The organism is Pseudomonas morbosilactucae (assembly GCF_023241715.1).
Classification (GTDB): Bacteria; Pseudomonadota; Gammaproteobacteria; order Pseudomonadales; family Pseudomonadaceae; genus Aquipseudomonas; species Aquipseudomonas morbosilactucae.
Genome location: NZ_JALQCW010000004.1, coordinates 171,314 through 266,431 on the forward strand (window position 1 = coordinate 171,314; position 95,118 = coordinate 266,431).

Here is a 95,118-nt window from a genome sequence, read left to right on the forward strand (position 1 = left end):
GGTCGGTGCCTTCCTTGAAGATCACCGTCACCTGGGACAATCCGGAACGCGACAGCGATCGGGTCTGCTCCAGTGCCGGCAGGCCGGCCATGGCGGTCTCGATCGGAAAGGTGATGCGCTGCTCGGTTTCCAGGGGCGAAAAACCGGCAGCGCCGGTGTTGATCTGCACCTGGACGTTGGTGATGTCGGGCACGGCGTCGATCGGCAGCTTCTGGTAGCTGGCGATCCCCAGCCCGGCCATCAGCAACACCGCCAGCAGCACAATGATGCGCTGCTCGATGGCAAATTGAATCAATCGTTCGAACATGAGGGACGTCTCGCGAAGGGCAAATCAATGGGCGTGTTGGGCCGAGGCTTTGCCCAGTTCCGACTTGAGAATGAAGCTGCCGGCGCTGGCGATTTGGGTGCCGGCCGGCAAGCCCTGGGTGATTTCCACCAGGCCGTCGGCGCGGCGCCCGGTCTGCACCGGCGTGGCGCGAAACCCCTCGGCGCTGCGCACGAACACCGTGGGTCGGTCCTCGACGCTGTGCAGCGCCGCTTCGGGCACGCTGACCGCGACCTGCTGGCGGTCGATGGCCACCTTGACGCTGACGAACAGGCCGGGACGCCACGCACCCTGGGGGTTGTCCAGGGCCACGCGGACGGTGGCCGCGCGGGTCTGCTCGCCGAGCAAGCTGCCGACGTAGGCCACGCTGCCACTGGCTTCGCTGTTCAGTTCGGTGGCGCTGACGGTGACCGCCCTGCCCACCCGAACCTGCTCCAGGTCCTTGGGCGCTACACCAAAAGTCACCCAGACCCGTGACAGGTCGGACAAGGTGAAGGCATTGCTGCTTTCGCTGACCACCTCCCCCAGAGCCAGGTGTTTTTCCACCACCACGCCGTCGAAGGGGGCCCGTAGTTCATAGCGGTTACCACCGCTGGCCTGAGCATTGCCACTCATGGCGCTGACTTTTTGCCGGGCATTGTCCAGGGCTATTTCCGCGTCTTGCAGGGCCTGGCGCGCCTGGAGGAAATCCTGCTCGGCGGAAATCCGCTCCTGCCATAACTGCCGTTCACGTTCATAGGTGCTGCGGGCCAGTTCCAGTCGGCGTTGGGCGGCCGCCTGTTCGCTGCGCTGGTCAGAGATCTGCTGGCTGGCAATCACCGCCAATACCTGGCCCTTTTTCACCCATTGGCCGAGGTCCACTCGCACCGCCTCCACCACCCCGGGCACCCGGGGCACCACGTGGCTGGTGCGGTCTTCGTCGAACCCCACCTGCGCGGGAAACACCAGGGAACGGCCGATTGCCTGGGGTGCGGCCGCCACCAGCTGGATGCCTGCCGCCTGGATCTGCGCCTCGCTAAGGGTCAAGAGACCCTCCTCGGCCGGCGCTTCGTCATGTTCGGCGCCGGCCTCCTCTTCGTGACCATGACCGTCTTCCGAGGCTGCCGACTGCTCGGCATGGGCCGCTCCGGCGGAACTGCCCAGCCAACTGCTGGCGCCGAAAGCGCCCAAGCCGATGCCCAAGGCCAGAACCCAGGCCCGGGACAGAATCTGTGTGTTATTCATGAAAACTCCCTAAGCCACGCCTGCCCTGTTCAGGGAGGGCGCGGCGAGCACAAAAAAATCGGTTAGAAGCCGCTCAAGGCAGGCGCCTCGGGCGTGCCCAAGTCGCCGAAAATCCGTTCGATACGCACCCAGGCCTCGGTGTTGTCAGCGATGGCCTGCAGGTACTGGCCACGGGCACCGATCAAGGTGCGCTGGGCGTCCAGGACGTCGAGAAAGTTGAACTTGCCCATTTCAAAGCCCCGGGTGGCGGTGTCCACGGCGCTTTGCGCGGCCGGCAGGATGCGTTGCTGGAACGCGCTGACTTCGGCCTCGGCGGTTTGCCACTGTTGCAGGGCGTTTTGCACCTCGCTGCGTACCCGCAGGGCGGTGGCATTGCGCTGATCCCGGGCCTGGTCCGCGCGGCGAGCAGCGGCCAGCACGTTGCCCTGGTTGCGGTTGAACAGCGGGAGCGGCATGGACACACCCACGACGTTGACGCGCTCGCGCTCCAGTTCGCTGTATTGGCTGCCCAGGCTCAGGGTCAGGTCGGGGATGCGCTGGGCCTTTTCCAGGCCCAGGGACGCTTCGCGCTGGTCGATGCGCAGCACCGCCAGGCGCAGTTCGGCGGTGTCGTCGATCCGTTGCAGCAGCAATGCCTCGGACGGCACCGTCGGCAGCGCCCCCGCGGACTCTTGCACACGGTGGAAGCCGGGCCGGGCCGACCCGGTGACTGTCGCCAGTTGCAGATAGGCGTTGGCGGCATCGCGTTCGGCCCGCTGCAACTCCAGGCGCACCTGGGCGTGCTGTACCTGGGCCCGGGTGCCCTCCACTGGCGAAGACTTGCCGGCGCGAATCTGCCCGTCGGCCACCTGCAGCCCGCGCTCGGCGAGCGCCAGGGACTGGCGGGCCAGGGCCACGCGTTGCTGGGCCGTGGATGCGCTGTAAAACGCCAGGAGCACCTCGGCGCGCAGGGCGTTGCGCTGTTGCTCCCACTCGATCGCGGCAATCTCCTGGGCGCGGCTGGCCACCTCGATTCGCGCCCCGCGCTTGCCGCCCAACTCCAGGGGCTGGCTGAGGGTCAGGGTGGTGGTCCGGGAGTTGCGCCGGGTGTCCTCGGCCTCCCAGCTCAGCTCGGGGTTGGGGCGTAACCCGGCCTGTTGCCGGTCGCCCTCGGCAATTCCCCGCTCCCATTGCGCCGCCGCCAGTTCGGGGTTGTGGGCAAAGGCCGCCGCCAGGGCCTGGTCCACGGTCAGCGCGGCATCGCCGGGGTCGGCCCAGGCGCTGGCGCTGCCCAGCAGCAGGCTCCACGCAGCCATGCCGAACAAGGCGCCGGTTAATTTCGAAACAATCACTAACGGCTTATATCGAGGCAATTTCAAACTTCCTGTGGTGCTCAGACTTCTGTGGCGTGAATGTAGAAGTCGGCACTTATCAGCAAGGTGACTGCACTATTACAAATCCGTAATCCACCGTCAGGAACAGGGGTTGTGGATTAATATCCGCCCAACTAAGGGACTTCACCCCATTAATTGGCAATATGTAGAAACATATACAGGGCAGATATCCGCCCGGCAGCACTTGCCGCCTCAGCGCATCCATGCAGCGCTTTGAACGAGCCTGAAAGGCTGCGGCGAATTGTCACAAGACGTTGATTTATCGGCACTTAAATCACGCCAGCGATTGACCCTGTAGCGACTACAGGCTTTAGCCTGCGGTGCATACCGCCTCGATGGAGTCCATCACTTAAAACCTCGAAAGATCCTTAAGTACTGTTTATCAACATCCATCGGCAGCCCACGACAATAACAACTTAGCCTTCTGCCTTATTGAATATCCCCACTCTTTAAAAGGTAAAACACCATGCGAATCCTTGTCGTTGAGGACGAGCTTAAAACTGCCGAATACTTGCATCAGGGCCTGACGGAAAGTGGTTATGTGGTGGACCGTGCCAACTCCGGCACCGACGGCCTGCACTTGGCCCGCCAGCAGATCTATGACTTGGTGATCCTCGACGTCAACCTGCCGCACATGGACGGTTGGGGGGTGCTTGAGCACCTGCGGCAAAGCAGCAACACCCGGGTGATGATGCTCACCGCCCGGGGGCGCCTGGCCGACAAGATCCGCGGCCTGGACCTGGGCGCCGACGACTACCTGGTCAAGCCCTTCGAATTTCCCGAGCTGCTGGCCCGGGTGCGCAGCCTGTTGCGACGCAGCGAACAACGGGCCGTGCCCGAGGTGCTCAAGGTCGCCGACCTGGAGCTCGACCCAGGCCGGCACCGGGCGTTTCGCGGTGCGCAGCGCATTGACCTGACCACCAAGGAATTCGCCCTGCTGCACCTGCTGATGCGCCAATCCGGCGAGGTGTTGTCGCGGACCCAGATCATCTCCCTGGTCTGGGACATGAACTTTGATTGCGACACCAACGTGGTCGAGGTCTCGATCCGGCGCCTGCGGGCCAAGATCGACGACCCTTTCGACAGCAAACTGATCCATACCCTACGCGGCGTCGGTTATGTGCTGGAGGCTCGGGAATGAAGCCTGCCAGCCTGTCGCTGCGCCTGGGCCTGACCGTCAGCCTGCTGGGCGCATTGCTGGTGGTGTTGCTGGCCGTGCTGGCGTTTTTTGCCCTGAGCCATGAGCTGGACAGCCTGTCTCGCAGCAGCCTGGAAAAGAAAATGCAGCAGGTCGAACACAGCCTGTCGCTGTACGCCAGCAGCGCCGAGATCACCTCGCAGCCGCACATGCTGCTGGATCAGGTCACCGGGCATGACAACCTGAGCCTGAGCATCCTCGACCCGCAACAGCCAGGCCGGCCCCTGTTGCAGTTCGGCAACGGTGGCAGCGACCCACGCCAGCTTTCCAGGATCGCCAGCCGGGCCACAGCCAACCCGGCTTACGCCCGGCATATCGATGAGCAAGACCGCCAGGTGCTGACCCTGTCCAAGGTCTTTGTCCTGTCCAGCGGCGCGCCACTCACGGTGCTGCTGTCGATGGATGGCAGCCACGATGAAGCTTTGCTCAGCGCCTACCTGCGCTCGACGTTGATGGCCTTGCCGCTGCTGTTGATCTTGATCGGCTTCAGCGCCTGGGCCGTGGTGCAACGCGGCCTGGCGCCACTGCGGCAGTTTCGCCAGGTGGCAGCGATGATCTCGGCCCAGGACCTGGGTCATCGCCTGTCGGTGGTGCAGATGCCCCAGGAACTCAGCGAACTGGCGCAAGGCATTAACTTCATGCTGCACCGGCTCGATGATGGCGTGCAGCAGCTGTCGCAGTTCTCCGATGACCTGGCCCATGAACTGCGCTCGCCCATCACCAACCTGATGGGCAAGGCCCAGGTAACCCTGTCCCGTGAGCGCCCGCCCGAAGCGTACAAGGCGGTGCTGGAGTCGTGCATCGAGGAGTTGGAACGGGTCAATCGGATTGTCAGCGACATGCTGTTCCTGGCCCAGGTCAGCCACCCGGCGGCGCTGGTGCCATTTCGCGGCATTGCCCTGGAGGATGAGGCCTTGAAGGTGGTCGATCTGTTTTCACTGGCGGCCGAAGACCGACAGATTCGCCTGAAGGTGATCGGCAGCGGCCAGGTACAGGGGGATCGCTTGATGATCCAGCGGGCGATTTCCAACCTGCTGTCCAACGCTCTACGCCACTGCCCAACGGGCCAGGTCGTGGCCATCGAGATCGAGCAGGCGCCCGCTCAGGTCATGCTGCGGGTGAGCAACCCAGGCCCCGGCATCGAGGCGCAGCACCTGCCTCACCTGTTCGAGCGTTTCTACCGTGTGGATCACAGCCGCGCCCGGGCCCAGGGCGGCACCGGCCTGGGCCTGGCCATCGTGCGTTCGATCATGAACCTGCACCAGGGCAGCGCCGAGGTGCAGAGTTCGCCGGGCCAAGTCACGGTGTTCAGCTTGAAGTTTCCTGCACCTGACGGGCACGCCGCTTGACCATGCCGGGCAATGTGCATGCACTTGCACCCTGCCCGGCCTTCCCCTCATGGCTCAGTTCAACTGTTTGGCAAAGCGCCCTACCGCCCCCACCACTTGCCGGGCGCCTTCCTGGATTTCGACGATCACGTCCCCGGCCTGAGCAGCCAGCCCCAGGCCTTCCACGGCTTTGTCCTTGCTGTTGGCCATGCCCCGCACGGCCTCGTCCACCAGCTTCTGGTTCTGCTGGACCACGGCGACAATCTCTTCAGTGGCCGAACTGGTGCGCCCGGCCAGTTGCCGGACTTCGTCGGCGACCACGGCAAAACCACGGCCCTGTTCGCCGGCGCGGGCTGCCTCGATGGCAGCGTTGAGGGCCAGCAGGTTGGTTTGCTGGGCGATGCTGCCGATGGTCTGGACGATGGAGCTGATCAACAGCGACTGCTTGCCCAGGGCTTCGATGCCTTCGGACGCGGCCTGCATTTCCTCGGCGATCTGGCTCATGGTCTGCACCGTGTCCTTGACCACCGTGGCCCCGCGTTGCGCGCTGAGGTCGGTTTTTTGCGAGATATCGAAGGCGGTGCTGGCGGCGCTGTTCACCTCTTCCTGGCGCGCCACTTCGTCACTGACCACGGTGGCGAACTTCACCACTTTGCACAGGTTGTCTTCGGTGTCGTAGACCGGGTTGTAGGTGGCTTCCAGCCAGACCACGCGGCCGGCGCTGTCGATGCGCTTGAAGCGGTCGGCAACGAATTCACCGCGGTTGAGCTTTTTCCAGAACTCGGCATAGGCCGGGCTGGCCGCTTCCTGGGGTTCGCAGAAGATGCTGTGATGTTTGCCGAGGATCTGCGGCAGGCTGTAGCCCACGGCGTTGAGGAACTGGTCGTTGGCCTTGAGGATCTTGCCGCTCAGGTCGAATTCGATCACCGCCGTGGAGCGCAACAGGGCGTTGATGAAGGATTCGTTTTCCCGGGCCTGTTCGACGCTGGCGGTGACGTCGGTGGCCAGGCATTGCACATGCAGGAGCGTGCCGTTGATGTCGCGGATGGGCTGCCAGGCCGCGCGAAACCAGGCCAGGCTGCCGTCCGCCCGCAGGTAGCGGTAGTCGTCGCTGACCGAGGTGCCGCGGGCGACGGCGTCCTGGAAGTTGCGAAAACACGGCAGGTTTTTAACGTAGCCGGGCACGATGTCCATCATCGGCCGACCGATCAATTGGTCGTCGCGGTAGCCCAGGGCTTTGCTGAACAACGGGTTGAAAGCCAGGATGCGAAATTCCGTGTCGATGGTCAGTGAAATCATTTCTTCACTCAGCCCCGCCAGCAGCTGTCGCAGGGACAGGAGTTCAGCGTCTTTCGCCAGCAGGTCTTTTTTCAGTCCGTTGTTAAACATAAGGCACCCATTGCAGACAGTGGTGAGGGAAAGAGTCACTGCGTTGTCAGGCTATCGACACCGGTGAGCCTTAGCTTAGACCGACTATCTGAAGGTGCTGGGGACGCTGAAGCTGAACCGAAACAGCGCCTGGCACTCAGGCGCCACGGCGCTTCAGGGTTTCGCTGGGCAGCTCTTTGAACAGCGCCCGGTAGCTGCTGGAGAAGCGCCCCAGGTGCCAGAACGACCAGTGCATGGCCACTTCGGCCACGGTGGTGTCCTCGGCGTTGCGGCGCAGCAGTTCGCGGCGCGCGCCATTGAGTCGGCGCAGGCGCAGCCAGTGGGCCGGGGCCAGGCCGGTAAAGGCTTTGAAGGCACTTTGCAGCTGGCGCAAGGACACACCGGCAACGTCGGCCAGTTGCAGCAGGTTGACGCTGTCTTCCGCCGCGTCTGCGGCCCATTCCCCGACCCGCTGCATGATCGCCCGCTCCTCGCTGCGGCGCTGCAAGGCGCCACGTTCCAGGCCCACGCAGGCGCTGTCGAGCAGGTACAGGCAGTCTTCCAGCAGTTGCTGGGTCAAGGCGTCGCGGCTGGGCGGGTCGAAGGTTTGCGAGAGTTGGGTCAGGGTGCTGCTGAGCCAGCGGCCGAACAGCGCGTTCTGCTGGCCATTGAGGGGGGACATGAACAAGCCGTTGAGGCGTTCCATGCCCAGGCCCTGGCGCTGGACGAATTCAGGGCCGAACACCACCGCCACTTCCTGGTAGTTCTCGGGGGTGATCCAGATGTTGCGGCTCTCGCCATTGAGCAGGTAGAGGGCGTTGTCGCTGCGGTCGAAACAGAACGCCAGGGCGCCCTGGGGCGCGCTGAAATTCTGCTCGACCCGGGTGTTCATGCACTCCTCGTAGATCTCCACGCCCTGCAGGTCGAGGTAGCGCACCTGCCCGGCAAAATGCCCGGGGGACATCTGCTGGTATTGCTGGACCCAACCTGGGGTGGCGCGGATTTGCTCGGCCACATCGACGGTCTTGAAGGCTTGGACCTGGAACGCACTGGACGCTGTCATGGGAGACCTTACGCACTCGTTTGGTGCGTTTTGGTGCTGCTTAAAGTGGATAGATGGAACACACAAGGGTCGCCCAAGATAGTCGCCAATGCGCCGCAGGGGAAGCCTTGTCGACCTCCCCCGACGCAGCCGAACCCATTGACGAGGTCTTTATGAACGCCCCTTTCGATCAGCTTTCCTCCTGGCTGAAAGATCACAAGATTACCGAAGTAGAGTGCGTGGTCAGCGACTTGACCGGCATCGCCCGCGGCAAGATCGCCCCCACCAACAAGTTCCTCCATGAGCGCGGCATGCGCCTGCCGGAAAGTGTCTTGCTGCAAACGGTAACCGGGGATTTTGTCGACGACGACCTGTACTACGAACTGCTCGACCCGGCCGACATCGACATGGTCTGCCGCCCCGACGCCGCAGGAATGTACGTGGTGCCCTGGGCCATCGAACCGACTGCCATCGTGATCCATGACACCTTCGACAAGTTCGGCAACCCGGTGGAACTGTCGCCGCGCAACGTGCTGAAAAAAGTCCTGCAGCTGTACACCGACCAAGGCTGGCAGCCCATCGTTGCCCCGGAAATGGAGTTCTACCTGACCCAGCGCTGCGAAGATCCGGACCTGCCTCTCAAGGCCCCCCTGGGCCGTTCGGGCCGCGCCGAAAGTGGCCGGCAGTCGTTCTCCATCGACGCCGCCAACGAATTCGACCCGCTGTTCGAAGACGTCTACGACTGGTGCGAAGCCCAGGGCCTGGACCTCGACACGCTGATCCACGAAGACGGCCCGGCGCAGATGGAGATCAACTTCCGCCACGGCGACGCCCTCGACCTGGCCGACCAGATCACCGTGTTCAAGCGCACCCTGCGCGAGGCGGCGCTCAAGCACAACGTCACCGCGACCTTTATGGCCAAGCCGATTGCCGACGAGCCCGGCAGCGCCATGCACCTGCACCAGAGCGTGGTGGAGATCGGCACCGGCAAGCCGATTTTCGTCGACGCCAACGGCGAGAAAAGCCAACTGTTCCTGCACCACATCGGCGGCCTGCAGAAGTACATCCCCAAGGTGCTGCCGATGTTCGCCCCCAACGTCAACTCGTTCCGCCGCTTCCTGCCCGACACCTCGGCACCGGTGAACGTGGAATGGGGCGAGGAAAACCGCACCGTCGGCCTGCGCGTACCCACCGCCAGCCCCGAGGCGATGCGCGTGGAAAACCGCCTGCCCGGCGCCGACGCCAACCCGTACCTGGCGATTGCCGCCAGCTTGTTGTGCGGCTACCTGGGCATGATCGAAGGCATCGAGCCCAGCGCCCCGGTCGAAGGCCGCGCCTATGAACGGCGCAACCTGCGCCTGCCGATCACCATCGAGGACGCCCTGGCCCACATGGAGGACTGCCCAACCATCGAGCGCTACCTGGGGCGCAAGTTCGTGCGTGGCTATGTGGCGGTCAAACGTGCCGAACATGAGAACTTCAAGCGCGTGATCAGCTCCTGGGAACGTGAGTTCCTGCTGCTCAGCGTGTAAGCACTCCATAACCTGCAAACAACCCGAAGAGGTGTCGATATGCGTCTATTCAAAGCAGTGGTTCCGGCGGCCCTGGCCGTTCTGTGCAGCGGCCTGGCCCAGGCCGCGCCCAGCGTCAGCGTGTACAACTGGACCGATTACATCGGCGAGACCACCCTCGCCGACTTCCAGGCCAAGACCGGGATCAAGGTGGTCTACGACGTCTTCGACTCCAACGAAACCCTGGAGGGCAAGTTGCTGGCCGGGCGCACCGGCTACGACGTGGTGGTGCCGTCCAACCACTTCCTGGCGCGCCAGGTCAAGGCCGGGGCCTTCCTCAAGCTGGACCGCGCGCAGTTGCCCAACTGGCAGAACCTGGACCCGAAACTCCTGGCCCTGCTGGAGAAAAACGACCCGGGCAACCTGCATTCGGTGCCTTACCTGTGGGGCACCAACGGCATCGGCTACAACGTCGACAAGGTCAAACAGGTGCTGGGCATCGACAAGATCGACTCCTGGGCGGTGCTGTTCGAACCGGAAAACCTAAAAAAGCTCAGCCAGTGCGGGGTGTCGATGATGGACTCGCCGGACGAAGTCTTCCCGGCGGTGCTCAACTACCTGGGCCTGGACCCGCGCAGCGAGAAAACCGAGGACTATCAAAAGGCCGAGGCCAAGCTCCTGGCGATCCGCCCTTACATCACCTACTTCCACTCCTCCAAGTACGTCAGCGACCTGGCCAACGGCAATATCTGCGTGGCCTTCGGCTACTCCGGTGACGTGTTCCAGGCCGCCAACCGGGCCAAGGAAGCCAAGAACGGGGTGAACGTGGCCTACTCCATTCCCAAGGAAGGCAGCAACCTGTGGTTCGATCTGCTGGCCATTCCCGCCGACGCCGGCAACGTCAAGGAGGCCCACGCCTTCATCAACTACCTGCTGGACCCGCAAGTGATCGCCAAGGTCAGCGCCTACGTCGGCTACGCCAACCCCAACCCGGCGGCCAAACCGTTCATGGACCCTGAGCTGGTGAACAACCCCGAGGTCTATCCGCCGCAAGAGGTGCTGGACAAGCTCTACATCTCCAGCACCCCGAGCCCGGCCATCATGCGTGTGATGACCCGCTCCTGGAGCAAAGTGAAGTCCAACAAATGAGCAGGCCCAACCTGGAACACGCCCGCTCCTACTACGCGGCCTCGGCCCGATCCATGGCCGATTACCCGGCCCTGGACGGCGACCTGCAGGCCGACGTGTGTGTGGTCGGCGGCGGCTTTACCGGGGTCAACGCGGCCATTGAACTGGCCGAGCGCGGGCTTTCGGTGGTGCTGCTCGAAGGCCAGCGCATCGGCTGGGGCGCCAGCGGGCGCAACGGCGGGCAACTGATCCGTGGCATCGGCCACGACGTCAGTGGTTTTGTCCGCTACGTCGGCGAACAGGGGGTGCAGTACCTGCAACGGGCGGGGATCGATTCGGTGGCCCTGGTGGCCGAACGCATCGCCCGCTACAGCATCGACTGCGACCTGCGCTGGGGCTTTTGCGAGTTAGCCAATACCCCGGCCCAGTTCACGGCATTCAAGGCCGAGCAAGCGAGCCTGGCCGCCCTGGGTTACACCTACGACACCCACCTGGTGAACCGTGCCGACATGGCCCAGGTGGTGGGTTCTTCGGCCTACGCCGGAGGGCTGGTGGACATGGGTTCCGGCCACCTGCACCCGTTGGACCTGGTGCAGGGCGAGGCGCGGGTGGCCGCGGCGCTGGGGGTCAAGGTGTTTGAGCGCAGTCCGGTGCTGGAGCTGGTCCACGGCGAAACCGTGCAGGTGCGGTGCGCGACGGGCACGGTGCGTGCCGGCAGCCTGGTGCTGGCCTGCAACGCGCACCTGGACGATCTGGAACCGCGCCTGAGTGGCAAGGTGCTGCCGGCGGGCAGCTACATCATCGCTACTGCCCCCTTGCCCGAGGCCCTGGCCGCGCAACTGATTCCGCAGAACCTGGCGCTGTGCGACCAGAAAGTCGGCCTCGACTACTACCGGCTTTCGGCAGACCGGCGCTTGCTGTTCGGCGGCGCCTGCCACTACTCCGGGCGGGACCCGACGGACATCGCCGGTTATATGCGGCCGAAGATGCTCAAGGTGTTCCCGCAACTGGCGGACGTGGCCATCGACTACCAGTGGGGCGGCAAGATCGGCATCACCGCCAATCGTTTCCCCCAGGTCGGCCGGCTGCGCCAGTACCCCAACGTGTTTTATGCCCAGGGCTATTCCGGGCACGGCTTGAACGTGACCCACTGGAGCGCCCGGCTGCTGGCCGAAGCCATCCATGCCGGACACAGCCAGGGCCTGGATATTTTCAGCGCAGTGCCGCACATGACCTTCCCCGGCGGCCCGGCCTTGCGCGCGCCGTTGCTGGCCCTGGGCATGCTCTGGCATCGCCTGCGGGAAACCCTCGGCTAGGGCCGGCGTATCAGCGGGGCGGATAGGTACGACTGAGGAACGCCAGCAGGTGGCGATTCACCTCGTCCCCCTGCTCGCTCTGGATCCAGTGCCCGCAGTCCGCCAGCACCTGGGTTTCCAGATGCGGCACGCTGTCGGGCATGCGCTTCAGGGTGTGGGCTTCAAGCACGCCGACCGGGTCCTGGTCGCCGATCAGGAACAAGGTGGGCTGCGTCACCTGGGCCCCGGCCAGAAACTCGCTGCGCTGCCAGTTGCGTTCAAAGTTGCGGTACCAGTTCAGGGCCCCGCGAAACCCCCGACCGGCAAAGCTCTGGCGATAGCGGGCAAAGTCCGCCTCGCTGCACCAGGCCGGCAACCCGCTCGGCACCTGGATCCCGTCGAACAGGCGGGCGTCAGCCGGGCGTGGTTGCAGCAGCGCCCCGGCATTGCCCATAAACAGGCGCAATGAGGCGTCGAGGTCCGCGTCCATCTCGGCCTCGGCCACCCCCGGCGTCTGGAAATAGAGGATGTAGTTGAAACGCTCGCCATGCAGTTCGCGCATGATCTCGGTGGCCGGGCGTCTTGGACGCCCGGCAAAAGGCACCGACAAGGTCACCAGGGCCTGGATGCGCTCCGGTTCCAGCAGGGCCAGGTACCAGGCCAGCATGGCGCCCCAGTCGTGCCCGACCATCGCCACCTGGCGCTGGCCGAAGGCGTCCATGGCGCCCTGAATGTCGGCGCACAGGGTCAGCAGGTCGTAATCCTCCACCGCGTCGGGCGCATCGCTGGCGCCGTAACCGCGCAGCTCCGGGACAAACACCCGGTAACCGGCGGCCACCAGTGCCGGCACCTGACGCCGCCAGGAGTACCAGCACTCGGGAAAGCCATGCAGCAGCCACACGGGGCGACCGTGTTCGGGGCCGGCCACTTGCACACTCAAGCGGATGCCGTTGACGTTCAGAACATGCTGTTGGTACGGGTCCATCGCGGTCTCCCTTAAAGCCCTGCGCACGCGCCGAACCCTAGCAGAACCCCGGCCGGCTCCTGAGCAGTATTCACCTGTCGAATGACTCCGCCCGGCCCTTGCCCGCGCTCGGTATCAACAAGATTTACACGGAAATGGCGCAATGACATTAGGCAGCTATAGTGCTTTGGCTGAGCCGACAGACGGCTCGAACCACAGCAAGGAGCGATGCCATGAGCAAGGACACCTATCTGCCACCCCCGTGTTTTGATCAGCCTGAACAAGCCCCCGAACGCCTGACGGAAATGTTCGTCGATATCGTGCAGAAAAAACGCATCGACCTGGGGCAGCACCCTGCCGAACGGGCGGTGTTTCGCAAGCTGCACGGCGTCGCCCACGGGCGCCTGGAGATGTGCAAGGACATTCCCGATGAACTGAAAGTCGGGGTCTTCGCCCATCAAAGCCTGCAGGCCTGGGTACGGTTTTCCAGCGACACCACGCCCACGTCCCCCGACCTGGGCAGCACCCTGGGCATCGGCATCAAGCTGTTCGGCGTGCCCGGCCCCAAGGCCCTGGGGGATGACGGCGACACCGCCGATTTCATCATGCAGAACTTCCCGGTGTTCTTTGTCGACAACGCCCAGGAAATGGTCGAGTTCACCTACGCCGGCGTGGTCGCCCAGGATTACCCCGGTTACCTGAAGAAACACCCCAAGACCAACGACATCCTCAACCGCATGGGCCGCACCATCGAAGGCAGCGTGCTGACCACCCAGTACTGGGCGATCCTGCCGTTCCATTCCGGCGAGCAGCGCTACGTCAAGTTCCGCCTGGACCCCGAGACCCCGGCGGAGAACGTCGCCAACAACCAGCTCGACTACCTGGCGGTGGACCTGGGCCAGCGCCTGTCCCAGCGCGAATACCGCTTCCGCTTCATGGTGCAGTTGCGCACCAACGACGCCAGCATGCCCCTGGACCAGGCCACCGTGGAGTGGCCGGAAGCCGAAAGCCCCTTCGTCCACGTGGCGACCCTGACCCTGGCGCAACAGGACGTCAGCGAGCGCGGCCAGGCCGAATACGGCCAGGGCCTGGGGTTCAACATCTGGCGCCTGCCCCTGGAGCAGACCCCGGTGGGTTCCATCGCTGAGGCGCGCAAAATGGCCTACGCCGCAGGTGCACACCTGCGCCATGAAGCCAACGGCCAGAGCCTGCAGGACCCGCCCCAGCCGCGCCCGGCACGCTGCCCCTTTGCCCCGGCCGCGGACACCCGGGTGGATCGGCCCGAGCCCGAGGTCAAGGATCAGTGCATCGTCAAGGCGGTGATTTACCCGGCAATCGGCGTGGCCCGTGTGGGCAATAGCCAGACAGAATGGTTCGTCGGCCCCGAAGTGCCCAACCCGGCCCCGGAAAAACCAGGTTTCTACCGTGACGCCAAGAAGGCCCTGAAACGCCAGGCCGCGCGCTTTCGCGTGTACGGGGTCAATGCCAAGGGCGAGATCGTCCGCGAACTGACCCCGGATAACGCCAAAATCCAATGGCAGGTGCAACTGGCCAACACCAAGGCCGCCTGGTACGGCTTCCAGCTGGCCCTGGACATTCCCGAAGCCGCCTCGGCGCCGCCTAGCACCCTGCGCAACGCCGCCGTGGCCGACCGTACTCGCCTGGCCATCACCCCCAAGGCGCGCAGCGTCACGGGCAAGGATTCCAAGGTGCAACGTTTCGACGACGGCCAATTCATGGGCACCCCGGTGTACCTGGGGGAAATCTTCACCGACAAACAGGGGCGGCTGGTGGTGCTTGGCGGCCATGGCGTGTCTGCGTCCTGGGACGACAGCCGGGCCATCACCTTCGCCAACAACGAAGGCTGGCACGACGATGTCTCCGATGGCCCGGTAACAGCCCAGGTGACCCTGGACGGCAAGGCGTTGCTGGTGGACCCGGCCTGGATCATCGTCGGCCCGCCCAACTTCGGGCCCCAGCGCAAATCCGTGCGCACCATGTGGGACCTGATGCGCGACGTGGCCATCGACGCCGGCACCCTGGCGTGCCCGAGCCGGCCGAGTTTCACCCTGGAGATCCTGCCGATCTTCGAGCGCATGGCCGGTTTGCAATGGGTCAACGCCGGCTTTGCCGCAGGCTTCGGCTGGAAAGGCGTGAACGACCTGAGCAGCCCCGAAACCCTGGCGCGCCTGGCCGATGGCAGCACCGCCAACCACGACTGGCGACACAGCATCGCCAACCAGTTCCGCAACTACGAGGTGGACAGCTGGTCACCCAAGCCCTGGCCGTGGATCTACGGCGACGCCATGGCCGTGCCGGCGGCCCACACGCCGCGGCAGAACAGCACCCTGGGCAAGACCCAGATGGCCCTGTTGTGGGAGTGGGCCGCGGGTAACTTCGTTGAAGACTACGACCCCGAGCGTGTATGGCCCCAGGACATCGACAACGTGCCCCTGGCCGAACGAGGCGACACCCTGACCCGCGCCGCCCTGGAGTTCTGCCTGGCGGATGCCTTCCACCCCGGTTGCGAAATCACCTGGCCGGTGCGCAGCAGCACGATGTACATGGCCCCGTTCCGCCTGGCCCACGCCCTCGACGGCTGGGTCGCCCCGGGCCTGGGAGAGGTGTTCACCAGCGACTGGCTGACCATTCCCAACGGCCCGTTGTACGGCCAGCAGGCCGGGGGCCTGACGCGCTGGATGGCGGTGCCCTGGCAGACGGACTCGGCCAGCTGCCGCTCCGGCTACGACAAGAACTACGACCCCTATGTGCCGAGTTTCTGGCCGGCGCGGGTGCCCAATGAGGTGCTGACCAAGCACAACTACCGCATCGTCATGGACGAGGAAAAACCCCTTGGCGAACGCCTTGCCGCCTTCGCCAACCGCGCGGCCTGGATCGACCCGCTGGGCAGCACCAGCTACACCGACCAGATCAACAACATGATTCACCACTTCGATCACCTGGGCGTGGTGGAGGTGCACCCGGGGCCCAGTGATCGCGAGCATTTCCCGGCTGTGATCGAGGTCGAGGACCAGCACCTGCCAATTCCCGATCAGCCCAACCCGAGTGCCAAGCCCCACACCACGTCCGAGGAGCACACGGCCTTGCAGGTCGGGGCGATCACCGGCACCCGAGCAGAATCGGTGGACATCATGACCATCGAGAAAGTCCGGCGCTTCCCACGCGGGCTGCCCGGCTGATGGCCGCCAGCAATCGGCTGAACGCCGATGTGCTGGTGCTGGGCGCGGGGCCGGCGGCGTGCACGCTGGCCTTGAACCTGGCGCCCCAAGCCAGGGTGTTGCTGGTGGACAAAGCGCTGGAGCCCTTCGCCGGGTTGGGTGAATCGCTGCCGGCGGCTGCCGGGCGGCTGCTGCGGGACATGGGCCTGCAGCAGGCGTTTTTGCAGCAGGGCCACCCGCCCTGCTACAGCACCCGCAGCACCTGGGGCACGGACAAGCCGATGCAGCAGGACGCGTTGCGCAACCTTGACGGTCCGGGCTGGCACCTGGACCGGCCACGCTTTGATGCCTGGCTGGCGACGGTGGCCCAGGCCCGCGGGGCCGCCTTGTTGCAGCAGACCCGGATTCTTCGGGTGCACCCGCGCCCTGACGAGGAACATCCCTGGTGCGTGGCGTTGCAGCGCCAGGGGCGAACCTTCGAGGTGCAGTGTCGGGTGTTGGTGGATGCCAGCGGACGCGGCAGTTGGCTGGCTCGGCACTTGGGCGCCCAGCGCCGGGTCAGCGACAAGCTGGTGTGTGGCTGGCTGCTGGGCAAGGACCGGGCGGACAGCGATGGCATCAGCGACCTGTGGGCGGAAGCGCAGGGTTGGTGGTACAGCGCAACGTTGCCCGGCGGGCAGCGCCTGGTGAATTTCTACACCGACGCGGACCTGCCGGCCGCCGCCAGCGCCCACTCCGGGCAGGCGTTACTGGCTCGGCTGGCGGACAGCGCCCTGCCCCATCTCCTTGACCCCGGACAGGCGCCGCGCAGTGGTTTTTGCGCGGCCCACAGTGCCCGCCTCGACCGCTGTTGCGGCCCCGGCTGGCTGGCGGTGGGCGATGCGGCACTGGCGTTCGATCCACTGTCGGCCCAGGGGCTGTTCAATGCGCTGTACACCGGTTTGGCCGGCGCTGAAACGGCCTATCGCTGCCTGCAAGGGCAGCCTTCGGCGCTGACGGATTACGCGGCCGAGCTGAACCGCATCGAACAGGCCTACACGGCGCATTTGGGCGCCTGGTACCAGCAGGAACAACGCTGGCAACAGGCACCGTTCTGGCAGCGCCGCCAGGTACGGGCCGTGACCGCGGCCTGAAGCACCCTTACGCAGCCGGCAACGGCTGCGTCCTGGCCCGTAGCTGCAAAAACAGCATCAACAACAGGGCCGGCACAATCACCAGGCTCGCGGTCATCATGGCCGAGGCCACGCCGCTGCTGGCCAGGCTGTGCCCACCGGCAATCACCCCAACCCCGATGGCAGCATTCAGCACTGCGGTGTGCAGCGCTGCAGCCGGCACGGTATCGGGCCCGGCAATGCGCAGCACCCAGGTCTGCAAGGCCGTGAACAACGCGGCAATGGAAACGCCCCACAGGCCCAGCAAGCCCACCACCATCGGCAGGCCCAAGGCCGGGCCATAAGCGCCCAGCAGCATCAGGGCCGTGGCCAGCCCCAGCAAGGTCACGAGGATAAACCCCTTGAGGTAGCGATCCAGCAGCAGCGCGCTTAACAGGTTGCCGATAAACCCTGCGGCGCCAAAGGTGAACAACAGGCTGGCAATCAGGTACGGCGTGATGCCCGGCACCTGGCCGATATAGGGTTCGATAAAGGTGTAGGCGGCAAAGTGCGCAGCGGCAGTCAGCCCGGTGATCAGGTAGGTCAGCAGCAGGTCCCGACGCCGCAGCACGGCGCCATAACCGCCGCTCTCGGTCGCGGCTTGCAAGGCCATGGATGGCAGGCTGGCGAACATCGCCACGGCACTGAGCAAACACATCAGCCCCAGCCCGAGGAAGGCCTGGCGCCAACCGTTGTATTGGCCGATCAGGTTGACCAGGGGCACCCCCAGCACAGTAGCCAGGGTGATGCCGCCAAGCACGATCGAGGTGGCCAGGCCCAGGCGCCGAGGCGGCGCAATGCTGGCGGCGGTGGCCGCCACGGTGGCCCAGAACACGCCATGGGCCAACGCGCCCAGAGCACGGGCCGCCAACAAGGAAGGAAAGTTTGCCGACAGCGCCGACAAGGCATTGGCCGCAGCAAGGATCAACATCAGCGCAATCAGCAGGACTTTGCGTGGCACCCGACGACTGAACCAATGGGCCAGCAAGCCACTGGCAGCGCCGATCCAGGCATAGAGGGTCACCGTCAGCCCAAGGGTGGCCGGGTCCTGGCCCAGGTCCGCGGCCATCAGCGATAGCAGGCCGATGGGGGCGAACTCACTGGTGACCATGGTGAATGACGCCAGGCACAACACCGCCACCGCCGACCATACCCGCCACATCCCGTTGACCATCTGTGCTCCCCCTGCGCTGGATGGCGGCGAGTGTAAAACAGCCGTCAGCTGCCGGCGAGTGCGCCCAGGGTCTGCTGACGCAACAAGCGTTGGGTGGCCAGCACCTGCTCCAGGGCCTGTTCGGATTCCGGGTCTTGCATGGGCGCGCGGATGGCCGCCGACACCAGGCTGATCAGCTTGGCCATGACTTCCGCGTCGGTGGCCGGCCGGCCCAGGCTCATGGCCTGCATCAACAGGCGCAGCTCGGTGCCCGCCATGACCCCGGAAATCGCCTTGAGGGCAAATTGCAGGCGCACCCCCAGTTCGTTGCGCGGCAGGTCGGGCAAGGCCAGGGCGAACGCCTTGAAGAAGCGCTCGAATACCGGCTGATAGTGCTCCTTGAGGTACTCCTGGATAAACGGCGAGGTGTCGCTGTAGACCCGGCCCAGAAAGCGGATAAAAGAACGCCCTTCCTGGCCGCCGGATTCGTCGCTGCGCTCCAGGCCCATGGCCGGGGCAAACAGCACCCCCAACAGGGTTTCGCAATCCAGGGGACCGCTGGCCTGTTCTTCACACTTGGCCAGCAGTTCCAGACGCTGATCGTTGAGGGGGCCGAGGCGCTGCATCAGCAGGGCCTTCATCAGCGAATCCTTGTCGCCGAAGTGATAGTTCACGGCTGCCAGGTTGACCTGGGCACGTTCGGTAATCTGTCGCAGCAGCACCGCGTCATAACCGTATTTGATAAACAGTGCTTCGGTGGCTTCCAGCAGTCGGGTCTTGGTGAGGTTGGGGGCACTGAGCTTCTTTGCGACCATGGAGGCTAACCTTTGGCTGGGTAAAAAACTGACCGAGCGAACAGTGTTTTAAAAAAAAATTTGATTTTTTATACCGGTCAAGTCCCCTAAAAGCAAGCGTTTGCCAGACGCCTGGGGTCAGCCCGGGTTTTTCTGACTGGCCGATTTTGCCCGCGCCAGGGTGCAGAAAAACCCGTTTTCCGGGGCCCCGGACGGCTGGCGCAGGCCGTTGTTCGCCGCTACTATTCAAAACAATTTTTTAAAAATAATAAATAAAACCAAGCTTGAGCCTGCCTTCGTCCCTCCTCCGGCTAACCCTGGAGGGCCCCGTTGCCGCAGTGCGTCGAGCCGGATGGCGCGCCAGGCAATGACAGACACCATGGTTGATCCGGGTTTCATCTCCCTGCAAAGCATCGGCAAAAGCTATCGGCTGGCGGAGCAACCGCTGCACATCCTGCAAGACGTCTGCCTGCGCATCGAGGCCGGCGAAAGCTGCGCCATCCTCGGCGCCTCCGGTTCCGGCAAAAGCACCCTGCTGAACATCCTCGGCCTGCTCGACCTGCCCGACAGCGGCCACTACCGCTTTGCCGGCCACGACATTCTCAAAGCCAGCCCGGACCAACTGGCGGCCCTGCGCAATCAACAGATCGGCTTTGTCTTCCAGAGCTTCAACCTACTGCCGCGCCTCAGCGCCCTGGACAATGTCGCCCTGCCCCTGAGCTACCGCGGGGTGCCCCGGGGCGAGTCGCTGCAACGGGCCCGGCATTTGCTGGAACGGGTCGGCCTGGCGGAGCGTGCCGAGCATCGCCCGGCCGACCTTTCCGGCGGCCAGCGCCAACGCGTGGCCATTGCCCGGGCGCTGGTGGGCGAACCCTCGCTGATCCTCGCCGACGAACCCACCGGCAACCTCGACAGCCATACCGCTCAAGACATCATGGACCTGCTCCTGACCTTGAACCGCGAGCGCCGGGTGACCCTGATCATCGTCACCCACGATGCCCAGATCGCCCAGCGCCTGACGCGGCAGATCCGCGTGCACCAAGGCCGCGTGCGGGAGGCCTGCCCGGCATGAACCTCAAGGTCGAGCCCAGCGCCAGCCAGTTGTGCCACGAAGCCTGGATCAGCCTGCGGACCCTGGGCAAGCGCTCGGTCCTGGCCCTGTTGGGGATCGTCATCGGCAGTTCGTCGGTGGTGGCCCTGATCAATATCGGCCACAACGCCGCCGCCGACGCCGCGGCGATCTTCCAGGACATGGGCACCGACACCCTGGCGGTGCAGTTTCCCGAGTCCGGCGGCGTGCGCAGCGGCGCGCCGATCCGTCTGGATATCCCAGCCCTGCAGCAGGCCCTGCCCGGGGTCCGCTACCTGGCGCCGGTGATGCTGTTCAGCGGCCCGGTGCTGTTCCATGGCCGCACCGTCAACGCCAACCTGGTGGGCAGCACCGAACAGTTGCCCGATGCCCTGCGCCTGCGCGTAGAGGCTGGGCGTTTTATCTCGGCCTACGACCGTCATGAAACCTACGCGGTGGTCGGTGCCCAGCTCGCCCGGGCGTTGGGCGCACCAGGCGACCCACTGACCCTGGGGGACCGGATCCGCATCAACGATTACCTGTTCCTGGTGATCGGCATCCTGCAGCACCAGCCGGGTGCTGTTCTGGTGCCGGTACAGGCCGACGACTCGCTGTTCCTACCCCTGGAAGGCATGGGCCGCATCAGCACCACGGCCCAGGTCAGCAACCTGATTGCCCGGGCCGCCCCGGGACAGGACATGGTCACGGTGGCCGGAGCGCTGCGCGAGGCCTTGCAGGGGCAACTGCCGGGGCGGGACGTCGAGGTGCAGATCCCTCAGCAGATCATCGACGGCATGACCCGCCAGAGCCGCACCTTCGGTTACCTGTTGCTGGCCCTGGGGGGCATTTCCCTGGTGGGAGGCGGTGTTGGGGTGATGAACGTGATGTTGATGAACGTTGCCGAACGACGTCGGGAGATCGGCATCCGCATGGCCCTCGGCGCCCGCCGTCGAGACATTCGCAACCTGTTTCTGCTGGAGGCCGTCACCCTCACCGCCCTCGGCGCCCTGTGCGGCGCGGTGCTGGGGCTGCTGGCGGCCTACAGCTATGCGCGGCTCTCGGGATGGCCCTTCAGCCTGGCGCCGCTGGCCTTGCCCCTTGGGGTGGGCAGCACGTTGCTGATCGGCCTGTTCTTCGGCCTCTACCCGGCCGTTGCCGCCTCGCGCCTGCAACCGGTGGAGGCCTTGCGTGATGAATAATCGCCGCCACAGCCTGCTGCTATTACTGCTGCTGAGCCCGGCATGCCTCGCCGCCAAGCCCCTCACCGCCCCGGCGTCGGCCCCGTCCCTGGCCAGTGCCCAGGCTCGCAGTGTGCTGTTGAGCCAGCAACTGACCCAGTTGACCCTGGGCGACGCGGTGTACCTGGGGCTGCGCAATAACCGAGGGATCCGCAGTGCCTACCTGCAACGGGTGGCGCAAAAGTTCGACTTGCGGGTCTCTGAAGACGCCTTCAACCCCAAGCTGCTGATCAATGGCAGCTACCTGAGCAACCAGGGCAGCGATGACCGTGGGCGCGATGCGCGGCTGTCCCCCACCACCAGCCTGCTGGGGCAATACGGCACCCGCCTGAGCATGGCTTGGACCCAGGAACTGAGCCGCGCCGACCGCGCCGGGCGTTACCGCAGCGACGGCCTCGACTTGGCGATCATCCAGCCGCTGCTGCGCGGTGCCGGCTGGGACGTGACCACCGCGCCCCTGCGCCTGGCGCGGATCACCGAGCAGGCCAACCGCCTTAACCTCAAGTCCACGGTGAGCCAGACCATCACCGACATCATCAGCGCCTACCGCGAACTGCTGCGTTCCCAGGAACAATTGAGCATCGTCCAGCAAGCGCTGAAACGCGCCCGCGCCCTGCTGGACGTCAACCGGGCGCTGATTGACGCAGGGCGCATGGCCGAGTTCGAAATCGTCCAGACCGAAGCCGACATCGCCACCCAGGAGCTGGGGGTGGAAGAGGCGCAGAACCAGGTGGACATCAATCGCTTGAGCCTGCTGCGCCTGCTGGCCCTGGACCTGTCGACGCCAATCCGCGCCAGTGAGGCCCTGGAAGCCAGCCGGGTCAGCATCGACCCGCAGCAGGCGCTGCGCCTGGCCCAGGTCCAGCAACCGGAATACCTGGCGACGCTGCTGGGCAGTCAGCAGGCCGACCTGAACCTGGTGATTGCCAAGGACCTGGGCCGCTGGGACGTGTCGCTGGTGGCGGGGGCCAATCAGGTCCGCGACCGCTACGACAACAACGACAGCAATGGCGCGGGGCGGCGCTGGGACAGCTACGCCGGGGTCCAGGTGCAGATTCCCATTGGCGACCTCAGCACCCGCCAAGCCGAAGTGCACGCCCGGGTCGATGTGGAGAACCAGGAAATCCTCCTGGCCGATGCTCGCCAGGCCCTGGAACGCAGCGTCACGGATGTGGTGCGCGACCTCGGCACACGCTGGCGGCAGTACGAAATTGCCCAGCGCGCGGTCGACCTGTCTCAGCGCAAGCTGGAGATCGAGCGGGAAAAGCTCGGCGCCGGACGCTCCAGCAACTTCCAGGTGCTGAGTTATGAGGGCGACCTGCGCAATGCGCAAAATGCGCGGCTGAACGCATTGATTGCCTACCTCAACGCCCAGACCCAGTTGGATCTGACCCTGGGCATGACGCTGGAGAGCTGGGACATTGCCCTCAATGACTACTGACCCGAATAAAAAACGCCGCCTGTACGGCGTGGCGCTGCTGGGCGTGCTGGTGCTGGCCGGTGCCCTCGCGCTCGGCGATCGCAGCAGCAGCACGGCGGGCCCGGTGGCCGAGGGCCGCTGGATCGATGTCCAGCCCACACCACTGGTGCATCAGATTGGCTTGGTGGGCAAGATCGAGCCGCAGCAGACCATCACCCTTAGCGCGCCGTTCGAGGGCAATGTCCTGGCCAATCGGGTGGAACAGGGGCAACGGGTCGAGGCCGGCCAGGTGCTGCTGGAAATGGACCCCAGCCTGCTGCAGATCCAACTGCGCGACGCCCTGTCGGCCCAACTCAAGGCCCGGCGCGCCGTGCAGGAATTGCAGGACTGGAACAATGGCGCCCAGGTGGCGCGAGCCCGGCGCGCCCTGCGCTCGTCGGAAATGGCCCTGGCCAGCTCCGAGCGCAAACTGCGGGAAAGCCAGACCCTGTTTGCCCGAGGCATCATCCCGCGCAACGAACTGGATGACCTGCAGCAGCAGGTGCAGGCCCAGCGTCTGGACCAGGTCGCGGCCCAGGGCGAATTGCAGCAAGCGCTGGCCCAAGGCCAAGGCGAATACCGGCAGATCGCCGAGATGGAACTGACCAACGCCACGGTAAAATACGAGGCCCTGCGCAGCCTGCTGGCGGGCCAGCACGTGCTCGCGCCCTTTGCAGGAATCGTGGTGCCCGCCCCCGGCCTTAACCTGTCCCAAGCGGCGTCGGCCCAGGCCAGTGGCCCGGTGCAGAGCGGCAGTAAAGTCAGCCAGGGCCAGGTGCTGTTCGGCCTGGCCAACATCGAGCGGCTGAAGATTGTCAGCAAGGTCTCGGAGCTGGACATCAACCAACTGCACCCAGGGCAAAGCGTGGAGATTCTCGGCGATGGTTTTGCCGGCGAACGCCTGAAAGGCACCGTGGAGATTGTCAGCAGCCTGGCCCTGGCGGGCGACAGCTCGGGCGGCGGCGCGCAGTTCCCGGTGACCCTGTCGATCCCTGAACTGAGCACCGAGCAACTGCAACAGGTGCGCCTGGGCATGAGCGCACGGCTGACCATCGTCACCTACCGCAACGACCAGGCGCTGATCGTGCCGCCTTCGGCAATCCACCGTGAGGGGGCGAGCTTGAGCCTGGACTACCGCCCGGCGGTGGACCAACCCGCGCGGCGCATCCCCATCAGCACCGGCCAGGCCACACCCGAAGGCGTGGAAGTCCTGGGGCTTTCTGCCGGGCAGGTTCGCCTGCCTGAATGACACTCATCATTCCCAGCCCAGGGCCGGGCCAACGCACCGGCCTCGCCGTCAAGGCGCGGTATGGGGGCTGGGCGCATATTCACGCTTGAGTGCTTCAAGGGTGCCGTCGCGCCGCAGTTGCTCCACTGCCTGGCGCAAGGAACCCACCAACTCCGGGTCGCATTGCAGGGAACAGGCCAGGTAAAGGTCCAAGGTGCTCAGCTCCGGGCTGCGGAACAACCGTCGCGGGGACAATTTGGACCAGATGTAGGTGGTTTCCGGAATGCCGTTGAACCAGGCATCGACCCGGCCCATCAACAGCAACTGGGCCGGGTTTTCACCAATCTTCACGGCGTAGATCTGCTCGTTGCTGAAGCCGTTGGCCCGAAGAATCTCCTCTTGGGCGCTGCCCAGCCCCACGGCCACGGTCCGGAAACGCTGACGCGCCTCCTCGAAATCCTTGACTTGCCACTTGAGGCTGAAAAACGCCCGGCCCATGGACATGACCGGCGCAATCCAGGTGTAGCGCGACTCCCGCTCGGGGGTGCGGCTCAGGGGAATGATCAGGGCGTTGTCTTTCTCTTGCACATACTTTTGCGCCCGGGCCCACGGCAACGCGCGCAGTTGCACAGCCACACCGGCCTTGGCCAAGGCGCTGAGGGTCAGGTCGCCGATAATGCCGTGGCGCTGTTCCTCGCTGATGATGGTCAAGGGCGGCGCATCCGGCAGGTACAGCTCGACCTGCGCAGGCACGGCCTGGGCCTGGGCGGTGAACAGCCATCCGAATAGGCATCCGGGGTACAACAACAGTCGGCATAGGCGCTGTGGGGTTTGAATCACCGGCTCGATCTCTTGGCGGTCGTTTTCAGGCAGTCGTTTTCAGGGGTAGCGGCCCAGGGTACGGTTCCATAAACGCGCTGGGCAGTGGGTTTCAGTGGGTTTGGACCTCCGGCGGCAGCCTGGGGATCATCATGCACTGCAATATAGGCGATGAACGGCTGTTGGACAGCATGGAATCGCACGGGCTTTCACCACCCGGTGTGGCCATCGGCAAGCGACAGAGGGTAGCCGCTCTACGGCGCTGGTTTGATCTGGCGGGTGACGATATCGTGAGCGCCTTTAAAGGACGATGTCGGGTCAGGAGAGATCAATTCATGGGCGTAACCTTCATCCCCCTGCTCAAGCGAACGGCGCTGATTCTCGGCGTCAGCCTGGTGGCGGTGCTGGCCTGGCGCATTTATGACAGTGAGCGCGGGCCGGCCCTGCAACCCTGGCACCTGCAAGTACCTCATGAACTGGACGCCGAAGAGCTGGACCGGAGCAATTGGTCGGGCTGGCTAAAAGCCGAGGACCGGGTGTTCAGCGAGGTCCGCCAGCACGTCAGCGAACAGCTCGACCTGACACAGGTGCCGGCCTTGAACCGCTATCGCCTTGACAGCCCGGTGTACCCGCCGCGCTTCAGCCAAGACTGGAACCGCTCCTACGTGCTGGAACCGGACGGCCCGCCCAAGGGCGTGGTGGTGTTGCTCCATGGCCTGACCGACTCGCCCTACAGCCTGCGGCATATCGCCCAGCGTTACCGCGAACAGGGTTACCTGGCCATCGGCCTGCGCCTGCCGGGCCACGGCAGCGTGCCTGCGGCACTCACCGCGGTGGATTGGCAAGACTGGCTGGCGGCCACGCGCCTGGCGCTGCGCACCGCTCGGGAACGGGTGCCGGCGCCCTTGCCACTGCACCTGGTGGGTTACTCCAATGGCGGCGCCCTGGCGGTGAAATACTCCCTGGATGCCGTGCAAGACCCGCAACTGCCCCAGGCAGACCGCCTGGTGCTGCTGTCGCCGATGATTGGCGTGGCCCAGTCCGCGCGTTTTGCCGGGCTGATCAGTTGGCCCGCGGTGTTCCCGGCCTTCAGCAAAAGCGCCTGGCTGCTGCGCCTGCCGGAATACAACCCGTTCAAGTACAACTCCTTCCCGGCCAATGCGGTGCGCCAATCCTGGCTGCTCACCGACGCGCTGCAGAGCCAGGTGGCGCGACTGGCCCAGCAGCGGCAACTGGCGACCCTGCCACCGATCCTGAGTTTTCAGTCCGTGGCCGACGCCACCGTCAGTACCCCGGCGCTGATCAGCGGCCTGTATCGCCACTTGCCGGAGAACGGCAGCGAACTGGTGCTATTCGACCTCAACCGCGCCATGGACTTTGGCGGCCTGTTGGACCCGGCAGCCAGTGATGCCCTGGCCCACCTGTTGCCGGCACCGCCCCGCCACTACCGCACACGGCTGATCACCAATGCCGGCCCTGGGCAGGCGCAGATGCAGATCACCAGCACCGAAGCCGACAGCGTGCAGGCCATCGAGCAGCCCCTGGGCCTGAGCTATCCCCAGGGGGTGTTCTCCCTGTCCCATGTGGCCTTGCCCTTCCCCGAAGATGACGCGCTGTACGGCCCAAGACCCAAGGCCGGTGAGGATTTCGGCATCCAACTGGGGCGCCTGGCCGCACGGGGCGAACGAGGGGTGTTACAAATCCCTCTGGATGACCTACAGCGCCTGACCTCTAATCCGTTCTATCCGTATCTGCTGCAACGCATCGACGACGCAATAGCGTCGACGCCGAGCGGCAACGGGGCCAGGCCATAAGCGCTGTGCCTGGCCCGGAGGCTGCCGTTCATCGGCATTAACGCGGGTGCACGGCTGCATTGATGGCAAATCGCAACTATCGTGCCTGAAGCACAAGACACCGCCCCTCGACGCCGTTTATTCTGATTGCCCGGACAGTTTCCGGACGATATGCGAACCGCAACTGGCGGGTCGACGGCCGGTGTCTTGCACTATTCGGGCAGCTTTTTTTCAAACACAGATGAACCTGGGCAGTGCCCGGTCCTGCAAGGGGATCGGGAACGCCAGGTCGATAGCAGTACGTGGGAGTGGTACATGTCGGGCGTAAAGGATTGGGCGAAACGTGGCCATACATTGCGACGCATCGAGCGTTTCGAGGCCTATTTCAGCGGGTACGGGTTCGAGCCCCACCGCCACGATACCTATGCGGTGGGCCGCACCCTGGCCGGGGTGCACAACTTCAACTACCGCAAGAGCATGCGGCACAACCTGCCGGGGGGCACCATCGTGCTGCACCCCGATGAATTGCACGACGGTGAAGCCGGCACCGAGGACGGTTTCCAGTACCGCATCGTCTATATCGAGCCGGCCCTGCTGCAACAGGCCCTGGGCGGCAAACCCCTGCCCTTTATCACCGATGGCTTGTCCCGCGACCCGCGCCTGTACCAGGCTACCCAGGTGCTGATGCAGGGCATGGACACCCTGATCGACCCCCTGGAGGAAGACGATGCCCTGTACGACCTGGCCCAGGCCCTGGCGGCGGTGGCGGGCATGCAGCGCGGGCGCAAGTCCCTGGACTTCATCGCCGCAGAACGGGCCCGGGAATACATCCACAGTGCCCTGGAACGGGTGGTGACCCTGGATGAACTGGAGCAAGCCAGCGGCCGCGATCGCTGGAGCCTGTCCCGTGACTTCCGCGCCCTGTACGGCACCAGCCCCTACCGCTACCTGACCATGCGCCGCCTGGACCACGTGCGAGTGTTGATGGTGTCTGGTGTATCCATCGCCGACGCCGCGCTGATCGCCGGTTTCACTGACCAAAGCCACATGACCCAGCACTTTACCCGCACCTACGGCCTGCCCCCTGCGCGCTGGCTGCGCATGATCCGCCCCGCCTGACAGTCGGGGCGTCTCTCGACTGTGCAACTTGCACGATCTTACAAGACGCTCATCAGCCCCCTTCTTACACTCCTCAACGCACGGCAACGATGCTTCATGCAACTTCAGGTTGTTGTGCTAATTATTTGATTTCATTGAAATTAAATTTTTAGCCAACACCTTTTTTTGCAGCAGCTAGCCGCCTGATTCCGGGCGGTCAACGGCGCCGTCGCTGCCGACCCTCAACCTGAGGGCGGCGGTCAGGGTGTGCGGTTTCCCCGGCACCCAATCAACCCTTTTGAGCGAGGAAGTCAGGATGAACTCCATGATCAACGTCTCCGTGATTGGCGGAACAGTGGGCGGCACCGTAGGCGGTACCGTCGGTGGCACGGTAGGTGGGACCGTTGGAGGCACGGTAGGCGGCACCGTAGGTGGAACAGTCGGCGGAACCGTAGGCGGCACCTTTGCTTCCTTCGGCGGCGTCCAGCTGAAGTCGCGACTGAGCAAGTAAGGCAGTACCAGGGAACAGGTGCTGAACAGCGCCTGTTCCCTGATTCGGTATGGGGTAAACGGAGCATGCAGTCCATGACAGTCGTTAATAAAGACACCTACGTTCTTTCCAGTGATGTTATCCAGACGCAGGTTGGCCAGCGACTTGCCGTCTATCACCGCCACCTGGGCGGGTTGTTTTTCCTTGATACCGCCGGTGCCCAGGTGTTGCAGAGTTTTATCAGGCCGCAATTGCTGGACCCGGAGCTGTTGGAAAGCGAGGCCGAGACCCGCCAGGAAGAACTGATCCAGCAACTGATCGCGCGCCGCGTCCTGGTGCGTCCCGAGCAACAGGGCGTGTCGCCGTTTCCCGAAGGCGAAGTGCACAAAAAGGTCAACATCATCCAGTTGATCCTGGCCAACGCCTGCAATTTTGGCTGCACCTACTGCTTTGAAGGGGTGCAAGGCAAGGAAATGTCCGCCGAGGACGAAATCAACCGGGTGGACGAATCCCGACTGATCGCCCGCGAAGGCATCAAGGTCAATATCGAAGACTCCATCTACGCCTCCAAGGAGCGCTTCGACCACCAGTACGACCCCAAGAACCGCTCGATGAAACCCGCCGATGGCGTCGCTTACGTCGAGTCGGCGCTGGCCGTGGCCAAGTCCGCCGGGGTCGAAGAAGTCATGGTGCAGTTCTTTGGCGGCGAACCGCTGCTCAACTGGCGCACCATCAAGGCGGTACTCGACCGTTTCGGCAACGGCCAGCAAGACGGCATCCGCATCGCCTACTCCACGGTCACCAACGGCTCGCTGATCACCGAAGAAGTCGCCGAGAACTTTGCCCGTCATCAAGTGGCGGTGTGCGTGAGTTTCGACTCCCCCACCAGCCCCAGCCGTCCGCTGAAAAATGGCGACGACAGCACTCCGGTGGTGATCGCCGGCCTGCGCATGCTGCAAAAATACGGCAACCGCGTGGCCATCAACTCGGCGCTGACCTCGGCCACCTGGTACGAGTTCGACGAGTCGATCGTCGACCTGGCGGTGGATGTCGGTGCCCGGGAAATCGGCGTGGTGGTGGATTTCGATCCGACCTTCTACTCCACCTTCGGCACCCAGAACATCGTCGAACGCCTGTGGAAGGTGATCGAGTACGGCCGCTCAAGGGGCGTGGTACTGACCGGCTACTGGCACCAGATCTTCCAGGTCATGCTGGGTTTCGACAGCGTCAGTTACCGGGGTTTCAAGAACTGCTCGGCCAAGGGCGCGCAGTTCAGCATCGAACCCAACGGCTCCGTGTTCGCCTGCAAGGCCGGCTCCACCCTGCTGGGCAATATCCGCGACGGCGAGCAACTGCTCGACGCCGAACCCTATCAGGCCCACGCCCGGCTGCGCCGGGACAATCCGGAGTTCTGCAAAGGTTGTGAAATAGAGGGTTTCTGCGGTGGCCTGTGCCTCGGCCCGCTGGAGAAGAAATACGCCACGGTGAATGTGGTCGAGCCCTCGGCCTGCGACTTCTACCGGGGCATTACCCGCAAGCACATCGAATCGCTCAAACCTTACGAAATCGCCACGTTCGACCTGCAATCGGTCGACCTCTGATCTTTTCGGCCAGCCAAGGAAGCCAATCCATGCTCAGCGCTATCGCAACCCAACCGCAACTCCAGACCGTGTCGGCCAACAGTGACTACGAACGCCAAGGCTACTGCGTGATCGAGATGCCGAAAATGTCCGCCGAAGTCGAGGCGTCCTTCGCCAACATGCCGCGGGACGGCCACAGCCTCAGCCGCCTGCGGGAAATCCGCCTGTCGCAGTTCTTCGGCTACTGGGATGAAAGTGAATGGGTCTTCGCCCTGCTGCCCCAGCGTAAATACGTGCAATCGGCGCGCTACATCAAGCTCAAGGAAGCCGGCGGCGTGGCTCGCCACCGTGAGCGCATGGAAGTCGATCCCTCGCCGCTGATCGCCCGGGTGCTGGACAACCTGCCGATCGACCGCCGTGATCTGTTCCAGATCAACGTCAACCAGATCCGCGTGGTGGTCAACGACGAGTTCCGTGGTGTCACCGTGCCCGAAGGTCCGCACCGCGACGGTCACGAATACAGTGTCATCGCCATCGCCAAGCGGGAAAATGTCCGCGGCGGCGAAACCCAAGTCATCGATCCAAAAACCATGGAGGTGGTTTACCGTGACGTCCTCGAAGAAAATCAGGCGATTCTCATCGATGACCAGCGCTACATCCATTACGCCAGCGAGATCGAAGCCGAGTCTGGCACCACTGGCTACCGCGATATCTGGGTGATCGAGATCAACCGCTGGGAAACCCGCGCCTACGGCATTGCCCACGAGCGTGAAGCACTGAAGGCCTGAGTCACAGGCCTCACATAATAAATTGCCCAGGGAGGCGATATGGAAGTCGGTCAAGAACTTGAGTTGGTGGAAAGTCGGCCCAGTGCCTTGCGCCGGGTTGCCCCGGCGGCATTGGCCATTGTGCCGGTGAGCATGCTGTTCGGGGTGCTCGCGGCACGGGCCGACTGGTCACTGTTGGAGGTCGCCCTGGTGGGCCTGCTGGGATTCACCGGCAGCGGCCAGTTCGCGGTGCTGCCTCTGGCTCAGTCCGGGGCCGGCTTCTTTACCCTGTTGCTGGTGACCGCTTCGATCAACAGTCGTTACTTGCCGATTGCCTTCACCTCGTCCGCTCGCCTGCCACGGCCCACGCTGCAAAAAGCCAGCGTGGCGCACATGCTCGGCGACGAAGCCTATGCCACCGAGCATGAGGAAGACAGCCCGGCGACGGTGCTGTTGATCCGCGCGACGATCTTTTTTGCCTGGGTGGTGTCCGGGGTGCTGGGTGCCCTGCTGGGCAAGCTGTTGCCCCCGGAGTGGATCGGTAACGAGGTCAACTTGGGCTATCCGGCCAGCGTGGTGCTGATGTACCTGTCGCTGTCACAACTGCGCAGCCGGCTGAGTGTCGAGCGCAACCGATTGGTGGGGATGCTGGCCCTGGTGGCCGTGTGCGTGGGCCTGGCCCTGCTGCTGATCCTGTGGATGGGCCCCGTGTATTTCTGGATCCCCAGCGTGTTGCTGGCCACCGCCGTATTGAGCAAGGCCAACCTATGACCACCTCGACCTGGATCACCATCGCCGCCCTGTTCGCCACCAGTTGCCTGGTACGAATCATTCCGGCCTTCGTCAATGTTCGCCTGCCGGCGGGCCTGCAACGCGGGATGGAGCGAGTGCTGCCAGTGGCCGTGTTCATCAATTTCGCGGTGTACATCGCCTACAGCGAAATGAGCAAGGAGCCTCTGGCGGCCAGCCTGTCCCTGCTCATCGTCGGGGCCATTGCCCTGAGCAATGTGCTGGGCCTGATCGGCGCTGCCGCCATCGGCACCGCCGCCTACTTCGCGGCCATCCACTGGCTGGCCGTGGCTTGAAACCCAAGGCGGCGCTCTCAAGCTCCGCCTGCTCAGGCCTCAGTTCTCGTCCTCACATCCCAGGCCCTGGCGCTGCGCCTCTTCATCGGCCTGGGTCTTGCCCGTCCGAGCCATGATCTGCCCCTGCAGGTGCTTGAGTTCAACGAACACCAGGCGCTCGCAACGGTTGATTTCCCAGACATCACCGGTCAGCACACTGACCGCATACAGGCCCCAGTACTCGGTCGCGCCGGCCTTGGGGTCGTTGTAGCCCAGGCTGAAATCGAAGTAACCCGGATGCGGCGGCCGCCCCTGGTCATCCCGCAGGTCACCGTCGATAAACACCCCGGGGCGGTTCAGGTCATGGCGCTGGTGCTTCAGGGCCAGGCGCAACACTTGCTGCGCCTGCTCTTGGTTCAGGCCGCCGGGGGCGATCTGCGCCGGTTGCAGGCTCGCCATCTGACCGGCCGCCAGGGCCTCGGCGCTGAGCAACAGGCCCAGGCCGAGACTGGTCAATGTTCTGTTCAGCACGCCATGCGCCCTTTGACTGACTTGATGATGTCCGCCAGGTACTTGGCGAAGCCATTGCGCCCGCCAGTAGCGGCGTCACCGGTGTTAAAACCGATCTGCACCAGGGCCAGGGCAAACTCCATGGGGTCCTGCTTGCCACGCACCGCCGAGCCGTAGCGGGTGGCGAACGACTGGGCGCATTGCTGAAATGAAGAAAACTTCGCCACTTTGATCCGCGCATTGCCCTGGGGCGCCTCAGCGCCGATCTGCAGGGGCGCCGGGGCGTGCAGGGAAAAGTAGTTGTTCATCTCCCGGGCAATGCGCCCGGTACCGTATTGGCTCTCCTGGGCGGCGAGACCGAGGATGTTCTCCACCGGGACATTCAACTGGTCGGCTATCGGCTGGCACACAGCCTTGTGCTTGCTGACAAAGGTCACTGCACTGACGTTATTACACAGGCTCACGCTTGTTCCCTCAATGGACGCTTCGATTCCGTGGGTGGATCGTTGAAGCGGCGCAGTATAGGCCGGCCCTCAGCGACTGTTCAGCGGGTTCACCGAGGGCTGGCAAGACTGTGCAATGGCTCACAGTTTTCCGGCTAGAGCTGGGCCCGGGTGCCAAGGAACGCCAGGTAGCGAGGGTCTTCCTCGGCGAAAATCGCCGCACCCGCGCCCATGTAAGCACGCATCAACTGGTCGGCAGCCTGGTCCGGTGCACCGCTGTCGAACAGCACCTGGCCCAGCCGCAAATGCAGGAATGGGTTGCCCAGGGCGTCAGGGCAATGCATGGCGTGTTCCAGTGTGTCGCGGGCCGCGGCCAGGTCACCGCTGAGATACAAGGCATCGGCGATGGCCGCCAGGACCCAGGTCGCCGCTTCCCAGTTTTCCTTGGGCTGCGGGATCAGCTCCCAGGCCTGGCGGTATTCAACCAGCGCCGCCGGGTAATCGCCCGACTCGGCCAGCTCATCACCTTGCTCGCAAAGGTCGCTGATCTGTTCGTGCAGCGCGTCGGGCAGTTCCATCTCATCCATCGTCGATACTCCTGTGTGGATTGGCTGTGGGTTTGGACAGCCTGATTGTGGCCGAGTGCCGAAGGCACTTACGCGGATGTCGCAAAAAATTCACCGGGTGCGCACGCCATGCGAGCCCCCGTCAAAGGTCAAAACGGTCGATGGCCCGGCGCCGTTCGTTGTCATCGCGCACATCGTAGTTGGCGGTGGTCTGGATATTGGTGTGGTGGGCCAGTTTCTGGGCGATGGACAGGTCGTATTCCTCGATCACCCGGGTGATGAAGGAACGGCGAAAATCGTGGGGCATGATCGGCACACCGATCTGGGCGCCACGCTGGCGGGCAATGTAGTAGATCGCGTGTTTGCTGATGCGCTCGCGGGTGATGTGCCCGCCACGACGGATACGGTTGAACAGGAATGCGTCGTCCGCCTCACCGGCCCCCAGTTGCGAACGCCGCAGTTCAAGCCAGGCCTGGAGCTTGGCAAAGGCCCAGGTCGGCGCGTATTTGATCAATTGCTTGTTGCCCTTGCCGGTGACCCGCAGGCTGCGCTCGGCGAAGTCCACCTGATCGAGGTCGATGTTCACCGACTCCGATTTACGCATCCCCGAGCCGTACAGCACGGCAATGATTGCCGCGTCACGCACACCCTGCGGGCGCGGGTCGGCGGCGCAGACGGCCATCAGTTCCTGGATCAGGTTGCGTCGCAGGTTGCGCCCCTGGGACAGGCGCGTACCGGCCATGGGCTTGACCGAGCGCATCTTCAGCAGGTGCTCCTGGCTGATCAGGCTGACCCGCCAGGCCTCGTTCATCACCCCACGCAAGGCGTTGACGTACAGCGACGAGGTATTGGGCGCATAACCGTCTTCACGCAGGGCCGCCACCAGGGCGCTGACGTCCTGGGGCTGCAACCCGTGCCAGGGGATGTCCTCGATGTCCAGCTCGTCGAACCCCAGGCGGTCCGCCGCGTCCTGCAGCACGTAGCGCATGGTCGACTGGCTCGATGGGGACAGGCGTGCCAGGTACAGCCGCAACGGGTTGGGTACCGTCTTCGCGGGCTGGCCATGCTTGTCAGGGGCGGAATCGACGGCGTCAGTCACAGCGTCCTCGCTCGGGTTCTTGCCACGGTTTGACCTGAGTCATAGGCGCCTGCACTTTTTGTACGGTTTTGTGGCCACGGAATGCCCTGCGTCCACCTGTTTCTTTCACTGATTCAAGCCTCGAGACCAACAAACTGAACACCGGCTGTCTGCCTCGAAGATAAACGCCGTTTTACGCTAATTTTCATATTCGTTTCACATTTTCCCGCTTAATCTCAGCCACCGAAATCAGCCAAATTTGAATGCATGCGATTCTCGTCGGCCGAAGATAACATCTTGATCCACATTTACTTTTCGCCAACATGGTCTTTAATCAGGATTTGCACGGAACGCTACGTTGGCCCAACAACCGGATGTCTCTGACGATGAAAGCATGTCGCCTCAATAGCCCCTGAAATCTCCATCCCTTTTTCTATTTTTTCTGACTCCCCAGTCTTGCGATAATTTTTTTCCGAGGTCCCTATGAACCAGGCTTTCCTTCCCTTTTCACGGCCGAGCATTGGCGATGAAGAGATCGCCGCTGTAGAGCAGGTTCTACGTTCCGGCTGGATCACCACCGGGCCGAAAAACCAGGAGCTGGAACAGCAATTCGCCGAACGGGTCGGTGCCCGCCATGCCGTGGCCCTGTCCTCGGCCACCGGCGCCATGCACATTACCCTGCTGGCCCTGGGCATCGGCCCGGGGGATGAAGTCATCACCCCGTCCCAGACCTGGGTCTCCACCGCGAACATGGTCTGCCTGCTGGGGGCGACCCCGGTGTTTGTCGATGTCGACCTCGACACCCTGATGAGCGACGTCGCGGCCATCGAAGCCGCCATCACCCCACGAACCAAAGCCATCATTCCGGTGCACTACGCCGGCGCGGCTTTTGACCTCGACCCGCTGTATGCCTTGGCCGAGCGCCACGGCATCCCGGTGATCGAAGACGCTGCCCACGCCGCCGGTACCTTCTATCGCGGCCGGGCGATCGGTGCCCAGGGCACGGCGATCTTTTCCTTCCATGCGATCAAGAACATGACCTGTGCCGAAGGCGCGATGTTCGTCAGCGACGACCAGGCCCTGGCCGATCGGGTGCGCATGCTCAAGTTCCACGGTTTGGGGGTGGACGCCTACGACCGCCTGACCCACGGCCGCAAACCCCAGGCCCAGGTGATCGAACCGGGCTTCAAGTACAACCTGGCCGACATCAACGCGGCCATCGCCCTGGTGCAATTGCAACGCCTGGACGAAATCAACGCCAAGCGTGAACACCTGGCTCAGGCCTACCTGGAGCGCCTCAAGGACCTGCCGGTCCAACCCCTGGCACTGCCCGCCTACCCTCAGCAACACGCCTGGCACCTGTTTATCCTGCGCATCGACGCCGAGCGCTGCGGCCTTGACCGCGAGGCGTTTATGCAAGGCCTGCAGGCGCAGAACATCGGCACCGGCATCCATTTTATTGCCACCCATCTGCACACCTATTACCGCCAGCGCTTCCCTCAGGTGCAGTTGCCCAACACCGAGTGGAACTCCGCACGCCTCTGTTCGATCCCACTGTTCCCGGACATGACCCTCGACGACGTCGAGCGGGTCACCGGTGCCATTGCAACCCTCCTGGACTGAAGCCTTTGAAACCCTATCCCATTCAGTTCGTGTCGATCGTCATCCCGGTCTACAACGAAGAACAAAGCTTGCCCGAGCTGTTGCGCCGCACCGAAGCGGCCTGCCGCCAACTGACCTACGACTTTGAAATCGTACTGGTGGACGACGGCAGCCGCGACGAGTCGGCGAACATCCTGCAAGCCGCCGCCGAACGCGAAGGCAGCCCTGTGGTGGCGGTGATTCTCAACCGCAACTACGGCCAGCACGCGGCAATCATGGCCGGCTTCGAACAGTGCCGCGGCGACGTGGTGATCACCCTGGATGCCGACCTGCAGAACCCGCCGGAAGAAATTCCACGCCTGGTGGCCCAGGCCGAGCTGGGTTACGACGTGGTCGGCACGGTGCGCAACAACCGCCAGGATTCGGCCCTGCGCCGCTGGCCGTCGAAGCTGATCAACCTGGCCGTGCAGCGTTCCACCGGGGTCGCCATGAGCGATTACGGCTGCATGCTGCGGGCCTATCGCCGGACCATCATCGACGCGATGCTGGCCTGCACCGAGCGCAGTACCTTTATCCCGATCCTCGCCAACAGCTTTGCCCGGCACACCACCGAGGTGCTGGTGGAGCACGCCGAGCGCGAGCACGGCGACTCCAAGTACAGCCCGATGCGCCTGATCAACCTGATGTTCGACCTGATCACCTGCATGACCACCACGCCCCTGAGGCTGCTGAGCATCATCGGTTTCGGCATGGCCGGCCTCGGCGGTCTGTTCGCCCTGATGCTGATCGTCCTGCGGTTGATTTTCGGCGCCACCTGGGCCGGTGACGGCACCTTTGTGTTGTTCGCCGTGCTGTTCGTGTTCACCGGTGGCCAGTTCATCGGCATGGGCCTGCTGGGGGAATACCTGGGGCGCATGTACAGCGATGTGCGGGCGCGTCCGCGCTTTTTTATCGAGAAAGTCTTGCGCAGCCAGCCCGCGGCCCCGGTCCGCAGCGTGACTGTCGACGGTTTAACTTCCACCCATACTGATCAGGTTTCGCCATGAGCAATAAAGCTGTCGTCTTCGCCTACCACGATATTGGCTGCGCAGGCATCGAAGCCCTGCTCAACGCCGGCTACGAGATTGCCGCGGTGTTCACCCATGCCGATGACCCCAGGGAAAACACCTTCTACGGTTCGGTCGCACAACTCTGCGCACGCCGGGGCATTGCCGTGCACGCGCCAGAAGACGCCAACCACCCGCTGTGGATCGAGCGCGTCAGCAAGCTCAACCCCGACTACCTGTTCTCGTTCTACTACCGCAACCTGCTGAGCGAGCCGCTGCTGGCCACCGCACGCAAGGGCGCGTTCAACCTGCACGGTTCCCTGCTGCCGCGCTACCGTGGCCGGGCCCCGGCCAACTGGGTGCTGGTCAAGGGTGAAACCGAAACCGGCGTCACCCTGCACCGCATGGTCAAGCGCGCCGACGCCGGCGCCATCATTGCCCAGGAACGTGTGGCCATCGAACGCAGCGACACCGCCCTGAGCCTGCACGCCAAGCTGCGTGATGCGGCCTCTAGCCTGCTGCGCGACACCCTGCCGCAACTGGCCCAGGGCAAGGTCAGTGAAACCGCTCAGGACGAATCCCAAGCCAGCTACTTCGGTCGTCGTAGCGCTGCCGACGGCAAGATCGAATGGAAACGCCCCGCCGAAGAACTGTTCAACCTGGTGCGCGCCGTGACCCAGCCTTACCCGGGCGCCTTCTGCGCGGTGGGCGAGCACAAGCTGATCGTCTGGAGCGCCGAAGTCGTTAAGGGCAACGACGGCCAGGCCCCGGGCCGGGTCATCAGCGTCGACCCGCTGCGCATCGCCTGTGGCGAAGACTCCCTAGTCATCACCTCGGGCCAGCGCAACGCCAACGGCCTGTACCTGGCGGGTCCGCAACTGGCCAATGAACTGGGCCTGGTGGACGGTTCGCTGCTGCGCGGCGCCGAATCCGGACGCAAGGCGCGCCGCACCCGGGTGCTGATCCTCGGGGTCAACGGCTTTATCGGCAACCACCTGTCCGAGCGCCTGCTGCGTGACGACCGCTACGAGGTCTACGGCCTGGACATCGGCTCCGACGCCATCGAGCGCCTGCGCAGCCACCCCAACTTCCACTTTGTCGAAGGCGACATCAGCATTCACTCGGAGTGGATCGAGTACCACATCAAGAAATGCGACGTGGTCCTGCCCCTGGTGGCCATCGCCACGCCGATCGAATACACCCGCAACCCGTTGCGCGTGTTCGAACTGGACTTCGAGGAAAACCTCAAGCTGGTGCGCTACTGCGTCAAGTACAACAAGCGGGTGATCTTCCCCTCGACCTCCGAAGTCTATGGCATGTGCCAGGACCAGAACTTCGACGAAGACCACTCCAACCTGATCGTCGGCCCGATCAACAAGCAGCGCTGGATCTACTCGGTGTCCAAGCAGTTGCTGGACCGGGTGATCTGGGCCTACGGCGCCAAGGGCCTGAATTTCACCCTGTTCCGCCCCTTCAACTGGATGGGCCCGCGCCTGGACCGCCTCGACTCGGCCCGCATCGGCAGCTCCCGGGCCATCACCCAGTTGATTCTCAACCTGGTGGAAGGCACACCGATTCGCCTGTTCGACGGTGGCGAGCAAAAACGCTGCTTCACCGACATCGCCGACGGCATCGAAGCCCTGGCGCGGATCATCGACAACGACCATGACGCCTGCAACGGCCAGATCATCAACATCGGCAACCCAGACAACGAAGCCAGCATCCGTCAACTGGGCGAAGAATTGCTGCGCCAGTTCGAAGCCCACCCGCTGCGCAGCAACTTCCCACCGTTCGCGGGTTTCCGTGACGTGGAAAGCAAGGCCTTCTACGGCGCCGGCTACCAGGACGTGGAGCACCGCAAACCGAGCATCGCCAACGCCAAGCGCCTGTTGAACTGGGAACCGACCGTGGAAATGAGCGAGACCATCGGCAATACCCTGGACTTCTTCCTGCGCGAGGCCATGCTCGAAATCGCGGAGCGCACAAAAGAAGAAGCACGCTGATGCAGGCGGGTCTGCGCATTGATGTCGACACCTACCGCGGCACCCGTGAAGGCGTGCCACGGTTGCTCGACTCCCTGGAGGAAGCCGGGGTCAAGGCGACCTTCTTCTTCAGTGTCGGGCCGGACAACATGGGGCGCCATTTATGGCGCCTGATTCGTCCGCAATTCCTGTGGAAGATGCTTCGTTCCAACGCCGCCGGCCTCTATGGCTGGGACATCCTGCTGGCTGGCACTGCCTGGCCGGGTAAACCCATCGGTCGCGACCTGGGGCACCTGATGCGCCAGGCCCTGGCCGCCGGCCATGAAGTCGCCTGCACGCCTGGGACCACCACGGCTGGCAGGCCAATGCCGGGCGCTGGAGCCAGGCCCAACTGATCGAGCAGATTCGCCAAGGCGTCGACAGCCTCAACGACATTCTCGGCCAGGCAGTGAGCTGTTCGGCGTCCGCCGGCTGGCGCGCCGACGAGCGTGTGATCGAAGCCAAGCAGGCCTTTGGCTTCCGCTACAACAGCGATTGCCGGGGCCAGAGCCTGTTCCGGCCGCGCCTCGCAGATGGCCGCTTGGGCGCCACGCAGATCCCGGTGGACCTGCCCACCTTTGATGAGGTGGTCGGGCCGCTGGTCAGCGCCGGGGATTTCAACGGTTTTATCCTCGACCGGTTCAGCCCGGCGAAACTCAACGTCTACACCGTACACGCCGAAGTGGAAGGGATTCTCATGGCCAATGATTTCCGTCAGTTGCTGGCCAGTGCCCAGCAACGCGACATTCAGTTCCACCCCCTGGGTCAATTGCTCCCCGCAGACACCGCCAGCCTGCCCTCGGGCCAGGTGGTACGCGGTGCCCTGCCCGGTCGCGAAGGCTGGCTGGGAGTGCAAGGCGCATGACCAGACGTTGGGCTCTGCCCCTGCTATTGATCGCCTTCGGCCTGTTCTACCTGCTGCCGCTGGGCACCCACGGCTTGTGGATTCCCGATGAAACCCGCTATGCCCAGATCAGCCAGGAAATGCTCCTCAGCGGCCATTGGGCGTCGCCGCACTTCATGGGCATCCGCTACTTTGAAAAACCCGTGGCCGGTTACTGGATGATCGCCCTCGGCCAGGCCCTGTTCGGCGACAACCTGTTCGGCGTACGCGTAGCCTCGGCCTTGAGCAGCGGCCTGAGCGTGCTGCTGGCCTATGTGATCGCCCGGCGCCTGTGGAACGACCCGCGCAAGAGCCTGGCCAGCGCCCTGCTCTACATGAGCTTCACGGTGATCGCCGCGTCGGCCGGCTACGCCAACCTGGACCCGCAATTCACCTTCTGGGTCAACCTGAGTCTGGTGGCCCTGTGGTTCGCCTTCGACAATCAGACCCCGGCCGGGCGCCTCGGCGCCTGGGCCCTGCTCGGCCTGGCCTGTGGCATGGGCTTCATGACCAAAGGCTTTCTCGCCTGGTTGTTGCCGGTGCTGGTCGCCCTGCCCTATGCCCTCTGGCAGAAGCGCTTCCGTGAGTTGCTGATCTATGGCGGGGTCGGCGTGCTGGTGGCACTGCTGGTCAGCCTGCCCTGGGCCCTGGCGGTGCACGCCCAGGAGCCGGACTACTGGCGGTTCTTCTTCTGGCACGAGCACATCCGTCGCTTTGCCGGTGAAGACGCCCAACATGCCTCGCCGTGGTGGTACTACCTGCCGTTGCTCGTGGCTTACAGCGTGCCTTGGGTGTTGCTGCTGCCGGCCACCTTCAAGCACGCCTGGCAGTCGCGGCGCCAGGCCCGCAGCGGTTTCCTGATCCTGTGGCTGGTATTGCCCCTGGCTTTTTTCAGCCTGAGCAAGGGCAAGCTGCCGGCCTATATCCTGCCGTGCCTGCTGCCCCTGGCCCTGCTGATGGGCAGCAGCCTGATGGACACACTGGCCGCCGGAAAAACCCGCGCCGTCAGCCTCAACGGTCTGCTCAACCTGATCTGCGGCCTGCTGGGGTTGCTGACCCTGGTGTACTTCCAGATGAAAAAGCCGCTGTACATGGGCGAACCCCAGCATCTGGTGCTGGTATTCGTCGCCCTGATCGGCTGGATCATGGCCAACCTGCTGCAAGCCTTCCGCCCTCTGCAGCTGTGGGCGCGCCGGCGCTTGGCAGTTGGCTGCTGGTGGCCCTGGTACCGGCCGGCCTGCCCCACTCCGTGGTCGATAACAAGATGCCCGACCAGTTTATCCTCGAGCACCAAGAGGCACTGGGCCAGGCCAAAGCGCTGCTGAGCAATGACCTGGGGGCAGCGTCGGCCCTGGCCTGGCGCCTGCGTCGGCCCGATGTGGCCCTGTACAACACCGAAGGCGAAGTGAAGTACGGCCTGGGCTACGCGGACAGCGCCGCGCGCAAGGTCGACCTGAACCAGGTCCAAGGCTGGATCAGCGAGGCCCGAAAAACCGGTTCGGTGGGCGTGGTGATGCGGGTCAAGAGTGATGACGAGCTGCACGAAGTCGACTTGCTGCCCAAGGACGCCCAGCGTTACCAGCGCGGCAATATCGTGATTTTCATCATCCCCCAGGTACAGCCATGAGCCTGTTGCTCTTGCTTCTGGCCTGCCTGCTGACCTGTCTGGGCCAGGTGGCGCAGAAGTTCGCCGTGGAAAGCTGGCGCGACCGGCCGTCCGCGCTGCGCGACAAACTGCGCTCGCCCTGGCTGTGGTTGGCATTGGCCAGCCTGGGCTTGGGCCTGCTGGTGTGGCTGCTGGTGCTGCAACGCATGGAGGTAGGCGTGGCCTACCCGATGCTCAGCCTGAACTTCGTACTCATCACCCTGATTGCCCGCTTCGTCTTTCATGAACACATCGACCGCCGTCACTGGCTGGGCGTCGCCCTGGTGATCGGCGGCGTGGCGTTGTTGAGTCAACACGCATGAGCCGGCTCCGCGGTTTTACCTTTGCCCTGGGCAGCGTGGCCCTGGTCAGCGCCGCCCAACTGGGCATGCGCTGGAGCATGACCCGCCTGCCCGCCCCGGCCCAATGGCTCGAGGCCCTCAGCGGCGGCAGCCTGGACCTGGCGGCCCTGGGGCTGGTGCTGGCGGCCATCGGCGCCTACGCCCTGTCCATGCTCTGCTGGCTGCTGGCCCTGCGCGACGTGCCCCTGGGCCGCGCCTATTCGCTGCTGAGCATCAGTTATGCCCTGGTCTACCTGCTGGCCGCCGCCCTGCCGGCGTTCAACGAACCCTTCAGCCTCTCCAAAAGCCTGGGGGTGGCCTTGGTCATCCTCGGCGTCATCGTTATCAACTCTCGACCTGCTCCCGCGACAAGTCCCAGGAATACCCCATGAAAATCAGCGTATTTGGAAGTGGTTATGTCGGGCTGGTACAAGCCGCCGTATTGGCTGAAGTCGGCCACGATGTCATCTGCATGGACATCGACGAGCACAAGGTCAAGCAACTGCAACAGGGGCTCGTGAGTATCTTCGAGCCGGGGCTAGCCAGCCTGGTGCGGGAAAACCTGGAAGCCAAGCGCCTGAGCTTCACCAACGATGAGCAACTGGCGGTGCAGCATGGCCAGGTGCTGTTCATTGCCGTGGGCACGCCGTCTAGCGAAGACGGCTCGGCGGACTTGCGTTATGTGCTGTCGGTGGGCGACGCCGTGGCCCGGCACCGCGAGCAGCCAGTGATCCTGGTGGAAAAATCCACCGTGCCAGTGGGCACCGGCGACACGCTGAAGGCCCATATCGACGCGGCCCTGGAAGGCCGGAACCTGGAATTCGATATCGTCTCCAACCCGGAATTTCTCAAGGAAGGATCGGCCGTGGCCGATTGCCGACGCCCGGACCGGATCATCATCGGCTGCGAGCGTGAAGAGGTGCGCGAGGTGATGCGCGAGCTGTACGCACCGTTCAACCGCAACCACGACCGCATCATGTTCATGGACCTGCGCAGCGCCGAGCTGACCAAGTACGCGGCCAACTGCATGCTGGCGACCAAGATCAGCTTTATCAACCAGATCGCCGAGCTGGCCGAGCACCTGGGGGCCGACATTGAATCGGTGCGCCTGGGCATCGGCGCCGACTCGCGCATCGGCTATCACTTTATCTACCCCGGCTGCGGCTACGGCGGCTCGTGCTTCCCCAAGGACATGCGCGCGCTGATCCACAGTGCCGAGCAAGCCCACTGCTCCAGCGACCTGCTGCAAGCGGTGGAAGCCATCAACGAGCGGCAGAAACACAAGCTGTTCCAGCGCATCCATGCGTTCTACAAGGGTGAGCTGCGCGGCAAGACCTTTGCCCTCTGGGGCCTGGCCTTCAAGCCCAACACCGACGACATGCGCGACGCGCCGAGCCGGGTGTTGCTGGAAGCACTGTTCGCCGCAGGGGCCGAAGTGCGGGCCTTCGATCCCGAAGCCATGCAGGAAACCCAGCGCCTGTACCCCAACGAGTCGCAGTTGATGCTGATGGGCACCCCGGAATCGGTGCTCAACGGTGCCGACGCCCTGATCATCTGCACCGAGTGGCAGCAGTTCAAGGCCCCGGATTTCGAGCTGATCGAAAAACGCCTCAAGGCCCCAGTGATCTTCGACGGCCGCAACCTGTACGACGCCGAACGCCTGGCCCGCGCCGGTTTCACCTACTTCCCCATGGGCCGTGGTGAATCCCGCCACTTGCCGATCGCCCGGCAAGCCGTCCTCGGCAACGCTGCCCAAGCCTGAATGGACATCGACCCCATCGCCCCGTCCAAACGCCTTTATTGGCAAGCGCTGGGGCTGGGGTTGCTGGCCTTGCTGCTGTTTAGCGCGGGCGTCTATCAGCAGCCGGTGATCGGCTTCGACTCTCGATTCGTGCTGTTCGCCAAGGAAATGCTGCGCCACGGGCCGGGGTTTTTCCCCACCACCTACGGGGAGCCCTACGCGGACTACAGCGCGGCATCCACCTGGCTGGTGTACCTGCTGTCGCTGCCCCTGGGCCAGGTCACCACCCTCAGCGCCTGGCTGCCCAGCGCCCTGTCTGCGGCCCTGATCGTCAGCCTGATGTATCGCCTGGTGGCGCCCTACTCCCGCCCCTGGGCCCTGCTCAGCGTGGCCTTGCTGCTGCTGAGCAACACCTTTATCAGCGAAACCCGTGCCGTGTCCCTGGACCAGATGCTCGCCGCTGTGGCCCTGGCGGTGTTCTACCTGGGGTACGCCCATGAGCACTTCGCCGCGCCGCGCCGGACCTGGCTGATCCTGCTGTTGCTGGCGCTGGGGTTTGCCATTCGCGGGCCCATTGGCCTGGTGATTCCCACCGGCATGCTGTGCAGCTATTACCTGTTGAACGGCCAATGGCGGCGCCTGCTGGGTTTTGGCTGTAGCGCCCTGCTATTGCTCATGGCCGGTGTGGCGCTGTTGCTGTGGCTGGCCCAGCTCAGTGGCGGCCCGGGTTTTGTCCAGGACGTGATCCGCATGCAGTTCATGGGGCGCATGGACGGCAGCGAAGGCTCCAGTGGCCTGTTCTTCTACTTCACCAGCTCCCTGGGCAACTACGCCTTGGCCTACCCTCTGTCCCTGTTGACCTGGGTGGGTGTGTTACTGGCCGGGCGCGGTGATCAAGGCCCGGCCTTCAGGTTGCTGCGCCTGTGCACCGCCGCCGGTTTGGTGGTGATGATCGGCCTGTCGATTCCCCAGGCGAAGAAGGCCCGTTACCTGCTGCCGATGCTGCCCATGGCGGCGATTATTGCGGCCTATCCATTTCAGGCTCAGCGCGGATCGCTCTTCACCGCGTTGCGAGTATTGATGCAGGGCCTGTGGCTGCTGTTGCCAGGGGCCCTCTTGGTGGCCCTGGTGCTGTTGCAGCGCCGGTTTCCCCAGCAAGGGGTGGCGCTGCCAACGGTCTTGGCGATCCTCGGCGGGCTGCAACTACTGGCCCTGTGCCTGTTGCGAGCTCGCTGGCGAGCGGTGGGCCTGGCCTACAGCGCCGTGCTTGCGGTGTGGACCTGTTACATCGGGGTCTTCGAGCCAGTGCAACGGCAGTTGTATGACACCCAGGCGTTCAGCCATGCCGTGCTGCAACGAATCCAGACCGACCCCGCGCCTCTGGTGCTGTACGGCATGGGCAAGGACGCCAAGGCGATCAAGTTCATGGTCAACCTCGATCAGGACCTGCAACCGCGGTTCAGCGAGCAGCTACCGTCGTTGCTGGCCTCGCCGGAACCGGCCTGGCTGATGCTCGATCAAAGCGCAGTACGAGGCACGCCCCTGGAACACGTTACCCCGGCCTTGAGCGGTCGTTTCGACAATAACGATTACCTGCTGCTGCGCCTGCCCGCCTCCGTGCCGGGCGCCGACTGAAGGCCGCCGCTTGACGCCGGTCATCCGCCTTGAACGGAGGGTTCGGGTTTAACTGCAAAAATAATGCACTTAACCAGCATTATTATGAATTTGTCAGCACCCCATTCGAACGGCACACTGTGGCCGTTCCTTCCCCCAAATGTTGGAACGTTAAAGGGCTTTCTGGTGATCCAGGCAAGCCCTTCTTTTTGCCTGCCTTTTGCCCCGGATCCTGTTGCTCATGTTTGCTCGCTGGAAACCCGCTGTCGTCAATACCCGCCCTTCGGAATGGAGCCGCGCCGCCATCGGCATGGCCCTGGGCACCCTGTTCAGTGTCTGGCTGTGTGGCCAAGTGTTCGGTACCGCTGTGGCCTTGCACCTGATCGGCCCCCTCGGCGCCTCCGCCGTCTTGCTGTTTGCCGTGTCGTCGGGGGCGCTGGCCCAACCCTGGTCGATTCTCGGCGGCTACCTGTGTGCGTCCGTGGTTGCCTTGCTGGTGGCCCATGTGCTCGGGCGGACCCTGGGCAGCGCCTGCCTGGCGGCGGGCATGGCGCTGATCCTGATGTGTTGGCTGCGTTGCCTGCACCCGCCAGCCGGCGCCCTGGCCCTGACCCTGGTGTTGGCCGACCCGGCGACCATCGCCCTCGACTGGCAAGCCCTGGGCCCGGTCATGCTCGGGGCCACAGGTTTGTTGTGCAGCGCCCTGGCGTACAACAACCTGACGCGGATTCGTTACCCCAGGGGCGCCAGTGAGCCCGTAGTGGCGGTGCCGACCGAACCGCGCACGACGGACAGCCTGGGCATCACCGCCGAAGACCTGAAGGAGGCCCTGGCCGAGATGGAAGCGTTCTTCGATGTCACGCCCCAGGACCTGGAGCAACTGATTCACGCCAGTGAAACCCATGCACGGCGGCGTAGCATCGGCCAGGTGCTGGAGCCACGTCTCTGATTGCCGCGTGATCGCGGGTCACCCATCGCGATAGCCAAGGCCGGCTTCAGAGCAGCGGGTCCCAACGCTGGGACCAATCGTTGTCACTGGCGATCACTTCGCGCAATACGGCGCAGGCCTGTTGCAAGGCTGCCGAATCGCGCTCACGGGCATACAGCAGGTAGGTCGGAAAGCTGAACTCCGGGGCCTTCTCCACCCGCTCCAGCACACCGCTGTCCAGGTAGCTCTGCACCACCCGGGTACGAAAGTAGCCGCTGCCGCCGCTGTCGAGGATGAACTGCAAGGCCAGGGGCCCGAGGTTGAAACTCACCGCCGCCCGGGCCTGATCCGGCAAGGCGGCATCGTGCTGGCGGCGAAAATCCTCGCCCCAATCGATGTACACGTAAGGCTCCGGGTTGTCGGCCAGGCGCACGTGAATCAGCTTTTCTTCCAGCAATTGCTCAACCTGCAGCCCCGGCCAATACACCGGCTGGTAGACCAGTGCCGCATCCAGCACCCCCAGTTCCAGCTGACGTTGCAGGCTGGCGCCGTCGGCGATCTCGGTACGGATGGCGTGGCCGGGCATGACTTGGCGCAGGCAGCGCACCCAATTGAGCATGAGGGGGTTGCACAGGCTGACCTCACCGCCAATGCGCAACACGTTGTGATAGCCCTGCAACAGCGGCAAATCCCGTTGCGCGGCCTCCCAGGTCTGCACCAACTGGTTGGCATAGACGATGAAGGCCTCGCCGTCGGCCGTGAGCCGGGCGCCGGCGCGGTTGCGCACCAGGAGTTTGCAGTTGAGCTGGCCTTCGAGGTTCTGCACCCGGGCGCTGATGGCGGTCTGGGTCAGGTGCAGGCGTTCGGCGGCGGCAATCAGGCTGCCGCTGCGGACGATTTCCAGGAAGGTGCGGGCCAGTTCGATGTCCATACTGCCTCGGGAGCGAAAGTCGAGCGCCATTGTAGCGGCGCCCGCCCCGCTGCGCGCCTAAGCGGCATGCATTTGCCGTGACGGCACCGCCAGGCTTACTGCGCACACCGTACGGTTCTCCCCCGTGGCGCATTCGATCAACGGGCCGCTCGGCGTTGCCGACGAAGGTTGCCCACTTCGGGCGTGCACGCAGGCGTCTTCAGGGAACACAGCCTTGCGGGTGATTAGGGCCTTGATAACGGTAGGCGCTGGCTTGCCAGCGATTGCAATCCTGAGGGCAATGCAAAACTCGGCGGACCTATCGCCGGCAAGCCGGCTCCTACAAACGATTTCATCTTGTAGGAGCAGGGCCTGGGGGCGGGTTATTCCATGGTGGTCTTGACCATCGCCAGTTCCGGATGGCTGACCAGCTTGTCGATGTGCAGGTCAGGGTCGTCGAACCAGACTTCAGTGAGCACGCGGTAATGCTCCATGTCCCGGCAGCGCATGCGCAGGCTGTAGTCGAAGGCGCCGCTGATCAGGCGGCACTCCAGTACTTGCGGGCAGCCACGAACCTTGGCCTCGAAGGCCTTTTGCGCCGCGCGCCCGCTTTGGTTGGACAAGGCCACCAGCACCAGTAACGACAGGCCCGGGGTGAGCTTTTTTTCATCGAGGATCGCGCCATATCCGCGGATCACCCCGAGCTGTTCGAGCTTGCGCACCCGCTCCAGGCAGGGCCTGGGGGTCAGGTGCACGCGCTCGGAGAGTTTCTGGTAGGTGATGCGCCCTTCGTGGCGCAACACCTCGATGATCGCTTGATCGATCCGATCAAGCACAATCGACAGGTCGCGGATGTCCGCCATGGATGCCTTCCTTTACTTCAAACGGCCAGATAAAAATTGCTGCAAACGTTCACTTTGTGGCTGGTCAAGTATGCGTGCGTCGCCCTGTTCCTCGACACGCCCCTGGTGCAAAAACAGCACCTGGCTCGACACCTGGCGGGCAAAACCCATTTCGTGGGTGACCATCAGCATGGTACGCCCCTCCTCCGCCAGTGCCTGGATCACCTTGAGCACTTCGCCCACCAGTTCCGGGTCGAGGGCCGAGGTCGGTTCGTCGAACAGCAGGATCTCCGGTTCCACCGCCAGCGCCCGGGCAATCGCTACCCGCTGTTGCTGGCCGCCGGAAAGGAATGCCGGGTACTGCTCGGCCACCCGCTGCGGCAAGCCGACTTTGTCCAGGTAGGCCCGGGCACTCTCCTCGGCCGCCTTGCGGCTGACACCCAGGACCCGGCACGGCGCGAGGATAATGTTTTCCAGCACCGTCAGATGGCTCCACAGGTTGAAATGCTGGAACACCATGGCCAGGCGCGTGCGCAGGCGCTGCAGTTGCGCCGGGCTGGCGACCCGCATGCCGCCGGGGGCGGAACGGGTGGCGATGCGCTCACCGTCCAGTTCGATCAAGCCCTCATCGGCCCGTTCGAGAAAGTTGATGCAACGCAACATGGTGCTCTTACCCGAACCACTGGCGCCGATCATGCTCACCACGTCGCCGGCCCGCGCCTTCAGCGAGACGCCCTTGAGCACCTCGTTGTCACCAAAGCGCTTGTAGAGATTTTCAACGGTCAATTTGTACATGCAACACTCCTGGCGCTTCACCGGCCACGGCGGCGCTCTGGATAGACATAAGGGAAGTGGAACGCACTCAGTGGGCAGGCCCGAGGAAGCTCAGCCAGCGCCGCTCCGCCAGACGAAAGCCGCCGACCAGGGCGAAGGACAGCCCGAGGTAGAGCAGCCCGGCGATGCCGAACGCCTGGAAGGTCATGAAGGTCGCGGCATTGGCGTCCCGCGCCACCTTGAGGATGTCGGGAATGGTCGCGGTGAAGGCCACGGAGGTGGCGTGCAGCATGAGGATCACTTCATTGCTGTAGAACGGCAGCGCCCGGCGCAAGGCCGACGGCAGGATCAACCGCCAGTACAGGCGCCAGCCACTCAGACCGTAGGCATGGGCGGCTTCGATTTCACCGTAGGGAATACTGCGGATGGCCCCGGCAAAAATCTCCACCGTGTAAGCGCAGGTATTGAGGGTGAAGGCCAGCAAGGTGCAGTTCATCGCATCGCGGAAAAAGGCTTCCAGCAGCGGCTGAGAACGGATCGCCGCCATGCCGTAGAGGCCGCTGTAGCAAATCAGCAACTGGATATACAGCGGCGTGCCACGAAACACGTAGGTGAACAGCTGCACCGGCCAGCGCACCAGGGCCCAGCGCGAGGTGCGCATGATCGCCAGGGGCAACGAGAGGAAGAACCCCAGGACGATGCTCGCCACCAGCAGCCACAAGGTCATGGCCAGCCCGGTCAGGCTTTCGCCGTCGCTGAACAGAAAGGGACGCCAGTATTCCTGAATCAATTCGATCATCGCGACAGTCCTCGCACACCTTGGTTGTAACGCCGTTCAAGCCGTCGCAGCCCGTAGTTCGACGCACTGGTAATCAGCAGGTACAGGGCGCCGGCCAGCAACAGGAAATCCAGCATGTTGAAGGTGCTCTTGCCGGCTTCCTGGGCCACTTTGACCAGGTCCGACAGGCCGATGATCGACACCAGCGCCGTGGCCTTGAGCAGCACCAGCCAGTTGTTGCCCAGGCTCGGCAAGGCAAAGCGCATCATTTGCGGGAAGACCACGAAGCGAAAGCGCTGCCAGCGATTGAGGCCGAAGGCCGCCGCGGCTTCCTGCTGACCCCGGGGCACACTGAGGATGGCGCCACGGAAGGTTTCGGTGAAATAGGCACCGTAGATAAAACCCAAGGTGATGACCCCCGCCACAAAAGGGTCGATTTCCATGAAGGGCCAGCCCATGAACTCGGTGAAGCTGCTCAGCCAGCCTTGCAGGCTGTAAAAAATCAGCAGCATCAGCACCAGGTCCGGCACCCCGCGAATCAGCGTGGTGTAGAAGGTCGCGGGCAGGTTCAGCAGGCGCAACGGCGACAGCTTGGCGGCCGCCCCCAGCAGGCCCAGGAGCATGCTCACCAGCAGTGACAGGGCCGAGAGTTTCAGGGTGACCCAGGTTCCGTGCAGCAACAGCGGGCCATAGCCTTGCAAGACCGAGAGGTCCAGGCCGATAAAATTGAGGAAGGTATTCACGCCAATCACCTTGAATGCGCCGCACACCAAACCCTGGATCGTCGAGCGATCCAGGGGCGGCGTCGGGCATCAGTTGTTGTAGAGGTCCAGATCGCCGAAGTGTTTCTGCTGGATCTGTGCGTAGATGCCCTTCTCGTGCAGGGCCTTGATGGCGGCATTGAGCATGCCTTTGAGCTCGTCCTGGTCCTTGCGGATGCCAATGGCGATTTCCGACGGTACCAGCGGGTCACTGATGCCCTGGCTGTTCTGGAAATCCGCGCCTTGTGGCGAGGTGAGGAAGCTCATCTGCGCTTGCAGCTTGTCCTGGATCGAGGCGTCGAGGCGCCCGTAGACCAGGTCGGCGTAAACCTGATCCTGGTTCTGGTAGGCCCGCAGCTTGACCCCGGCCGGGCCCAGTTTGGCCTTGGCGTAGGTTTCCTGGATGGTGCCTTGCATGTAGCCGATGGTCTTGCCCTTGAGGGACTCACCGGTGGGCTCCAGGCCCGAATCCTTGCGAGTGACGATGGCGGTCGGGCCGGCGTACAGGCGGTCGGTGAAGTCGATCTGTTTTTTGCGCGCGTCGGTGACGGTCATCGAGGATTCGATGGCGTCGAACTTGCCGGCCTTGAGTGCAGGGATCAGGCCGTCGAAGTCATTGCTGACCCACACGCACTTGACCTTGAGCTCGACGCAGATGGCATTGCCCAAGTCCACGCCAAACCCTTGCACGCCACCATCGGCGGTGGTGGATTCAAAAGGCGGGTAGCTGGGGTTGACGCCAAAACGGATTTCCTTCCACTCCTTGGCGACAGCGCCTTGGGAGCACAACGCCAACGCCATTACCGGCAAAGCCAGCCATTTATTATTCATCTTCAGAGTCCCGGATTATTTGGAGTTATAGCGACTGGCCCAAGGGCCCGGCCGCACTTTTGACAGGGGCAGAGAGTTCATGCGGCTTTGGCCGCAACAGGGTTCTTGTTAGGTTCAGAGCACGTTGCATGCGCCTTGCAACGCGGTGCCAGAATGCCAACAGACGCCCCCCCTCAGGTGTCGTAAGCAGCCGCCGAAACAGCCCGGATCGGCTGATAACGGCTCCTCGGCAGCCGATTCTGTCGTCAGGCGTCTGAAACAGGGCCTGGAGCGAGCAAGCGCTACGCTTTACCCGTGCCGACCATGCAAAAATGCACAGCCGACCTGCAGGTTTCGGGGTTGTAAGGGACAAATTTGCACTGTTACGATCCGGCCAGGTTCGCGCGCGAGCTTTTCCATAAAGAACAATAAAAGCAGGGAGTTAGTGATGACTGCTCAGGTTTCATCCCCAGCGACAGCCACCCGCACCGCCGACGACGATGTGCTGGTGGAGGTCCGCAACCACATCGGTCACCTGACCCTCAACCGCCCCGCCGGTCTCAATGCCATTACCCTGCCTATGGTGCGCAGCTTGCAACGCCAGCTCGACGCCTGGGCCCTGGACCCGCACGTGCATGCCGTGGTGCTGCGCGGCGCCGGCGAGAAGGCGTTTTGCGCCGGTGGCGACATTCGCTCGCTGTACGACAGTTTCAAGAACGGCCAGACCCTGCACGAAGACTTCTTCGTCGAGGAATACGCCCTCGACCTGACCCTGCACCATTACCGCAAGCCGGTGCTGGCACTGATGGACGGTTTTGTCCTTGGCGGCGGCATGGGCTTGGTGCAAGGCGCCGACCTGCGGGTGGTCACTGAACGCAGCCGCCTGGCGATGCCGGAAGTGGCCATCGGTTATTTCCCGGATGTGGGCGGCAGTTACTTTCTGCCCCGGGTACCCGGCGAGCTGGGCATTTACCTGGGGGTCAGCGGTGTGCAGATCCGCGCCGCTGACGCCCTGTACTGCGGCCTCGCCGATTGGTACCTGGACAGCGACAAACTGGCCTTGCTGGACCAGCGCCTGGACGGCCTGAAATGGGGCGATGCGCCCCTCAAGGATCTGCAGGGCGTCTTGGCCAAGCTGGGAGTGCAACACCTGCCCGACGCGCCCCTTGCCGAACTGCGCCCGGCCATCGATCACTTCTTCGCGCTGCCCGATGTGCCAAGCATCGTTGAGCAATTGCGTGCCGTGAGCCTGGGCGACAGCCGTGAGTGGGCCATCGGCACCGCCGACCTGCTGCAGACCCGCTCGCCCCTGGCCATGGCCGTGACCCTGGAAATGCTGCGGCGCGGTCGCCAGTTGAGCCTGGAACAATGCTTCGCCCTGGAGCTGCACCTGGACCGCCAATGGTTCGAGCGTGGCGACCTGATGGAGGGCGTGCGCGCCCTGATCATCGACAAAGACAAGACCCCGCGCTGGAATCCGCCCACGTTGCCGGCCCTGGATGCCGGGCACGTGGCGAGTTTCTTCAGCGGCTTCGACCACAGCGGGAGCTGAGCCATGCACGATATCGAGTTGACCGAAGAACAGGTAATGATCCGCGACATGGCCCGGGATTTTGCCCGAGGCGAAATCGCCCCCCACGCCCAAGCCTGGGAAAAAGCCGGCTGGATCGACGATGGCCTGGTGGCAAAGATGGGTGAATTGGGCCTGCTGGGCATGGTGGTGCCCGAGGAATGGGGCGGCACCTACATGGATTACGTCGCCTACGCCCTGGCGGTGGAGGAAATCTCCGCCGGTGACGGTGCCACCGGGGCCTTGATGAGCATCCACAACTCCGTGGGCTGCGGGCCGATTCTCAACTACGGCACCGAGGCGCAAAAGCAGGAATGGCTGCCGCAATTGGCCAGCGGCGCCGCCATCGGCTGCTTCTGCCTGACCGAACCCCAGGCGGGCTCCGAAGCCCACAACCTACGCACCCGCGCCGAGTTGCGGGACGGTCATTGGGTGCTAAACGGCGCCAAACAGTTTGTAAGCAACGGCAAGCGCGCCAAGCTGGCCATCGTATTCGCCGTGACCGACCCGGAGCTGGGCAAGAAAGGCCTGTCGGCGTTCCTGGTGCCCACCGACACGCCCGGGTTTATCGTCGACCGTACTGAACACAAGATGGGCATTCGCGCCTCCGACACCTGCGCCGTGACCCTCAACCAGTGCAGCATTCCCGAGGCCAACCTGTTGGGTGAGCGCGGCAAGGGCCTGGCCATTGCCCTGTCCAACCTGGAAGGCGGGCGCATCGGCATCGCCGCCCAGGCCCTGGGCATCGCCCGCGCGGCCTTTGAAGCGGCCCTGGCCTACTCTCGCGAGCGAGTGCAGTTCGACAAGCCAATCATCGAGCACCAGAGCATTGCCAACCTGCTGGCGGATATGCACACCCGGCTCAACGCCGCGCGCTTGCTGATCCTCCACGCCGCACGCCTGCGCAGCGCTGGCAAGCCGTGCCTGTCGGAAGCCTCCCAGGCCAAGCTGTTCGCCTCGGAAATGGCCGAGAAGGTCTGCTCCTCGGCGATGCAGATCCATGGGGGTTATGGCTACCTGGAAGACTATCCGGTGGAGCGCTACTACCGCGACGCACGGATCACCCAGATCTATGAAGGATCGAGCGAAATTCAGCGCCTGCTGATTGCCCGAGAGTTGAAGCACTACCAGCTGTGATGAAGATCGCTTTATTTGCGTACGGCTACCCGTAGGAACCGGCTTGCCGGCGATGAAGCCTCTGAGCCTGGTGTCGCACTTAGGGACGCCATCGCTGGCAAGCCAGCTCCTACACAGCCCCGTTTGGCAGGGAGCGGCGATTTATGGCTGTAACTTCACCGCAAAGTGCTGACTGCCCACGGGCTTTTTACCCGGGGTTGGCGAGGTCACGCTGATGATCGTCGCTTGGCTCTTGCGACGCAGGGGCATCACCACACTGGTGTCGGCATTCTGGTAGCTGGCCATGGTGGCCAGCGCAATGCCCACGAACGGTGAAGCGGCGCCGGTATCGCCCAGGCGTTGGCTGAGGTCGTAGCTCTGGCCGGAATTGAGCAGGTCCAGGGAGACATGGGCGACGCCGAGAGCGGGAACCAACTCGGCCAGTGGCGTGCTGTTCGGGCCGCCGTCGTAAAACACCCGGGCCGGTGCCGGCGCAACGGCATCCGTGGCTTTTTTCCAACCAGCGGCCAGTTGTGCGGTCACGGCTTCGTGTTTCAGGCGCTCGCCGTTGTCGGGTCGCAGCAGGGAAACCGTGACCGGGCGATGAATCCTGGCCAGTACCGGCAAGGCGTCCCATTGCTCAAAGGCGCGCTCGGTCCAGGGCTGCGGGATGAACTCCGACGGCTGAAACTCGACAGCAGGTTTGCGCCAGCCCCAACCGGTGAATTCGGGATCGATTTTGTTCTTGTTGACCTGGGTGAAGGGGGCGTAATAGCGCAGCCACTCGACACGCTCGGGACGGCCTACGACCAACGCGACCATCGAGTCGGTGAGTTCGCCTGGTTTACGCGGCCCTGGCCCCCCGATCAGAGGAGCCCCTCTGGCGGAGAGTGCGTACGACATGCTGAAGCCTTCTTTGACGTACACCAAAACAGCCGGCAGGTCAGGGTAACGTTCGAACAGCTGGAACAGGTTTTCTATCAACCCTTCCGGGGTGTCGGTGCACAGGATGCCGTCCTGAAGATTACGAATACGATGCCAATGGAGCCCGGCAGTTGGTCGCAGGTGATTGACCATGACAGACAAACTGTTTCGCGTTCTTTCAGGCGCAAAGCGCAGGTTCGGGGCTTGAGGGTCCCACCCTCGAACCACCGTTATCGTGGGAATCGGCCACTTCTCCAGAAAGTCCCTTAACCCCAACTCCAATGCGTCTGCTTGGCGTTTTTCATAGGCCATGTCCTTGTCATCAGCGGTCTGAGGGTATTTCTGCGGGTCCATGGGCAGGATGCTGCCTACCTGCCGGGCTTGTGCCTGCTTGCCACTCTGTTCCTGCAACGCCTGCCAAACCTGCCCCTGCCGAAAGACATCCAGGCTCAGGCCGATACTGAGCACATCCAGGGTTTCCAATCGAGGCGAAGCAGTGGGTGCTCGGTAGCGAGGGTCAACGGTCATGGCGGACGCCTTCCTGGCTGAGGTATAGGCCGTCACGGGCGTGGCGGCACTGGCAAAGCAACGACCCGAATTCAGGGGCGGCTCAGCGGCCTGAACCCAGTGGCTGAGTAGCGGCAAGCAGCCAATAAACAACAGTATGCGGTGCATCAGAACAGTCCACTCCCTTTGACTCGGGTCTTCGACACGACGGCAGTCAGTTGCCGTTACAGATCAGCCATAAAAGGTGCCCAGACTACAGGGCTCCGTGCGGCCATAGGTGCAGCCGAGGCAAAAAAAATCGCAGCTCACGCTGCGATTTTTTGTCTCTGCAGGAACAGGCTGGACGGCGCCCTTGAAATGGCGATCGCTGGCCCGCCAGCGCCTACCGTGGGCATGGGGTTATTGGTCTTTGAAGTGGGCGTCGCGTTTGGCGATAAAAGCGGCCATGCCTTCTTTCTGGTCGTGGGTAGCGAAAGCCGCGTGGAATACCCGGCGCTCGAAGCGCACGCCTTCCGACAGGCTGACTTCAAAGGCGCGGTTCACGCTTTCCTTGATCATCATGCTCACCGGGATCGACTTGCCGGCGATCAGGGTGGCGACCTTCAGGGCTTCGTCCAGCAGTTCATCGGCCGGCACGATGCGTGCGACGATGCCGCAACGTTCCGCTTCCACGGCATCGATAAAACGCCCGGTCAGGCACATTTCCATGGCTTTGGCCTTGCCCACGGCGCGGGTCAGGCGTTGGGTACCGCCCATGCCCGGCAGCACGCCGAGGTTGATTTCCGGCTGGCCGAACTTGGCGTTGTCACCGGCCAGGATGAAGTCGCACATCAGCGCCAGTTCACAGCCGCCACCCAGGGCAAAACCGTTGACCGCAGCAATGATCGGCTTGCGACGGTTGGCCACGCGGTCGCTGTCGCTGAACAGGTCGTCGAGGTAGATCTGCGGGTAGGTCAGCTCGGCCATTTCCTTGATGTCGGCGCCGGCGGCAAAGGCTTTTTTTGAACCGGTGAGGACGATGCAGCCGATTTTCGGGTCGGCTTCCAGGCGGTCCAAGGCCTGGTTCAACTCGCTGACGATCTGCGCGTTGAGGGCGTTCAAGGCCTGAGGGCGATTGAGGGTGATCAGGCCGACTCGGTCCTTGATCTCCAGCACGATGGTTTCGTAACTCATGTAGCAGCTCCTTCTCAAAGATTGCGCGAAATGACCAGCCGTTGAATGTCGCTGGTGCCTTCGTAGATCTGGCAAACCCGCACGTCGCGATAGATGCGCTCCACGGGAAAGTCGCTCAGGTAACCGTAACCACCCAGGGTTTGCAATGCTGCGGAACAGACTTTCTCGGCCATTTCCGAAGCGAACAGCTTGGCCATGGACGCTTCCACCAGTGCCGGCTTGCCGCTGTCACGCAGCGCCGCCGCATAGTGCACCATCTGCCGGGCCACGGCGATCTGGGTGGCCATGTCGGCCAGACGGAACGCCACGGCCTGGTGTTCGATGATCGGTTTGCCGAAGCTTTGCCGCTCCCGGGCGTAATCCCGGGCCGCCTCGAACGCCGCACGGGCCATGCCCACCGACTGCGAGGCGATGCCGACGCGGCCGCCTTCAAGGTTGGCCAGGGCGATCTTGTAGCCTTCACCCTCCTCGCCCAGGCGATTGGCGACCGGCACCCGCAGGTCTTGAAAAAGGATCTGGCAGGTGTCGGACGCATGCTGGCCGAGCTTGTCCTCGACCCGGGCCACGCTGTAGCCCGGTGAGTCGGTGGGCACGATAAAGGCACTGATGCCGCGCTTGCCGGCACTCGGGTCGGTCACCGCAAAGACAATCACCACCCCGGCGTTCTGCCCGGAGGTGATGAACTGCTTGCAGCCATTGAGCACGTAGTGATCGCCGTCCCGACGGGCCCGAGTGTTCAGGCTGCTGGCGTCGGAGCCGGCCTGGGGTTCGGTGAGGGCAAAGGCGCCGAGCATGGCACCGCTGGCCAGGGGCGTGAGAAAGCGCTCTTTCTGCGCGTCGTTGCCGAACGTGAGGATCGGCACACAGCCCACCGAGTTGTGCACGCTCATGATGGTGGAGCAGGCCCCGTCACCCGCCGCCACTTCTTCCAGAGCCATGGCGTAAGCCAGGTAACCGGTGTCGCAACCGCCCCACTGCTCCGGCACCAACATGCCGAAGAAGCCCATTTCGGCCATCTCGGCGATGGCCTCCTTGGGAAACCGGTGTTCCCGGTCCCACTCGGCGGCAAAGGGCTTCAACCGCTCCTGGGCAAACTGCCGGGCGGCGTCGCTGATCTGCAATTGTTCGTCATTGGGCAGCATGGCAACTCCTCAGTACAGGCATTCAACGGCCATGGCAGTGGCTTCGCCGCCACCGATGCAGATGGCAGCGATGCCACGTTTTTCGCCGCGCTGGCGCAGGGCCGAGAGCAAGGTCACCAGAATTCGTGCGCCGGACGCGCCAATGGGGTGGCCCAGGGCACAGGCACCGCCGTGGACGTTGACCTTGGCGTGGGGGATTTCCAGCTTGCTCATGCTCACCAGGCTGACCACGGCGAAGGCTTCGTTGATTTCAAACAGGTCCACGTCGTCCAGGGACCAACCGGTTTTACTCAACAATTTTTGCACGGCGCCCACCGGAGCCACCGGGAACAGCCCCGGGGTATCGGCGAACGCCGCGTGACCGTGGATCACCGCCAAGGGCTTGAGACCGCGCTTTTGCGCTTCACTGCGGCGCATCAGCACCAGGGCGGCGGCGCCATCGGAAATGGAACTGGAGTTGGCCGCCGTCACCGTGCCGCCTTCGCGGAACGCCGGCTTGAGGCTGGCGATCTTGTCCAGCTTGGCCTTGGGCGGCTGCTCATCGTCGCTGATCAGCCGGGATTCCTTGCCGACCGTCACCTGCAGCGGGACGATCTCGTCCTTGAACAGACCGTCCTTGATCGCCTGTTGGGCGCGGGTCAGGGAGGCCACGGCAAAGGCATCCTGGGCGTCCCGGGTAAAGCCATGGGCTTCGGCACAATCCTCGGCAAAGGTGCCCATCAGGCGGCCCTTGTCGTAGGCGTCTTCCAGGCCGTCGAGGAACATGTGGTCCAGGACCCGGCCATGGCCCATGCGGTAGCCGCTGCGGGCGCGGTCCAGCAGGTACGGGGCGTTGGACATGCTTTCCATGCCACCGGCCACCACCACCTCGGCGCTGCCGGCCAGAAGCATGTCATGGGCCAGGATGGTGGCTTCCATCCCCGAGCCGCACATTTTGTTCAGGGTGGTGCAGCGGGTGCCTTTATCCAGCCCGGCGCCCAGGGCCGCCTGACGGGCCGGGGCCTGGCCGAGACCGGCGGACAGCACGCAGCCAAACAGCACTTCTTGCACTCCGTCGGCGCTGATCCCGGCACGCTGCACGGCGGCGCGAATGGCTTCGGCCCCCAATTGCGGGGCGCTTAGGCTTTTCAGGTCCCCCTGGAAACCGCCCATGGGGGTGCGGACGGCGCTGACGATAACAATCGGATCGTGGGCAATGGACATGATGAATCCTCCTTACTTGGCGGCCATGCGCAAGGCACCGTCGAGACGGATCACCTCGCCGTTGAGCATGCTGTTTTCGATGATATGCCGCACCAGCGACGCGTACTCGGCAGGTTTGCCCAGGCGCGGCGGGAACGGCACGCCAGCGGCCAGACCGGCGCGAACGTCATCGGTCATGCCGGCCATCATCGGGGTTTCGAAAATGCCCGGGGCGATGGTCATCACCCGGATGCCGAAGCGCGCCAGTTCCCGGGCAGCGGGCAAGGTCAGGCTGGCGATGGCACCTTTGGAGGCCGCATAGGCCGCCTGACCGATCTGCCCGTCGAAGGCGGCAGCCGAGGCGGTATTGATGATCACCCCGCGCTCGCCACCGGCATCGGCCTGGCCCTCGGCAATGGCCGCGGCGGCCAGGCGCAGCAGGTTGAAGCTGCCGATCAGGTTGACGTTGATCACCTGGCTGAAGCTGGCCAGGCCGTGAGGGCCCTGCTTGCCGAGGATTTTCTCGCCGCGCACGATGCCCGCGCAGTTGACCAGCCCGTGCAGGCCGCCAAAAGCCGTGAGCGTCGCCTGCACCGCCGCTTCGGCCGCTGCTTCCTGGCTGATATCAGCCACCACACTCTGGCAACCCAACTGTTGCGCCTTGGCCGCCACGGCCTCGGCATTGAGGTCCACCAGCATCACCTTGGCGCCGGCCGCCACGAGCATTTCAGCGCTGGCGGCGCCCAGGCCCGACGCACCGCCACTGACGATAAATACCTTGTTTTCGATCTGCATCACGGATTCCTTGGATTCAAGCTGAAGCCTTGTGTGCCGCGGCCTCTTGAGCCTTGGCGATTTCCTGGTTGCGCAAGATAAAGCGCTGCAATTTGCCGCTAGGGGTTTTCGGCAATTCACTGACAAATTCGATTTCACGGGGGTACGAGTGCGCCGCCAAGCGCTTGCGCACGTGCTGGCGCAGCTCTTCGGCCAGTTCCGGCGAGGCACGGTACTGAGCGCTGAGCACGACAAAGGCTTTCACCAGTTCGGTACGCTCCGGGTCGGGCTTGCCGATCACGGCCGTCTCGATCACCGCGGGGTGTTCGATCAGCGCACTTTCGACGTCGAACGGCCCCACGCGGTAGCCGGAGGTGGTGATGACATCATCGCTGCGACCGACAAAGCTGATGCTGCCGTCGGGGTTCAATTCCACGGTGTCGCCGCTGAGGTAGTAGTCGCCGACGAAGGCTTTGGTCGGCGCCCCTTCATAGCCATTGAACCAGCACATCGGCGATTGCTTGCGGTCGATGGCAAGGATCCCCGGCTGCCCGGCCGGCAGTTCCTGGTACTGCTCATCCAGCACCACGATGCGATGGCCAGGCGAGGCAAAGCCGGCGCTGCCCACGTGCACCGGATGCTCCAGGCCGTGGTGGTTGCACAGCACCATGCCCAGTTCGGTCTGGCCGTAATGGTCGTGGATGACCACGCCGAGGTTGTCGGCGAACCAGCGGATCACTTCCGGGTTCAGCGGCTCGCCGGCGCTGCTGACAATGCGCAGCTTGCCCTTGATCGAGCGGGCGAACTCATCGCCACCGGCGATCAGCAAACGGTAAGCGGTGGGCGAACCGGTGAGGTTGCTGATCCCGTACTTGTTGATCACCCGGCAGGTGCTTTCCAGGGTGAAAGGGCCATCGTAGAAGGTGATCGGGTGGCCCAGGCCCAGGGGCCCGGTGACGCCGAAGTAGATACCGTAGGCCCAGCCCGGGTCGGCGACGTTCCAGAACGCGTCTTCGGGGCGCAGGTCCACGGCGTCACGGGTGTAACTCTGGAAGGCCACCACGGCCTTGAGGGGCACTGCCAGGGCTTTCGAAGGGCCGGTGGTGCCCGAGGTGAACATCAACAGGAACGGGTCTTCGCCGCTGAGCAGCACCGGTTCACAGTCGTTGGAATGGTTGGCCAGTTCGGCCCAGAAGCTGAAGTCGCCACGGACGATGCCCTGGCCCTTGGCGCCACCGACGGTGACGATGACCGGGCAGTCGGCCACTTCATTGAGTTTCGGGCGGTTGACTGCATCGCTGACCACCAGCTTGGCCCCGGAGCTGCCCAGGCGGTGCTCGATGGCCTTGGGGCCGAAAGCGGTAAACAGCGGCTGGTAGACCGCGCCGATGCGCCAGGTGGCGAGCACGGTGATCAACAGTTCAACGTTGCGTGGCAACAGGCCGGCAACCTTGTCGCCCTTTTGCACCCCTTGGGCCAGCAGGAAGTTGGCAAAGCGCGCGGCTTTATCCTGCAGTTCACTGAAGGTGTAAGTGGCGCTGCTGCCGTCGCGGCCTTCCCAGAACAGCGCGATGCGCCCTGGCAAGGCATGACGGTCACAGCATTCGACACAGGCATTGAGCGCCGACAGGTTGCCACTCAGGGCGGCGTCGACGGTGTGTTGAAAATCGAACTGGGTGGTAGCAGACAGATAGTCGCGCATCGCCAGAATCCCTCACTGTTCTTATTAGGATGGGAACCTCATGAAACCGGGGAAATACTGGCGCTAGACGCCTGGCGCGGCAATGGTCAAAGTTTTCAAGTTGCGTGACCGGTTTGGCCATGGTCACGCCGTGGCTCGCGCTGCCTGCATATGGCCGCCGGCTGGCCGGCGATGAGCATCGGCCTTACTCGGGGTCGTTGAGGATCAGGCTGCGGTAATGCCCGGGGTTGGAGCCTGACCACTTGCGAAAGGCCTTGTAGAACGAGCTGGTATCGGCAAACCCCAGGCGCGTGGCGATCTCGGCAAAACTGATGTGCGGTTCCGCCAGCCAGACAATCGCCAGCTCCTTGCGCACGCTGTCCTTGAGGCCCTGGTAGCTCTGGCCCTCCTCCGCCAGGCGCCGGCGCAGGGTCGAGGCCGACATGCACAGGCGCTGGGCCAGGCTCTCGGATTCCGGCCAGTGCTCGGCCGGCAATTGGCGCAGGTCGTGTTTGATGCGGCTGGCCAGGCTCTCCGGGTCGCGGTATTTGACCAGGATATTGGCCGGTGCCTGGGCCAGGAAACGCTTGAGCTCTTCCGGGCTGCGCTTGACCGGCATGTCCAGGCAATCGGCGGCGATGATCATTCGAGTGCGCGGCCGGTCAAAGCGTAGGTTCTCGGAAAACATCACCCGGTAATCGTCGCAGAAGTCCGGCTGGGGCCCGCGCAGCTCGATGGCCAGGATCGGAATGCGCCGCCCCGCCAGCCAGCAGGCCACGCCGTGGACGATCATCCAGTAGGTGAAGTAGGTAAACGCCCGGCAGGGCTCGGGGTGTTCTTCCAGCAAGACAATTTCCGCCAGGCTCTGCTGGCGCACCAGCTGTGCCGGCAGGCGCTCGAACATCAGCGAGAGAAACCCCAACCCCGACTCCAGGGCCGACGCCACGTCCGGTTGGGCCATGGACGAACGACACAGAAACGCCAGGCTGCCGGACTTCAGGCGGCGCGGGTCCATGCCGAAAAACTCGTCGTCCAGGCGCCGAGCCAGCAGCCGCCAGAGCCGCGCATAGGCCGTGGCCGGCACCCGCACGTCGCCCTGCTGCAGCCAGGCCGGGTCGATCCCGACCTTGTGCAGCACTTCATCGCTGGCCGCGCCCGGGGCACAGCTTTGCAGCAGTGCTTCGCGGACCAGGTGCATGGAGATGGTGTCTTTTTCCGACATCGAGGTTCAGTACGTCCTGCGCATCAGTGGTCTGGTGGGCCATCTTAGGCAGTGCCGGGGAAAAATCCAGTGGGCTTTTTCCCCTGTCCTATTGGCTCAAGGAATCGGACCTAAACCAATACGGATTTTTCGCCCCCAAGCCCGAGTTTTCTCTGGCCGAGCCGCGTCAGACAGACAATCTTCGGAATGGGCCCCGGCGCTATGAGTGCAAAAAAGTATCGGATCAAGTGTCACGGATGATTTGTCAGGCCGCGTTTTGAGGTCTGTAATCAGCGCACATTCTTCCTACCTCCGGAAGACACAAAAACAATAACCGTCCTTCTGTCGCCCCCTGGGCCCGGAAGAGGAGTGCACGATGAAACCCAGCGTAAAAGCCCTGCTCGTCACCACCTGCATCACCTTCAGCGGCGTCAGCCTCGGCGCGCAAACCCTGACCATCGCCACCGTCAACAACAGCGACATGATCCGCATGCAAAAGCTCTCGAAGACCTTCGAGGCCGAGCACCCGGACATCAAGCTGAATTGGGTGGTACTGGAAGAAAACGTCCTGCGCCAACGCCTGACCACCGACATCGCCACCCAGGGCGGGCAGTTCGACGTGCTCACCATCGGCATGTACGAAGCCGCACTCTGGGGCGCCAAGGGCTGGCTGGAACCGATGAAGGACTTGCCGGCGTCCTACGACCTGGAGGATGTGTTTCCCTCGGTGCGTGACGGGCTGTCTGTGAAGGGCTCGCTGTATGCCCTGCCGTTCTACGCTGAAAGCTCCATCACCTATTACCGCAGCGACCTGTTCAAGAACGCCGGGCTGAGCATGCCCGAGCACCCGACCTGGAGCCAGATTGGCGAATTCGCGGAAAAACTCACCGACAAGAGCAAAGAGCAATATGGCCTGTGCCTGCGCGGCAAGGCCGGCTGGGGCGAGAACATGGCGCTGATCACCACCTTGGCCAACGGCTACGGTGCACGCTGGTTCGATGAGAAGTGGCAGCCGGAATTCAACGGCCCCGAGTGGAAAGAAGCGCTGACCTTCTACGTCGACAACATGAAGAAATCCGGCCCGCCGGGTGCCTCCAGCAACGGTTTCAACGAAAACCTAGCGCTGTTCAACAGCGGCAAGTGCGCGATCTGGGTCGATGCCAGCGTGGCCGGCTCGTTCGTCACCGACAAGACCCAGAGCAAGGTCGCCGACCACGTGGGCTTCACCTTCGCCCCCCACGAGAAGACCGACAAAGGCACCTCGTGGTTGTACTCCTGGAGCCTGGCCATCCCCACCAGCTCCAAGGCCAAAGACGCGGCCAAGGTCTTCACCAGTTGGGCAACCTCCAAGGAATACAGCCAGTTGGTGGCCAAGACCGACGGCATCGCCAACGTGCCGCCCGGCACCCGCACATCCACCTACAGCGATGAGTACATGAAGGCCGCGCCCTTCGCCAAGGTGACCCTGGAATCACTGAAAGTCGCAGACCCGACCCAACCCACCCTCAAGCCGGTGCCTTACATCGGTATCCAGTTGGTGACCATTCCCGAGTTCCAGGCCATCGGCACCCAGGTGGGCAAGTTCTTCTCCGGCGCCTTGACCGGCCAGCAGACGGTGGACCAGGCCCTGACCGCCGCCCAGACCACCACCGAGCGTGAAATGAAGCGTGCGGGCTACCCCAAGTAACCCTGCTATTGCAGGCGCTGGCTTGCCGGCGATCGGTCCCCAAACCTTGCATTGAAACCCCGGGGCTTATCGCCGGCCAACCGGCCCTAACGGGTGGGCTTGTCGCGCTCGAACTTGTCTCTGAATGGTCCTGATCACCATGAATACTTCCACTGCCCATGTGCAAACAACTGCCCCGGAGAAGGCGCGTAAAAGTCGCCTGGCCAACCCCGGCTGGTTCCTGGTCAGCCCCTCGGTGGCCCTGTTGCTGCTGTGGATGATCGTGCCCCTGGGCATGACCCTGTACTTCTCGCTGATTCGCTACAACCTGCTCTACCCCGGTGAAAATGAATTCGTCGGCCTGGAGAACTTCAGTTACTTCCTCACCGACTCCGGGTTCCTCCCCGGCGCCACCAATACCCTGTTGCTGGTGGGCAGCGTGCTGCTGATCAGCGTGGTGTTCGGGGTACTGATCAGTGCCTTGCTGGAGGCCAGCGAATTCCTCGGTCGGGGCATCGTGCGGGTGCTGCTGATCTCGCCGTTTTTCATCATGCCCACGGTGGGCGCGCTGATCTGGAAGAACCTGATATTCCATCCGGTGTCGGGGATTCTCGCCGCCGTGTGGAAGCTCTTTGGCGCCGAGCCGGTGGACTGGCTGGCACATTACCCGCTGCTGTCGATCATCATCATTGTGTCCTGGCAATGGCTGCCCTTCGCGATCCTGATCCTGATGACCGCCATGCAGTCCCTGGACCAGGAACAGAAGGAAGCCGCGCGCCTGGACGGTGCCGGGCCCATAGCGATCTTCTGGCACCTGACCCTGCCCCACCTGGCCCGCCCCATCGCCGTGGTGGTGATGATTGAAACCATCTTCCTGCTGTCGGTGTTCGCCGAGATTTTCACCACCACCAACGGCGGCCCCGGCTACGCCTCGACCAACCTCGCCTACCTGATCTACAACCAGGCGCTGGTGCAGTTCGACGTCGGCATGGCTTCGGCCGGCGGGTTGATCGCCGTGGTGATCGCCAACATCGCGGCAATCATCCTGGTGCGGATGATCGGCAAAAACCTGACTGACCAGCCTTGAGGTGCGCCCCATGACGCTTCAACAATCCCGACGCCTGCAGAGCCTGCTGCTGGGCACCCTGGCCTGGGCCATCGCGATCCTGATTTTCTTCCCGATCTTCTGGATGGTGCTGACCAGCTTCAAGAGCGAAATCGACGCCTTCGCCACACCGCCGCAGTTCATCTTCAGCCCGACCCTGGAGAACTACCTGCACATCAACGAGCGCAGTAACTACACCAGCTTTGCCTGGAACTCGGTGGTGATCTCGTTCAGCGCCACCGCCCTGAGCCTGCTGATTGCGGTGCCGGCGGCCTACTCCATGGCCTTTTATGAAACCCGCAACACCAAGCGCACCCTGCTGTGGATGCTCTCCACCAAGATGCTGCCGCCGGTGGGGGTACTGATGCCCATCTACCTGCTGGCCAAGAGCTTCGGCCTGCTGGACACGCGCCTGGCGCTGATCGTGATTTACACCCTGATCAACCTGCCCATCGTGGTGTGGATGATTTACACCTACTTCAAGGACATCCCCCGGGACATCCTCGAGGCCGCACGCCTGGACGGCGCCACCCTGTGGCAGGAAATGGTTCGGGTGCTGCTGCCGATCGCCAAGGGCGGGCTGGCCTCCACCGTGCTGCTGTCGCTGATCCTGTGCTGGAACGAGGCCTTCTGGTCGCTGAACCTGACGTCGGCCAATGCCGCGCCGTTGACCGCCCTGGTGGCGTCCTACTCCAGCCCCGAGGGGCTGTTCTGGGCCAAGTTGTCGGCGGTCTCGACCCTGGCCTGCGCGCCCATCCTGATTTTTGGCTGGATCAGCCAGAAACAGCTGGTGCGCGGGCTGTCGTTTGGCGCGGTGAAGTGAACCCGCCGGGTTCAACCTGAATAAGACAAGTGGAGGCCCATCATGGCCAACCTGAAAATCAAGAATCTGCAAAAAGGCTTCGAGGGTTTTTCCATCATCAAGGGCATCGACCTTGAGGTGAATGACAAAGAGTTCGTGGTGTTCGTCGGCCCTTCGGGCTGCGGCAAGTCGACCCTGTTACGGCTGATTGCCGGGCTGGAAGAAGTCAGCGGCGGCACCATCGAGCTGGACGGCCGCGACATCACTGAAGTCAGCCCGGCCAAGCGCGACCTGGCGATGGTGTTCCAGACCTATGCCCTGTACCCGCATATGAGTGTGCGCAAGAACATGTCCTTTGCCCTGGACCTGGCCGGCGTGGCCAAGGCCGAGGTGGAGAAAAAGGTCAACGAGGCGGCACGGATACTGGAACTGGGGCCCATGCTGGAGCGCAAGCCCAAGCAATTGTCCGGCGGCCAGCGCCAGCGCGTGGCCATCGGCCGGGCCATTGTGCGTAACCCTAAAATTTTCCTCTTCGACGAGCCGCTGTCCAACCTCGACGCCGCCTTGCGGGTGCAGATGCGCCTGGAGCTGGCACGCCTGCACAAGGAGCTGCAGGCCACCATGATCTACGTGACCCACGATCAGGTGGAGGCCATGACCCTGGCGGACAAGGTGGTGGTGCTCAATGGCGGCCGTGTGGAGCAAGTGGGTTCGCCGCTGGAGCTTTACCACCGCCCGGCCAACCTGTTTGTCGCGGGCTTTCTCGGTACGCCGAAAATGGGCTTCCTCAGCGGCAAGGTCAGCCGGGTGGACAGCCAGGGCTGCGAAGTGGAGCTGGATGCCGGCACCCGTATCCGCCTGGAACAAAGCGGCGCCAGCCTGAGTGTCGGCAGCCCGGTGACCCTGGGCATCCGCCCCGAACACCTGGAACTGGCCACGCCCGGGCAATGCACCCTGTCGGTCACCGCGGACGTCAGCGAGCGCCTGGGCAGCGACACCTTCTGCCACGTGCGCACCGCCTCCGGCGAGGCCCTGACCCTGCGTATCCGCGGTGACTTGGCCAGCCGCTACGGTGAACAGTTGAACCTGCACCTGGACGCCGCCCACTGCCATTTATTCGATGCCGACGGCGTGGCGGTGGCTCGGCCCCTGCGCGCCGCCGCCTGATTGTCGAGAGCCCTGACGATGAAATTGAACCAACGCACCCTCAGCCACCTGGCCCCTGAAGTCAAAGTGCCCGCCTACGCCCTGGCCGATACCCGACAAGGCATCGCCCACATCGGCGTCGGCGGGTTCCACCGGGCGCACCAGGCCTATTACACCGACGCGCTGATGAACACCGGCGAAGGCCTGGACTGGAGCATCTGCGGCATCGGCCTGCGCGCCGAGGACCGCCGCGCCCGGGACGACCTGGCCGGCCAGGACCACCTGTTCACCCTGTTTGAACTGGGCGACGGCGATGACACCGAGGTTCGGGTGATCGGCGCCATCCGCGACATGCTGCTGGCGGCCGACGGCGCCCAGGCGCTGATCGACAAGCTGGCCAGCCCGCAGATCCGCATCGTCTCCCTGACCATCACCGAGGGTGGCTACTGCATCGACGACAGCACGGGCGAGTTCATGGCCCACCTGCCGCAGATCCAGCATGACCTGGCCCACCCCAACCAGCCGCAGACGGTGTTCGGCTTTCTCTGCGCGGCACTGGCTAAACGCCGGGCCGCCGGGACCCCGGCCTTTACCCTGATGTCCTGCGATAACCTGCCGCACAACGGCGCGGTGACCCGCAAGGCGCTGCTGGCTTTCGCTGCCCGGCGCGACGCCGACCTGCACGATTGGATCGCCGCCCATGTGAGCTTTCCCAATGCCATGGTCGACCGCATCACCCCTATGACCAGTGGCGCCCATCGCCTGCAACTGCACGACCAGCACGGCATCGACGACGCCTGGCCGGTGGTCTGCGAACCCTTTGTGCAATGGGTACTGGAGGACAAATTCGTCAGCGGTCGCCCGGCCTGGGAGCGAGTCGGCGTGCAGTTCACCGATGACGTCACGCCCTATGAAGAGATGAAGATCAAACTGCTCAACGGCAGCCACCTGGCCCTGACCTACCTGGGGTTTCTCAAGGGCTACCGGTTTGTCCACGAGACCATGAACGACCCGCTGTTTGTCGCCTATATGCGCGCCTACATGGACCTCGACGTGACCCCGCAACTGGCGCCGGTGCCGGGCATCGACCTGACGGACTACAAGAACACCCTGGTCCAGCGTTTTTCCAACCAGGCGATTGCCGACCAGTTGGAGCGGGTCTGTTCCGACGGTTCGTCGAAGTTTCCCAAGTTCACCGTGCCGACCCTCAACCGCCTGATTGCGGACGGCCGCGACACCGAGCGCGCAGCTCTCGTCGTGGCGGCCTGGGCCCTGTACCTCAAGGGCGTGGACGAACAAGGCCAGCACTACAGCATCCCTGACCCGCGGGCCGAGTTCTGCCAGGCGCTGGTGGCCGACGATCAACTGCTGACCCAGCGCCTGCTGGGGGTGGAAGAGATTTTCGGCACCGCCCTTGTGCAGTCGCCTGCATTTGTCGCCGCGTTCGAGCGCTGCCTGGCCAGCCTGCGCGAGCATGGCGTGAGCGGGACCCTGGAGCGGCTGCTGGCGCGCCCCCAGTGAGCGGCCGGCACGGGCATTGTGGGCAGGAGGTGCCATGAGTACACACGGGTTGTTTCTTGGTATCGACTGCGGCACTCAAGGCACCAAGGCGCTGATCCTCGACCCCGCCAATGGCCGGGTGCTGGGCCAGGGCGCGGCGCCCCACAGCCTGATCAGCGGCGCCAATGGCCGTCGCGAACAGGACACAGAAGAGTGGCTGCAGGCCTTTGCCAGCGCCACGGCCCAGGCCCTGCAAGCCGCCGGCGTCAGCGGCCAGGAGATCCTCGGCATCGGCGTCTCCGGGCAGCAGCACGGCCTGGTGCTGCTGGACGAACAAGGCCGGGTGCTGCGCCCGGCCAAGCTCTGGTGTGACACCGAGTCCAGCGAACAGAACCAGCGTTTGTTGGATGACCTGGGGGGCGAGCCCGGCTCCCTGGAGCGCCTTGGGGTGGTGATCGCGCCAGGCTATACCCTGTCGAAACTGCTCTGGACCCGGGAGCAGCACCCCGAGGTCTTCGCGCGTATCGCGCACATCCTGCTGCCCCATGACTATTTGAATTTCTGGCTCACGGGCCGCGCCTGCAGCGAATACGGCGACGCCTCGGGCAGCGGTTATTTCAATGTGCGCAGCCGGCAGTGGGACCTGGCGCTGCTGCAACACATCGACCCCAGCGGCCGCCTGGTGGCCGCGCTGCCGCCGTTGCTGGAAGCCGATCAGGCCGTGGGTACAGTACGGCCGGAAATCGCCCAACTGTTGGGCCTCAACCCCCAGGCACTGGTGGCCAGCGGGGGCGGCGACAACATGATGGGGGCCATCGGCACCGGCAATATCCAGCCGGGTGTGATCACCATGAGCCTGGGTTCCTCGGGCACGGTCTACGCCTTCGACACTGCGCCGCGGGTCAGCTCCCAGGGCGCGGTGGCGACGTTCTGCTCGTCCAGCGGCGGCTGGCTGCCACTGATCTGCACCATGAACCTGACCAATGTCACGACCCTGGTGCGCGAGCTGTTCGACCTCGACCTGGCGGCCTTCAATCAACTGTTGGCCACCGCCCCCATCGGCGCCGACGGCGTGTGCATGCTGCCCTTCCTCAATGGCGAACGGGTGCCCGCCCTGCCCCATGCCACCGGCAGTCTGCTGGGCCTGACCCTGGACAACCTGACCCGGGCCAACCTGTGCCGGGCGGCGGTCGAGGGTACCACCTTCGGCCTGCGTTACGGCCTGGACCTGCTACGGGAAAACGGTTTGCAGAGCCGCAGCATCCGCTTGATCGGCGGCGGCTCGAAAAGTCCGCTGTGGCGACAGATGGTCGCCGATATCATGCACACCGAGGTGGTCTGCACCGAACACAGCGAGGCCGCCGCCCTCGGCGCGGCGATCCAGGCCGCCTGGTGCCAGGCCCGCCACAGCGGACAGGCCTTGAGCCTGGAAACCCTGTGCGAGCGCTGCGTCAGCCTCGACCCGGCCAGCCTGACCCGGCCGATCGCGGCCAATGTGGCGGCCTATCAAACGGCGTATGAACGTTATCGACAACATGTCGCAACCCTTTGAAGAGCGAATGACTATGTATCTGGTGTGTGGTGAGGCGCTGTTCGATTTTTTCAGCAGTGAAGAGGCAATCCCCCAGGCGGCCAAGGTTAATTACCGGGCGATTGCCGGCGGTTCGCCGTTCAACGTGGCCGTGGGCCTGCGGCGCCTGGGGGTGGACGCTGGCCTGTTCGCCGGGCTGTCCGAAGACTTTCTCGGCGCTCGCCTGCGCCAGGTGTTGCAGGACGAAGGCGTGCGCAATGACTACCTGTGGACCTTCAGCGCGCCCACCACCCTGGCCATGGTGGCCGTGGGTGCCGACGGATCGCCCCATTACAGTTTCCGCGGCGAAGGCTGCGCCGACCGGCAACTGCAACGGGAGCATCTGCCGACCCTGGGCCCTGAGGTCCGCGGGCTGCATGTCGGCTCGTTTTCCCTGGTGGTGCAACCCATCGCCGACACCTTGCTGGCCCTGGTCCAGCGCGAGGCTGGGCAGCGCCTGATCAGCCTCGACCCCAACGTGCGGCTCAACCCCCAGCCGGATATCCACCTGTGGCGGCAACGGATCGGCGAACTGGTGGCCTATGCCGACCTGATCAAGGTCAGCGATGAGGACCTGAGCCTGCTCTACCCCGGGCAAGCGGTCGAAAGCGTGATTGGCGGCTGGTTGCAGCAGCGTTGCCAATTGGTGTTCCTGACCCGGGGCGGCCTGGGCGCCACGGTGTTCAGCCGGGCCCATGGCAGCTGGTCGGTGCCAGCGCGCAAGGTAACCATTGCCGACACCGTGGGCGCGGGCGACACCTTCCAGGCCGCGCTGATCGCCTGGCTCACCGAGCAGGGTCTGGACTCCATCGAGGGCCTGCAGAGCTTGAGCCGGGAACAGATCGACGCCCAACTGCAGTTCGCCGTGGCCGCCGCCGCGCTGACCTGCGGCAAGACCGGGCCGGACTTGCCCTATCGTCAGCAGTTACGCTGAACAGCACAAATAACCACGAAGTTGTAACGCTGCATGACCCGGGGTTGCCCCCAACCTCGGGAAATCCGCTGTATTGAAGGCAATCAACATCAGCTCTTTGTCTTGCGCAGCCCCGGAAAAACGGGGCTCTCAGCGAACCACCAGGCCTCTTCCCCGAGCCAATTTCGACCGTTCCCTGGCCCCTCATACAGCGAATCAACCATTAATCGTCGGTTAATCGAAAAAACCAATAGTGCCCCGGACCGCGCCACTCACTGTCTCGACGACGGTGCTGGCCGCTCGGCCCCGTCAGCGACTGGGCCGGATTCAATCGGTATCGGAGAGTACGTATGAAACTGCGCCACATCATGATCACGGGGGCCATGGCCCTCACCGGCTTCAGCCAACTGGCCCTGGCGGATGTCCAGCCGCTGGAGCCAGTGCCTTATCACTACGGCATGCGTTGCAGATCGACAAGGTGATTTCCATGAGCGAGCAGGACACCCGCCACTGCGAGGTGATCACCGCTCACATGGAATACATCGACACGGCGGGCGATCGCCAACACATTTCCTATCGCAAGCTGGCCGACGCCTGTCACCAGCAGAATTGAAATCGCTTCGCGGACGGCTGACCGATGGCCAACACGAGCCTATTGCGCCCGGCCAGCCGGCACTTCGTCGTCCAGTGGGCATCATCAACCCGTGCTTAATCGTCGGTTAATGCCTGCGTCCAAGAGTGTGATGGACCGCGCTCGCTCAGAATATTCTGATGACCTCCGCGGCGGGCCGGGCCCCGATGGGCCCGGTTGATCGTTGCCTACCGGAGAACCCTCATGAACCTGTATATCAAACTGATCGGCAGCGCCTGCGCCCTGCTCGCCTTCAGCACCCTGGCCTTGGCCCAAAGCCCTTCGGCAGCCCCCGTGCCTTATCACTACGGCATGCCGTTGCACGTAGTCCGAGTGGTATCGATGAGCGAACCGGCAACCCAGGAATGCAAAGTGGTCACGGCGCAAATGGCCTTCGTCGATCCGACCGGCCGGCTGGAAACCATCAGCTACAGCAAGCTTTCGGATGCTTGCTCCACCCAGGATTGACCCGGAAAAAACGCCAACGGCGCGACGGCGCCGTTGCGTCGCCATTTCCTGACAAGGCTGTGACAATCCAGCGGTATGCCTGTGCCAGAGCCCGGCGTATGCTCTGGCGCTTGTCTCGAACTGCCATAGGGATTGGCCATGCACGTATCGTTTCGGCGCCTGTCGACCTTCACCGCCCTGCTGTGTTTCGCCCTCGCCCTGGCCTGGGGGCTGGCGCCACGCTGGTTGCTGGCGTTCTGCAGCGTGGACTTCTATGCCTCCACCGGTTTTGTCGCACGGCGCAGTGCGGTGCTGTTCCTGGGCTTGGGGGTGATGTTCTTCAGCGCTCGCTCGGCACCCGCCGGGGTGGCCCGGAATGCCTTGAGCAGTGGTTTTATGGTGGGGTGTTTCGGCTTGGCCCTGCTGGGCCTGGGGGAATGGCTGAACGGCAATGCCGGGCCAGGCATTTTGCTGGCTGTGGTGGTCGAAGCGGCCCTTGGCCTGGGGTTTCTGCGGGCCAAGGGAACGCGGGACGAATGGGCGACGGCGCGGGACTGAACCGCCCGCTGCGACTAGTAAGCCCGTTTCAAGGGCACGTCCTGGCTGGGGTTGTGGGCCAGGTCGTAACGCAATTCGGCAATCAGTTCATTGATGGCGCGGCTGCCGCTGAGGCGGGACGCGTCAATACCGGTGACCATAAGGTCCAGCCGGTCGGTTTGATGGTCGCCAAAGACTTTCACAGTCATCGACAAATCCGGGCTCAAGGTGCATTGGCAACGTTTGGGTAGAAAACTGCTTTCAATGATGTTGCGTAGTTCCAGGGCAGATAAAAACATGGCGACTCTCTCCTTTTATTTGAGGCGGCCAATCGTTCAAGGCAAATCGACAACAGTGCGGTGCAGATTTTCAGTTAGAGAACGGGCGCGTTCGAAAGCGGGTGGCTCCGGTTCGCTTCTTCCATGGAGACCGGGCCACCTCTAAGACTAGGCCCCTTTCCCGCTACCGCTAAATTCTTTTTCGCACTGAGCTGCGCACTTTTTGTCGTGACTGATCGATGGCCGTTACGGGCTGGGCCTGTCCGCTCGCTGGACGCTTGAAGGGCTTTGCGCGACGCTGCGAAATGCAGGGCTCCACTGTTCACTGAGCATTAACTGTGCCCACAGGCGACGGACGTTTGGCCCAGGCAAATCGAGACCTGGCCTCGGCGCGGTCGTGCAACTTGCAAAAAGCCGCACCACCCGCCTTGCAAAACACCCGACGCAAGGCCGCCGGTTTGCAATGCGCACACGCCCCGGCAAGAATGCGCCGCACACCTCAGCGGAAGACCCGAATGATTACCTGCCACGTCAAATATGTGATCGATCCCTATCAACTGGCCGCGTTCGAGGCCTACTCCCTGGAGTGGATCGAAGTGGTCCAGCGCCTGGGCGGCCTGCACCATGGGTATTTCCTGCCTTCGGAAGGCGCCAGCAATATCGCCTACTGCCTGTTCAGTTTTCCCTCATTGGCGGACTACGAAAACTACCGTCGTCTAGCCTTGAGCGACCCGCAAAGCGTGGCCCTGGTGGCCGCGGTGGTGGAGAAGAAATTCATCCTCAGCTACGAACGCAGCTTCCTGCGCCCCCTGCTGCCCTGAGGCATTGGCCGGTGCCTACCGGCCAGCACTTAGAGACTCGGCTCGAGGCGTTTGGCAACCTCGGCCAAGGTGGCGAAATTGATATTGGCGCCAGAGTCGATCGCCACCAGGGTTTGCCCCCGGGCGCCGGTGCTGGCCACATATTGCTGAATGCCCGCCACCGCCAACGCCCCCGAAGGCTCGGTGATGGAACGGGTGTCGTCGTAGATCGCCTTGATGGCCGTGCACAGGTCGTCGTTGCTGACCGTCAGCACCTGATCCACGTGATGGCGACAAATCTCAAAACAATGGGCCCCGACCTGAGCCACTGCGACCCCATCGGCAAAGGTCCCGACCTCGGGCAGCAGCACCCGCTCGCCGGCTTTCAGGGCTTGCTGCAGGCAGTTGGAGTGTTCGGATTCGACACCGATGATGCGCACCTCCGGACGCAGGTATTTGACGTAGGCGGCGATACCGGCGATCAGCCCGCCACCGCCTACCGGCACGAAGATCGCGTCCAGGCGCCCCGGTTGCTGACGCAGGATTTCCATGGCCACGGTGCCCTGCCCGGCAATCACCTCGGGGTCGTCAAACGGTGAGACGAAGGTCTGGCCATTGTGCTGGGCCAACGCCAGGGCATGGGCCAGGGCAAAGGGGAAGCTCTCGCCATGCAGCAGCACTTCGGCGTCCCGGCTGCGCACGCCCTGTACCTTGAGCTCAGGCGTGCTGCGGGGCATGACGATGGTTGCCTTGATGCCCAACTCGCGGGCGGCCAGCGCTACGCCCTGGGCGTGGTTGCCCGCAGACGCTGTGATCACCCCGCGTTGCCGCTGCGCTTCACTGAGCTGTACCAATCGGTTATAGGCGCCGCGCACCTTGAAGGAAAAGGTCGGCTGCAGGTCCTCGCGCTTGAGCAACACCTGATTGCCCAGGGCCGCCGAGAGGCCCGGCGCGCCCTGCAATGGCGTGTGCACGGCCAGGTCATAGACCGGTGCCGCGAGGATTTTTTTCACGTAGTGCTCCAGCAACCCGAGATCGGGCGCGGAGGAAGTACAGCGGCTGGCGGTGGGCATGGGTCTCTCCTGGCGGTGTTCGGTGCCCGGGAGACAGAGAGAAAAAACCCGCCTCCAGGGCGGGTTGGGTGCAGTCGTCAGCAAGCCCGCCAATGAGTCATGGCGGTAATAATGCTTGGCTGGGAACGGAATGCGGGGGAAGTCATGGGGCGAAATTAACCGCGTCGCCCCCGAGGCGTCAAGACCGCGTGCCACACGGAGGCTCTTGGCGATCAATATACGAAACATATATGATTCGTATATTTCCAACCAAGGGCAGCCCCATGGGTATCGTCAAGATTTCAGACCAATTGCATGAACAGATCCGCATGGCCAGCGCCACCATGGATCGCTCGATCAACGCCCAGGCCGAGTTCTGGATCAAGATCGGCCTGCTGGCCGAGCTCAATCCGCACCTGGCCTACAACGACCTGATCCACAAACTGTTGCTGAACAAGAGCGACCTCATCAGAGGGCACACCGCATGAGCCAGGCGCTGATCAAGACCCCGGAACAACTGGCGCTGATGCGTGAATCAGGGCGCCTGCTGGGCAAAGTGTTCGACTTTCTCGACGGTTTTGTCGCCGCCGGGCAATCGACCCTGGAACTGGACACCGCGGTGGAACGCTTGATCCGCCAGGACCTGGCCGCACGCCCGGCGAGCAAAGGCCAGTACGACTACCCCTACTGCATCAACACCTCGATCAATGAAGTGGTGTGCCACGGCATGCCCGATGCCCAGGCGATCCTCAAGGAGGGCGACATCGTCAATATCGACATCACCCTGGAGAAGAACGGCTTTATCGCCGACTCCAGCAAGATGTACCTGATCGGCCCGGTCGCCCCCAAGGCCCAGCGCCTGGTGGAGATCACCTTCGAGGCCATCTGGGCCGGGATCAAGGTGGTCAGACCCGGTGCGCGCCTGGGGGATATCGGCCATGCCATTCAGAGCCTGGCGCAGAGCAACGGCTACAGCGTGGTGCGCGAGTACTGCGGCCACGGCATCGGCCGGCAAATGCACGAAGAACCACAGATTCTGCACTTCGGCCGCCCCGGCACCGGCCTGGAACTGCGCGAAGGCATGGTCTTCACCATCGAGCCGATGCTCAACCAGGGTTCGGCGCGTACCCGTGGCCTCAAGGACGGCTGGACCGTGGTCACTCGCGACAACAGCCTCTCGGCCCAATGGGAGCACACCGTTGCCGTGACCCGCGACGGCTTCGAAGTGCTCACCCTGCAGACGCCGTGACCCTCAGCCAGCCTTGGCACTGGCACCGGCCAGGCGCCGCAGACCGAGAACCATCCCCCCTGCCCCCACCAGCATCGTCAGCAGAAACAGCGGGTAAGACACCCACCACGGGATGCCCGCCGTCATCATGCTGAACTCCGACATGCCGCCGATGCTGGCGATCAGGTTCAGCGGCAGGAATACCACGTTGATCAGCGTCAGTTTGCGCAACAGCTTGTTCATGTTGTTGTTCATCAGGTTGCCCCGGGCGTCGATCAGCCCGGAAAACACCGTGGAGTAGATTTCCGCCTGTTTGTAGCACTGGTTGTTTTCAATGATCAGGTCGTCGATCAGGCCCAGGGCTTCGCTGCCGAAATGCTCTTTTTCGGCATGATTGCGCAGGCGGCTCAAGACCGCGCCGTTGCTGTGCAGGGCATTGAGGTAATAGATCAGGCTCTCGCTGAGGTTGAACATCTGCACCAGGTGGCGATTTTCCATCGAGGCGTTGAATTGCTGCTGCAACTCCCGGGCGACCAGCTTGATCACCTTGAGGTGCCCCAGGTAGTGGTGAATGTTGTTGAGCAGCAAGTCGAGTAACACATCCAGCGGCGTATTCAGGGCCTGACGCGCGCCGAGGCCGTGCAGTTGGCTGTCATCGGTGGCGATCACCAACAGGCGCTGGGGCGAGAACAGCAAACCGCAGGACGCCACTTCAAATGACAGGCTGCCGCCGCCGGAATAATTCTCCGGGCGCTTCCAGATCAGGAACAGGTTGTCCGGGTGAAACTCGATGCGCGACACCTCGTCCGGGTCCAGGGCCGACGCCAGGGCGTGCTCGTCGAGCTTGAAATCGCTGCGCAGCAGATCGCGCTCGGCGGCGTCCGGGGCACTGAACAACAAGACCTCGGCGTCCTGCTGCGGTGCCGGTTGCAAAGCGCCATGACGCAGGTGATAGCTCTGGATCATGGGCAGTTCACCAGGCTTGCCCGCGACGCTTGAGTTCCAGGCGACGGACAAATTCTTCGAGGATCAGGGCATACAAATCGTCTTGCAGGTAGGCATCTTCAATGCCGGCGTCCAGGTTGGGGTTGTCATTGACCTCAATGACCACCACCTGCTCGCCGGACTGCTTGAGGTCTACGCCGTACAGGCCGTCGCCAATCAGGTTGGCGGTTTTCACCGCCAGCTCCACCACTGCCCGCGGCGCCTCGTGGACCGCCAGCGTGCGGCATTCACCGTTGATGTCCTGGCCTTGGGCCTTGTGGTTGTAGATCTGCCAATGGCCTTTGGACATAAAGTACTGGCAGGCAAAGATCGGCTTGCGATTGAGCACACCGATGCGCCAGTCGTACTCGGTGTAGAAAAACTCCTGGGCAAGCAACAGCACCGAATGTTCGAACAACTCGGCAGTGGCCTGCAGTAACGCCTCCTGGCTTTCCACCTTGATCACCCCGCGGGAGAAACAGCCATCGGGGATTTTCAGCACCAAGGGGAAACCCAGGCGCTCCCCCACTCGCTCAAAATCCTCCGGTCGTTCCTTGTAGAGGATCTCGGTGGCGGGCATGCCCAGTTGATGGCTGTTGAGCAGGTCCGTCAGGTAGACCTTGTTGGTGCAACGCAGGATCGAAGTGGAGTCGTCCATCACCACCAGGCCCTCGCTCTCGGCCTTCTTGGCAAAGCGGTAGGTGTGGTTGTCGACGCTGGTGGTTTCGCGGATCAGCAAGGCGTCGTATTCGGCCAGGCGCGAGTAGTCTTTTTTCTCGATCAGTTCGACATCGATGCCCAGGCGCTGCCCCACACGGATAAACCCCTCCAGCGCCCCGGGGTTGGACGGCGGAAACTTTTCCTGGGGGTCATGAAGAATCGCCAGGTCATAGCGGGCCAAGCGCCGGGAACGCGGCTGGCGCCAGATCTTGCGACTGAAACTGTCCAGGGAGTGGGCAAATTGATCTTCCTGATCTTCACGCAACTTATGCAAGGCCCCGGACTTGACCCCGTCGATGTGCCAACCGTTAGTGCGTTTGAAGTCAACTAACAAGATCGGACAGGGAAACAGTTCGAACAACTGGCGAGCCAGATCCTGCAGGGGTTCAATATGGGTCTTGCCAAAATACAGGGTCAGGGTAAAGCCTTCAGTGTCGCTGTAAAGGTGATGGCTCAACGCACTTTCCAGGGTTTTATCAAGGTCATCCAGTACCAGCCCGTAGAGGGCTTTGCGGGTCAGTTCGCTGATGGTCCGCACCGAAGGAATCACCTTGTGCCCACGGGCTTCGGCCAGCAGCGAGCAGTAATACCCGTGGCCCAGGTACTTGTAGCTGCGGCACAGGTTAATCACCTGGACCCGTTTACCAGCAACGTTTTCCGGGGGATTCTCCAGGTATTCCTGAGCACTGAGCATGCTGTCGCTGGGAAAGTAAGACGCCCAATCTTCCTTGCGCTCGACAATAATCAACCATTGATTGGAGGCACTTCCCGGCGTGGAAAAATAGTCGCGGGTGGTGATTGTTTCCGAGACAATTTGCTCTGATACTTCGCGCCAATGACCTTGTACCGCTGACATAGTGTTTGATCCGTTGAAGAACTAGACCTCTTCTATTAAGCACTGTGTTTTTTAAAAGTCCCGTTTCATTACGCAACTTTTACGGCGGTTATATGGACCTTGTCTTTCGCACAGCGACACCTGATGACTTGCCGGCCCTGGTGGCCCTGGAACAGCAATGTTTCACCACCGACCGGCTGACGCCTCGCAGCTTTCAATGGATGATCAGCCGCGCCCATGGGCGCCTGATCCTGGTGCAGCGCCAGCAACAGGTACTGGGCTACGCCCTGGTGCTGTTCCACCGAGGCACCAGCCTGGCACGCCTGTATTCGATCGCCATCGCTGTTGAAGCGCGCGGCCTGGGGCTGGGCCAGCGCTTGCTGGAACAGATCGAGCACTGCGCCCTAGAGCATGATTGTGCGTACCTGCGCCTGGAAGTGCGCAGCGACAATCCTGCGGCCATCCACCTCTACGAACGCAACGGCTACCGGCGTTTTGCGCGGATCCACGACTACTACGAAGACCACGCCGAGGCGCTACGCCTGGAGAAGCGCATTCTCCAGCACCGGGAACAACGCAGTGTCCATGTGCCCTATTACCCGCAGACCACGGCATTCACGTGTGGCCCGGCCTGCCTGCTGATGGCCATGGGCGCCCTGCACCCCGGACGGCGGCTGGAGCGACGCGAAGAGCTGCAGATCTGGCGCGAAGCGACCACCGTGTTCATGACCTCGGGCCACGGTGGCTGTAGCCCCCAGGGCCTGGCACTGGCAGCGTGGCGCAGAGGCTACAAGGTGCGGTTACAGGTCAACAGCAGCGGGCCGCTTTTGCTCAACGGCGTGCGTGACGAGCATAAAAAAGACGTCATGCGTTTGGTCCATGAAGAGTTCTGTCGCGAGTTGGATGCCTCGGATGTGCAGCAAGTACTCGGCGGACCGCTGCACCTGCAGCGCTTGTTGAATGACGGGGGGCGGCCCCTGGTGCTGATCAGCAGTTACCGCCTGACCCGCTCCAAGGCGCCCCATTGGGTGATGGTCACCGATTGCGACGAGGACTTCGTCTACTTGCACGACCCGGATGTGGATCACAGCCAGCACCGTCAGCCCATGGATTGCCAGCACTTGCCGGTCAGCCACGGAGCCTTCGACAAAATGTGCAGTTTTGGCAGCAGCAAGTTGCGGGCGGCGGTGATCCTGTATCCAGCGACCGATAGCCATTGACCGCACGCAGTTGGCCGGTCGGGCCCCGCACCTATTCGTCCGGGGCGGACCGGTGATGAGTCGCGCGCGGGTTATTCCAGCCCCACCTTGTACAGCGAGCCCTTGTCCTCGTCGGTCAGCACGTACAGGTAACCGTCGGGGCCTTGGCGCACATCGCGGATGCGTTCCTTGAGTTCACCCATCAGGCGCTCTTCGTGCACCACCTTGTCGCCGTCGAACTGCAGGCGGATCAGTTCCTTGGTGGCCAGGGCACCGATAAACACGTTGTGCTGCCAGGCCTTGAAACGGTCGCCGTCATAGAAAGCCATGCCGCTGATCCCGGGTGACTTTTCCCACACATGGTGCGGTTGCACGGTGCCCGGGGCGGTTTGGCCCACCGCTTCGGGAATCGGCGCCCCGGAGTAGTTGATGCCGTGGGTTGCCAGGGGCCAGCCGTAGTTCTTGCCGCGCTCGACGATATTGATCTCGTCACCGCCCTTGGGCCCGTGTTCGTTCTCCCAGAGGGTGCCGCTCCAGGGGTTCAGCGCCGCGCCCTGGGGGCTGCGATGGCCGTAGGACCAGATTTCCGGGCGCACGCCGGACTGGCCGACAAAGGGGTTGTCGTCGGGTACACGGCCGTCCGGGTACAGGCGCACGATCTTGCCTTGCAGCTTGTCCAGGTCCTGGGCGGTGGCGCGGTCGTTATTTTCCCCCAGGGTGATGAACAGGTAACCGTCACGGTCGAAGACCAGGCGCGAGCCGAAGTGATTGCCGGTGGACAGCTTGGGTTCCTGACGGAAAATCACCTTGAAATCCTTGAGCCCGCTCAAGTCATCCGTCAGGCGTCCGCGCCCGACCACGGTGCCGGCCGTGCCGCCTTCGCCACCGCCCTCGGCGTAGGACAGGTAGACCATGCGGTCCTGCTTGAAGTCGGGCGACAGCACCACATCCAGCAAGCCGCCCTGCCCCTTGGCCCAGACCTTCGGCACCCCGCTCAAGGGCGCCGAGAGCTTGCCGTCGGCACTGACCAGGCGCAGGTTGCCTGGGCGCTCGGTGACCAGCATGCCCCGGCTATCCGGCAGGAAGGCCAGGGCCCAGGGGTGATCCAGGCCTTGGGTAATCGGGGTCACACTCAGACGCCCCTGCTCGCTCTGCAACGACTGTGGGGCGGCATACAGCGGGCTGCTCAGTAAAGCGCTGGCACACAGGGTGGCCAGGAGGGTTTTACGCAACATGCATCAATCCTTCTGTCGGTTAAAAGGTGACTCAGCGGGTGTTGGAATCCCGGGGCGGAGTGACTGGGCGTGGGTCGATCGCTTTGGGCGGCGTGGTGTTGCGCGGGTAGCCATTGCCGATGCCGCCGTTTTCCAGGGTCGGCGCCGCGGCGTGGGCGCCGTCGTAGGGCCACGCACTGGCGGCGTGCTGGGCTGGGTGCCCTGCATGCTGTTGGGGTTGGCCCGGCGCGTCGGGCTGTTATAGGGGTTGTTGTTGCTGTTGGGCAGGTTTTGCGCCAGCAGCATGGGTGAGCCCGGCGCGCTGGCGTCGAGGTCGACAGGTGCGGCCTGGGCGCCGATGGCAACGGCCCCCAGTAGCGCGAACATGGCAAAGCCGCGAGCCAGACTGTTCATGACGATCCTCTATGGGTGGCAACGGGATATCGAATTCGAGTTCACGCTACGCCCAGGGTTCGGCTTTGTTAATTAAATTATCAGTCGGAACATGTAACACGAGTTATCGGCAAGGCGCGTAGGACGGCCTGGAGCGGGAGGTGGGCAGCGAGGAAAGGCCGGTTTTGGCGGCGCAGCGGCGACGACGGGCACGGGTGCCGTCATCGCCGTCGGGAGGTTAAATCGGTGGTGTCAGATAAAGATGAACAGCAACAGCAAAGCCGCAAAGATCGCCCACTTTTCCAAGTAGTAGCGTGCACGATTGCGCTTCTTCAGTTCCTTGCCGCGCAAACGGATCTTGTACAGCTTGTTGAATGCGCGGTTCAGGCCACCGGTCTTGTCGCCCGCGTCGTTCGGCGAACCGGCCGCCGCCATCACGTGGCGACTGAACCAACGGTTGAATGCCGTGGCCCAGCGGTACTTCATCGGCCGCTCGACGTCGCAGAACAGAATGATGCGGTTCTGCTCGGTGGTGTTTTCCGCGTAGTGGATGTAAGTCTCGTCGAACATCACCGCCTCGCCGTCGCGCCAGAAGTAACGCTCACCGTCCACCTCGATGTAACAGCCTTCGCTGTTGGGCGTATCCAACCCCAGGTGATAACGATAGGAGCCCGCGTACGGGTCGCGGTGGCGTACCAGCTTGGAGCCTGGCGGCAACTCGGCAAACATCGCCGCCTTGATCGAACCGATGCCCTGCACCAGTTCGGTGGTACGCGGGCAGAGCTTCATCGCCGAAGGATGGCTGTCGCCGTACCACTTCAGGTAAAAGCGCTTCCAGCCGCTCTTGAAAAAGGAGTTGAAGCCCACGTCGTTGTATTGCTCGGAGCGCTTGATGGCGCCGGCACGCATCAGGTTCTGCCCTTCCGCGCGAATTTCCTGCCAGTGCTCCTGCAGCGTGCTCAGCTCGGCAAACTGGGCCGGGTCCAGGTAGGGACGATTGGGTTGTTTGGAAAACAGGTAGAGGAAGCAGTTGATCGGCGCCAGGAAGGTCGAGTGGTCACTCAGTTGACGACCCAACTTGTGGCGTACACGCCCACGCAGATGCACGTAAGCAATGGACAGCAGGTAAACAGCGGCAATGATGAGTTTCACGGAAATCGTCACAGGTCAGTAAAAAACAGGCTGCGCCGTCGAAGACCCGAGGGCCCGGCGGCAAATGGCAGCGTTTCAAATTCGTCACAGCGGAACCTGGATGGCGCGTCCCTGGGCGGCCCGCTTTTCGGCATCTGGCCGTTGGATGGCATTTTAGCCACAGTTTGTAACCAAAAGTTAACTCAAAATTGTGAATTCCTGTGCTCTTCGTATGCCAATCAGCGGCGCCCCTGCACGAGACGCCAAGGCTCTGGCCCAGCCGTTGCGGGAAGTCACCCTCCTCGCCCCTCGGGCTTTTCGGGCTGCTATGCTGCGCGCGATCGAGGCCCGCACCCGAGCCAAGCATCGAGCACCTGCCAAGGACAGCAAAACCCATGAGTCAAACAACCGCGCCGGTAATGGTCCTGCTGCCCGGAATGGACGGCACCGGTGAGCTTTTCCAACCGCTGATTGCCGCCCTGGACGGGCGCTTGGAACTGATCGTGCTGCGCTACCCGACAGACCGGCCGCTGGGCTATGAGGCGCTGGAGTCCCTGGTGCATCAGGCGCTGCCCGCCGAGCGGCCGTTTGTGCTGCTGGGCGAGTCGTTCTCCGGGCCGATTGCGGTGGCCATCGCCGCCGCCAACCCTGCGCAGCTCAAGGGCCTGGTGCTGTGCTGCAGCTTTGTACGCAATCCACGGCCCCGCTTGGGGCGCCTGAGCTTTCTGCTCAACCTGCTGCCTTTGGCCCGACCGCCACTGGGCCCGATCAGCAAAGCCTTGCTGGGCGCTTTTGCCACACCGGCCCTGCGCCAATCCCTGGCCCAGGCGGTGCGCCAAGTCGCACCGCGGGTCATGCAGGCCCGGCTCAAGGCGGTGGTCACCGTGGACGTCAGCCAGCCCCTGCGCACCAGCCGCATGCCCCTGCTGTACCTGCAAGCCCGCCAGGACGTGCTGGTGCCAGCCAGTGCCGGCGAGCAGGTGGCAAGGCTTAGACCGGATGCACAAATCGTCACCCTCGACGGCCCACACTGCCTGCTGCAGGCGGCCCCGAACGAGGCGGCGCACCAGTTGCTGCGTTTTGTGCAATCGCTCACGTGAAGCGCCCACTGACGCACAGGCACACACCGTTTAAAGAGAACCCAAGATGAAGGCTAAAAAAACCGCTGTCGGTGACATTGTGCTGATTCCCCTCGCCGAGGGTTTCAGGCCGGCCAAGGTCTTGTATGTATCCCAGCGGTACAAAGACACCATCCTGTTGGGGATTTATAAGACAGCCGTCAACGGCCAGCAGATGCCCGATGAATTACCCGATGGGTTTGCCCTGCTGCTCTACACCTCCAAAGCCTCGATCCAGAAACAGCGCTGGCCCGCCGTCGGCCACGAACCCCTGCGGACCGCGCAAACCCAGCTCGACCGCAGAATCGTCGCCACGCAGCTGTGGCAAGGTGATGAGCATTTGGGCCCCGCCTCCGCGCAGGATCGACTCGACCTACCAGAAATGCAGGTCATGGGCGCCGGGCTGGTGGAGAAAAAGGCCGCGGCCCTGAGCTGAACCCTAAAGACATCCCCCTTGATTAACCGACTCCAGGCTTCGCCCCCTCCATGACAATTGACTGGAACACCCTATTTGCCCACTGCGAACGTCAGGCCCCGGCGACTCGCGATGACATCGAACGCTTGATCGAGGATTTGTCACGGCCCGTACAGCCCAGCGAATGCCGCTCGATCATCGACTCGCAAAGCAAACCCTGGCCAACCCAGCACAAGCTTCACGCAAGCTGGTCACCCATCGACCCCACAGCCTGGCCCATGCCTGGTGTAACACTGCCACCCCGCTGGCTGGAGTTCCTGGCGTGGTCCAACGGCGGCCTGGTGACGAACGGTGAAATGGAGTTCTGCTTTTTTGGCGCAGCTGATATCCGGGAGTTCCTGCTGGCCTACCAGATTCCCGAATACATGCCCCTGGCCATCCCGCTGGGGCTGGATGGCGCCGGTAACTTCGCCCTGCTCGACGTTCGCCAGCCGTTGCAAGGCGGTGAGTACCCGATTGTCGGTGCCGCCGCTGGCAACCTCGGCTTTGAGGACGCCCGCTGCCTGGCCCCAGGCTTTGAAGCATTTTGTCGGCGTACCGAATCAATCGAGACCACGCTGTTTGATACCTGAGATCATGCCGACGACAACGGCCTGATCGCCCAGCCTCCAACCAATACGCTGCGAAAGTGAGATTCAATGACCAAGAAACAGCCAGCGGATACCAAGACGGCAACGGCTGCTGATATCGAGCAATCCATCCTGGCCTTGAACAAGATGGCTGAACGTCTTTGGGGAGAGGGCCGTGAAGCAGAAGCGCAAGCCCTGCTCAGCGCCCTGGACGCGCTCAATCGAGCCCTGGACCGGATAAGAATTGGCGAGAGCCGCCGAACTAAAACGCTGCATTGAACTTGTGCGCACCGCCATGCAACAAACCTTTGAGCGATACACACCCACATCCAACTGACACCGCGAGGATCTCTTTTCAGTGACGCCTATCATCTGCGCCAATGAGTTCGACATCTGCGTCTCAATGCCTGACTTCGTCGAATGGGTAGAAGACCAACACACACCCAATGCTGATCTGGAAGCGGCGCTGAACGCCATGGGAATCGCGCTCGATATTACCGAGCTGTACAACACCTACTTCGACGACACGCCCGTCGGCGAGGGTGATGTACACCTCTACGCCTCGGCAGAAAATGAAAGTTTCCTGGTGATCAATCTGTACAGAGACCACGACGATCAACTGGATATTGTGACCGCCTCGTTGAAAGTTGAGCCCAGCGTGCTGCCTCTAGCGCTACCGCACCTGAGGCGTTTTTTTGATGCTGCCGAATGCCAGGTCGCATTTCGGCAATCCAGTCACTCACAGCAGTTGCGCTCACTGATCGATGACAGCAGATACCCGACCCTGATGGAAGAAAGCGGATATCGCCAGCGACTGATTGCCCACCTTTAACGCACTTCGACTCTAACGGCGCAGACCCGAAACAGTCAGGAACCAGGACTCAGCCACTGACATGTCGTCGTCGAAGCAACCCTCAACCCTTCGAGCGTTGCGAAAAACCGATCACCATAAAGACCAGCCCTGGGATCCAGAAGCCAGGGCTTGCAATGCAAATGCCTACAACAAACAGAGGCATGCCTACTACAAACAGGGGCTGTTTGAATGTGTTTTCCATGACACGAACACTCCTTTTAAAAATGACGCCTATTTAATCATGAAGACCAACACGGCAGCGGCCAAGAACGAGGTCAGGGCCGAAAAACGCAGAGCCGTGGGGCCGCGAAGATCTGCACATCCCCTCCTACCCCGATGATCGATCGCATCAAACAGACGTCAGCCATGCATGAACATTGAGGTCCGCCCCTGCAAAAGCTGGGTATCCATCACCGCCCGCCATACAACTGTCGTCACACCTATGCGACAATGCGCGCCAGTTCTGGCATGAACCCCCGCATTCATCTCCCAGCAGCTCGGCCATAGCGTGCAGATGCTGCTCTCGAATTATGCGCGATGGATCAGCTCAAGCTCAGGTTGGAGCGAAATCGAAACGCTTCAAATGGGCCAAAAACGGATCCCAGCCGAAATACGCGCACTCTAAGCTATTGATAGGTAACGTAATTGATCTCCACAGCTAACATCACCATGCAGTTCGGCGCCAAGCCGCTCTTCGAGAACGTCTCGGTCAAGTTCGGCGCAGGCAACCGTTATGGTTTGATCGGTGCCAACGGTTGCGGCAAGTCGACCTTCATGAAAATCCTCGGTGGCGACCTCGACCCGTCCGGCGGCCAGGTCATGCTGGAGCCGAATGTGCGTCTGGGTAAGCTGCGCCAGGACCAGTTCGCCTACGAAGAATTCACTGTGCTCGACACCGTGATCATGGGCCACGAGGAGCTGTGGAAGGTCAAGGCTGAGCGCGACCGTATCTACTCGCTGCCAGAAATGACCGAAGAAGACGGCATGGCCGTGGCCGAGCTGGAAACCGAGTTCGCCGAGATGGACGGCTACACCGCCGAATCCCGCGCCGGTGAGCTGCTGCTGGGTCTGGGCATTCCCCTGGAACAGCATTTCGGCCCGATGAGCGAAGTGTCGCCAGGCTGGAAACTGCGTGTATTGCTGGCCCAGGCACTGTTTTCCGATCCTGAAGTGCTGTTGCTCGACGAACCGACCAACCACTTGGACATCAACACCATCCGCTGGCTGGAAAACATTCTGACCCAGCGCTCCAGCCTGATGATCATCATCTCCCACGACCGTCACTTCCTGAACAGCGTGTGCACCCACATGGCTGACCTGGACTACGGCGAGCTGCGCCTGTTCCCGGGCAACTACGACGAGTACATGACCGTGGCGACCCAGTCCCGCGAGCAACTGCTGTCGGACAACGCCAAGAAGAAAGCGCAGATCTCGGAACTGCAATCCTTCGTCAGCCGCTTCTCGGCCAACGCCTCGAAAGCCAAGCAGGCCACGTCCCGCGCCAAGGCGATCGACAAGATCCAACTGGCCGAGGTCAAGCCTTCGAGCCGTGTGAGCCCGTTCATCCGTTTCGAACAGAACAAGAAGCTGCACCGCCAGGCCGTCATCGTCGAGCGCATGGCCAAAGGCTTCGACGGCAAGCCGCTGTTCAAGGACTTCAGCTTCCAGGTTGAAGCGGGCGAGCGCGTAGCGATCATCGGCCCGAACGGCATCGGCAAGACCACCCTGCTGCGCACCCTGGTCAACGAACTGACCCCGGATGCCGGTAGCGTCAAGTGGACCGACGCCGCTGAGCTGGGCTACTACGCTCAGGATCACGCCCACGACTTCGAAGACGACGTCACGCTGTTCGACTGGATGGGTCAGTGGACCCAGGGCGAGCAAATGATCCGCGGCACGTTGGGCCGGATGCTGTTCTCCAACGACGAGATTCTCAAGTCGGTCAAGGTGATCTCCGGTGGTGAGCAAGGCCGCATGCTGTTCGGCAAGCTGATCCTGCAAAAGCCCAACGTGCTGATCATGGACGAACCGACCAACCACTTGGACATGGAATCCATCGAAGCGCTGAACCTGGCCCTGGAGAACTACCCGGGCACGCTGATCTTCGTCAGCCACGACCGTGAGTTCGTATCCTCCCTGGCCACGCGCATCATCGAGCTGAGCCCGACCGGCGTGATCGACTTCAGCGGCACCTATGACGACTACCTGCGCAGTCAAGGCGTGGTGTTTTAAGGGCGTTGCGAGCGGTTAGCGGCAAGCGGTAAGTAAAAGCCCTGTCCTGGTGACGGGGCTTTTTTATGCCGTACGGGTAGCCAGGTGCGGGGGTTGCCAAGGAATGAAACAAGGCCGCAGATAAATAGTTAGCCTGCTTTCTTTTGTTTTCCGGGCGCGCCATGATGCGGGACCGCCCGCCCGCGAACGAGCCCCCATGTCTGCGCAAGAACAGCCCGTGCCCAACTCCATGACGATCACCCTGCAGATCGTCTCTATCGTCTTCTATACCTTTATTGCCTTTATCTGCATCGGCCTGCCGATCGCCGTGCTGCCCGGCTATGTGCATGAGCAACTGGGCTTCAGCGCGGTGGTGGCCGGGCTGGTCATCGGCTCCCAATACCTGGCGACCCTGCTCAGCCGGCCCATGGCCGGGCGCATGTCGGATAACGTCGGCACCAAGCGCGCCATCATCTATGGGCTACTGGGCATCTTCCTCAGCGGCCTGCTCACCCTGCTCTCCACCCTGCTCGACAGCCTGCCGCTGTTGAGCCTCACGGTGCTGATTGGCGGCCGCCTGTTGCTGGGCGTGGCCCAGGGCCTGATCGGGGTGGGCACCATCAGTTGGTGCATGGGTCAGGTGGGTGCCGAGCACACGGCTCGGTCGATTTCCTGGAACGGCATCGCCTCCTACGGCGCCATTGCCATCGGCGCACCGCTGGGTGTGGTGATGGTCGATACGCTGGGGTTTGCCAGCCTGGGCCTGGCCTTGTCGCTGCTGGCGGCCCTGGCGTTGTTGTTGATCCGCAACAAGCCCTCGGTGCCGGTGGTGCGCGGCGAGCGCCTGCCGTTCTGGGCAGTGTTCGGGCGTATCGCGCCCTTCGGCGTGAGCCTGAGCCTGGCCTCCATCGGCTACGGCACCCTGACCACCTTTATTACCCTGTTCTACCTGGACCGCGGCTGGGTCGGTGCGGCGTACTGCCTGACGATGTTCGGCGTGTGTTTTATCTGCGCTCGCCTGCTGTTTATCTCCAGCATCAGCCGCTTTGGTGGTTTTCGCGCGGCCATCGCCTGCATGATCATCGAAACTCTGGGGCTGGCCCTGCTGTGGCTGGCGCCCTCCACCGCTTTCGCCCTGATCGGTGCCGGGCTGACCGGTGTCGGCCTGTCCCTGGTGTACCCGGCCCTGGGCGTGGAGGCGATCAAACAGGTGCCCAGCAGCAGTCGCGGTGCCGGCTTGAGTGCCTATGCGGTGTTCTTCGACCTGGCCCTGGCGATTGCCGGGCCCTTGATGGGCGCCGTGGCGCTGAACCTGGGTTATGCGTGGATTTTCTTCTGCGCGGCCTTGCTGTCGATCACCGGCCTGGGCCTGACCCTGCTGCTCAAGCAGCGGGCCGGCGCCTGAGTCACTGGTCGGCGGTCTGCATGCCGGCGCGGCTCGGCTTGCCCAGGGTGCTGGCGAAGAACTTGCCGGCTTCGGAAATCAGGGTGCGATGGATGTCGGCGCGGTCCACGCCGTCGGCATCGGTGCACAGTGCGGGCATCGCCGTCAGTTGTTCAGGGCTGCACGGCGCCAGGAACACGAAGTGCCCGGCCCCCGCCAACAGCTTGAAGTTCGGCGCCACCGGCAACTTGCGCGCCAGGGCGGCGGCATTTTTATCCACCGCCACCAACTGATCGCCGTCACCGCTGTACAGCAGCACGGGCACATGCACATCGGCCAGGGTCTGGCGGCCGAACTTGAGGCTCAGGGGCGCCATCAGCATCAGTGCATGCACCCGGGGATCGGGCACCGGCTGCAGGTCGTCACGGTCCACCACCAGTTCACCCTGGGTGTTGCAGGCGTCGTGGTCATCGGGCCGCTCCTGGCAATAACGCCTCAGGCGATCCAGGTCCGGGGTGGCCCCCGAGAGAATCAGCGCGGTCTCGCCACCAGCGGAATAGCCGATCACCCCCACCTGTTCGGCATTGACAAAGGGCGAGAGCATCGGGTCGCTCAAGGTCGCGGTAATGGCTTCGGAAATCTGGATCGGCCGCCCGTAGAGGTTGCTCAAGGTGCCGAGGCGGCTGTGGTCTTTGTAGTTGTCGCCGGGGTGAATCACCGCCACCACGACAAACCCCTGGCGGGCCAGGGACGTGGCCAGGTCGTGCAGGGCCAGGGGCGTGCCGGTGTTGCCGTGGGACAGCATCAGCATGGGGAAACGACCGATGGCGACCTTCGCATCCTTGGACGCGGCAATCTGGTAACCCTCGAGTTTGCTGCTGTGTTCGATGCCCGTTGAAGGATAAAAGGCGATGGCGTGCATCGGCTGCAAATCCAGGGGATCGAGAAAGCTCAGTTCATGAAAGCCGACACTCCAGTGAGGGTGTGGCCCAGGCGCGGCGTGCACTGAAATCAGGCTGCTGAGCAGGCAAATCAGTAACAGTGCACAGAGACGTTTCATGACACGCCCACCTTTGCGGCTGGATCGGCAAAGCCCTTGATACCTGCCATCCCTTGCCACCAAGGCCTTGAAGCACCTCTGGCCACGCATTGCAGGGCGCACAGAATCAGAGCAGTGCTCGTGTCTCTGCATAACCCGGGCCAGAACATTGAAAGACAACAACAAAAAACTCCGTATTCCACTCACATTTAACGGTGAACAGAATACAGAGTTTAGAAGCGCTGACGGTGCTTGCGCGGCGTCTTTACATAAGTATTACGCGGCGCTGAACAACTGCTCGCTGATCTGTACCTGAGCATCGTTCATGGCTTTGTTGCGCACTTCTTCGCCGTAGGCCAGGCCCTGGGCACGGACGAACTCGATGTCGGTGATGCCAAGGAAGCCGAACAGCAGCTTCAGGTAATCTTCGTGGGCCACGCCGCTGGCCTGGCCAGCGTGCAGGCCGCCGGCGGTGGAGACCACCACCACTTTCTTGTTGCCGCACAGGCCTTCGGGGCCGGCTTCGGTGTAGCGGAAGGTCTGGCCGGCCACGGCGATGCGGTCGATCCAGGCCTTGAGCTGAGTCGGGATGGTGAAGTTGTACATCGGCGCGGCGATCACCACGGCGTCGGCAGCGAGGAACTCGGCCAGGGTCGATGCACTGAGGTCGGCTTCGTGCTGTTGCGCGGCGTTGCGCAGGTCGGCGGCGGTGCCGGCGGCCACCAGGGTCGCGGCGGAGAAATGGCTGATGGCGTCGCTGGCCAGGTCGCGGTAAGTCACCACGGCTTCTGGCTCGGCGGCTTTCCAGGCTTCAACCACGCTGTGGCTCAACTGACGGGAAGCCGAGTTGTCGCCGAGGATGCTGGAATCGATGTGCAAAAGCTTCATGGGGGGATCTCCAAGTGAGGACCGCCACCAGGCGATCAAGTGGGTGCAATCCTACCGATGAAATCAATAGCTGATTAGTCGGCATAAATGCGATAGTTCGTCCCACCAGTAGAACAATCGAGTCAGCTCATGCAGGACCTCAACGATCTTTATTACTTTGCCAAGGTGGTGGAAGCCGGCGGTTTTGCGGCGGCCGGGCGCTTGCTGGGCATTCCCAAGTCGCGCCTGTCGCGGCGTATTGCCGAGCTGGAGGAACGCCTCAATACCCGCTTGCTGCAACGCACCACCCGGCAGTTGAAGCTGACGGCGGTGGGCGAACGCTACCTGCGCCACTGCCAAGCCATGCTGCTGGAGGCGGAAATGGCCGACGAAGCCGTGGCCAGCATGTCCAGCGAACCTCGGGGCCGCTTACGGGTCTCGTGCCCGGTGGGGCTGGCCCACCAAATGCTGCCGGAAGTGATCAGCCGCTTCCTGGAAAAGTACCCCCAGGTGCAACTGGACCTGCAACTGCTCAACCGTCGGGTGGACGTGATTACCGAGGGCATTGACGTGGCGTTGCGGGTTCGCGAGCTAGGGGACGAGGACCCGTTGCTGGTCACCCGCCGCCTGCGCCAAGCGCAAACGGTGATCGTCGCCAGCCCGGGATTCCTTGCCGAGCGCCATATCCAGCACCCCGAAGACTTGCGCCAAGTGCCGGTATTGGGGGCCCTGGAGGCTGATCGCCTGGTTCATTTACGCATGCTCGACGGCGACGGCAACGCCATTGAAATGAGCCTGGAAGCGCGCCTGGGCATCGACGATTTTATCGTGCGTCGCGCCTGTGCCCTCGCGGGCCTGGGCTTTACCGTGCTGCCGATGATGTATTGCGAGGAAGAGCTGGCGAACGGCCAACTGCTCCAACTGTTGCCCGAGTGGTCACTGCCCGGTGGCTGGCTGCAAGCGGTCTACCCTCACCGGCGCGGCGTGTTGCCGGCAGTGCGGGCCTGGATCGAACACCTGACCGAATCTTTCAATCGTTGTGGAGACCGACTGCTGTGAACCCCAAGACCTTGAGCGAAGATGATGTGGCGCAATTCTGCCTGGCCCTGCCCGGGGCCCGGGAAGACTACAAATGGGGCGGTGTGCGGGTGTTCTCCATCGCCGGCAACAAGATGTTTGCCCTACAGGGGCTGCGGGGCGACTCCCTGGCGTTCAAGGTCGACAAAGAGCTGTTTCTGGGCCACGTCGACCGCCCGGGCATCGGCCCCGCGCCCTACCTGGCCCGGGCCCACTGGGTCATCGTGCAGGTGCCCTACCCGCTGGCCGCCGACGAGCTTCGGGGCTTGCTGCAGCGCTCCCACCAACTGGTGGTGAGCAAGCTGCCGAAACGCACGCAAGTCGGCCTGCTGCTTTAAACCAGCGCCAACAGACTGCCCTGCAGAAACAGCCGGTCGATCCAGAACACCTGGTGCAGAACCACAATCAGCCAGAACAGGGCCTGGTAGGACACCTTGCGGGTCTTGTGGCGAAACCCCTGCTGCGCCAACAGTGCCCCGGGCCAGCCGCCGGCCAGCTCCAGGGCGTGCAGGACCTTTTCCGGAATGCGCTGCCCACCATTGCGGGCCTGGCGCTTGTCGTGCCAGTACAGCAGCAGGGTCAACAGGCTGACTGCGCCATAGGCCGCCAGGGGAATCAGCGAAATGCCCTGCCAGCCCATGGACAGTGCACCGTACAGCGGCACGCTGCACAGCAGCAGCCACAGCACCAGCTTCAAGCGCAGGTGACGCACGCCACCGCCGGTTTGGCCTGTGGCCTCCGGTTTGCCCCGCGTCGCCCTCACGACTGGGCAGCCGCCCAATCCACCCAGCCAAACTGCCAGGTGGCGAGGATCAACAGGCCAAAGGCAATGCGGTACCAGGCGAACGCCGCGTAACTGTGGCTGGCGATGAACTTGAGCAAGCCCTTGACCGCGATCATCGCGAAGATAAAGGCCGTGACGAACCCCAGGGCAAATACCGGCAGGTCATCAGGCTGGAACAGGTGACGGTACTTGTAGCCGGAATACACCGCTGCGCCGACCATGGTCGGCATCGCCAGGAAGAATGAAAACTCGGTGGCGGTCTTGCGCGACAGGCCGAACAACAGGCCGCCGATAATCGTCGAGCCGGAGCGGGACGTGCCGGGGATCATCGCCAGGCACTGGGCAAAACCGACCTTCAGCGCGTCCTTCCAAGTGATGTCATCGACGCTTTCGGCGTGCACCACATGCTCGCGGCGCTCGGCCCAGAGCATGATGATCCCGCCCACCACCAGCGCTGTGGCCACGGTGATCGGGTTGAACAGGTAGGCATGAATCAGGTCGGCAAAAATCACCCCCAGCACCACGGCCGGCAGGAAGGCGATCAACAGGTTGGCAGTGAAGCGCCGGGCGCCAGGCTGGGTCGGCAAGCCCACGACCACATCAAAAATCTTCCGGCGAAACTCCCAGACCACCGCCAGGATCGCCCCCAACTGGATGATGATATTGAAGGCCATCGCCCGTTCACCACCGAAGTCCAGCAGGTCGGCCACAATAATCTGGTGCCCGGTGCTGCTGATGGGCAAAAACTCTGTCAGCCCTTCCACAACGCCAAGTATCAATGCCTGAGCGGCGGTCCAAAGATCCATCAATCCCCCATAAAGCCATGCGCCGGGCATGCCTTATTGACTATTTTTTATTCGCTGCAACGAGCACAACTGAAATTTCAGCGCCCATAAGATCAACACAAACCGATGAAAATTCTGTGAAATTTCAACTTCGACTCAGGTTTTCCCTAACCGGGCCGAAATCCTATCAGACAGTCCCGGATAACGCCCTGCGTTATTGGTGACAGGCCATTGGGCCGCCAGGGATCAGCAGGCTGCACGCCGGCAACGGCGCTTAAAAAGAACAAGAATCGGAGTGACGGGTTATGAACAGCTTGCGCAATGTGTCGATCAGCCGTCGTCTGTGGCTCATCCTGATAGTGGCTGTGCTGATGCTCCTGACCTTGGGCGTGTTGATGCTCAAGCAGATTCATGAGGACCTCTATCACGCCAAGGCGCAGAAAACCCAGCACGTGGTACAGGCCGCCGCCGGGGTGCTGAAGTACTACCACGGCCTGGAAACCGCCGGCACCCTGAGCCGCGAAGCCGCGCAAACCCAGGCCATGAGCGCTATCCGCGGCCTGCGTTACGACAAGGACGACTATTTCTGGATCAACGACCTGACGCCCGTGATGATCATGCACCCGACCAACCCCAAGCTGGACGGGCAGAACCTCTCGGCGATCAAGGACCCCGACGGCGTCCAGATCTTCAACGAGTTCGTGGCCCTGGCCAAAAGCAAGGGCGCCGGCATGGTCGACTATCGCTGGCCCAAGCCGGGCGCCGAAGCACCGGTGCAGAAGACCTCCTACGTGCAACTGTTCCAGCCCTGGGGCTGGATCATCGGGTCAGGGGTTTACATCGACGACCTGCAGGCCGAATTCCGCGGCCAGGTGATCAAGGCCTCGTCTTTCGGCCTGGTGATTGCCGTGGTCATGGCCCTGCTGGTGGTGTTGATTGCCCGCAGCATCGTCGGCCCGCTGCGCGAGACCGTGCACGCCATGGCCAATATCGCCAGCGGCGAAAGCGACCTGACCCGTGCCCTGGATACCCACGGCCAGGACGAAGTCACCGAACTGGCCCGACACTTCAATGCCTTCAGTGCCAAGCTGCGCGGCGTGGTCGGCCAGTTGCAGGCCAGCGCCACGGCCCTCGAACAGTCCTCGGCGGACCTGGGCGACAATGCCAGCCAAGCCCAGGAGCGCAGCCAGCAGCAATCGCAACAGATGGAACTGGTGGCCACTGCCATCAATGAAGTCACCTACGGCGTGCAGGACGTGGCGAAAAACGCCGAACACGCCGCCAGTGAAATGCGCGACGCGCAGAGCCAGGCTGAGCAGGGCCAGGTCAACATCGACGGCAGCCTGCAACAGATCGACCGGCTCTCCGGGACCATCGACCAGGCCGTGGAAGTGATCCGCACCCTGGCCGCCGAAAGCACCCAGATCGGCAGCGTGCTGGAAGTGATCCGTTCGATTGCCGAACAGACCAACCTGCTGGCTCTCAACGCCGCCATCGAAGCCGCCCGGGCCGGTGAGCAGGGGCGCGGTTTTGCCGTGGTCGCCGACGAGGTGCGGACCCTGGCCAAGCGCACTCAAGCAATCCACCGAAGAGATCGAACAGAT

The 95,118-nt window shown here is 63.2% G+C and carries 87 protein-coding genes and 6 pseudogenes (1 of these 93 running past the window's edge); 54 read left to right on the forward strand and 39 right to left on the reverse strand.

What is annotated here, in order from left to right:
- The 3 genes from M1B34_RS02070 to M1B34_RS02080 form a co-directional block, all read right to left on the reverse strand.
- Positions 1-307 carry the beginning of a CusA/CzcA family heavy metal efflux RND transporter gene (locus tag M1B34_RS02070; RefSeq protein WP_268264329.1) on the reverse strand. It extends 2,852 nt beyond the left edge of the window, so only the first 307 of its 3,159 coding nucleotides appear in the window; its start codon is at positions 305-307; its stop codon lies off the left edge, out of view.
- Between the two features lie 24 nt (positions 308-331).
- On the reverse strand, positions 332-1,549 hold the full coding sequence (locus M1B34_RS02075) for an efflux RND transporter periplasmic adaptor subunit (RefSeq protein ID WP_268264330.1): 1,218 nt from the start codon (positions 1,547-1,549) through the stop codon (positions 332-334).
- 62 nt (positions 1,550-1,611) lie between these two features.
- A complete protein-coding gene (locus tag M1B34_RS02080; protein WP_268264331.1) occupies positions 1,612-2,844 on the reverse strand; it encodes a TolC family protein in 1,233 nt (410 codons plus the stop codon).
- 544 nt (positions 2,845-3,388) lie between these two features.
- Between M1B34_RS02080 and M1B34_RS02085 the strand changes: the two genes are divergently transcribed.
- Positions 3,389-4,063, forward strand: a complete 675-nt coding sequence (locus M1B34_RS02085) for a heavy metal response regulator transcription factor (RefSeq protein WP_123333033.1) — start codon at positions 3,389-3,391, stop codon at positions 4,061-4,063.
- Positions 4,060-5,469 carry a heavy metal sensor histidine kinase gene (locus M1B34_RS02090; RefSeq protein WP_268264332.1) on the forward strand — a complete coding sequence of 470 codons (1,410 nt, stop codon included), beginning with the start codon at positions 4,060-4,062 and terminating at the stop codon, positions 5,467-5,469. Before M1B34_RS02085 ends, M1B34_RS02090 begins: the two co-directional genes overlap by 4 nt.
- 54 nt (positions 5,470-5,523) lie before the next feature.
- Here M1B34_RS02090 and M1B34_RS33945 read toward each other — a convergent pair whose 3' ends face one another.
- From M1B34_RS33945 to M1B34_RS02105, 3 genes and pseudogenes are all read right to left on the reverse strand, one after another.
- Complete coding sequence (locus M1B34_RS33945; RefSeq protein ID WP_268264375.1) at positions 5,524-6,081, reverse strand: methyl-accepting chemotaxis protein; 558 nt, start codon at positions 6,079-6,081, stop codon at positions 5,524-5,526.
- A pseudogene (locus M1B34_RS33950) lies at positions 6,064-6,837 on the reverse strand (PAS domain-containing protein); the annotation flags it as partial. The pseudogene M1B34_RS33950 and the gene M1B34_RS33945, both read right to left, overlap by 18 nt.
- Positions 6,838-6,973: 136 nt before the next feature.
- Positions 6,974-7,879 carry a helix-turn-helix domain-containing protein gene (locus M1B34_RS02105; protein WP_268264333.1) on the reverse strand — a complete coding sequence of 302 codons (906 nt, stop codon included), beginning with the start codon at positions 7,877-7,879 and terminating at the stop codon, positions 6,974-6,976.
- 152 nt (positions 7,880-8,031) lie between these two features.
- Between M1B34_RS02105 and M1B34_RS02110 the strand changes: the two genes are divergently transcribed.
- From M1B34_RS02110 to M1B34_RS02120, 3 genes are read left to right on the forward strand one after another with little or no spacing between them, the layout of a single operon-like run.
- Positions 8,032-9,390, forward strand: coding sequence for a glutamine synthetase family protein (locus tag M1B34_RS02110; RefSeq protein ID WP_268264334.1), 1,359 nt, complete (start codon positions 8,032-8,034; stop codon positions 9,388-9,390).
- Between the two features lie 39 nt (positions 9,391-9,429).
- The gene (locus tag M1B34_RS02115) at positions 9,430-10,518 is read left to right on the forward strand and encodes a polyamine ABC transporter substrate-binding protein (protein ID WP_268264335.1); all 1,089 of its coding nucleotides are present in this window, start codon (positions 9,430-9,432) and stop codon (positions 10,516-10,518) included.
- Complete coding sequence (locus M1B34_RS02120; protein ID WP_268264336.1) at positions 10,515-11,813, forward strand: NAD(P)/FAD-dependent oxidoreductase; 1,299 nt, start codon at positions 10,515-10,517, stop codon at positions 11,811-11,813. Before M1B34_RS02115 ends, M1B34_RS02120 begins: the two co-directional genes overlap by 4 nt.
- A 10-nt stretch (positions 11,814-11,823) precedes the next feature.
- On the opposite strand, the gene M1B34_RS02125 is transcribed toward M1B34_RS02120, so the two are convergent.
- Entirely contained in the window at positions 11,824-12,777 is a 954-nt protein-coding gene (locus M1B34_RS02125) for an alpha/beta fold hydrolase (protein ID WP_268261520.1), read from the reverse strand.
- A gap of 212 nt (positions 12,778-12,989) precedes the next feature.
- Between M1B34_RS02125 and M1B34_RS02130 the strand changes: the two genes are divergently transcribed.
- Together M1B34_RS02130 and M1B34_RS02135 are read left to right on the forward strand one after the other, a co-directional pair.
- Complete coding sequence (locus tag M1B34_RS02130; RefSeq protein ID WP_268264337.1) at positions 12,990-15,956, forward strand: LodA/GoxA family CTQ-dependent oxidase; 2,967 nt, start codon at positions 12,990-12,992, stop codon at positions 15,954-15,956.
- A complete protein-coding gene (locus tag M1B34_RS02135; protein WP_268264338.1) occupies positions 15,956-17,068 on the forward strand; it encodes an FAD-dependent monooxygenase in 1,113 nt (370 codons plus the stop codon). Before M1B34_RS02130 ends, M1B34_RS02135 begins: the two co-directional genes overlap by 1 nt.
- A gap of 7 nt (positions 17,069-17,075) precedes the next feature.
- Here M1B34_RS02135 and M1B34_RS02140 read toward each other — a convergent pair whose 3' ends face one another.
- Entirely contained in the window at positions 17,076-18,260 is a 1,185-nt protein-coding gene (locus M1B34_RS02140) for an MFS transporter (protein ID WP_268264339.1), read from the reverse strand.
- A gap of 44 nt (positions 18,261-18,304) precedes the next feature.
- The gene (locus M1B34_RS02145) at positions 18,305-19,054 is read right to left on the reverse strand and encodes a TetR/AcrR family transcriptional regulator (protein WP_123333011.1); all 750 of its coding nucleotides are present in this window, start codon (positions 19,052-19,054) and stop codon (positions 18,305-18,307) included.
- Between the two features lie 346 nt (positions 19,055-19,400).
- On the opposite strand from M1B34_RS02145, the gene M1B34_RS02150 reads away from it, so the two are divergent.
- The 4 genes from M1B34_RS02150 to M1B34_RS02165 are packed head-to-tail and all read left to right on the forward strand — an operon-like array spanning position 19,401 to position 24,048.
- Complete coding sequence (locus tag M1B34_RS02150; protein WP_268261516.1) at positions 19,401-20,105, forward strand: ABC transporter ATP-binding protein; 705 nt, start codon at positions 19,401-19,403, stop codon at positions 20,103-20,105.
- The gene (locus tag M1B34_RS02155; protein WP_268264340.1) at positions 20,102-21,301 is read left to right on the forward strand and encodes an ABC transporter permease; all 1,200 of its coding nucleotides are present in this window, start codon (positions 20,102-20,104) and stop codon (positions 21,299-21,301) included. Before M1B34_RS02150 ends, M1B34_RS02155 begins: the two co-directional genes overlap by 4 nt.
- A complete protein-coding gene (locus M1B34_RS02160; protein WP_268264341.1) occupies positions 21,294-22,781 on the forward strand; it encodes a TolC family protein in 1,488 nt (495 codons plus the stop codon). The genes M1B34_RS02155 and M1B34_RS02160 overlap by 8 nt, the downstream gene beginning before the upstream one ends.
- Positions 22,771-24,048 carry an efflux RND transporter periplasmic adaptor subunit gene (locus M1B34_RS02165; RefSeq protein ID WP_268264342.1) on the forward strand — a complete coding sequence of 426 codons (1,278 nt, stop codon included), beginning with the start codon at positions 22,771-22,773 and terminating at the stop codon, positions 24,046-24,048. Before M1B34_RS02160 ends, M1B34_RS02165 begins: the two co-directional genes overlap by 11 nt.
- Positions 24,049-24,096: 48 nt before the next feature.
- Here M1B34_RS02165 and M1B34_RS02170 read toward each other — a convergent pair whose 3' ends face one another.
- Positions 24,097-24,864 (reverse strand): substrate-binding periplasmic protein, encoded by a 768-nt coding sequence (locus M1B34_RS02170; protein WP_268264376.1) that lies wholly within the window; start codon positions 24,862-24,864, stop codon positions 24,097-24,099.
- Between the two features lie 317 nt (positions 24,865-25,181).
- Between M1B34_RS02170 and M1B34_RS02175 the strand changes: the two genes are divergently transcribed.
- From M1B34_RS02175 to M1B34_RS02200, 6 genes are all read left to right on the forward strand, one after another.
- On the forward strand, positions 25,182-26,660 hold the full coding sequence (locus tag M1B34_RS02175) for an alpha/beta hydrolase (protein WP_268264343.1): 1,479 nt from the start codon (positions 25,182-25,184) through the stop codon (positions 26,658-26,660).
- Between the two features lie 294 nt (positions 26,661-26,954).
- Entirely contained in the window at positions 26,955-27,758 is an 804-nt protein-coding gene (locus tag M1B34_RS02180) for an AraC family transcriptional regulator (RefSeq protein ID WP_123332999.1), read from the forward strand.
- A 564-nt stretch (positions 27,759-28,322) separates the two neighbouring features.
- The gene (locus M1B34_RS02185) at positions 28,323-29,828 is read left to right on the forward strand and encodes a radical SAM/SPASM domain-containing protein (RefSeq protein WP_185039238.1); all 1,506 of its coding nucleotides are present in this window, start codon (positions 28,323-28,325) and stop codon (positions 29,826-29,828) included.
- Positions 29,829-29,857: 29 nt separating this feature from the next.
- Positions 29,858-30,595 carry a 2OG-Fe dioxygenase family protein gene (locus M1B34_RS02190; RefSeq protein ID WP_123332993.1) on the forward strand — a complete coding sequence of 246 codons (738 nt, stop codon included), beginning with the start codon at positions 29,858-29,860 and terminating at the stop codon, positions 30,593-30,595.
- Positions 30,596-30,634: 39 nt separating this feature from the next.
- Positions 30,635-31,345, forward strand: a complete 711-nt coding sequence (locus M1B34_RS02195; RefSeq protein ID WP_123332991.1) for an AzlC family ABC transporter permease — start codon at positions 30,635-30,637, stop codon at positions 31,343-31,345.
- Positions 31,342-31,659: a hypothetical protein gene (locus M1B34_RS02200; protein WP_123332989.1), complete on the forward strand. Its 318-nt coding sequence runs from the start codon at positions 31,342-31,344 to the stop codon at positions 31,657-31,659. The genes M1B34_RS02195 and M1B34_RS02200 overlap by 4 nt, the downstream gene beginning before the upstream one ends.
- Before the next feature lie 39 nt (positions 31,660-31,698).
- On the opposite strand, the gene M1B34_RS02205 is transcribed toward M1B34_RS02200, so the two are convergent.
- The 4 genes from M1B34_RS02205 to M1B34_RS02220 form a co-directional block, all read right to left on the reverse strand.
- A complete protein-coding gene (locus tag M1B34_RS02205; RefSeq protein WP_268264344.1) occupies positions 31,699-32,169 on the reverse strand; it encodes a hypothetical protein in 471 nt (156 codons plus the stop codon).
- The gene (locus tag M1B34_RS02210; protein WP_185039236.1) at positions 32,163-32,612 is read right to left on the reverse strand and encodes a glucosaminidase domain-containing protein; all 450 of its coding nucleotides are present in this window, start codon (positions 32,610-32,612) and stop codon (positions 32,163-32,165) included. Before M1B34_RS02210 ends, M1B34_RS02205 begins: the two co-directional genes overlap by 7 nt.
- 134 nt (positions 32,613-32,746) lie before the next feature.
- Positions 32,747-33,178, reverse strand: a complete 432-nt coding sequence (locus M1B34_RS02215) for a tetratricopeptide repeat protein (protein ID WP_268264345.1) — start codon at positions 33,176-33,178, stop codon at positions 32,747-32,749.
- Positions 33,179-33,299: 121 nt separating this feature from the next.
- Positions 33,300-34,145 (reverse strand): site-specific integrase, encoded by an 846-nt coding sequence (locus M1B34_RS02220; RefSeq protein ID WP_425273486.1) that lies wholly within the window; start codon positions 34,143-34,145, stop codon positions 33,300-33,302.
- A 573-nt stretch (positions 34,146-34,718) separates the two neighbouring features.
- Here M1B34_RS02220 and arnB point away from each other — a divergent pair.
- The 10 genes and pseudogenes from arnB (at position 34,719) to M1B34_RS02275 (ending at position 46,077) form a co-directional block, all read left to right on the forward strand.
- Positions 34,719-35,858, forward strand: a complete 1,140-nt coding sequence (gene arnB / locus M1B34_RS02225) for a UDP-4-amino-4-deoxy-L-arabinose aminotransferase (RefSeq protein WP_268264347.1) — start codon at positions 34,719-34,721, stop codon at positions 35,856-35,858.
- Between the two features lie 5 nt (positions 35,859-35,863).
- A complete protein-coding gene (gene arnC / locus M1B34_RS02230) occupies positions 35,864-36,883 on the forward strand; it encodes an undecaprenyl-phosphate 4-deoxy-4-formamido-L-arabinose transferase (protein ID WP_123332981.1) in 1,020 nt (339 codons plus the stop codon).
- On the forward strand, positions 36,880-38,886 hold the full coding sequence (gene arnA, locus M1B34_RS02235; RefSeq protein ID WP_123332979.1) for a bifunctional UDP-4-amino-4-deoxy-L-arabinose formyltransferase/UDP-glucuronic acid oxidase ArnA: 2,007 nt from the start codon (positions 36,880-36,882) through the stop codon (positions 38,884-38,886). The genes arnC and arnA overlap by 4 nt, the downstream gene beginning before the upstream one ends.
- Positions 38,886-39,769, forward strand: a pseudogene (gene arnD, locus M1B34_RS33955) (4-deoxy-4-formamido-L-arabinose-phosphoundecaprenol deformylase). Before arnA ends, arnD begins: the two are co-directional and overlap by 1 nt.
- A pseudogene (gene arnT / locus M1B34_RS02250) lies at positions 39,766-41,414 on the forward strand (lipid IV(A) 4-amino-4-deoxy-L-arabinosyltransferase). Before arnD ends, arnT begins: the two co-directional pseudogenes overlap by 4 nt.
- Complete coding sequence (arnE, locus tag M1B34_RS02255) at positions 41,411-41,755, forward strand: 4-amino-4-deoxy-L-arabinose-phosphoundecaprenol flippase subunit ArnE (RefSeq protein ID WP_123332973.1); 345 nt, start codon at positions 41,411-41,413, stop codon at positions 41,753-41,755. The pseudogene arnT and the gene arnE overlap by 4 nt, the downstream one beginning before the upstream one ends.
- Entirely contained in the window at positions 41,752-42,165 is a 414-nt protein-coding gene (gene arnF / locus M1B34_RS02260) for a 4-amino-4-deoxy-L-arabinose-phosphoundecaprenol flippase subunit ArnF (RefSeq protein WP_123332971.1), read from the forward strand. Before arnE ends, arnF begins: the two co-directional genes overlap by 4 nt.
- Positions 42,162-43,535, forward strand: a complete 1,374-nt coding sequence (locus tag M1B34_RS02265; protein WP_268261505.1) for a UDP-glucose dehydrogenase family protein — start codon at positions 42,162-42,164, stop codon at positions 43,533-43,535. Before arnF ends, M1B34_RS02265 begins: the two co-directional genes overlap by 4 nt.
- A complete protein-coding gene (locus tag M1B34_RS02270) occupies positions 43,536-45,149 on the forward strand; it encodes an ArnT family glycosyltransferase (protein WP_123332967.1) in 1,614 nt (537 codons plus the stop codon). It abuts the gene before it with no gap.
- A gap of 220 nt (positions 45,150-45,369) precedes the next feature.
- Positions 45,370-46,077, forward strand: a complete 708-nt coding sequence (locus M1B34_RS02275) for an HPP family protein (RefSeq protein ID WP_123332965.1) — start codon at positions 45,370-45,372, stop codon at positions 46,075-46,077.
- Between the two features lie 46 nt (positions 46,078-46,123).
- Here the strand turns inward: M1B34_RS02275 and M1B34_RS02280 are convergent, their stop codons facing one another.
- The 6 genes from M1B34_RS02280 to M1B34_RS02305 all read right to left on the reverse strand — a co-directional run bounded on the left by M1B34_RS02280 (position 46,124) and on the right by M1B34_RS02305 (position 50,952).
- Complete coding sequence (locus M1B34_RS02280; RefSeq protein WP_268261504.1) at positions 46,124-46,987, reverse strand: LysR family transcriptional regulator; 864 nt, start codon at positions 46,985-46,987, stop codon at positions 46,124-46,126.
- 362 nt (positions 46,988-47,349) lie between these two features.
- A complete protein-coding gene (locus M1B34_RS02285; RefSeq protein WP_123332960.1) occupies positions 47,350-47,829 on the reverse strand; it encodes an Lrp/AsnC family transcriptional regulator in 480 nt (159 codons plus the stop codon).
- 12 nt (positions 47,830-47,841) lie between these two features.
- Positions 47,842-48,603: an ABC transporter ATP-binding protein gene (locus M1B34_RS02290; protein ID WP_268261503.1), complete on the reverse strand. Its 762-nt coding sequence runs from the start codon at positions 48,601-48,603 to the stop codon at positions 47,842-47,844.
- A 67-nt stretch (positions 48,604-48,670) separates the two neighbouring features.
- Positions 48,671-49,381 (reverse strand): ABC transporter permease, encoded by a 711-nt coding sequence (locus tag M1B34_RS02295; RefSeq protein ID WP_268261502.1) that lies wholly within the window; start codon positions 49,379-49,381, stop codon positions 48,671-48,673.
- Positions 49,378-50,103: an ABC transporter permease gene (locus M1B34_RS02300; protein WP_268264348.1), complete on the reverse strand. Its 726-nt coding sequence runs from the start codon at positions 50,101-50,103 to the stop codon at positions 49,378-49,380. The genes M1B34_RS02295 and M1B34_RS02300 overlap by 4 nt, the downstream gene beginning before the upstream one ends.
- A 69-nt stretch (positions 50,104-50,172) precedes the next feature.
- On the reverse strand, positions 50,173-50,952 hold the full coding sequence (locus tag M1B34_RS02305) for a transporter substrate-binding domain-containing protein (protein ID WP_268261500.1): 780 nt from the start codon (positions 50,950-50,952) through the stop codon (positions 50,173-50,175).
- A 427-nt stretch (positions 50,953-51,379) separates the two neighbouring features.
- Between M1B34_RS02305 and M1B34_RS02310 the strand changes: the two genes are divergently transcribed.
- Both M1B34_RS02310 and M1B34_RS02315 read left to right on the forward strand, forming a co-directional pair.
- Positions 51,380-52,483 carry an enoyl-CoA hydratase/isomerase family protein gene (locus tag M1B34_RS02310; RefSeq protein WP_268264349.1) on the forward strand — a complete coding sequence of 368 codons (1,104 nt, stop codon included), beginning with the start codon at positions 51,380-51,382 and terminating at the stop codon, positions 52,481-52,483.
- 3 nt (positions 52,484-52,486) lie between these two features.
- Complete coding sequence (locus tag M1B34_RS02315; protein ID WP_123332950.1) at positions 52,487-53,638, forward strand: acyl-CoA dehydrogenase family protein; 1,152 nt, start codon at positions 52,487-52,489, stop codon at positions 53,636-53,638.
- A 144-nt stretch (positions 53,639-53,782) separates the two neighbouring features.
- Here the strand turns inward: M1B34_RS02315 and M1B34_RS02320 are convergent.
- The 7 genes and pseudogenes from M1B34_RS02320 to M1B34_RS02350 all read right to left on the reverse strand — a co-directional run.
- A pseudogene (locus tag M1B34_RS02320) lies at positions 53,783-55,216 on the reverse strand (type VI lipase adapter Tla3 domain-containing protein); the annotation flags it as partial.
- A 231-nt stretch (positions 55,217-55,447) separates the two neighbouring features.
- Complete coding sequence (locus M1B34_RS02325) at positions 55,448-56,221, reverse strand: enoyl-CoA hydratase (RefSeq protein WP_123332946.1); 774 nt, start codon at positions 56,219-56,221, stop codon at positions 55,448-55,450.
- Positions 56,222-56,235: 14 nt separating this feature from the next.
- Complete coding sequence (locus tag M1B34_RS02330; RefSeq protein ID WP_268264350.1) at positions 56,236-57,363, reverse strand: acyl-CoA dehydrogenase; 1,128 nt, start codon at positions 57,361-57,363, stop codon at positions 56,236-56,238.
- A 9-nt stretch (positions 57,364-57,372) separates the two neighbouring features.
- Entirely contained in the window at positions 57,373-58,566 is a 1,194-nt protein-coding gene (locus tag M1B34_RS02335; protein ID WP_268264351.1) for an acetyl-CoA C-acyltransferase, read from the reverse strand.
- Positions 58,567-58,578: 12 nt separating this feature from the next.
- The gene (locus M1B34_RS02340; protein WP_123332940.1) at positions 58,579-59,340 is read right to left on the reverse strand and encodes an SDR family NAD(P)-dependent oxidoreductase; all 762 of its coding nucleotides are present in this window, start codon (positions 59,338-59,340) and stop codon (positions 58,579-58,581) included.
- A gap of 16 nt (positions 59,341-59,356) precedes the next feature.
- On the reverse strand, positions 59,357-61,021 hold the full coding sequence (locus tag M1B34_RS02345) for an AMP-binding protein (RefSeq protein WP_268264352.1): 1,665 nt from the start codon (positions 61,019-61,021) through the stop codon (positions 59,357-59,359).
- A 184-nt stretch (positions 61,022-61,205) separates the two neighbouring features.
- Positions 61,206-62,222 (reverse strand): AraC family transcriptional regulator, encoded by a 1,017-nt coding sequence (locus tag M1B34_RS02350; RefSeq protein WP_268264353.1) that lies wholly within the window; start codon positions 62,220-62,222, stop codon positions 61,206-61,208.
- Between the two features lie 355 nt (positions 62,223-62,577).
- Between M1B34_RS02350 and M1B34_RS02355 the strand changes: the two genes are divergently transcribed.
- The 11 genes from M1B34_RS02355 (at position 62,578) to M1B34_RS02400 (ending at position 72,539) form a co-directional block, all read left to right on the forward strand.
- Positions 62,578-63,888, forward strand: a complete 1,311-nt coding sequence (locus M1B34_RS02355) for an ABC transporter substrate-binding protein (protein ID WP_123332934.1) — start codon at positions 62,578-62,580, stop codon at positions 63,886-63,888.
- A 139-nt stretch (positions 63,889-64,027) separates the two neighbouring features.
- Positions 64,028-64,954, forward strand: a complete 927-nt coding sequence (locus M1B34_RS02360; protein ID WP_123334435.1) for a carbohydrate ABC transporter permease — start codon at positions 64,028-64,030, stop codon at positions 64,952-64,954.
- Between the two features lie 10 nt (positions 64,955-64,964).
- Positions 64,965-65,795 carry a carbohydrate ABC transporter permease gene (locus M1B34_RS02365; RefSeq protein ID WP_123332932.1) on the forward strand — a complete coding sequence of 277 codons (831 nt, stop codon included), beginning with the start codon at positions 64,965-64,967 and terminating at the stop codon, positions 65,793-65,795.
- 42 nt (positions 65,796-65,837) lie between these two features.
- Positions 65,838-66,941 carry an ABC transporter ATP-binding protein gene (locus M1B34_RS02370; protein ID WP_268264354.1) on the forward strand — a complete coding sequence of 368 codons (1,104 nt, stop codon included), beginning with the start codon at positions 65,838-65,840 and terminating at the stop codon, positions 66,939-66,941.
- Positions 66,942-66,959: 18 nt separating this feature from the next.
- Positions 66,960-68,441 carry a mannitol dehydrogenase family protein gene (locus M1B34_RS02375; RefSeq protein ID WP_268264355.1) on the forward strand — a complete coding sequence of 494 codons (1,482 nt, stop codon included), beginning with the start codon at positions 66,960-66,962 and terminating at the stop codon, positions 68,439-68,441.
- A gap of 34 nt (positions 68,442-68,475) precedes the next feature.
- Entirely contained in the window at positions 68,476-69,972 is a 1,497-nt protein-coding gene (xylB, locus tag M1B34_RS02380; RefSeq protein ID WP_268264356.1) for a xylulokinase, read from the forward strand.
- 13 nt (positions 69,973-69,985) lie between these two features.
- On the forward strand, positions 69,986-70,924 hold the full coding sequence (locus M1B34_RS02385) for a carbohydrate kinase family protein (protein WP_268261534.1): 939 nt from the start codon (positions 69,986-69,988) through the stop codon (positions 70,922-70,924).
- 329 nt (positions 70,925-71,253) lie between these two features.
- Positions 71,254-71,385, forward strand: a complete 132-nt coding sequence (locus M1B34_RS33820; RefSeq protein WP_341870538.1) for a hypothetical protein — start codon at positions 71,254-71,256, stop codon at positions 71,383-71,385.
- Between the two features lie 5 nt (positions 71,386-71,390).
- Positions 71,391-71,516, forward strand: coding sequence for a DUF2790 domain-containing protein (locus tag M1B34_RS33825; protein ID WP_341870539.1), 126 nt, complete (start codon positions 71,391-71,393; stop codon positions 71,514-71,516).
- A gap of 222 nt (positions 71,517-71,738) precedes the next feature.
- The gene (locus M1B34_RS02395) at positions 71,739-72,002 is read left to right on the forward strand and encodes a DUF2790 domain-containing protein (RefSeq protein WP_268264357.1); all 264 of its coding nucleotides are present in this window, start codon (positions 71,739-71,741) and stop codon (positions 72,000-72,002) included.
- A 138-nt stretch (positions 72,003-72,140) separates the two neighbouring features.
- The gene (locus M1B34_RS02400; protein WP_123332919.1) at positions 72,141-72,539 is read left to right on the forward strand and encodes a hypothetical protein; all 399 of its coding nucleotides are present in this window, start codon (positions 72,141-72,143) and stop codon (positions 72,537-72,539) included.
- Between the two features lie 14 nt (positions 72,540-72,553).
- Here the strand turns inward: M1B34_RS02400 and M1B34_RS02405 are convergent, their stop codons facing one another.
- A complete protein-coding gene (locus M1B34_RS02405; protein WP_123332917.1) occupies positions 72,554-72,817 on the reverse strand; it encodes a DUF1652 domain-containing protein in 264 nt (87 codons plus the stop codon).
- A gap of 494 nt (positions 72,818-73,311) precedes the next feature.
- Here M1B34_RS02405 and M1B34_RS02410 point away from each other — a divergent pair, with 494 nt between their 5' ends.
- Positions 73,312-73,617 carry an NIPSNAP family protein gene (locus M1B34_RS02410; protein ID WP_123332915.1) on the forward strand — a complete coding sequence of 102 codons (306 nt, stop codon included), beginning with the start codon at positions 73,312-73,314 and terminating at the stop codon, positions 73,615-73,617.
- 29 nt (positions 73,618-73,646) lie between these two features.
- Here M1B34_RS02410 and ilvA read toward each other — a convergent pair whose 3' ends face one another.
- A complete protein-coding gene (ilvA, locus tag M1B34_RS02415) occupies positions 73,647-74,669 on the reverse strand; it encodes a threonine ammonia-lyase, biosynthetic (RefSeq protein WP_268264358.1) in 1,023 nt (340 codons plus the stop codon).
- Between the two features lie 263 nt (positions 74,670-74,932).
- On the opposite strand from ilvA, the gene M1B34_RS02420 reads away from it, so the two are divergent.
- Positions 74,933-75,136, forward strand: coding sequence for a ParD-like family protein (locus M1B34_RS02420; RefSeq protein ID WP_123332911.1), 204 nt, complete (start codon positions 74,933-74,935; stop codon positions 75,134-75,136).
- Positions 75,133-75,897 (forward strand): type I methionyl aminopeptidase, encoded by a 765-nt coding sequence (map, locus tag M1B34_RS02425; protein ID WP_268264359.1) that lies wholly within the window; start codon positions 75,133-75,135, stop codon positions 75,895-75,897. The genes M1B34_RS02420 and map overlap by 4 nt, the downstream gene beginning before the upstream one ends.
- 3 nt (positions 75,898-75,900) lie before the next feature.
- Here the strand turns inward: map and M1B34_RS02430 are convergent, their stop codons facing one another.
- Complete coding sequence (locus M1B34_RS02430) at positions 75,901-76,842, reverse strand: magnesium transporter CorA family protein (RefSeq protein WP_268264360.1); 942 nt, start codon at positions 76,840-76,842, stop codon at positions 75,901-75,903.
- A gap of 7 nt (positions 76,843-76,849) precedes the next feature.
- The gene (locus tag M1B34_RS02435) at positions 76,850-78,274 is read right to left on the reverse strand and encodes a RimK family protein (protein WP_425273487.1); all 1,425 of its coding nucleotides are present in this window, start codon (positions 78,272-78,274) and stop codon (positions 76,850-76,852) included.
- 254 nt (positions 78,275-78,528) lie between these two features.
- Here M1B34_RS02435 and M1B34_RS02440 point away from each other — a divergent pair, with 254 nt between their 5' ends.
- The gene (locus M1B34_RS02440; protein WP_268264362.1) at positions 78,529-79,635 is read left to right on the forward strand and encodes a GNAT family N-acetyltransferase/peptidase C39 family protein; all 1,107 of its coding nucleotides are present in this window, start codon (positions 78,529-78,531) and stop codon (positions 79,633-79,635) included.
- Positions 79,636-79,706: 71 nt separating this feature from the next.
- Here M1B34_RS02440 and M1B34_RS02445 read toward each other — a convergent pair whose 3' ends face one another.
- From M1B34_RS02445 to lpxO, 3 genes and pseudogenes are all read right to left on the reverse strand, one after another.
- Entirely contained in the window at positions 79,707-80,849 is a 1,143-nt protein-coding gene (locus M1B34_RS02445) for a PQQ-dependent sugar dehydrogenase (RefSeq protein WP_268264363.1), read from the reverse strand.
- Positions 80,850-80,880: 31 nt separating this feature from the next.
- Positions 80,881-81,242: pseudogene (locus tag M1B34_RS02450) on the reverse strand (hypothetical protein).
- 231 nt (positions 81,243-81,473) lie between these two features.
- Complete coding sequence (gene lpxO / locus M1B34_RS02455) at positions 81,474-82,373, reverse strand: lipid A hydroxylase LpxO (RefSeq protein ID WP_268264364.1); 900 nt, start codon at positions 82,371-82,373, stop codon at positions 81,474-81,476.
- Between the two features lie 374 nt (positions 82,374-82,747).
- Between lpxO and M1B34_RS02460 the strand changes: the two genes are divergently transcribed.
- The 5 genes from M1B34_RS02460 to M1B34_RS02480 all read left to right on the forward strand — a co-directional run bounded on the left by M1B34_RS02460 (position 82,748) and on the right by M1B34_RS02480 (position 85,346).
- Positions 82,748-83,452: an alpha/beta fold hydrolase gene (locus M1B34_RS02460; protein WP_268264365.1), complete on the forward strand. Its 705-nt coding sequence runs from the start codon at positions 82,748-82,750 to the stop codon at positions 83,450-83,452.
- A gap of 46 nt (positions 83,453-83,498) precedes the next feature.
- A complete protein-coding gene (locus M1B34_RS02465) occupies positions 83,499-83,906 on the forward strand; it encodes a hypothetical protein (protein ID WP_268264366.1) in 408 nt (135 codons plus the stop codon).
- A 50-nt stretch (positions 83,907-83,956) separates the two neighbouring features.
- The gene (locus M1B34_RS02470) at positions 83,957-84,517 is read left to right on the forward strand and encodes an SMI1/KNR4 family protein (RefSeq protein WP_268264367.1); all 561 of its coding nucleotides are present in this window, start codon (positions 83,957-83,959) and stop codon (positions 84,515-84,517) included.
- A 66-nt stretch (positions 84,518-84,583) separates the two neighbouring features.
- Complete coding sequence (locus tag M1B34_RS02475) at positions 84,584-84,793, forward strand: hypothetical protein (RefSeq protein ID WP_123332890.1); 210 nt, start codon at positions 84,584-84,586, stop codon at positions 84,791-84,793.
- Between the two features lie 79 nt (positions 84,794-84,872).
- Positions 84,873-85,346 carry a hypothetical protein gene (locus M1B34_RS02480; RefSeq protein WP_268264368.1) on the forward strand — a complete coding sequence of 158 codons (474 nt, stop codon included), beginning with the start codon at positions 84,873-84,875 and terminating at the stop codon, positions 85,344-85,346.
- Between the two features lie 82 nt (positions 85,347-85,428).
- On the opposite strand, the gene M1B34_RS02485 is transcribed toward M1B34_RS02480, so the two are convergent.
- Positions 85,429-85,569: a hypothetical protein gene (locus tag M1B34_RS02485; RefSeq protein WP_185039234.1), complete on the reverse strand. Its 141-nt coding sequence runs from the start codon at positions 85,567-85,569 to the stop codon at positions 85,429-85,431.
- A gap of 443 nt (positions 85,570-86,012) precedes the next feature.
- On the opposite strand from M1B34_RS02485, the gene M1B34_RS02495 reads away from it, so the two are divergent.
- Together M1B34_RS02495 and M1B34_RS02500 are read left to right on the forward strand one after the other, a co-directional pair.
- Positions 86,013-87,599 carry an ABC-F family ATPase gene (locus M1B34_RS02495; protein WP_123332886.1) on the forward strand — a complete coding sequence of 529 codons (1,587 nt, stop codon included), beginning with the start codon at positions 86,013-86,015 and terminating at the stop codon, positions 87,597-87,599.
- A gap of 196 nt (positions 87,600-87,795) precedes the next feature.
- Entirely contained in the window at positions 87,796-88,983 is a 1,188-nt protein-coding gene (locus M1B34_RS02500; protein WP_268264369.1) for an MFS transporter, read from the forward strand.
- A gap of 1 nt (position 88,984) precedes the next feature.
- Here the strand turns inward: M1B34_RS02500 and M1B34_RS02505 are convergent, their stop codons facing one another.
- Positions 88,985-90,022 (reverse strand): alpha/beta hydrolase family protein, encoded by a 1,038-nt coding sequence (locus M1B34_RS02505; RefSeq protein ID WP_123332882.1) that lies wholly within the window; start codon positions 90,020-90,022, stop codon positions 88,985-88,987.
- Between the two features lie 255 nt (positions 90,023-90,277).
- Entirely contained in the window at positions 90,278-90,889 is a 612-nt protein-coding gene (locus M1B34_RS02510; protein ID WP_123332880.1) for an FMN-dependent NADH-azoreductase, read from the reverse strand.
- Positions 90,890-91,018: 129 nt separating this feature from the next.
- Here M1B34_RS02510 and M1B34_RS02515 point away from each other — a divergent pair, with 129 nt between their 5' ends.
- Entirely contained in the window at positions 91,019-91,927 is a 909-nt protein-coding gene (locus tag M1B34_RS02515) for a LysR substrate-binding domain-containing protein (RefSeq protein ID WP_268261481.1), read from the forward strand.
- Positions 91,928-91,938: 11 nt separating this feature from the next.
- The gene (locus M1B34_RS02520; protein ID WP_123334433.1) at positions 91,939-92,283 is read left to right on the forward strand and encodes an MmcQ/YjbR family DNA-binding protein; all 345 of its coding nucleotides are present in this window, start codon (positions 91,939-91,941) and stop codon (positions 92,281-92,283) included.
- Here the strand turns inward: M1B34_RS02520 and M1B34_RS02525 are convergent.
- Both M1B34_RS02525 and M1B34_RS02530 read right to left on the reverse strand, forming a co-directional pair.
- Positions 92,280-92,657, reverse strand: coding sequence for a DUF1294 domain-containing protein (locus M1B34_RS02525; RefSeq protein ID WP_259740386.1), 378 nt, complete (start codon positions 92,655-92,657; stop codon positions 92,280-92,282). The genes M1B34_RS02520 and M1B34_RS02525 overlap by 4 nt on opposite strands.
- Before the next feature lie 47 nt (positions 92,658-92,704).
- On the reverse strand, positions 92,705-93,535 hold the full coding sequence (locus M1B34_RS02530; RefSeq protein ID WP_268261480.1) for an undecaprenyl-diphosphate phosphatase: 831 nt from the start codon (positions 93,533-93,535) through the stop codon (positions 92,705-92,707).
- A 284-nt stretch (positions 93,536-93,819) separates the two neighbouring features.
- Between M1B34_RS02530 and M1B34_RS02535 the strand changes: the two are divergent.
- Positions 93,820-95,118, forward strand: a pseudogene (locus M1B34_RS02535) (methyl-accepting chemotaxis protein); the annotation flags it as partial.

What these genes read in the sequence shown, in the direction of transcription:
- M1B34_RS02365 (WP_123332932.1), top strand. Translation starts at nt 64,965, where the DNA reads ATGACGCTTCAACAATCCCGACGCCTGCAGAGCCTGCTGCTGGGCACC.
- map (WP_268264359.1), top strand. Translation starts at nt 75,133, where the DNA reads ATGAGCCAGGCGCTGATCAAGACCCCGGAACAACTGGCGCTGATGCGT.
- M1B34_RS33825 (WP_341870539.1), top strand. Translation starts at nt 71,391, where the DNA reads ATGAGCGAGCAGGACACCCGCCACTGCGAGGTGATCACCGCTCACATG.
- M1B34_RS02155 (WP_268264340.1), top strand. Translation starts at nt 20,102, where the DNA reads ATGAACCTCAAGGTCGAGCCCAGCGCCAGCCAGTTGTGCCACGAAGCC.
- arnB (WP_268264347.1), top strand. Translation starts at nt 34,719, where the DNA reads ATGAACCAGGCTTTCCTTCCCTTTTCACGGCCGAGCATTGGCGATGAA.
- M1B34_RS02125 (WP_268261520.1), bottom strand. Translation starts at nt 12,777, where the DNA reads ATGGACCCGTACCAACAGCATGTTCTGAACGTCAACGGCATCCGCTTG.
- M1B34_RS02290 (WP_268261503.1), bottom strand. Translation starts at nt 48,603, where the DNA reads ATGTACAAATTGACCGTTGAAAATCTCTACAAGCGCTTTGGTGACAAC.
- M1B34_RS02285 (WP_123332960.1), bottom strand. Translation starts at nt 47,829, where the DNA reads ATGGCGGACATCCGCGACCTGTCGATTGTGCTTGATCGGATCGATCAA.
- M1B34_RS02370 (WP_268264354.1), top strand. Translation starts at nt 65,838, where the DNA reads ATGGCCAACCTGAAAATCAAGAATCTGCAAAAAGGCTTCGAGGGTTTT.
- M1B34_RS02530 (WP_268261480.1), bottom strand. Translation starts at nt 93,535, where the DNA reads ATGGATCTTTGGACCGCCGCTCAGGCATTGATACTTGGCGTTGTGGAA.
- M1B34_RS02385 (WP_268261534.1), top strand. Translation starts at nt 69,986, where the DNA reads ATGTATCTGGTGTGTGGTGAGGCGCTGTTCGATTTTTTCAGCAGTGAA.
- M1B34_RS02090 (WP_268264332.1), top strand. Translation starts at nt 4,060, where the DNA reads ATGAAGCCTGCCAGCCTGTCGCTGCGCCTGGGCCTGACCGTCAGCCTG.
- M1B34_RS02335 (WP_268264351.1), bottom strand. Translation starts at nt 58,566, where the DNA reads ATGTCCATTGCCCACGATCCGATTGTTATCGTCAGCGCCGTCCGCACC.
- arnA (WP_123332979.1), top strand. Translation starts at nt 36,880, where the DNA reads ATGAGCAATAAAGCTGTCGTCTTCGCCTACCACGATATTGGCTGCGCA.
- M1B34_RS02295 (WP_268261502.1), bottom strand. Translation starts at nt 49,381, where the DNA reads ATGATCGAATTGATTCAGGAATACTGGCGTCCCTTTCTGTTCAGCGAC.
- M1B34_RS02350 (WP_268264353.1), bottom strand. Translation starts at nt 62,222, where the DNA reads ATGTCGGAAAAAGACACCATCTCCATGCACCTGGTCCGCGAAGCACTG.
- M1B34_RS02265 (WP_268261505.1), top strand. Translation starts at nt 42,162, where the DNA reads ATGAAAATCAGCGTATTTGGAAGTGGTTATGTCGGGCTGGTACAAGCC.
- M1B34_RS02420 (WP_123332911.1), top strand. Translation starts at nt 74,933, where the DNA reads ATGGGTATCGTCAAGATTTCAGACCAATTGCATGAACAGATCCGCATG.
- M1B34_RS02375 (WP_268264355.1), top strand. Translation starts at nt 66,960, where the DNA reads ATGAAATTGAACCAACGCACCCTCAGCCACCTGGCCCCTGAAGTCAAA.
- M1B34_RS02075 (WP_268264330.1), bottom strand. Translation starts at nt 1,549, where the DNA reads ATGAATAACACACAGATTCTGTCCCGGGCCTGGGTTCTGGCCTTGGGC.
- M1B34_RS02325 (WP_123332946.1), bottom strand. Translation starts at nt 56,221, where the DNA reads ATGAGTTACGAAACCATCGTGCTGGAGATCAAGGACCGAGTCGGCCTG.
- M1B34_RS02515 (WP_268261481.1), top strand. Translation starts at nt 91,019, where the DNA reads ATGCAGGACCTCAACGATCTTTATTACTTTGCCAAGGTGGTGGAAGCC.
- M1B34_RS02270 (WP_123332967.1), top strand. Translation starts at nt 43,536, where the DNA reads ATGGACATCGACCCCATCGCCCCGTCCAAACGCCTTTATTGGCAAGCG.
- M1B34_RS02440 (WP_268264362.1), top strand. Translation starts at nt 78,529, where the DNA reads ATGGACCTTGTCTTTCGCACAGCGACACCTGATGACTTGCCGGCCCTG.
- M1B34_RS02085 (WP_123333033.1), top strand. Translation starts at nt 3,389, where the DNA reads ATGCGAATCCTTGTCGTTGAGGACGAGCTTAAAACTGCCGAATACTTG.
- M1B34_RS02505 (WP_123332882.1), bottom strand. Translation starts at nt 90,022, where the DNA reads ATGAAACGTCTCTGTGCACTGTTACTGATTTGCCTGCTCAGCAGCCTG.
- M1B34_RS02355 (WP_123332934.1), top strand. Translation starts at nt 62,578, where the DNA reads ATGAAACCCAGCGTAAAAGCCCTGCTCGTCACCACCTGCATCACCTTC.
- M1B34_RS02160 (WP_268264341.1), top strand. Translation starts at nt 21,294, where the DNA reads ATGAATAATCGCCGCCACAGCCTGCTGCTATTACTGCTGCTGAGCCCG.
- M1B34_RS02395 (WP_268264357.1), top strand. Translation starts at nt 71,739, where the DNA reads ATGAACCTGTATATCAAACTGATCGGCAGCGCCTGCGCCCTGCTCGCC.
- M1B34_RS02470 (WP_268264367.1), top strand. Translation starts at nt 83,957, where the DNA reads ATGACAATTGACTGGAACACCCTATTTGCCCACTGCGAACGTCAGGCC.
- M1B34_RS02215 (WP_268264345.1), bottom strand. Translation starts at nt 33,178, where the DNA reads ATGGATGAGATGGAACTGCCCGACGCGCTGCACGAACAGATCAGCGAC.
- M1B34_RS02195 (WP_123332991.1), top strand. Translation starts at nt 30,635, where the DNA reads ATGGAAGTCGGTCAAGAACTTGAGTTGGTGGAAAGTCGGCCCAGTGCC.
- M1B34_RS02115 (WP_268264335.1), top strand. Translation starts at nt 9,430, where the DNA reads ATGCGTCTATTCAAAGCAGTGGTTCCGGCGGCCCTGGCCGTTCTGTGC.
- M1B34_RS02405 (WP_123332917.1), bottom strand. Translation starts at nt 72,817, where the DNA reads ATGTTTTTATCTGCCCTGGAACTACGCAACATCATTGAAAGCAGTTTT.
- xylB (WP_268264356.1), top strand. Translation starts at nt 68,476, where the DNA reads ATGAGTACACACGGGTTGTTTCTTGGTATCGACTGCGGCACTCAAGGC.
- M1B34_RS02330 (WP_268264350.1), bottom strand. Translation starts at nt 57,363, where the DNA reads ATGCTGCCCAATGACGAACAATTGCAGATCAGCGACGCCGCCCGGCAG.
- M1B34_RS02175 (WP_268264343.1), top strand. Translation starts at nt 25,182, where the DNA reads ATGGGCGTAACCTTCATCCCCCTGCTCAAGCGAACGGCGCTGATTCTC.
- M1B34_RS02340 (WP_123332940.1), bottom strand. Translation starts at nt 59,340, where the DNA reads ATGCAGATCGAAAACAAGGTATTTATCGTCAGTGGCGGTGCGTCGGGC.
- M1B34_RS02400 (WP_123332919.1), top strand. Translation starts at nt 72,141, where the DNA reads ATGCACGTATCGTTTCGGCGCCTGTCGACCTTCACCGCCCTGCTGTGT.
- M1B34_RS02200 (WP_123332989.1), top strand. Translation starts at nt 31,342, where the DNA reads ATGACCACCTCGACCTGGATCACCATCGCCGCCCTGTTCGCCACCAGT.
- M1B34_RS02305 (WP_268261500.1), bottom strand. Translation starts at nt 50,952, where the DNA reads ATGAATAATAAATGGCTGGCTTTGCCGGTAATGGCGTTGGCGTTGTGC.
- M1B34_RS02460 (WP_268264365.1), top strand. Translation starts at nt 82,748, where the DNA reads ATGAGTCAAACAACCGCGCCGGTAATGGTCCTGCTGCCCGGAATGGAC.
- M1B34_RS02145 (WP_123333011.1), bottom strand. Translation starts at nt 19,054, where the DNA reads ATGGTCGCAAAGAAGCTCAGTGCCCCCAACCTCACCAAGACCCGACTG.
- M1B34_RS02165 (WP_268264342.1), top strand. Translation starts at nt 22,771, where the DNA reads ATGACTACTGACCCGAATAAAAAACGCCGCCTGTACGGCGTGGCGCTG.
- M1B34_RS02080 (WP_268264331.1), bottom strand. Translation starts at nt 2,844, where the DNA reads ATGGCTGCGTGGAGCCTGCTGCTGGGCAGCGCCAGCGCCTGGGCCGAC.
- M1B34_RS02105 (WP_268264333.1), bottom strand. Translation starts at nt 7,879, where the DNA reads ATGACAGCGTCCAGTGCGTTCCAGGTCCAAGCCTTCAAGACCGTCGAT.
- M1B34_RS02310 (WP_268264349.1), top strand. Translation starts at nt 51,380, where the DNA reads ATGACTGCTCAGGTTTCATCCCCAGCGACAGCCACCCGCACCGCCGAC.
- M1B34_RS02360 (WP_123334435.1), top strand. Translation starts at nt 64,028, where the DNA reads ATGAATACTTCCACTGCCCATGTGCAAACAACTGCCCCGGAGAAGGCG.
- M1B34_RS02220 (WP_425273486.1), bottom strand. Translation starts at nt 34,145, where the DNA reads ATGCGCTACGTGCTGCAGGACGCGGCGGACCGCCTGGGGTTCGACGAG.
- M1B34_RS02190 (WP_123332993.1), top strand. Translation starts at nt 29,858, where the DNA reads ATGCTCAGCGCTATCGCAACCCAACCGCAACTCCAGACCGTGTCGGCC.
- M1B34_RS02180 (WP_123332999.1), top strand. Translation starts at nt 26,955, where the DNA reads ATGTCGGGCGTAAAGGATTGGGCGAAACGTGGCCATACATTGCGACGC.
- M1B34_RS02430 (WP_268264360.1), bottom strand. Translation starts at nt 76,842, where the DNA reads ATGATCCAGAGCTATCACCTGCGTCATGGCGCTTTGCAACCGGCACCG.
- M1B34_RS02435 (WP_425273487.1), bottom strand. Translation starts at nt 78,274, where the DNA reads ATGCTCAGTGCTCAGGAATACCTGGAGAATCCCCCGGAAAACGTTGCT.
- M1B34_RS02120 (WP_268264336.1), top strand. Translation starts at nt 10,515, where the DNA reads ATGAGCAGGCCCAACCTGGAACACGCCCGCTCCTACTACGCGGCCTCG.
- M1B34_RS02510 (WP_123332880.1), bottom strand. Translation starts at nt 90,889, where the DNA reads ATGAAGCTTTTGCACATCGATTCCAGCATCCTCGGCGACAACTCGGCT.
- M1B34_RS02485 (WP_185039234.1), bottom strand. Translation starts at nt 85,569, where the DNA reads ATGGAAAACACATTCAAACAGCCCCTGTTTGTAGTAGGCATGCCTCTG.
- M1B34_RS02185 (WP_185039238.1), top strand. Translation starts at nt 28,323, where the DNA reads ATGACAGTCGTTAATAAAGACACCTACGTTCTTTCCAGTGATGTTATC.
- M1B34_RS02315 (WP_123332950.1), top strand. Translation starts at nt 52,487, where the DNA reads ATGCACGATATCGAGTTGACCGAAGAACAGGTAATGATCCGCGACATG.
- M1B34_RS33820 (WP_341870538.1), top strand. Translation starts at nt 71,254, where the DNA reads ATGAAACTGCGCCACATCATGATCACGGGGGCCATGGCCCTCACCGGC.
- M1B34_RS02465 (WP_268264366.1), top strand. Translation starts at nt 83,499, where the DNA reads ATGAAGGCTAAAAAAACCGCTGTCGGTGACATTGTGCTGATTCCCCTC.
- M1B34_RS02475 (WP_123332890.1), top strand. Translation starts at nt 84,584, where the DNA reads ATGACCAAGAAACAGCCAGCGGATACCAAGACGGCAACGGCTGCTGAT.
- M1B34_RS02110 (WP_268264334.1), top strand. Translation starts at nt 8,032, where the DNA reads ATGAACGCCCCTTTCGATCAGCTTTCCTCCTGGCTGAAAGATCACAAG.
- M1B34_RS02500 (WP_268264369.1), top strand. Translation starts at nt 87,796, where the DNA reads ATGTCTGCGCAAGAACAGCCCGTGCCCAACTCCATGACGATCACCCTG.
- M1B34_RS02445 (WP_268264363.1), bottom strand. Translation starts at nt 80,849, where the DNA reads ATGTTGCGTAAAACCCTCCTGGCCACCCTGTGTGCCAGCGCTTTACTG.
- M1B34_RS02410 (WP_123332915.1), top strand. Translation starts at nt 73,312, where the DNA reads ATGATTACCTGCCACGTCAAATATGTGATCGATCCCTATCAACTGGCC.
- M1B34_RS02345 (WP_268264352.1), bottom strand. Translation starts at nt 61,021, where the DNA reads ATGCGCGACTATCTGTCTGCTACCACCCAGTTCGATTTTCAACACACC.
- M1B34_RS02150 (WP_268261516.1), top strand. Translation starts at nt 19,401, where the DNA reads ATGACAGACACCATGGTTGATCCGGGTTTCATCTCCCTGCAAAGCATC.
- arnE (WP_123332973.1), top strand. Translation starts at nt 41,411, where the DNA reads ATGAGCCTGTTGCTCTTGCTTCTGGCCTGCCTGCTGACCTGTCTGGGC.
- M1B34_RS02130 (WP_268264337.1), top strand. Translation starts at nt 12,990, where the DNA reads ATGAGCAAGGACACCTATCTGCCACCCCCGTGTTTTGATCAGCCTGAA.
- M1B34_RS02140 (WP_268264339.1), bottom strand. Translation starts at nt 18,260, where the DNA reads ATGGTCAACGGGATGTGGCGGGTATGGTCGGCGGTGGCGGTGTTGTGC.
- M1B34_RS02275 (WP_123332965.1), top strand. Translation starts at nt 45,370, where the DNA reads ATGTTTGCTCGCTGGAAACCCGCTGTCGTCAATACCCGCCCTTCGGAA.
- M1B34_RS02280 (WP_268261504.1), bottom strand. Translation starts at nt 46,987, where the DNA reads ATGGACATCGAACTGGCCCGCACCTTCCTGGAAATCGTCCGCAGCGGC.
- arnF (WP_123332971.1), top strand. Translation starts at nt 41,752, where the DNA reads ATGAGCCGGCTCCGCGGTTTTACCTTTGCCCTGGGCAGCGTGGCCCTG.
- ilvA (WP_268264358.1), bottom strand. Translation starts at nt 74,669, where the DNA reads ATGCCCACCGCCAGCCGCTGTACTTCCTCCGCGCCCGATCTCGGGTTG.
- M1B34_RS02135 (WP_268264338.1), top strand. Translation starts at nt 15,956, where the DNA reads ATGGCCGCCAGCAATCGGCTGAACGCCGATGTGCTGGTGCTGGGCGCG.